Source organism: Teichococcus aestuarii (assembly GCF_003116135.1).
Taxonomy (GTDB): Bacteria; Pseudomonadota; Alphaproteobacteria; order Acetobacterales; family Acetobacteraceae; genus Pseudoroseomonas; species Pseudoroseomonas aestuarii.
In genome coordinates, this window is sequence record NZ_PDOA01000001.1 from 165376 (window position 1) to 277413 (window position 112038).

The 112038-nt window shown below is 72.2% G+C and carries 105 protein-coding genes, 1 tRNA gene and 1 other RNA gene (2 of these 107 cut by a window edge); 58 read left to right on the top strand and 49 right to left on the bottom strand.

The features are described 5' to 3' along the window. The 4 genes from CR165_RS00815 to CR165_RS25505 all read right to left on the bottom strand — a co-directional run. Window positions 1-568, bottom strand: the 5' portion of a protein-coding gene (locus CR165_RS00815) for an ABC transporter ATP-binding protein (protein WP_109515058.1). 113 nt of this gene lie to the left of the window's left edge; 568 of the gene's 681 nt are visible here — the first part of the coding sequence; it begins with the start codon at window positions 566-568; the stop codon falls past the left edge of the window. Beyond that, window positions 561-1814, bottom strand: coding sequence for a lipoprotein-releasing ABC transporter permease subunit (locus CR165_RS00820; RefSeq protein WP_109515059.1), 1254 nt, complete (start codon window positions 1812-1814; stop codon window positions 561-563). The genes CR165_RS00815 and CR165_RS00820 overlap by 8 nt, the downstream gene beginning before the upstream one ends. Window positions 1815-1822: 8 nt before the next feature. Next, a complete protein-coding gene (proS, locus tag CR165_RS00825; protein ID WP_109515060.1) occupies window positions 1823-3133 on the bottom strand; it encodes a proline--tRNA ligase in 1311 nt (436 codons plus the stop codon). Between the two features lie 411 nt (window positions 3134-3544). Beyond that, on the bottom strand, window positions 3545-3964 hold the full coding sequence (locus CR165_RS25505; protein ID WP_245906033.1) for a DUF1467 family protein: 420 nt from the start codon (window positions 3962-3964) through the stop codon (window positions 3545-3547). On the opposite strand from CR165_RS25505, the gene dnaE reads away from it, so the two are divergent. The 16 genes from dnaE to gloA all read left to right on the top strand — a co-directional run bounded on the left by dnaE (window position 3944) and on the right by gloA (window position 22210). Continuing rightward, entirely contained in the window at window positions 3944-7399 is a 3456-nt protein-coding gene (gene dnaE / locus CR165_RS00835; RefSeq protein WP_109515062.1) for a DNA polymerase III subunit alpha, read from the top strand. The genes CR165_RS25505 and dnaE overlap by 21 nt on opposite strands. Before the next feature lie 229 nt (window positions 7400-7628). Beyond that, window positions 7629-8477, top strand: coding sequence for a 30S ribosomal protein S2 (gene rpsB, locus CR165_RS00840; RefSeq protein ID WP_245906035.1), 849 nt, complete (start codon window positions 7629-7631; stop codon window positions 8475-8477). Window positions 8478-8518: 41 nt separating this feature from the next. Further along, window positions 8519-9430: a translation elongation factor Ts gene (gene tsf, locus CR165_RS00845; protein WP_109515063.1), complete on the top strand. Its 912-nt coding sequence runs from the start codon at window positions 8519-8521 to the stop codon at window positions 9428-9430. Window positions 9431-9654: 224 nt separating this feature from the next. Next, on the top strand, window positions 9655-10374 hold the full coding sequence (gene pyrH, locus CR165_RS00850; protein ID WP_109515064.1) for a UMP kinase: 720 nt from the start codon (window positions 9655-9657) through the stop codon (window positions 10372-10374). A 22-nt stretch (window positions 10375-10396) separates the two neighbouring features. Continuing rightward, entirely contained in the window at window positions 10397-10969 is a 573-nt protein-coding gene (gene frr, locus CR165_RS00855; RefSeq protein ID WP_109515065.1) for a ribosome recycling factor, read from the top strand. Window positions 10970-10994: 25 nt separating this feature from the next. Next, complete coding sequence (locus CR165_RS00860; protein WP_109515066.1) at window positions 10995-11786, top strand: isoprenyl transferase; 792 nt, start codon at window positions 10995-10997, stop codon at window positions 11784-11786. 3 nt (window positions 11787-11789) lie between these two features. Next, entirely contained in the window at window positions 11790-12659 is an 870-nt protein-coding gene (locus CR165_RS00865; RefSeq protein ID WP_109515067.1) for a phosphatidate cytidylyltransferase, read from the top strand. Between the two features lie 11 nt (window positions 12660-12670). After that, window positions 12671-13837 carry a 1-deoxy-D-xylulose-5-phosphate reductoisomerase gene (dxr, locus tag CR165_RS00870; protein WP_109515452.1) on the top strand — a complete coding sequence of 389 codons (1167 nt, stop codon included), beginning with the start codon at window positions 12671-12673 and terminating at the stop codon, window positions 13835-13837. Window positions 13838-13948: 111 nt separating this feature from the next. Beyond that, window positions 13949-15052, top strand: coding sequence for an RIP metalloprotease RseP (gene rseP / locus CR165_RS00875; RefSeq protein WP_181377976.1), 1104 nt, complete (start codon window positions 13949-13951; stop codon window positions 15050-15052). A 219-nt stretch (window positions 15053-15271) separates the two neighbouring features. Continuing rightward, window positions 15272-17599, top strand: a complete 2328-nt coding sequence (gene bamA / locus CR165_RS00880) for an outer membrane protein assembly factor BamA (protein ID WP_109515068.1) — start codon at window positions 15272-15274, stop codon at window positions 17597-17599. Between the two features lie 26 nt (window positions 17600-17625). Further along, a complete protein-coding gene (locus CR165_RS00885; protein WP_109515069.1) occupies window positions 17626-18387 on the top strand; it encodes an OmpH family outer membrane protein in 762 nt (253 codons plus the stop codon). 5 nt (window positions 18388-18392) lie between these two features. Beyond that, window positions 18393-19499 (top strand): UDP-3-O-(3-hydroxymyristoyl)glucosamine N-acyltransferase, encoded by a 1107-nt coding sequence (gene lpxD / locus CR165_RS00890; RefSeq protein ID WP_109515070.1) that lies wholly within the window; start codon window positions 18393-18395, stop codon window positions 19497-19499. 5 nt (window positions 19500-19504) lie between these two features. Next, entirely contained in the window at window positions 19505-19996 is a 492-nt protein-coding gene (fabZ, locus tag CR165_RS00895) for a 3-hydroxyacyl-ACP dehydratase FabZ (protein ID WP_109515071.1), read from the top strand. Between the two features lie 4 nt (window positions 19997-20000). Next, window positions 20001-20882, top strand: a complete 882-nt coding sequence (gene lpxA, locus CR165_RS00900; RefSeq protein WP_109515072.1) for an acyl-ACP--UDP-N-acetylglucosamine O-acyltransferase — start codon at window positions 20001-20003, stop codon at window positions 20880-20882. Between the two features lie 51 nt (window positions 20883-20933). Continuing rightward, a complete protein-coding gene (locus CR165_RS00905) occupies window positions 20934-21782 on the top strand; it encodes an LpxI family protein (RefSeq protein ID WP_367604195.1) in 849 nt (282 codons plus the stop codon). Window positions 21783-21796: 14 nt separating this feature from the next. Continuing rightward, complete coding sequence (gene gloA / locus CR165_RS00910) at window positions 21797-22210, top strand: lactoylglutathione lyase (RefSeq protein ID WP_109515074.1); 414 nt, start codon at window positions 21797-21799, stop codon at window positions 22208-22210. Between the two features lie 51 nt (window positions 22211-22261). On the opposite strand, the gene CR165_RS00915 is transcribed toward gloA, so the two are convergent. Both CR165_RS00915 and CR165_RS00920 read right to left on the bottom strand, forming a co-directional pair. Then, window positions 22262-23071: an alpha/beta hydrolase gene (locus CR165_RS00915; protein ID WP_109515075.1), complete on the bottom strand. Its 810-nt coding sequence runs from the start codon at window positions 23069-23071 to the stop codon at window positions 22262-22264. 202 nt (window positions 23072-23273) lie between these two features. Continuing rightward, entirely contained in the window at window positions 23274-23726 is a 453-nt protein-coding gene (locus CR165_RS00920; protein ID WP_109515076.1) for an acyl-CoA thioesterase, read from the bottom strand. Window positions 23727-23995: 269 nt separating this feature from the next. Here CR165_RS00920 and minC point away from each other — a divergent pair, with 269 nt between their 5' ends. From minC to minE, 3 genes are read left to right on the top strand one after another with little or no spacing between them, the layout of a single operon-like run. Beyond that, entirely contained in the window at window positions 23996-24748 is a 753-nt protein-coding gene (gene minC, locus CR165_RS00925) for a septum site-determining protein MinC (RefSeq protein WP_109515077.1), read from the top strand. A 33-nt stretch (window positions 24749-24781) separates the two neighbouring features. Further along, the gene (gene minD, locus CR165_RS00930; RefSeq protein WP_109515078.1) at window positions 24782-25600 is read left to right on the top strand and encodes a septum site-determining protein MinD; all 819 of its coding nucleotides are present in this window, start codon (window positions 24782-24784) and stop codon (window positions 25598-25600) included. Continuing rightward, window positions 25597-25950: a cell division topological specificity factor MinE gene (gene minE / locus CR165_RS00935; RefSeq protein ID WP_109515079.1), complete on the top strand. Its 354-nt coding sequence runs from the start codon at window positions 25597-25599 to the stop codon at window positions 25948-25950. The genes minD and minE overlap by 4 nt, the downstream gene beginning before the upstream one ends. Window positions 25951-25972: 22 nt before the next feature. Here minE and CR165_RS00940 read toward each other — a convergent pair whose 3' ends face one another. The 5 genes from CR165_RS00940 to CR165_RS00960 all read right to left on the bottom strand — a co-directional run bounded on the left by CR165_RS00940 (window position 25973) and on the right by CR165_RS00960 (window position 33296). After that, window positions 25973-26836 carry a DMT family transporter gene (locus tag CR165_RS00940; RefSeq protein WP_109515080.1) on the bottom strand — a complete coding sequence of 288 codons (864 nt, stop codon included), beginning with the start codon at window positions 26834-26836 and terminating at the stop codon, window positions 25973-25975. Next, the gene (locus CR165_RS00945) at window positions 26836-27024 is read right to left on the bottom strand and encodes a hypothetical protein (RefSeq protein WP_109515454.1); all 189 of its coding nucleotides are present in this window, start codon (window positions 27022-27024) and stop codon (window positions 26836-26838) included. Before CR165_RS00945 ends, CR165_RS00940 begins: the two co-directional genes overlap by 1 nt. 72 nt (window positions 27025-27096) lie before the next feature. Beyond that, window positions 27097-27549, bottom strand: a complete 453-nt coding sequence (locus CR165_RS00950) for a MarR family winged helix-turn-helix transcriptional regulator (RefSeq protein ID WP_109515081.1) — start codon at window positions 27547-27549, stop codon at window positions 27097-27099. 63 nt (window positions 27550-27612) lie between these two features. Next, window positions 27613-31359 carry a translocation/assembly module TamB domain-containing protein gene (locus CR165_RS00955; protein WP_109515082.1) on the bottom strand — a complete coding sequence of 1249 codons (3747 nt, stop codon included), beginning with the start codon at window positions 31357-31359 and terminating at the stop codon, window positions 27613-27615. Beyond that, on the bottom strand, window positions 31359-33296 hold the full coding sequence (locus CR165_RS00960; RefSeq protein ID WP_109515083.1) for an autotransporter assembly complex protein TamA: 1938 nt from the start codon (window positions 33294-33296) through the stop codon (window positions 31359-31361). The genes CR165_RS00955 and CR165_RS00960 overlap by 1 nt, the downstream gene beginning before the upstream one ends. 25 nt (window positions 33297-33321) lie before the next feature. On the opposite strand from CR165_RS00960, the gene CR165_RS00965 reads away from it, so the two are divergent. Next, window positions 33322-34479, top strand: a complete 1158-nt coding sequence (locus tag CR165_RS00965) for an amidohydrolase (RefSeq protein WP_109515084.1) — start codon at window positions 33322-33324, stop codon at window positions 34477-34479. Between the two features lie 135 nt (window positions 34480-34614). Further along, a complete protein-coding gene (locus CR165_RS00970; RefSeq protein ID WP_109515085.1) occupies window positions 34615-35442 on the top strand; it encodes an aldo/keto reductase in 828 nt (275 codons plus the stop codon). Between the two features lie 10 nt (window positions 35443-35452). Here the strand turns inward: CR165_RS00970 and dnaQ are convergent, their stop codons facing one another. The 3 genes from dnaQ to CR165_RS00985 are packed head-to-tail and all read right to left on the bottom strand — an operon-like array spanning window position 35453 to window position 37603. Continuing rightward, entirely contained in the window at window positions 35453-36166 is a 714-nt protein-coding gene (dnaQ, locus tag CR165_RS00975) for a DNA polymerase III subunit epsilon (protein WP_109515086.1), read from the bottom strand. Then, window positions 36163-36747, bottom strand: a complete 585-nt coding sequence (gene coaE, locus CR165_RS00980) for a dephospho-CoA kinase (RefSeq protein ID WP_109515087.1) — start codon at window positions 36745-36747, stop codon at window positions 36163-36165. The genes dnaQ and coaE overlap by 4 nt, the downstream gene beginning before the upstream one ends. A 10-nt stretch (window positions 36748-36757) precedes the next feature. Continuing rightward, complete coding sequence (locus CR165_RS00985) at window positions 36758-37603, bottom strand: shikimate dehydrogenase (RefSeq protein ID WP_109515455.1); 846 nt, start codon at window positions 37601-37603, stop codon at window positions 36758-36760. A 119-nt stretch (window positions 37604-37722) separates the two neighbouring features. On the opposite strand from CR165_RS00985, the gene gshB reads away from it, so the two are divergent. Continuing rightward, complete coding sequence (gshB, locus tag CR165_RS00990; RefSeq protein WP_109515456.1) at window positions 37723-38667, top strand: glutathione synthase; 945 nt, start codon at window positions 37723-37725, stop codon at window positions 38665-38667. 60 nt (window positions 38668-38727) lie between these two features. Here the strand turns inward: gshB and CR165_RS00995 are convergent, their stop codons facing one another. Then, a complete protein-coding gene (locus tag CR165_RS00995) occupies window positions 38728-39795 on the bottom strand; it encodes a YeiH family protein (protein ID WP_109515088.1) in 1068 nt (355 codons plus the stop codon). Between the two features lie 118 nt (window positions 39796-39913). Here CR165_RS00995 and CR165_RS01000 point away from each other — a divergent pair, with 118 nt between their 5' ends. Continuing rightward, entirely contained in the window at window positions 39914-40807 is an 894-nt protein-coding gene (locus CR165_RS01000) for a LysR family transcriptional regulator (protein WP_109515089.1), read from the top strand. Here the strand turns inward: CR165_RS01000 and CR165_RS01005 are convergent. The 9 genes from CR165_RS01005 to CR165_RS01045 form a co-directional block, all read right to left on the bottom strand. Next, on the bottom strand, window positions 40801-41124 hold the full coding sequence (locus CR165_RS01005) for an FtsB family cell division protein (RefSeq protein WP_109515090.1): 324 nt from the start codon (window positions 41122-41124) through the stop codon (window positions 40801-40803). The genes CR165_RS01000 and CR165_RS01005 overlap by 7 nt on opposite strands. A 199-nt stretch (window positions 41125-41323) precedes the next feature. After that, window positions 41324-42601, bottom strand: coding sequence for a phosphopyruvate hydratase (gene eno / locus CR165_RS01010; protein WP_109515091.1), 1278 nt, complete (start codon window positions 42599-42601; stop codon window positions 41324-41326). A 136-nt stretch (window positions 42602-42737) separates the two neighbouring features. After that, on the bottom strand, window positions 42738-44264 hold the full coding sequence (locus CR165_RS01015; protein WP_181377957.1) for a CHASE domain-containing protein: 1527 nt from the start codon (window positions 44262-44264) through the stop codon (window positions 42738-42740). Window positions 44265-44457: 193 nt separating this feature from the next. After that, the gene (locus CR165_RS01020; RefSeq protein ID WP_109515093.1) at window positions 44458-46086 is read right to left on the bottom strand and encodes a CTP synthase; all 1629 of its coding nucleotides are present in this window, start codon (window positions 46084-46086) and stop codon (window positions 44458-44460) included. Between the two features lie 176 nt (window positions 46087-46262). Then, window positions 46263-46628: a preprotein translocase subunit SecG gene (secG, locus tag CR165_RS01025; protein WP_109515094.1), complete on the bottom strand. Its 366-nt coding sequence runs from the start codon at window positions 46626-46628 to the stop codon at window positions 46263-46265. A gap of 117 nt (window positions 46629-46745) precedes the next feature. Beyond that, complete coding sequence (locus CR165_RS01030) at window positions 46746-47948, bottom strand: sensor histidine kinase (protein WP_109515095.1); 1203 nt, start codon at window positions 47946-47948, stop codon at window positions 46746-46748. Window positions 47949-48091: 143 nt separating this feature from the next. Continuing rightward, window positions 48092-48610 carry a CinA family protein gene (locus CR165_RS01035; protein ID WP_109515096.1) on the bottom strand — a complete coding sequence of 173 codons (519 nt, stop codon included), beginning with the start codon at window positions 48608-48610 and terminating at the stop codon, window positions 48092-48094. Window positions 48611-48612: 2 nt separating this feature from the next. Next, window positions 48613-49134, bottom strand: a complete 522-nt coding sequence (locus tag CR165_RS01040) for a phosphatidylglycerophosphatase A family protein (RefSeq protein ID WP_245906037.1) — start codon at window positions 49132-49134, stop codon at window positions 48613-48615. Next, window positions 49134-51197 (bottom strand): lytic transglycosylase domain-containing protein, encoded by a 2064-nt coding sequence (locus CR165_RS01045; protein ID WP_109515097.1) that lies wholly within the window; start codon window positions 51195-51197, stop codon window positions 49134-49136. The genes CR165_RS01040 and CR165_RS01045 overlap by 1 nt, the downstream gene beginning before the upstream one ends. 165 nt (window positions 51198-51362) lie before the next feature. Between CR165_RS01045 and dapA the strand changes: the two genes are divergently transcribed. Together dapA and smpB are read left to right on the top strand one after the other, a co-directional pair. Then, window positions 51363-52241, top strand: a complete 879-nt coding sequence (gene dapA / locus CR165_RS01050) for a 4-hydroxy-tetrahydrodipicolinate synthase (RefSeq protein ID WP_109515098.1) — start codon at window positions 51363-51365, stop codon at window positions 52239-52241. 107 nt (window positions 52242-52348) lie between these two features. Beyond that, window positions 52349-52834 carry an SsrA-binding protein SmpB gene (smpB, locus tag CR165_RS01055; protein WP_109515099.1) on the top strand — a complete coding sequence of 162 codons (486 nt, stop codon included), beginning with the start codon at window positions 52349-52351 and terminating at the stop codon, window positions 52832-52834. Window positions 52835-52854: 20 nt separating this feature from the next. On the opposite strand, the gene CR165_RS01060 is transcribed toward smpB, so the two are convergent. The 9 genes from CR165_RS01060 to ssrA all read right to left on the bottom strand — a co-directional run bounded on the left by CR165_RS01060 (window position 52855) and on the right by ssrA (window position 59032). Further along, window positions 52855-53079 (bottom strand): ribbon-helix-helix domain-containing protein, encoded by a 225-nt coding sequence (locus CR165_RS01060; RefSeq protein WP_109515100.1) that lies wholly within the window; start codon window positions 53077-53079, stop codon window positions 52855-52857. A 10-nt stretch (window positions 53080-53089) separates the two neighbouring features. After that, window positions 53090-54514 carry a class II fumarate hydratase gene (locus CR165_RS01065; RefSeq protein WP_109515101.1) on the bottom strand — a complete coding sequence of 475 codons (1425 nt, stop codon included), beginning with the start codon at window positions 54512-54514 and terminating at the stop codon, window positions 53090-53092. A 97-nt stretch (window positions 54515-54611) separates the two neighbouring features. After that, window positions 54612-54968, bottom strand: a complete 357-nt coding sequence (locus CR165_RS01070) for a hypothetical protein (RefSeq protein ID WP_109515102.1) — start codon at window positions 54966-54968, stop codon at window positions 54612-54614. Window positions 54969-55090: 122 nt separating this feature from the next. Further along, window positions 55091-55495: a VOC family protein gene (locus CR165_RS01075; RefSeq protein ID WP_109515103.1), complete on the bottom strand. Its 405-nt coding sequence runs from the start codon at window positions 55493-55495 to the stop codon at window positions 55091-55093. Between the two features lie 2 nt (window positions 55496-55497). Beyond that, on the bottom strand, window positions 55498-55917 hold the full coding sequence (locus CR165_RS01080; protein ID WP_109515104.1) for a RidA family protein: 420 nt from the start codon (window positions 55915-55917) through the stop codon (window positions 55498-55500). Between the two features lie 10 nt (window positions 55918-55927). Beyond that, window positions 55928-56179, bottom strand: coding sequence for a DUF1272 domain-containing protein (locus CR165_RS01085; protein ID WP_109515105.1), 252 nt, complete (start codon window positions 56177-56179; stop codon window positions 55928-55930). Window positions 56180-56189: 10 nt separating this feature from the next. Further along, entirely contained in the window at window positions 56190-57791 is a 1602-nt protein-coding gene (locus CR165_RS01090) for a fumarate hydratase (protein ID WP_109515458.1), read from the bottom strand. 276 nt (window positions 57792-58067) lie between these two features. After that, window positions 58068-58601 (bottom strand): SspB family protein, encoded by a 534-nt coding sequence (locus CR165_RS01095; RefSeq protein ID WP_109515106.1) that lies wholly within the window; start codon window positions 58599-58601, stop codon window positions 58068-58070. 103 nt (window positions 58602-58704) lie between these two features. Continuing rightward, window positions 58705-59032: a transfer-messenger RNA gene (ssrA, locus tag CR165_RS01100) on the bottom strand. A gap of 392 nt (window positions 59033-59424) precedes the next feature. Between ssrA and thyX the strand changes: the two genes are divergently transcribed. Genes thyX through CR165_RS01115 form a run of 3 tightly spaced genes read left to right on the top strand, consistent with a single transcriptional unit; the run spans window position 59425 to window position 60956 of the window. Continuing rightward, window positions 59425-60363 (top strand): FAD-dependent thymidylate synthase, encoded by a 939-nt coding sequence (gene thyX, locus CR165_RS01105; protein WP_109515107.1) that lies wholly within the window; start codon window positions 59425-59427, stop codon window positions 60361-60363. 10 nt (window positions 60364-60373) lie between these two features. Next, window positions 60374-60700: a hypothetical protein gene (locus tag CR165_RS01110; RefSeq protein ID WP_109515108.1), complete on the top strand. Its 327-nt coding sequence runs from the start codon at window positions 60374-60376 to the stop codon at window positions 60698-60700. 40 nt (window positions 60701-60740) lie between these two features. Continuing rightward, window positions 60741-60956, top strand: a complete 216-nt coding sequence (locus CR165_RS01115; protein ID WP_109515109.1) for a hypothetical protein — start codon at window positions 60741-60743, stop codon at window positions 60954-60956. Here CR165_RS01115 and CR165_RS01120 read toward each other — a convergent pair. Beyond that, on the bottom strand, window positions 60946-62097 hold the full coding sequence (locus CR165_RS01120) for an Mrp/NBP35 family ATP-binding protein (protein ID WP_109515110.1): 1152 nt from the start codon (window positions 62095-62097) through the stop codon (window positions 60946-60948). The genes CR165_RS01115 and CR165_RS01120 overlap by 11 nt on opposite strands. A gap of 177 nt (window positions 62098-62274) precedes the next feature. Between CR165_RS01120 and hflK the strand changes: the two genes are divergently transcribed. From hflK to CR165_RS01140, 4 genes are all read left to right on the top strand, one after another. Further along, window positions 62275-63486 (top strand): FtsH protease activity modulator HflK, encoded by a 1212-nt coding sequence (gene hflK, locus CR165_RS01125; protein WP_109515111.1) that lies wholly within the window; start codon window positions 62275-62277, stop codon window positions 63484-63486. Continuing rightward, complete coding sequence (gene hflC, locus CR165_RS01130) at window positions 63483-64466, top strand: protease modulator HflC (RefSeq protein ID WP_109515112.1); 984 nt, start codon at window positions 63483-63485, stop codon at window positions 64464-64466. The genes hflK and hflC overlap by 4 nt, the downstream gene beginning before the upstream one ends. A gap of 13 nt (window positions 64467-64479) precedes the next feature. Beyond that, window positions 64480-64674, top strand: a complete 195-nt coding sequence (locus CR165_RS01135) for a DUF2065 domain-containing protein (RefSeq protein ID WP_219929655.1) — start codon at window positions 64480-64482, stop codon at window positions 64672-64674. A 193-nt stretch (window positions 64675-64867) separates the two neighbouring features. After that, entirely contained in the window at window positions 64868-66409 is a 1542-nt protein-coding gene (locus CR165_RS01140; protein ID WP_109515113.1) for a DegQ family serine endoprotease, read from the top strand. 79 nt (window positions 66410-66488) lie between these two features. On the opposite strand, the gene serB is transcribed toward CR165_RS01140, so the two are convergent. After that, complete coding sequence (serB, locus tag CR165_RS01145) at window positions 66489-67379, bottom strand: phosphoserine phosphatase SerB (RefSeq protein WP_109515114.1); 891 nt, start codon at window positions 67377-67379, stop codon at window positions 66489-66491. A 26-nt stretch (window positions 67380-67405) separates the two neighbouring features. Between serB and miaA the strand changes: the two genes are divergently transcribed. From miaA to CR165_RS01190, 9 genes are all read left to right on the top strand, one after another. Then, window positions 67406-68437 (top strand): tRNA (adenosine(37)-N6)-dimethylallyltransferase MiaA, encoded by a 1032-nt coding sequence (gene miaA, locus CR165_RS01150; RefSeq protein WP_109515115.1) that lies wholly within the window; start codon window positions 67406-67408, stop codon window positions 68435-68437. A gap of 59 nt (window positions 68438-68496) precedes the next feature. Beyond that, a complete protein-coding gene (locus tag CR165_RS01155) occupies window positions 68497-70293 on the top strand; it encodes an acetolactate synthase 3 large subunit (protein WP_109515116.1) in 1797 nt (598 codons plus the stop codon). Between the two features lie 62 nt (window positions 70294-70355). After that, a complete protein-coding gene (gene ilvN, locus CR165_RS01160; protein ID WP_109515117.1) occupies window positions 70356-70880 on the top strand; it encodes an acetolactate synthase small subunit in 525 nt (174 codons plus the stop codon). A gap of 95 nt (window positions 70881-70975) precedes the next feature. Beyond that, entirely contained in the window at window positions 70976-71992 is a 1017-nt protein-coding gene (ilvC, locus tag CR165_RS01165) for a ketol-acid reductoisomerase (RefSeq protein ID WP_109515118.1), read from the top strand. A 135-nt stretch (window positions 71993-72127) separates the two neighbouring features. Then, entirely contained in the window at window positions 72128-73324 is a 1197-nt protein-coding gene (locus tag CR165_RS01170) for a zinc-binding metallopeptidase family protein (RefSeq protein WP_109515119.1), read from the top strand. Window positions 73325-73421: 97 nt separating this feature from the next. Next, complete coding sequence (locus tag CR165_RS01175; protein ID WP_109515120.1) at window positions 73422-73832, top strand: energy transducer TonB; 411 nt, start codon at window positions 73422-73424, stop codon at window positions 73830-73832. Between the two features lie 57 nt (window positions 73833-73889). Beyond that, window positions 73890-74816, top strand: a complete 927-nt coding sequence (puuE, locus tag CR165_RS01180) for an allantoinase PuuE (RefSeq protein ID WP_109515121.1) — start codon at window positions 73890-73892, stop codon at window positions 74814-74816. 102 nt (window positions 74817-74918) lie between these two features. Next, on the top strand, window positions 74919-77234 hold the full coding sequence (locus tag CR165_RS01185; RefSeq protein WP_109515122.1) for a methyl-accepting chemotaxis protein: 2316 nt from the start codon (window positions 74919-74921) through the stop codon (window positions 77232-77234). A 279-nt stretch (window positions 77235-77513) separates the two neighbouring features. Then, window positions 77514-79097 carry a 2-isopropylmalate synthase gene (locus tag CR165_RS01190; protein ID WP_109515123.1) on the top strand — a complete coding sequence of 528 codons (1584 nt, stop codon included), beginning with the start codon at window positions 77514-77516 and terminating at the stop codon, window positions 79095-79097. 73 nt (window positions 79098-79170) lie between these two features. Here CR165_RS01190 and rocD read toward each other — a convergent pair whose 3' ends face one another. The 4 genes from rocD to CR165_RS01210 all read right to left on the bottom strand — a co-directional run bounded on the left by rocD (window position 79171) and on the right by CR165_RS01210 (window position 82491). Continuing rightward, window positions 79171-80373, bottom strand: a complete 1203-nt coding sequence (rocD, locus tag CR165_RS01195; RefSeq protein ID WP_109515124.1) for an ornithine--oxo-acid transaminase — start codon at window positions 80371-80373, stop codon at window positions 79171-79173. Window positions 80374-80397: 24 nt separating this feature from the next. Then, a complete protein-coding gene (locus CR165_RS01200; protein ID WP_109515125.1) occupies window positions 80398-81378 on the bottom strand; it encodes an arginase family protein in 981 nt (326 codons plus the stop codon). A 137-nt stretch (window positions 81379-81515) separates the two neighbouring features. Beyond that, window positions 81516-81950 (bottom strand): Lrp/AsnC family transcriptional regulator, encoded by a 435-nt coding sequence (locus tag CR165_RS01205; RefSeq protein ID WP_109515126.1) that lies wholly within the window; start codon window positions 81948-81950, stop codon window positions 81516-81518. Between the two features lie 301 nt (window positions 81951-82251). Next, on the bottom strand, window positions 82252-82491 hold the full coding sequence (locus tag CR165_RS01210; protein WP_109515127.1) for a hypothetical protein: 240 nt from the start codon (window positions 82489-82491) through the stop codon (window positions 82252-82254). 189 nt (window positions 82492-82680) lie between these two features. On the opposite strand from CR165_RS01210, the gene CR165_RS01215 reads away from it, so the two are divergent. The 6 genes from CR165_RS01215 (at window position 82681) to CR165_RS01240 (ending at window position 88446) form a co-directional block, all read left to right on the top strand. Next, the gene (locus tag CR165_RS01215; protein ID WP_109515128.1) at window positions 82681-83724 is read left to right on the top strand and encodes a rod shape-determining protein; all 1044 of its coding nucleotides are present in this window, start codon (window positions 82681-82683) and stop codon (window positions 83722-83724) included. 58 nt (window positions 83725-83782) lie between these two features. Continuing rightward, the gene (gene mreC / locus CR165_RS01220; protein ID WP_109515129.1) at window positions 83783-84646 is read left to right on the top strand and encodes a rod shape-determining protein MreC; all 864 of its coding nucleotides are present in this window, start codon (window positions 83783-83785) and stop codon (window positions 84644-84646) included. 42 nt (window positions 84647-84688) lie between these two features. Continuing rightward, complete coding sequence (mreD, locus tag CR165_RS01225) at window positions 84689-85198, top strand: rod shape-determining protein MreD (RefSeq protein ID WP_245906040.1); 510 nt, start codon at window positions 84689-84691, stop codon at window positions 85196-85198. Between the two features lies 1 nt (window position 85199). After that, window positions 85200-87134: a penicillin-binding protein 2 gene (mrdA, locus tag CR165_RS01230; RefSeq protein ID WP_109515131.1), complete on the top strand. Its 1935-nt coding sequence runs from the start codon at window positions 85200-85202 to the stop codon at window positions 87132-87134. Further along, window positions 87134-88279, top strand: a complete 1146-nt coding sequence (rodA, locus tag CR165_RS01235; RefSeq protein WP_109515460.1) for a rod shape-determining protein RodA — start codon at window positions 87134-87136, stop codon at window positions 88277-88279. Before mrdA ends, rodA begins: the two co-directional genes overlap by 1 nt. A gap of 91 nt (window positions 88280-88370) precedes the next feature. After that, window positions 88371-88446 (top strand) — tRNA-Lys (locus CR165_RS01240). A gap of 84 nt (window positions 88447-88530) precedes the next feature. Here the strand turns inward: CR165_RS01240 and CR165_RS01245 are convergent. From CR165_RS01245 to CR165_RS01265, 5 genes are all read right to left on the bottom strand, one after another. Continuing rightward, on the bottom strand, window positions 88531-88758 hold the full coding sequence (locus tag CR165_RS01245) for a hypothetical protein (protein ID WP_109515132.1): 228 nt from the start codon (window positions 88756-88758) through the stop codon (window positions 88531-88533). A 235-nt stretch (window positions 88759-88993) separates the two neighbouring features. Beyond that, the gene (gene rfbB, locus CR165_RS01250; RefSeq protein WP_109515461.1) at window positions 88994-90067 is read right to left on the bottom strand and encodes a dTDP-glucose 4,6-dehydratase; all 1074 of its coding nucleotides are present in this window, start codon (window positions 90065-90067) and stop codon (window positions 88994-88996) included. Between the two features lie 144 nt (window positions 90068-90211). Further along, entirely contained in the window at window positions 90212-90415 is a 204-nt protein-coding gene (locus CR165_RS01255) for a hypothetical protein (protein WP_109515133.1), read from the bottom strand. Between the two features lie 244 nt (window positions 90416-90659). Beyond that, on the bottom strand, window positions 90660-91343 hold the full coding sequence (locus tag CR165_RS01260) for a Fe2+-dependent dioxygenase (protein ID WP_109515134.1): 684 nt from the start codon (window positions 91341-91343) through the stop codon (window positions 90660-90662). 74 nt (window positions 91344-91417) lie between these two features. Beyond that, window positions 91418-93631 (bottom strand): TonB-dependent receptor, encoded by a 2214-nt coding sequence (locus tag CR165_RS01265; protein ID WP_109515135.1) that lies wholly within the window; start codon window positions 93629-93631, stop codon window positions 91418-91420. 137 nt (window positions 93632-93768) lie between these two features. Between CR165_RS01265 and CR165_RS01270 the strand changes: the two genes are divergently transcribed. The 7 genes from CR165_RS01270 (at window position 93769) to mdoH (ending at window position 103169) form a co-directional block, all read left to right on the top strand. Further along, window positions 93769-95049 carry an imelysin family protein gene (locus CR165_RS01270; protein ID WP_109515136.1) on the top strand — a complete coding sequence of 427 codons (1281 nt, stop codon included), beginning with the start codon at window positions 93769-93771 and terminating at the stop codon, window positions 95047-95049. Between the two features lie 38 nt (window positions 95050-95087). Further along, on the top strand, window positions 95088-96398 hold the full coding sequence (locus CR165_RS01275; RefSeq protein WP_109515137.1) for a di-heme oxidoredictase family protein: 1311 nt from the start codon (window positions 95088-95090) through the stop codon (window positions 96396-96398). Next, window positions 96398-97507 carry an imelysin family protein gene (locus tag CR165_RS01280; protein ID WP_109515138.1) on the top strand — a complete coding sequence of 370 codons (1110 nt, stop codon included), beginning with the start codon at window positions 96398-96400 and terminating at the stop codon, window positions 97505-97507. The genes CR165_RS01275 and CR165_RS01280 overlap by 1 nt, the downstream gene beginning before the upstream one ends. A gap of 4 nt (window positions 97508-97511) precedes the next feature. Then, complete coding sequence (locus CR165_RS01285) at window positions 97512-98609, top strand: DUF1513 domain-containing protein (RefSeq protein ID WP_109515139.1); 1098 nt, start codon at window positions 97512-97514, stop codon at window positions 98607-98609. An 85-nt stretch (window positions 98610-98694) separates the two neighbouring features. Further along, entirely contained in the window at window positions 98695-99360 is a 666-nt protein-coding gene (locus tag CR165_RS01290) for a carbonic anhydrase (RefSeq protein ID WP_109515140.1), read from the top strand. Between the two features lie 144 nt (window positions 99361-99504). After that, window positions 99505-101016, top strand: coding sequence for a glucan biosynthesis protein (locus CR165_RS01295; protein ID WP_109515462.1), 1512 nt, complete (start codon window positions 99505-99507; stop codon window positions 101014-101016). Then, entirely contained in the window at window positions 101004-103169 is a 2166-nt protein-coding gene (mdoH, locus tag CR165_RS01300) for a glucans biosynthesis glucosyltransferase MdoH (RefSeq protein WP_109515141.1), read from the top strand. The genes CR165_RS01295 and mdoH overlap by 13 nt, the downstream gene beginning before the upstream one ends. Before the next feature lie 23 nt (window positions 103170-103192). On the opposite strand, the gene CR165_RS01305 is transcribed toward mdoH, so the two are convergent. Then, entirely contained in the window at window positions 103193-103543 is a 351-nt protein-coding gene (locus tag CR165_RS01305) for a hypothetical protein (RefSeq protein ID WP_109515142.1), read from the bottom strand. Between the two features lie 185 nt (window positions 103544-103728). Between CR165_RS01305 and CR165_RS01310 the strand changes: the two genes are divergently transcribed. Both CR165_RS01310 and CR165_RS01315 read left to right on the top strand, forming a co-directional pair. Further along, window positions 103729-105153: a M20 family metallopeptidase gene (locus CR165_RS01310; protein WP_109515143.1), complete on the top strand. Its 1425-nt coding sequence runs from the start codon at window positions 103729-103731 to the stop codon at window positions 105151-105153. Between the two features lie 144 nt (window positions 105154-105297). After that, window positions 105298-107754: a cellulase family glycosylhydrolase gene (locus tag CR165_RS01315; RefSeq protein ID WP_219929656.1), complete on the top strand. Its 2457-nt coding sequence runs from the start codon at window positions 105298-105300 to the stop codon at window positions 107752-107754. Between the two features lie 70 nt (window positions 107755-107824). Here the strand turns inward: CR165_RS01315 and CR165_RS01320 are convergent, their stop codons facing one another. Continuing rightward, the gene (locus CR165_RS01320) at window positions 107825-108157 is read right to left on the bottom strand and encodes a DUF1491 family protein (RefSeq protein ID WP_109515145.1); all 333 of its coding nucleotides are present in this window, start codon (window positions 108155-108157) and stop codon (window positions 107825-107827) included. A 140-nt stretch (window positions 108158-108297) separates the two neighbouring features. On the opposite strand from CR165_RS01320, the gene CR165_RS01325 reads away from it, so the two are divergent. Beyond that, window positions 108298-108519 (top strand): hypothetical protein, encoded by a 222-nt coding sequence (locus CR165_RS01325; protein ID WP_109515146.1) that lies wholly within the window; start codon window positions 108298-108300, stop codon window positions 108517-108519. Window positions 108520-108538: 19 nt separating this feature from the next. Here the strand turns inward: CR165_RS01325 and CR165_RS01330 are convergent, their stop codons facing one another. Continuing rightward, window positions 108539-109105 (bottom strand): cytochrome b, encoded by a 567-nt coding sequence (locus tag CR165_RS01330; RefSeq protein WP_109515147.1) that lies wholly within the window; start codon window positions 109103-109105, stop codon window positions 108539-108541. Window positions 109106-109136: 31 nt separating this feature from the next. Here CR165_RS01330 and CR165_RS01335 point away from each other — a divergent pair, with 31 nt between their 5' ends. Beyond that, a complete protein-coding gene (locus tag CR165_RS01335; RefSeq protein ID WP_109515148.1) occupies window positions 109137-110114 on the top strand; it encodes a hypothetical protein in 978 nt (325 codons plus the stop codon). Here the strand turns inward: CR165_RS01335 and CR165_RS01340 are convergent. Both CR165_RS01340 and CR165_RS01345 read right to left on the bottom strand, forming a co-directional pair. Beyond that, window positions 110093-111079 (bottom strand): ketopantoate reductase family protein, encoded by a 987-nt coding sequence (locus CR165_RS01340; RefSeq protein ID WP_109515149.1) that lies wholly within the window; start codon window positions 111077-111079, stop codon window positions 110093-110095. The genes CR165_RS01335 and CR165_RS01340 overlap by 22 nt on opposite strands. A gap of 18 nt (window positions 111080-111097) precedes the next feature. Continuing rightward, window positions 111098-112038, bottom strand: partial view of a M20 metallopeptidase family protein gene (locus tag CR165_RS01345; RefSeq protein WP_109515150.1) — the 3' portion only. Its footprint extends 259 nt past the window's final position; only the last 941 of its 1200 coding nucleotides appear in the window; its start codon lies beyond the right edge, outside the window; it ends in the stop codon at window positions 111098-111100.

Here is a 112038-nt window from a genome sequence, read left to right on the forward strand (position 1 = left end):
CCAGCAATTGCGCGAAGACCCGGTCCGAGGTGGCCACGTCCAGGTTGCCGGTCGGCTCGTCGGCCAGCAGCAGGCCGGGGCGGTTGGCGAGCGCGCGGGCGATGGCCACGCGCTGCTGCTCCCCGCCCGAGAGGCGGCCGGGGCGATGCTGCTCGCGGCCTTCCAGGCCGAAGCCCGCCAGCAGTTCCTGGGCGCGTTGCGCGGCGGCCTTCTCGGCGGTGCCGAGCGCCATCTGCGGCAGCACCACATTCTCCAGCGCCGTGAATTCCGGCAGCAGGTGGTGGAACTGGTAGACGAAGCCGATGTTGCGGCCGCGCAGCGCGCTGCGCGCCTCGTCGCCCAGCGTGCCGGCGGCGCGGCCGTCGATGAACACCTCGCCGCCATCCGGCTTCTCCAGCAGCCCCGCCAGGTGCAGCAGGGTGGACTTGCCGGTGCCCGAGGGCGCCACCAGCGCCACGATCTCGCCCGCCCGCAGCACCAGATCGGCACCGCGCAGCACGGGCAGCTCGCCCGCCTCCGTGCGGTAGCGCCGCTCGACGGCGGCCAGGCGCAGCCTTGGCTCATTCATTGCGGAGCGCCTCCACCGGGTCGGTGCGCGCGGCGCGCCAGGAGGGGTAGAGCGTGGCCAGGAGGGAGAGGCCGAGGCCCATCAGCACCACCTGCGTCACCTCGCTCGGGTCCACCACCGCCGGCAGGCGGGTGAGGAAATACACCTCCGGGCTGAACAGCTGCGTGCCGGTAAGCGATTGCAGGAACTGCCGGATGTGCTCGATGTTGAGGCAGAAGACCAGCCCGAGGCCGAAGCCGATGGCGGTGCCGAGCACGCCGATCGAGGTGCCGCAGAGCAGGAAGATGCGCATCACCGCGCCGCTGGTGGCGCCCATGGTGCGCAGGATGGCGATGTCGCGCCCCTTGTCCTTCACCAGCATGATCAGCGAGGAGACGATGTTGAACGCCGCCACGATGATGATGAGGGTGAGGATGAGGAACATGACGTTCCGCTCCACCTGCACGGCGGCGAAGAAGGAGGAATTGGCCGCCTGCCAGTCCAGCACCCGCACGGGGGTGGGGGAGAGCGCCTGGGTGATCTCGCGCGTCACCGCCCGCACATTGTCCGGGTCCTGCACGAAGACCTCGATCTGCGAGGCGGCGTCGCGCATCTGGAAGTAGAGCTGCGCGGCGGGGAGGGGGAGGAAGACGTAGGAGCTGTCATACTCGTTCATCCCCGCCTCGAACATCGCCACCACCGTGTAGGCGCGCAGGCGGGGCACGGTGCCGATGACGGTGGCGCGGCCCTGCGGCGAGACGAGCGTCACCTTGTCGCCGATCCGCAGGCCGAGCTTCTGCGCCAGCCGCGTGCCGACCAGGATGGCGTCCTCGCCCTGGAAGGCGTCGAGCGAGCCGGCGCGGATGTTGCCCGCCAGCAGCGGCCGGGCGCGCAGATCCTCCGGCTTGATGCCGCGGGCGAGGCCGCCCGTGGCGCCGCCGGCCTCGCTGGTCAGCAGCACCTGCCCCTCGACCAGCGGGGTGGCGCTGGCCACGCCCGCAAGCTGCCGCACCCGCTCGGCGATATCGTCATAGTCCCGGAGGCCGCCGGGGCCCGCGGCATGGATGCCGAGATGCCCGTTCAGCCCCAGGATGCGGCCCAGCAATTCCTGCCGAAAGCCGTTCATCACGCTCATCACGATGATCAGCGTGGCGACGCCAAGCGCGATGCCCACCAGCGAGAAGCCGGCAATCACCGAGACGAAGCGCTCGCCCTTGCGCGCCCGCAGGTAGCGGAACGCGACCTTCCGTTCGAACGCCCCGAACATGCCGTCCCTTACTTCCCGAGGATCTGCGCCAGCGCGGCCTCGATCGAGACCTCCTGGCGCTCGCCCGTGGCGCGGCGCTTCAGCTCGATGATGCCGTTGGCGGCGCCGCGCGGGCCGATGATGGCCTGCCAGGGATAGCCCGCCAGATCGGCGTCGTTGAACTTCACGCCGGCGCGCTCGGGGCGGTCGTCATACACGGCCTCCTGGCCGAGCGAGGCGTAGAGCTTCTCGCACAGCGCGTCGGTCGCCAGGTCGCCGGACTTCAGGTTGAGGATGGCGCAGCGGAAGGGCGCCACGGCATCCGGCCACTTGATGCCGGCCTCGTCGTGGTTGGCCTCGATCAGCGCGCCGAGCAGGCGGGAGACGCCGATGCCGTAGGAGCCCATCTGCGGCACCAGCGGGTTGCCGTCCGGCCCCGCCACGGTCAGGCCCATCGACTTCGAGTACTTGTCGCCGAAATAGAAGATGTGGCCGACCTCGATGCCGCGGGCCGAGACCTGGTTCTCCGCGCCGATGGCGTTCCAGGCCGCCTCGTCATGCATCTCGTCGGTGGCGGCGTAACGGCTGGTCCAGAAATCGACGGTGGGGTTCAGGTCGCCCTCGTAGTCGGGCTTCTGGGCCAGCACGTCGAATTCCAGCAGGTCCTTGTGCAGGTAGACCTGGCTCTCGCCCGTCTCGGCCAGGATGATGAACTCGTGGGACAGGTCGCCGCCGATGGGGCCGGTGTCCGCGCGCATCGGGATGGCCTTCAGCCCCATGCGGGCGAAGGTGCGCAAATAGGCCACGAACATCTTCTTGTAGGAGAGGCGGGCGGCCTCGGCGTCCATGTCGAAGGAATAGGCGTCCTTCATCAGGAACTCGCGGCCGCGCATCACGCCGAAGCGGGGGCGGATCTCGTCCCGGAACTTCCACTGGATGTGGTAGAGGTTGCGCGGCAGGTCGCGGTAGGACTTGGCGTAGGACTTGAAGATGTCCGTCACCATTTCCTCGTTGGTCGGGCCGAAGAGCATCTCGCGCTCATGCCGGTCCGTGATGCGCAGCATCTCCTTGCCATAGTCGTCGTAGCGGCCGGACTGGCGCCAGAGCTCTGCGCTCTGGATCGTCGGCATCAGGATCTCCTGGGCGCCGGCGGCGTCCTGCTCCTCCCGCACGATCTGGCTGACCTTCTGCAGCACGCGCAGGCCGAGCGGCAGCCAGGCATAGATGCCGGCGCTGGTCTGCCGAATCATGCCGGCGCGCAGCATCAGCTTGTGCGAGGCGATCGAGGCCTCGGCGGGGATTTCTTTGAGGGTCGGCAGGAAGGCGCGGGAGAGGCGCAAGGGATTCAGCTCCGGTCGGACTACGGCCGGCGGAAGGTAAGGGCGCGGCGCCGGATGCGCCAGGGGGAGAGGGGCAAGGTGCCCTGCTCCATGCTGCGCCGCAATAAAAATACGATTAATTCACGGTTGACGACATTTTTCGATGATCGTTCCGGCTTTTTGCTTGGAATGTCGTCGCTCGGGCGATACAAACAGAAAAAAGGGCCACACCCCGAAAGGTGCGGCCCGAGTTTAGGGAGGAAACGCCAGTCACACGGCAGGAAGAGAACCAGCTCTCTTCCTGGGACTGATGGTGCAGCGCCCCCTCTGGCGCCGCAACGCAAAATCACCCGTCAATCGCCATAAAAATAGGCGCCCGCAACGCATCTGCCCAAAAGCGGGCAGATGCGGTTCTTTTTCTAGCCTGACAGCCTAATTGGTAGGCATGGCCAGCCAGCCTTCGCGGAAGCTCAGCCAGGGGCTGTTGATCACCCATGCCAGCCCGGCCCAGATGACGGCCGAGATGAGGGTGGTCAGGAGCGCCTTCTTCAGCAGGCCGGGCGCCTGCGGCGCACCGCGCCAGCCGCCCGTGGCGGTGTCGCCCTCGCTGTCGGGCTGAACGCCGATCGGCAGCACGGCGAAGAGCACCGTCCACCAGACCAGGAAATAGACCACAAAGCCGGTGAACCAGTTCATCGCCGCGCTCCCTGCCGCATGGCGGCGGAGATAGGCGCTTCCCGCTGTCTCGGCCAGGGGCGGGGTGGCCGGCGCATGGCCGCCCGGCCCGGCTGGGCCATCCCCCCGCCGGGGCGGCCGTGCTAGAAAGGCGGCATGACCGACAGCTTCGTCCATCTGCACACCCATTCCGCCTATTCCCTGGCCGAGGGGGCGATCAAGGCGGAGAAGCTGGCCGAGCTGGCGCGGGCGGACGGCCAGCCGGCCGTGGCGCTGACCGACACGGCCAACATGTTCGGCGCGCTGGAATTCGCCAAGGCCTGCGCCGGCAAGGGGGTGCAGCCCATCATGGGCTGCCAGCTCTGGCTCTCCCGCTCCGCCGCCGACCCGCGCCCCGAGGTGCTGCGCCTGGCGCCGGATTGCGTGGTGGCGCTGGCCACCAACGCGCAGGGGCTGGAGAATGTGCAGCGCCTCTCCTCGCACGGCTTCCTGCGGGACGATCCGTCTGGCAAGCCGGCCATCACGCTGGAATTGCTGCAGCAGCACGCGGAGGGGGTGTTCCTGCTGACGGGCGGCACCTGCGGCCCGCTGGGGCGGCTGCTGCAGGAGGGCAGGCGCGACGCCGCGCGGCACCTGCTGGACGCGCTGAAGGAGAGCTTCGGCGACCGGCTGGCGGTGGAGCTGACCCGGCACGGGCTGGAGGTGGAGCGCGGGCTGGACCCCGCCCTGGTGGCGCTGGCCGATGCCGCCGGGCTGCCGATCGTCGCCGGCAACGATGTCTACTTCGCCAAATCCGGCATGTACGAGGCGCATGACGCGCTGCTCTGCATCGCCGAGGGGCGGACCCTGGCCGAGCCCGACCGCCGCCGCCTGACCGCCGAGCACTACTTCAAGTCGGCCGCGGAGATGCGCCGCCTCTTCGCCGACCTGCCGGAGGCCTGCGACAACACCCTGGCCATCGCCCGCCGCTGCGCCATCATGGCCGAGAGCCGCAAGCCGGAGCTGCCCATCTGCCCCAAGGTGCAGCCCGGCATGACCGAGGCCGAGACGGTGCGCGACATGGCCGCCCGCGGCCTGGAGGCGCGGCTCGACGCCCAGGGCACTCCCGCCACGCCGGAGGCCCGCGCCGTCTACCGCGACCGGCTGACCTTCGAACTGGACGTGATCGAGAAGATGGGCTTCTCGGGCTACTTCCTGATCGTGGCGGACTTCATCCAGTGGGCGAAGGGGCAGGGCATCCCGGTGGGGCCGGGGCGCGGCTCGGGCGCCGGCTCGGTTGCCGCCTGGGCGCTGCTGATCACCGACCTCGACCCGCTGCGCTTCGGCCTGCTCTTCGAGCGCTTCCTCAACCCCGAGCGCGTCTCGATGCCGGATTTCGACATCGACTTCTGCCAGGAGCGGCGGGACGAGGTGATCCAGTATGTCCGCCGCGAATATGGCGAGGACCGGGTGGCGCAGATCATCACCTTCGGCCGCCTCCAGGCCAAGGCGGTGGTGCGCGACGTCGGCCGCGTCATGGGCATGCCCTATGGCCAGGTGAACAAGATCGCCGAGCTGATCCCGTTCAACCCGGCCAAGCCCGTCACGCTGCAGCAGGCGATCGACGGCGAGCCGCGGCTGCAGGAGATGCGCGAGGCGGACGAGACGGTGGAGCGGCTGATGGAGACCGCCCTGGTGCTGGAGGGGCTCTACCGCAACGCCTCCACCCATGCGGCGGGCGTGGTGATCGGCCGCAAGCCGCTGATCGACACGGTGGCGCTCTACCGCGACCCGCGCTCGGACATGCTGGTGACGCAGTATTCCATGAAGTACGTGGAGAACGCCTCCCTGGTGAAGTTCGACTTCCTCGGCCTCAAGACGCTCACCGTGCTGCAGCGGGCGGTCGAGATGCTGGCCGAGCAGGGCATCGAGATCGACCTCGCCACCCTGCCGCTGGACGACAAGAAGACCTACGAGATGCTGGCGCGCGGCGATTCCGCCGGGGTGTTCCAGTTCGAAGGCCAGGGCATGCGGGACTGCCTGCGCATGATGCGCCCCGACCGCTTCGAGGATCTGATCGCCGCCGTCTCGCTCTACCGCCCCGGCCCGATGGCCAACATCCCGGCCTATTGCGCCCGCAAGCATGGCGAGCCCTGGGAGCCGGTGCACCCGGCCATGCGCCACCTGGTCGAGGAGACCTACGGCATCCTGGTCTACCAGGAGCAGGTCATGCAGATCAGCCAGGACGTGGCCGGCTACAGCCTCGGCGGCGCCGACCTGCTGCGCCGCGCCATGGGCAAGAAGATCCGCTCCGAGATGGAGGCGCAGCGCAAGATCTTCGTCGATGGCGCGGTGAGGAACGGCGTGCCGGAGGCCAAGGCGGGCGAGATCTTCGACCTGATGGAGAAGTTCGCGGAATACGGCTTCAACAAGTCGCACGCCGCGGCCTATGCGCTGGTCGCCTATCACACGGCCTATCTCAAGGCGAACTACCCGGTGGCCTTCCTGGCCGCCTCCATGACCTTCGACATGGACAAGACGGAGAAGCTGGCCAACCACATGCAGGAGGCCGCCCGCCTCGGCATCCCTGTCCTGCCGCCGGACGTGAACCGCTCGGCCGCCGATTTCCGCACCGAGATCCGGGAGGAGGACGGCAAGCCCTGCATCCGCTTCGCCCTGGCCGCGGTGAAGCGCGTCGGCATGCAGGCGATGAAGGACATGGTGAAGGCGCGGGACGGGAAGGGGCCGTTCCGCTCCATCGCCGACTTCGCCCAGCGCGTGGACCCCAAGCTGCTGAACAAGATGCAGCTGGAGAACCTGGCCCGCGCCGGCGCCTTCGACAGCCTGGAGAAGAACCGGGCCCGGATGACCGCGAGCGCCGAGGTGATCCTGCGCCGCGCCCAGGCGGCCGCCGAGGAGCGGACCTCCAGCCAGATCGGCCTGTTCGGCGGCGGGGATGCGAAGCCCGAGCCGCTGCGCATGCCGCAGGTGAACGAATGGCCGGAACTCGAGCGGCTGAGCCAGGAGGCGGAGGCGGTGGGCTTCCACCTCTCCGCCCACCCACTCGACACCTACAAGGAGGTGCTGCGCAAGCTGCGCACCACGCCCATTGCCCAGCTCCAGATGCGGGCCGAGGCGGGGGCGGGCATGCTCAAGATCGCCGGCACGGTGGTGAACAGCAAGGAGCGCACCACCCGCACCGGCAGCCGCATGGCCTGGGTGCGGCTCTCCGATTCCTCCGGCAGCGTGGAGGTGACGCTGTTCTCCGAGACGCTGCTGAAGAACCGGCCCCTGCTGGTGGAGGGCACCGCGCTGCTGATCACGGCCGAGGCGCGGATGGATGGCGAGAACCTGCGCCTGACCGCCCAGGCCGTGGAATCGCTCGACAAGGCGGCGAGCGGGGTGGGGCAGATGCTGCGCCTCGGCATCGAGGACATGGCGGCGGTGGAGCCGATCCGCGCCCTGCTGGCGCGCGAGGGGCAGGGCAAGGGCACCGTCATCCTGGTGCCGCGCCTCGCCGAGGGGCAGGAGGTGGAGGTGATGCTGCCCGGCCGCTGGAACGTCTCGCCCCGGCTGACGCAGGAGATGAAGGTACTGCCCGGAGTGGTCGCGCTCTCCGCGCCGCCGGGCTGACGCCCCGGGCCCGCAGCCTGCGGGCCGGGGGCGGCAGGGCCGATAGGGCTTGCGGCGGGGCGCCGGTTGCGCCATATGGCCCGCGCCGGCCCGGGTCCGTTCCCCAGGCCGGTCATTCCGCACGCGGTGCGCCCTTCCGTCTCCGGGCGAGCAGGGTCCGGTCCCGGGGAGACATCCCGGGCTTAGCGCCGCGGAGGCTCAACCGGACGTGACGTGAAGGACCGCCCCCATGGCGATGCCCGAAGTTTCCCTGCGCCAGCTGCTCGAGGCCGGTGTCCACTTTGGCCACCACACCCGCCGCTGGAACCCGCGGATGGCGCCGTACATCTTCGGCGTGCGCAACCAGGTGCACATCCTGGACCTGCAGCAGACCGTGCCGATGCTGGACCGCGCGCTGCGCACCGTGCGCGACGTGGTGGCCGGCGGTGGCCGCGTGCTGTTCGTCGGCACCAAGAAGTCCGCCGCCGAGTACGTGGCCGAGGCCGCGACCCGCTGCGGCCAGTACTACGTGAACCACCGTTGGCTCGGCGGCATGCTGACCAACTGGAAGACCATCACCGGCTCCATCAAGCGCCTGAAGCAGATGGACGAGCAGCTCGGCGGCAACACCCAGGGCCTCACCAAGAAGGAAGTCCTGATGCTGACGCGCGAGCGCGAGAAGCTCGACCGCGCGCTGGGCGGCATCCGCGAGATGGGCGGCCTGCCGGACATCATCTTCGTCATCGACGTGGTGAAGGAGAAGCTGGCGATCGAGGAGGCCAACAAGCTCGGCATCCCGGTTGTCGCCGTGGTCGACTCGAACGCCGATCCGGAGGGCGTGGCCTTCCCGATCCCGGGCAATGACGACGCCATCCGCGCCATCAACCTGTATTGCGACCTGATGGCCGCCGCCGTGTTCGACGGCATCAGCGCCGAGCTGCAGGCCTCCGGCGTCGACATCGGCGCGGGCGAGGACCTGCCGGTGGACGACCTGGCGGGCATCGACGGCGCCGTGGCCGAGGGTGTCGAGGGCGCGGCGGTGGCCGAGGCCGAGGCGGCCGTTGGCGGCCCGGACGCGCCGGTGGCGCCCCAGGCCTGACGCAGACCGCCTGAACCAGACCGCGAGACAGGAGCATCCCCATGGCTGAGATCACCGCCGCGATGGTGCGCGAGCTGCGCGAGAAGACCGGCGCCGGCATGATGGACTGCAAGAAGGCGCTGGTGGAGAACGGTGGCGACACCGAGGCCGCCATCGATTGGCTGCGCAAGAAGGGCCTTGCCGCCGCCGCCAAGAAGTCCGGTCGCGTGGCCGCCGAAGGGCTGATCGGCACCGCCACCGGCCCGCAGGTGGCCGGCATGGTCGAGGTGAACGCCGAGACCGACTTCGTGGCGCGCAACGAGCTGTTCCAGAACTTCGTCTCCGAGGTGGCCGGCCTGGTCCTCTCGGTGGGCGAGGATGTGGAGGCGCTGAAGGCGGCCACCTACCCCGGCACCACCCACGCGGTGCAGGACGAGCTGACCCGCCTGATCGCCACCATCGGCGAGAACATGACGATCCGCCGCGCCAAGCGCTTCACCGTGCCGTCCGGCGCGGTGGCGACCTATGTCCACTCGGCGGTGAAGCCGGGCCTGGGCAAGATCGGCGTGGTCGTGGCGCTCGAGGCCGCCTCGGAGATCGAGGCGCTGGAGACGCTGGGCCGCCAGATCGGCATGCACGTCGCCGCCACCCGCCCGGAGGCGCTCGACATCTCCGCGGTGGACAGCTCCGCCCTGGAGCGCGAGCGGTCGGTGCTGACCGAGCAGGCCCAGGCCTCCGGCAAGCCCCCCGCCGTCATCGAGAAGATGGTCGAGGGCCGCATCCGCAAGTACTACGAGGAAGTGGTGCTGCTGGAGCAGGTCTGGGTGCATGACGGCGAGAGCCGCGTGAAGGCCGTGGTGCAGAAGGCCGGCGCCAAGCTGACGGGCTTCGCCCGCTTCCAGCTCGGCGAGGGCATCGAGAAGCAGAGCAGCGACTTCGCCGCCGAGGTCGCGGCGGCCGCCGGCACGGTCTGATCCGCGCCTGACAGGAAGGGGCGGGGGCACGGCCATGCGGCCGTCGCTCCCGCCTTTCCGCATCCGCATACCGCTGCGGCGCCAGCCGCGCGGGATGTGCGATTTCCCGCCGGAGCGGCCGGGAAGTGCCACGCTCCCGATGCCGTGTGCTTGCCGCGCACCGGCCCGCTGCCTATCGTGCCGCGCTCCTGCGCACCCTGCCCCCTGATGCTGGAACCGAACCGATGCCGAGCCCGATCTACAAGCGTGTCCTGCTGAAGCTCTCGGGCGAGGCGCTGATGGGGACGCGCGACTACGGGCTGGACAACGCCACGGTCCGCGCCATCGCCCAGGACATCAAGGGCGTGGTGGCGCTCGGGGTCGAGGTCTGCGTGGTGGTGGGGGGTGGCAACATCTTCCGCGGCGTGGCCGGCGCCTCCTCCGGCATGGAGCGCGCGCAGGCGGACAGCATGGGCATGCTGGCCACCGTGATGAACGCGCTGGCCATGCAGAGCGCGCTGGAGCGGGCCGGGGTGCCCACCCGCGTGCAGTCCGCCATCCCGATGAGCAGCGTCTGCGAGCCCTTCATCCGCCGCCGGGCGGAGCGGCACATGGAGAAGGGGCGGGTGGTGATCTTCGCCGCCGGCTCGGGCAACCCCTTCTTCACCACCGACACCGCCGCCGCGCTGCGCGCCGCCGAGATGCGCTGCGACGCCCTGTTCAAGGGCACGCAGGTCGATGGCGTCTATTCCGCCGACCCGCGCAAGAACCCGAATGCCGAGCGCTACGTCACGCTCACCTACCTCGACATGCTGGCGCGCGACCTGGCGGTGATGGACGCCGCCGCGATCAGCCTGGCGCGCGAGAACAAGCTGCCGATCATCGTCTTCAACATCCACGAGCAGGGTGCCTTCACCGCCGTGATGCAGGGCGAGGGCCGCTTCACCACCGTCGTGGACCAATAAGAGAGAGAAGGAGGCCCGCGCCATGGCCGCACCTGCCGATCTGAGCACGCTGAAACAGGACCTGGCCCGCCGCATGGACGGCGCGATGGAGTCGCTGAGGAAGGAATTCTCCGGCCTGCGCACCGGCCGCGCCTCGCCGGCGCTGCTGGAGCCGATCCGCGTCGAGGTCTATGGCGCCAACCAGCCGCTGAACCAGGTGGCCAATGTCTCCGTCTCCGGCCCCTCGATGCTCTCCGTGCAGGTGTGGGACCGCCAGGCCGCCAAGGCGGTGGAGGTGGCCATCCGCGATTCCGGCCTCGGGCTGAACCCGCAGGCCGAGGGCCAGGTGATCCGCGTGCCGCTGCCGCCGCTGACGCAGGAGCGGCGCAACGAGCTGGCCAAGCAGGCGGCCAAGTATGCCGAGGCCGCCAAGGTGGCGGTGCGCGGCGTGCGGCGCGACGGCAACGAGCAGATCAAGGGCTGGGAGAAGAAGTCCGAGATCGGCAAGGACGAGGCGGCGAAGTGGTCCGACGAGGTGCAGAAGCTGACCGACCAGATGATCAAGAAGGTCGACGAGCTGCTCGCCGAGAAGGAAAAGGACATCAAGGCGGTCTGAGGACGTCCTGGAACAGCGTGGCAGCATGAGCGCGGCGCCTCTCAACCAGACTCTGGCCAGCGGCGCCGTGGCGGCGCTGGCGGAGACCCCTTCCTCCCAGACGGCTGGTCCCCAGGGTGGGCCCCTCCATGTGGGCCTCATCATGGACGGCAACCGCCGCTGGGCGCAGGCACGGGGCCTGCCGCGGGCGCTTGGCCACAAGGCGGGGGTGGAGGCGGTGCGCCGTGCCGTCCGGGCGGCGGGGGAGGCGGGGCTGCCCTGGCTCACCCTGTTCGCCTTCTCCTCCGAGAACTGGCAGCGCTCGGCCGACGAGGTGCGCGACCTCACCGGCCTGCTGCGCCTCTATTTGCGCCACGAGGTCGGCGCGCTGGCGAAGAACGGCGTGCGGCTGCGCGTCATCGGCGAGCGGGAGCGCTTCGGGCCGGAGATGATGGCGGCCATCGCCGAGGCGGAAGCGGCCACCGCGCAGAACAGCAGGCTGAACCTGACCGTGGCGCTCTCCTACGGCGCACGGGCCGAGATCGCAGCCGCCGCCCGCGCCCTGGCGCGCGAGGTCGCCGCCGGCCGCATCGACCCGGAGACGGTCGACGCCGCCGCGCTGGAGGCCCGCCTCTCCACCCGGGGCATGCCGGACCCGGACCTGATCATCCGCACCTCGGGCGAGCAGCGCCTGTCCAACTTCCTGCTCTGGCAGGCGGCCTATGCCGAGTTCGTCTTCCTCGACGTGCTGTGGCCGGACTTCCAGGCCACGCATCTCCAGGAGGCCCTGGCCGAGTACCGCCGCCGCTCGCGGCGCTTCGGCGTGGGCGCCGGCTGAGGCATGGCCCAGCCGCCCGCGACCTCCCCCGCCGCCGATTCCGCCAAGCGCTGGCGGGACCTGAAGAAGCGCGCCCTCTCCGCCGCCGTGCTGGGGCCGGGGGCGGTGCTGTGCATCTGGCTCGGCGCGGTGCCCTGGACGGCGCTGATGACCGTCGCCATCGCCCTGCTCACCTGGGAGTGGGTGCGGCTCTGCGGCCTGCGCAGCCGCGCCTGGCCGGGTGTCGCGGTTCCGGCGGCGGTGTTCGTCGCCTGCGCCCTCTCGGTGTTCGGGCTGACGGTGCCGGCGCTGGCCTGCCTCTTCGCCGGCTTCCTCGGTACCTGGATCGGCGCGCCGCGTCTGCGCCGGCGCACGCCCCCGCCGCCCTCGCTCTGGCTGGCGGCCGGGGTGCTCTACATCGGCATCGCCGGCATCGCCCTGATCGAGCTTCGGCACGACAATGACGCCGGGCGCGGCAACGTGCTGTTCCTGTTCCTGGTGGTCTGGGCCAGCGACATCGGCGCCTATCTGGTTGGCCGGCTGATCGGCGGGCCGAAGCTGGCGCCGGCCATCTCGCCGGGCAAGACCTGGTCGGGCGCGGCGGGCGGGCTGCTCAGCAGCATGGGCATCGGCTGGCTGGCGGCCGACTGGCTGGCTCCCGGCAACCCGGACGTCGCCAAGGTGCTGATCGTGGCCGCCCTGCTCGGCATCGCCACCCAGCTCGGCGACCTGCTGGAAAGCGCGGTGAAGCGCCACTTCAAGGTGAAGGATTCCTCGATGCTGATCCCCGGGCATGGCGGGCTGCTGGACCGGCTGGACGGGCTGCTGGCGGCCGCGCCGGTTGCCGCCCTGCTGGCCTTCGGCGTCGGCTACGGGGTGCCCCTGTGGCGGTGATCCCCGGCGCCTTGGCTCCGCGCAGCGTCACCATCCTGGGCAGCACCGGCTCGGTCGGCCGCAGCACCGTGGCGCTGCTGGAGGCGGCGGAGCCGGGGCGCTTCCCCGTCGTCGCGCTGGTCGCGGGGCGGGATGCCGCGGGGCTGGCCGCGCAGGCGCTGCGGCTGCGCCCGCAGATCGCCGTGCTGGCCGACGCGGCAGCGGGCGCCGAGCTGGCGCGGCTGCTGGAGGGCAGCGGCATCGCCACGGCCGCCGGGCCGCAGGCGGTGCTGGAGGCGGCCGCGCGGCCGGCGGACTGGACCATGGCCGCCATCGTCGGTGCCGCCGGGCTGGAGCCCACCCTGGCCGCCCTGTCCCATGGCGGCACGCTGGCGCTGGCCAACAAGGAGGCGCTGGTCTGCGCCGGCGACCTCGTGCTGGCCGCCGCGCGGGCCAGCGGCGCCACCCTGCTGCCGGTCGATTCCGAGCACAACGCCATCTTCCAGGCGCTCGACACGCGCGACCCGTCGGCGATCGAGCAGATCGTGCTCACGGCCTCGGGCGGGCCGTTCCGCGAGATGCCGCTGGAGCGCATGGCGCAGGTGACGCCCGAGCAGGCGCTGCGCCACCCCGTCTGGTCGATGGGCGCCAAGATCAGCATCGATTCGGCCACCATGATGAACAAGGGGCTGGAGCTGATCGAGGCGGCGCGGCTGTTCCCCGTGCCGGAGGCGAAGCTGGCCGTGCTGGTGCACCCGCAATCGGCGGTGCACGGCATGGTGCAGTATTGCGACGGCTCGATCCTGGCGCAGCTCGGCTCGCCGGACATGCGCACTCCCATCGCCCACGCCCTGGCCTGGCCGGCGCGGATGGCGGTGGATGTGCCGCGCCTCGACCTCGCCGCCCTGGCGCGGCTGGAGTTCTTCGCCCCCGACCCGGTTCGCTTTCCGGCGCTGCGCCTGGCGCGGGAGGCCTTGCGGGCCGGGGCCGGGGCCCCCACCATTTTGAATGCCGCGAACGAGGCGGCCGTCGGCCTGTTCCTGCAGCGCCGTCTCGGCTTCCTCGACATCGCCGCCGTGGTGGAGGAGACGCTGGCGGCGCTGGGCGCCCCCCCGATCCCCGATATTCCCGCCGTTCTGGCGCTGGACGCCGCGGCACGGCAGGATGCCCTGGCGCGCGCCGCCCGCCGCGCCGCCTGAACCCGCGCGGCGCGGCGCGCGGCATGACTTCGTGCCGCCGGCCCGCCGGCCCGGCACCCCCCTCGGCAAGCCGCGGCGCTGCCCGCCTCGGCCGGAGACGCGACCTTGGACATGCTGCCTGAGCCCTTCCGCTCCATCATCGCCTTCATCCTGGTGCTGGGCGTGCTCGTCTTCATCCATGAGCTGGGCCACTACCTCGCCGCCCGCTGGCGCGGCGTGCATGTGGAGGTGTTCTCCATCGGCTTCGGCCGGCCGATCCGCCAGTGGGTGGACCGGCGCGGCTGCGAGTGGCGCATCGCCTGGCTGCCGCTGGGCGGCTTCGTGAAGCTGCACGGCCAGGAGGGGCCGGACGACGCAACGCCGGAGCAGCGCGCCCGCTGGCGCCAGGGCGAGACCTTCCACGACAAGCCGGTGCGCGACCGCGCCATCGTCGTCGCCGCCGGGCCGGTGGCCAATTTCCTGCTGGCGGCCGCGCTGTTCGCCGGCCTCTACATGACGGTGGGGCAGCCCCAGCCCACCGCCACGGTCGGCACGGTGGTGGAGAACAGCGCCGCCGCCCGCGCCGGCCTGCTGCCCGGCGACCGCATCCTCAGCCTCGACGGCGCGGCCGTCAGCCGCTTCGAGCAGATCCAGGCGCATATCCAGCCGCGCGCCGGCCAGCCGGTGGAGATCCGCATCCAGCGCGGCGGCCAGGAGCAGGCGCTGCGCGCCACGCCGGACAGCCGCGCCGCGGGCGAGGCGACGGTGGGCGTGCTCGGCATCTCCGGCGGGGCGCCGGAGTTCAACCGCCTCAACCCCTTCAGCGCCCTGGCCGCCGGCGCCGCCCAGACCTGGGACGTGACGGTGCAGACCCTGGCCGGGCTGTGGCAGATGATCGCCGGCCAGCGCGGCACGGAGGAGCTGGGCGGGCCGCTGCGCATCGCGCAGATCTCGGGCCAGGTGGCGCAGCTCGGCATCGCCAGCCTGGTCTCCTTCATGGCCATCCTCTCGGTCAACCTGGCGCTGATCAACCTCTTCCCCATCCCGGTGCTGGATGGCGGTCACCTGCTGTTCTACGCCGCCGAGGCCATCCGCGGCCGGCCGCTGCCGCCGCGCGCGATCGAGTACGGCTTCCGCGCCGGCTTCGCGCTGCTCATCGCGCTGTTCATCTTCGCCACCTTCAACGACCTCTCGAGCCTCGGCGTGGTGCGCTGGGTGAGCGGGCTGGTGGGCTGACCGGACAGGCGGGGGAGGGGTCCTCCTTCCCCGCCCGGCTCAGGCGATGTTGATGCCTCGGCCGGTAAGGCCTTGGGGTGGCTGCTGAAACTTCCTGAACGGCCGATGGGCAAGTGGGGGTGGCGGGGCGCGCTGTTCCCCGCTAGTCTCCCGCGGCCCGAGACGCCCCGTTTTCGGCGGTTTTCCCTTGGCCCCCATCAACCGGCCCGGATCCGACCTTTGCACGCTACCCGCGCCCTCCTGCTCGCCGCCACCTGCCTCGTGCCCGTGCTGCTCCCGCCCGAGGCGGTGGCGCAGCCAAGGCGCGGCGCCGCCGCCGCGGCCCAGCCCGCCAACGGCGTCATCCGCCAGATCGACGTGGAGGGGAATCAGCGCATCGAGGCGGATACCGTCCGCTCCTACATGCTGGTGCAGCCGGGGGACGCCTTCGACTCCGACCGGCTGGACCGCAGCCTCCGCACCCTCTTCGCCACCGGCCTGTTCCGCGACGTGCAGATCGGCCGCCAGGGCGACCGGGTGGTGGTGCGGGTGCAGGAGAACCCGATCGTCAACCAGGTGGCGTTCGAGGGGAACAGCAAGCTCTCGGACGACACGCTGCGCCCCGAGGTGCAGCTGCGCCCGCGCGCCGTGTTCACCCCCGCCGCCGCCCAGGCGGACCGCCAGCGCCTGCTGGAGCTCTACGCCCGCCGCGGCCGCTTCGCCGCGCGCGTCGAGCCCAAGGTGATCGAGCGCGACCAGAACCGGGTGGACCTCGTCTTCGAGATCACCGAGGGCGACGCGGCGCTGATCAGCCGCATCAACTTCGTCGGCAACGAGAACTTCTCCGACAGCCGGCTGAAGGAGATCGTCTCGTCGCGCGAGGCGGCCTGGTACCGCCCCTTCAGCTCCTCCGACACCTATGAGCCGGAGCGGCTGAACTTCGACCGCGAGCTGCTGCGCCGCTACTACCAGCGCCAGGGCTACGCCGATGCGAACGTCACCGGCGCCACCGCCGAGCTGGCGCCGGACCGCAGCGGCTTCTTCGTCACCTACACCGTCAACGAAGGCCCGCGTTACAGCGTCGGCAAGGTGGAGATCACCTCCGCCCTGCGCAACGTGACCGCCGAGCGCCTGCAGCGCGTGATGGAGATCTCGCCCGGCGACCGGTACGATGGCGACGCCGTCGAGCGCATGGTGCAGACCCTGACCGACGAGGCCAACCTCGCCGGCGCGCCCTTCGTCGAGGTGGAGCCGCGCGTGACGCGCGACCGCCAGGGCCGCAAGGTGGACCTGGTCTTCGAGGTGAAGGAAGGCCAGCGCGTCTACGTCAACCGCATCGACATCACCGGCAACACCCGCACGCAGGACCGCGTCATCCGCCGCGAGTTCCGCATCGCCGAGGGGGATGCCTTCAACGCCGCGCAGGTCCGCCGCTCGCGCCAGCGCATCCGCGACCTGGGCTATTTCCAGGACGTGCAGATCAACCCGGTGCCCGGCGCCACGCCGGACCAGGTGAACCTGAACACCAATGTCGCCGAGCGCGCCACGGGCGAGATCTCGATCGGCGGCGGCTACTCCACCGATGCCGGCGCCCTGGCCGATCTCGGCCTGCGCGAGCGCAACATCCTCGGCACCGGCATCGACGCGCGGGTGAACACCACCCTGGCGCAGCGCCGCAGCCAGGTGGACCTCTCCGTCACCGACCCGTCCTTCATGGACCGCAACCTCGCCGTCGGCGTCGACCTGTTCTACGTGGTGCGCGACCTGACCGACTATTCGGGCTACGAGGAGCGCCGCGCCGGCTTCAGCCTGCGCGCCGGCTACGAGTTCAACGAGCGGCTGCGCCAGTCCTGGTCCTACACCCTGTCGCGCCGCAACGTGTTCAACGTGCTGGACGACGCCTCGATCTACATCCAGGAGCAGAAGGGCGTCACCGTCCTGTCGCAGGTCGGCCAGACGCTGACCTACGACACGCGCGATTCCCGCCTCGACCCGCGCGACGGCTACGTGCTGCGCCTGGGCACCGACCTGGCCGGCCTCGGCGGCGACGTGAACTACCTGCGCACGCGCCTCGACGGCACCTACTACGTGCCCTTCGAGCGGCTGCTGGGCGACCCGGACTACGTGCTCGCCATCTCCGCCGGCGTCGGCCACATGTTCAGCTATGGCGGGCGCGACAAGGATGAGCGGATCATCGACCGCTTCTTCCTCGGCGGCGAGAACCTGCGCGGCTTCGCCGTCGCCGGCGCCGGCCCGCGCGACACCAGCACGCAGGACGCCCTGGGCGGCCGCACCATCTGGACGCAGACCACCGAGATGCGCTTCCCGCTCCCGGTGCCGTCCGAGCTTGGCCTGCTCGGCCGCGCCTTCGTCGATGTCGGCTCGCTCACCGGCATCGATTCCGCCCCCAACATCGTCGATGACTCGTCCCCCCGCGTGGGCGCGGGCGTCGGCATCTCGTGGCGCAGCCCGTTCGGTCTGATCAACATCGACCTGGCGCAGGCCCTGGTGAAGAAGTCCTACGACGAGACGCAGGTCTTCCGCTTCGGCTTCGGCACGCGCTTCTGAGCCTAATACGACGGAGTTTCCCGAACATGGCGCGACGCGTCTCCGCAGCGCTTGCGATGGCCCTGATGTCCTCCACCCTGCTCTCGGGCGGGGTGGCGATGGCCCAGCAGCAGGAGTGGTTCGTTCCTCCCAACCAGGCGCAGCAGCAGCAGCCTGCCCAGCGCCCGGCCCAGGCGCCGCAGCAGCGCCCCGCGCAGCGCGCCGTGCAGCCCAACCCGGCGCCGCTGCCGCCCGGCGAGCCGCCGCCGAATGCCGTCATCGGCATCGTCGACGTGCCCGAGGTGCAGCGCAACTCCACCGCCTTCAACAAGGTGCGCGAGGAGATCGAGAAGCGGCGCCAGAAGCTGAACGACGACCTGCAGCGTGAGCAGACCCGCTGGCGCGAGGAGCAGCAGCAGCTCGTCAACCAGCGCGCCAGCCTCTCGCCCGAGGAACTGCGCACCAAGGAGCGCGACCTGCAGGAGCGGGTGACCGACAGCCAGCGCATCTTCCGCGACCGCAGCCGCAACATCGAGCAGGCGGCGCAGCAGGCGCTGCAGGAGATCGAGCAGGCGCTGGCGGTGGTGATCCGCCAGGTCTCGGCCAGCCGCAAGGTGAACATGGTGCTGCCGCGCGCCGTGGTCATCTACAACGAGCCCCCCTTCGACCTGACGGGCGAGGTCTCCACCCAGCTCAACAAGGTGCTGAAGTCGGTGACGCTGGCGGCGGAGGATGCCCCGGCGCCCGCTCCCGCGGCGGCCCGTCCGGCCCAGCAGGGCCAGGGCCAGCAGGCGCCGCGGCGGAACTGAGCGCGATGGCGGCTGACCCGCGCTTCCACGCGGGCACCGGCCCGCACCGCCTGGACCGGATCGCCGCGGTGGCCGGACTGCCGGAAGGCAGTCTCGGCGCCGATGCGGCGCGCCTCTTCGAGGATGTGGCGCCGCTGCACGAGGCGGGGCCGGCGCAGATCGCCTTCCTCGACGGCCGCCGCCACCTGGCCGCGCTGCGCGAGAGCCGGGCGGGCGCCGTCATCCTGCCGCCGGACCTGGCCGGCCAGGTGCCGGAAGGCTGCGTGGCGCTGCCCTCGCCGGCGCCGCACCTGGCCTTCGCCCGCGTGGCGGCGCTGTTCCACCCGGCGCCCGCGCCGCTGCCCGGCATCCACCCCACCGCCGTCGTCGCCGCCGACGCCGTGCTGGGGGAGGGCAGCGAGGTCGGGCCCTATGCCGTGATCGGCGCCGGCGCGGTGCTGGGCGCGCGCGCCTATGTCGGACCCCATGCCGTGATCGGCCCCGGCTGCGTCTTCGGCGACGATGCGCGCATCCATGCCCATGCCAGCGCCATCTGCTGCATCGCCGGCCACCGCGTCACGCTGCACCACGGCGCGCGGGTGGGGCAGGAGGGCTTCGGCTTCACGCCGACGCCGGAGGGCCGCTACGTCACCATTCCGCAGCTCGGCCGCGTGCGGCTGGGCGACGAGGTGGAGATCGGCGCCAATGCCTGCGTCGACCGCGGCGCGCTGGGCGACACGGTGCTCGGCCCCGGCACGCGGCTCGACAATCTGGTGCAGATCGGCCACAACGTGAGCACCGGCCGTGGCTGCGTCATCGTCGCGCAGGTCGGAATCTCCGGCTCCACCCGGCTTGGCGACTACGTGACCATCGCCGGCCAGGCCGGGCTGACCGGGCACCTGACCATCGGCAGCAAGGCGCGTATCGGCGCTCAGGCCGGCGTCCAGAGCGACGTGCCGCCTGGGCAGGATGTGACCGGTTCCCCCGCGATGCCGGTGAAGGATGCCTTGCGGGCCGCGCTCTACCTGCGGAAATTGGGTGCCCGTAAGGGAACCGGCTCCGCTGCGGCCACCGCCCGGGAAACGGCAGAACAGAAGGGGCCGCCAGCAGGGCGGCCAGGACATACGGACTGATCGGCATGGACCAGCAAGAACAGCCGGCCTCGGACGAGGCGGCGCACAAGCAGAATCTGGAGACCTGCGACATCGCGCGCATCATGCGCGCCATTCCGCACCGGTATCCTTTCCTGCTGCTCGACCGCATGGTGGAGATGAAGCTGGGCGAGAGTGCCATCGGCATCAAGAACGTCACCATCAACGAGCCGTTCTTCCAGGGCCACTTCCCGAGCCATCCGGTGATGCCGGGCGTGCTGATCATCGAGGCGATGGCGCAGACCGCCGCCGTGCTGGTGGTCGAGACGCTCGGCCCCAGCGCGCATGGCAAGATCGTCTATTTCATGAGCATCGAGAACGCCAAGTTCCGCCGCCCCGTGGTGCCGGGAGACCAGCTGCGGATTCACATCAACAAGGACCGTCAGCGCGGCAATGTCTGGAAGTTCAATGCCGTGGCGCGCGTCGATGGCGTCGCCGTGGCGGAAGCCAGCTACGCCGCGATGATCATGGACCGCTGAGCGGATGCTCGATCGCGTGACGCAGACAGACAACACAGCCCCCGACCCGATCCACCCCACCGCCGAGATCCACCCCACCGCCATCGTCGCGCCGGGCGCGCGCATCGGCGCAGGCTGCCGCATCGGGCCGTGGTGCACCGTCGGGCCGGACGCCGTGCTGGCCGAAGGCGTGGTGCTCACCTCCCATGTCATCGTCGAGGGCCATGCCGAGATCGGCGAGAAGGTGCAGGTCAGCCCCTTCGCCACCATCGGCCTGGCGCCGCAGGACCTGAAGTACAGGGGCGAGCCCACCCGCGTGGTCATCGGCGCCCGCACCATGATCCGCGAGCACGCCACCGTGCACCGCGGCAGCATCGGCGGCCACGGCATCACCACCGTGGGCGCGGATTGCCTGCTGATGGTCAACGCCCATGTCGGGCATGACTGCACGCTGGACCACCACGTCATCCTCGCCAACAACGTGATGCTGGGCGGGCATGTCGAGATCGCCGACACGGTGTTCGTCGGCGGCGGCGCGGCCATCCACCAGTTCGTCCGCATCGGCCGGCAGGTGGTGGTGGGCGGCATGAGTGGCGTGGAGGCGGACATCATCCCCTTCGGCGCCGTCATGGGCAACCGCGCCCGGCTGACCGGGCTGAACCTGATCGGCCTCAAGCGCCGCGGCTTCCCGCGCAGCCAGATCCACACGCTGCGCGCCGCCTACCGCAGCCTGTTCCGCACCGCCGGCGTCTTCCAGGACCGCGTGGACATCACCGAGGCCAGCTTCGGCGAGGACCCGGTGGTGCAGGAGATCCTGGCCTTCATCCGCGCCGACAGCCGCCGCGGCCTCTGCCGCGCCGGCCGCGAGCTGCTGGATGAGGAGGAAGGCGCCGAGGCCGCGGCGTGACAGGCGCCGGGGCCTGAGCCGGTGTCTTCGCCCGTCATGCCGCGGCCTGGAATGCCGCCGCTCGGGATGATCGTCGGCGGCGGGCTGCTGCCGCAGCGCGCCGCCGCCGCCGCCGCCGCCGCCGGCCGCGTGCCGCATGTGGTGGTGTTGGAAGGCTTCGGCGAACCGCGCGACTATGCGGCCTATCCGCACATCGTCTGCCGCCTCGGCGCCGCCGGCCGCATGCTGGAGTGGCTGCGCGCCGCCGGGGCGCGCGACCTGGTGCTGGCCGGCCGCGTCTCCCGCCCCAGCTTCTTCGCGCTGCGGCCGGATGCGGGGGCGGCGAGGATGCTGCCGCGCATCGGCATGCGTGCCTTCGGCGGCGACGATTCGCTGCTGACCGCCGTGCTGCGCGTGCTGCGCGAGGAGGGCTTCAACCCGATGGAAGCCTATGCCGTGCTGGAGGACTTGCTGGTGCGCGACCCCACCGCCCTGACCACCCATCTGCCGGACGAGGATGCCCGGCGCGACATCCGCCGCGGCCTCGCCGTGGTGCGGGCGCTCGGCGCCGTCGATGTGGGGCAGGGGGCGGTGGTGCAGCAGGGGCTGGTGCTGGCCGTCGAGGCGATCGAGGGCACCGACGCCATGCTGGCCCGCGCCGGCACGCTGCGGCGCGAGGGGCCGGGCGGCGTGCTGGTGAAGATCCTGAAGCCGGGCCAGGACCGGAGGGTGGACCTGCCCACCATCGGGCCGGACACGGTGGCCAATGCCGCCGCTGCCGGCCTGCGCGGTATTGCCATCGAGGCGAACGGCACCATCATCGTCGACCGTGCGGCGACCGCCGCGGCGGCCGAGGCGGCCGGACTGTTCCTGCTGGCCATCGACCCGTCGCACGAAGCCTGGTCCGAAACCATCTCCTGACAGGGAAACACCCCATGAGCAGCTTCCTGCACACCATGATCCGCGTCGGCAACCTGGAGCGGAGCGTGGATTTCTACACGCGCCTGCTCGGCATGCAGGAGCTGCGCCGCAACGACGTGCCGGACGGCAAGTACACGCTGGTCTTCGTCGGCTACGCACCGGAGAGCACCGGCGCGGGCGTCATCGAGCTGACCTACAATTACGGCGTGGACAAGTACGAGCTGGGCAACGCCTTCGGCCATCTTGCCATCGGCGTGCCGGATGTCTATGCCACCTGCGAGAAGCTGCGCGCCGAGGGCGCCAAGATCACGCGCGAGCCGGGGCCTGTGAAGTTCGGCACCACCGTGATCGCCTTCGTCGAGGACCCGGACGGGTACAAGATCGAGCTGATCGAGCGCAAGTCGGCGGAAGCCGGGACGCGCGGCTAACAGGCGTCCCCGCCCGGGGGAGGCTGTCCCCCGGGCCCCGGCCGCCGGCCCTCAGGCCTCCTCGATCAGCGCGCGCGCCGCGTGGCAGAGCAGGCCGTCCGGCGCGCGCAGCGTCTCCAGCAGCGTCGCCTCGTCCAGGCCGGGCAGCGGCAGCAGCGGGGCGGCGCAGCCTTCCCGCTGCCGCAGCGCGTGGAAGGCGCGGGACTGCCGCTGCGCCGCCTCCGGCTCCGCCTCGCCATAGGCCAGCGCGAAGGGCTTGCGCACCACCGGCAGGCGCTGCGGCGAGAGCACCTCCACCTCCAGCGGCGTCAGCCCCAGCCTCTCCTCCAGTGATTCCAGTTCGTAGAGGCCGGAAAGGCCGAGCCCGGCCTTCACGCGCGGATGGCCGAGCAGCATGGCGGCCAGATGCGCGCCGGAGTTCCAGCCGCAGAGCAGCACCGGCCCGGTGATGCCGTGCAGCGGCCCCTGCGCCGCCAGCCAGTCGAGCGCGCGGTGACCCTGCCGGACGATGCGCGTCAGGCTGGCCTCCGGCATCAGGCTGTGGCCGGGCAGGGCGGCCGACCAGCCATGCGCCAGCAGCCCCTGCGCCAGCGCGCCGAAGCCCTGCCGGCCGCCTTCCCGCCAGCCGCCGCCATGCAGCAGCACCACGCAGGGCGCGGCGGGGTCGATGGCGGGGTAGAGATCCCACCGGCAGGCCTCGGCGGCCGCGTAGGGAAGGTCCAGCCTGCCGGGCCGGGCGGCCCGCAGCGCCCGCGAATCCTCCGCCCACTGGCCGGCCAGCTCCGCCGCCGAGAGGCCCGGCCCGCCGCGGCGGAGCACCGTCCGTCCACCCTGCGGCGCGGCCTGCGGAGGCGGGATCATCGCCTCGCCCCACCTGGGTGGCGGTCCTTCAAGGGCGCCGTGCAGCGGTGGGGATGCGACATGCCGGGACACTCCTTGCTCGGGCCGTCCTGGCCCTTTGCAACCGGCGTGCCGCGCCGGGCGAGGCCGGGGCCGGCGGTCCCCGGGCCTGCCCGGCGGGTGCGGCGGCCGCCCACCCCTTGTGCAGTTGCGCCGCGGCGGGTCAGCCCGGCGGGGAGACGAGCAGCGGTGCCAGCGCCTCGCGCAGGGCCGGCGGCACCGGCACGGTCTGCCGCTGCGTCGCCGCGTCCACCTGCACATGGATGAAGTGGCCCTCGGCGCAGGCCAGGTCCTCGCCCGGGCGGAACAGCCCGATCTCGTAGCGCACCGAACTGCGCCCGACATGCGCGACCCGCAGCCCGCCCGCCAGCACATCCGGGAAATGGGCGGGGCTGTGGAAGCGGCACATCGTCTCCACCACCACGGCCAGGCTGGAGCCGGGATCGGCCGGGGTGGGCTGCAGGCCGCGCCCGGCCAGGAACAGCGCCACCAGCGTGTCGAAGTAGAAGTAGTAGGCGGCGTTGTTGATGTGGCCGTAGCTGTCCTGGTCGCCCCAGCGGGTGGGGATGTCCTGGAAGTGCCGGTACTCGGCCCGGCGGGGGATGCTCTTGCTCATGCGCGGGGCGCGGTCCTTGTCGTGATGCGGGGCTGCGATGCGGGGCTGCAATGCGGGGCGGGCTGTGGCACGCCGCCCACGCCCGGCGGCAAAAATCCGCGCGGGGGGGCGGGGTTTGCGCGGCCCGGGCTTCGCCCTGGCGCGTGGGCCTTGTATAAAAGAAGAATTCCTGGCGAACAGGGCGCCGATCGGTGGCAATATGCCGCCGCCGGCCCGCCCGGCCTGCCGGAGTCCCGCAACCCGACCAGCCAGGATCGTTTCCGCGCACGATGTCAGCACCCGCCGCCAATCCCCGCCTTGAGCCATTCCGGCTGCGCGGCGCGAATTTCAATCTGCTGGTGCTCCGGCTGCTCGATCCACGGCACGAGGTGATTGTTCCTGCCCTCGGCGACCAGTTCCGCCGCGCGCCCGGCTTCCTGCGCTTCGCGCCGCTGGTGATCGGGCTGGACGACCTGGCGGTGGCGCCGCACGAGGTGGATTTCGCCACCCTCGCGGCCGAGCTGCGCCGCATCGAGATCATGCCCATCGGCACCGTGGGCGGCTCGCCGGAGATGAAGGCCGCAGCCCAGAGCGCCGGCCTGCCGCCGCTGCGTGCCGCCGGCGCGCAGGAGGAGGTGGCGCTGGCGCCGCCGCCCCCGCCCGCCGCCAGCAGCGAGCCGCCGCCCGCGCCGCCGCTGCCGCCCGGGTCGATGCGCCCCACCGTCATCGTCGACCACGCGGTGCGCGCTGGCCAGCGCATCTGGGCCCAGGGTGCCGATCTTATCATCAACGGCACGGTCAATCCGGGCGGCGAGGTGATTGCGGACGGCAACCTGCACGTCTATGGCGCCCTCCGGGGCCGGGCCATCGCCGGCGGGGCCGACAACATGGAAGCGCGCGTCTTCGCGTTGAATTTCGATCCGGAACTGGTTTCCATCGCCGGCTACTACGCCGTGCGGGAGGGGCTGACGGACGCGCCGATCGGCAAGCCGGCGCAGGTGCGGCTGATCGGCGAGAACATGCGGTTTGACCGGCTGGGCTGAGCCCGCTTCCCACCCGGCAGAGAGGAGAGACCAATGGCGCAAGTGATCGTGGTGACGTCGGGCAAGGGAGGGGTCGGCAAGACCACAAGCTCCGCCGCCTTCGCCACCGGTCTCGCCCAGAGCGGCAAGAAGACGGTGGTCATCGACTTCGACGTCGGCCTGCGCAACCTCGACCTCATCATGGGCGTCGAGCGCCGCGTGGTGTTCGACATCGTCAACGTCATCAGCGGCGAGGCGCGGCTGAACCAGGCGCTGATCCGCGACAAGCGGGTGGACACCCTCTCGATCCTCCCTGCCAGCCAGACGCGGGACAAGGACGCCCTCACCAAGGAGGGCGTGGCGCAGATCATCGACGAGCTGAGCCAGGATTTCGACTACATCGTCTGCGACAGCCCCGCCGGCATCGAGAAGGGCGCGCTGCTGGCTCTCTACTTCGCCGACCAGGCGATCATCGTCACCAACCCGGAAGTCTCCTCCGTCCGGGACAGTGACCGCATCCTCGGCGTGCTGCAGTCCAAGTCGCGCCGCGCCGAGGAGAAGAAGGAGCCGGTGAAGGAGCACCTCCTCGTCACCCGGTACGCGCCGGAGCGGGTGGAGAGGGGCGAGATGCTGAAGCTCGAGGATGTGCGCGAGATCCTCGCCATCCCGCTGCTCGGCGTCATCCCCGAGAGCGAGAGCGTGCTGAAGGCCTCCAACACCGGCAGCCCGGTGATCCTGGACGACGTGTCGAACGCCGGCCAGGCCTACAAGGACGCGGTCGCCCGCTTCCTGGGCGAGGACCGCCCGCACCGCTTCATCGACCCGGAGAAGCGGGGCTTCCTGTCGCGCCTGTTCGGGGGGAGGGCCGCATGAGCTGGCTCGACGTCTTCCGGGGCAAGAGCAAGCCGCCGCCCAGCGCGGGTGCCGCCAAGGAGCGGCTGCAGATCGTGCTGGCGCATGAGCGCATCAGCCGCACGGGCGACGATTTCCTGCCGCGGCTGCAGAAGGAGCTGATCCAGGTGGTGGCGCGCTACGTCGCCATCGACCCGAAGGCGGTGAACATCTCGCTCGACCGCGGCGGCGACATGAGCACGCTGGCGATCGAGGTGGAACTGCCGGCGCCGGAGAAGCCCAAGCCCGGCGCCGACGCCCCCGCCGGCAAGGCGGCCGCGCCGGAAGCGCCGGCCGGCAGCAAGGCCGAGGCCGGCCAGAAGGCCTCCTGAAGCCCGGGGAACCGGCGCGGCCTCAGCGGCCGCGCCGCACCAGGTAGAGGGTGGCGCCGAGCATCACCACCGTGCCGGCCAGCAGCGCCAGGCCCGGCCGCTCGGCATAGATGGCCCAGCCCAGCATGGCGCTGGCCGGAATCTGCGCATACTCGATCGGCGCCAGCAGCCCGACCTCCGCCCGCCGCGCCGCGGCCGAGGCGGCGAGGTCGCTGCCCAGCGCGAACAGCGTGCCGCCCACCAGCATGGCCAGGGCGAACAGGCTCGGCGTCTGCCAGACGAAGGCCGAGACCGGCCCCCAGAACAGCACCGAGATCACCGAGTACCAGGCCACCACCCGCACCGGCGGCTCGGTGGCCGAAAGGGCGCGGAAGGTGATCAGCACCAGGGCGCTGCACATCCCCGCCGCCAGCGCCGCCGGCGTGCCGAGCGAGAGGCTGCCGCCGGGCTGCGCGACGATCAGCACGCCGACGAAGCCGATGGCGGCGGCCAGCGCCCGGTCGCGCCGCACCGCCTCGTGCAGCAGCAGCGCCGCCAGCGGCAGCACCCAGAGCGGGCGGGCGCTCATCATCGCCACCGCGTCGGCCAGCGGCAGCAGGGTGATGGCGAGGAGCTGGAGCAGGAAGGTGGCGATGCCGGCGGCACCGCGCGCCAGGTGCAGCTTCGGCCGGCGCGTGGCCAGCGCCGCGATGGGGCCGGCGCGCAGGATCCAGGGCGACAGGATGGCCAGGGTGATCAGCCCGCGCGCGAAGGGCACCAGCGGCACCGGCAGCCCCTCGCGCAGGGCGGCGCGGTAGCAGGCATTCACGCCCGCGCCGCACAGGGCGGCCAGCAGCATCAGCCCGATGCCCGCCAGCGCGGCGGAGGGCCGGCGGGCCAGCGGCATCAGCGGCGGGGCGCGAGCTCGGATTCCAGCGCCTTGATCTTGGCGGTCAGCGACTCCCGCAGCGAGGCGGCGGCGTGCGGCTTCAGCGCCGCCAGCGCCTCCTTCAGGTCGCGCAGCTGGCGCTTCTTCTCCTCGGTGGTGCGGGAGATGGGACGATTGCCGGAGAGCTGGCCGTCGAACGCACGCATGGTCGTCATGTCCTTGTGGCAGGGGCCGCGCATCCTGTGCGGGCGCGCAGGGAAAGAGGAAGGAGAGGCGTCTCAGAGACCGTTCAGCTTGCGCAGCAGGCAGAGCAGGGCCTCCCGCTCCGCCGCGTCCAGCGGCTGGGCGATCCGGTCCTCATGCTCTCCCACGCGGGCCTTGAAGGGCGGCAGCAGCGCCATCCCCTCGGCGCTCAGGCGCAGGGCCTGGGCGCGCCGGTCGCTGGGAACCGCATGCCGCTCCACCAGCCCGCGCTCGGTGAGGCGCTGCATGGCCGGGCTCAGCGTGGACTTGTCCAGCGCCGCGGCCGTGGCGAGCTGCCCGAGGGTGATGCCGGGATTGGCCTCCACCAGGCAGAGCAGCGCGAACTCCCCGGAGGTGATGCCGAACTCGGCCGTGCTCTCGGTGAAATCCAGCAACATGCGGGTATGGGCGCGGCGCAGCAGATGCCCGAGCAGCCCCGGCAGGGGCCCCAGGTCGATCGGCTCCTGCCTGAATCGCTCCGCGTCCATGGCCGCAGCATAGCGCAGCCGGCGATGGGGAGGAACGGGCGCCGGGGGGCGGTCTTCCCCGGCTTAGTACTCGAACTCGTAGGAAAGGCCGATGCGCTCGCCCGTCTCGCCGCCGGTGCTGCTCTCCAGCTTCAGCCGCGGCGTCAGCTCCACCTCGACGCCGACGCGCGGCCCGCCCTCGGCGCCCTGCTCGACGCCGACATAGACGCCCTGGCCGACATAGCCGCCCGCCTGCACCGAGGGGTTCTCCAGCCCGCCCTCCTGGTTGCCGACGCCGAGCCGGTCCAGCCCCAGCCGGTCCGCCAGCCGGCCGAGGAAGCCGCGCCCGCCGCCGGGCGCGACGCCGGCCAGGTTGGCGACGCCCCCCGCGAGCTGCGCGATCTCCAGCGGCGAGAGCTTGTCCACGGGGCGGCCGAACAGCAGCCGCGCCAGCACCTCGTCCTGCGGCAGCTCCGGCTCCGAGGTGAAGCTGATCTCCGGCTTGCCGGGCTCGCCGGTGACGGTGATGGTGATGGTCACGCCCTGGGCATTGGTGCTGGCCTCGAAATCGAGGTGCGGCTGCAGGTCGCCAGTGAAGGTGATGGCGCCGCGGTTGAAGACGATGCGCCGGTCGAGCAGCTGGAAGGTGCCGCGCCGCATGGTGAAGGCGCCCGCCGGCTGCGGGTCCGCCGCCGTGCCGCCGACGCGCAGCGTGCCGCCCAGCTCCGCGTCGAGCCCACGGCCGCGCACCAGGATGGATTGCGGCGCCTCCACCGTCACGTTCAGCCGGATGGGCGGCGCGGCGGGGCCGGGCTCGGGTGGCGCGGGGGCGCCGGCGCCACGCTCGCGCACATCGCCCAGCGTGGCCACGCCACCGCCTGGCAGCGCCTGCGGGATGTTCACCACCACCCGGCGCAGCCGCACCGTGCCGCCCAGCGCCGGGTCGGTCTGCAAGGGCCCGGTGAAGCGGAGGTCGGCATCCAGCAGCGCCGTCACCAACTCGCTCTGCACCGGCGTCGCGTCGCGCGCGGTGATGGCGATGTCGATCGGGATGCCGGCGGCCAGCGGCTGCGCGCTGCCGCGCGCGGTGATGCTGCCATTGCCGGCGCGGGCCACGAAGTTCTCGAGCAGCACCTGGTCGCCGCTGGCGCGCAGCCGGCCGTTGATGCCGGTGAGGCGCAGCCCGAAGAGCGGGTTGCGCACCTCGCCGCCGGAGAGGGTGGCGGTGCCGTTCAGCGCGGGCGCGCCCAGCGTGCCGGAGGCGCCGCCATCGAGCACGATGCGGCCGGTGACGCGGTTGGCGCTGCCACCCAGGCTCGGCGTCAGCAGCGGCTGGAGGTTGGCCTGGCCGCTGAGGCTGGCCGAGAGCGGCGCCTCGGCCCCCGGCCCCTGCGGCAGCTCGGCGCGGGCGTCGAGCGTCACCATGCTGCCCATGCGCAGCGCGGCGCTGGCCCGCACCGCGCCGTTGCCGGCCCGCTGCGCCTCGACGCGCAACGTGGCGGCGGGCCAGCCGCGCGACCACGGCGCCTCGGCGCGCAGCCCGGTGCCGTTGAGGGTGGCGTTGACCTCCGGCGCGCTGGTCGGGCCGGTGATGCGCGCCTCGCCCACCACGGTGCCGGAGAGGCGCGGCTCGGGCGCGAACATGTTGACCAGCGAGGCAGGCAGGGCGGCCAGCGCCACGCGGATGTCGGCCCGCTCCGGCCCCCAGCGGCCGCTGACGGTGAGGTTGCCCGCCGGCCGCGCGGCGAGGCGCAGGCCGGGGATCTCCACCGCGCCGGAATTGGGCAGCAGGATGGCGCCGGGTGCCGCGAGGCGGATGCCCATCTCGCCCTGCGCCGCCTCCAGCGCGGCGATATCGACCCGCATGCCCTCGTCATTGCGGCTGAAGCGGCCGCGGCCCTCGACATTGGCCTGGGGCAGCCCGGCGCGGATGTTCCAGTCGAAGGCGGCGTCGGTGCCCTTCACCAGGGCGTTGGCGCTGTAGCGCTGGCCGCCGACCTCGACATTCGGCGCCTCGATGCGGGCGTCGATGCTCTGGCGGCCCTCGGGGGTCGGCGCCAGCTTCGCCTCGACGCGCAGCCGCCCGGCCACCGGCTGGCCAGCCAGCTCGGAGAGCGGCGCCAGGTTCTCGGCGGCGATGGTGGCGGTGCCGTCGAACAGGGTGGTGGCGGTGTTCAGCGTGCCGTCCACATGGCCACGGATGGGGCCGAAGGTGATATCGCCCTCGGCCAGCCGCACCAGCTCGCCCTCCTGCGCCGCGCGCAGGGCAAGGGCGATGGGCTGGCCCTCGGCCCGGCCGGTCAGGCGCAGCGTGCCGGCCATGCCGCTGATGGAGGGCATCTCCGCCACCAGCTCCGGCGATTCGACGCGCCGCCCGGCGACGAACAGGCCGGGGCTGGCCGCCTTGAGCGCGATGGCGGGGTCGGCCGCGGGGCCGGTGACGCGGGCATCGACGGCAATGGGGCCGGACAGCTCCGGGCGGATCGCCTGCAATTCCGGCACATCGAGCCGCGCCGTGAGGTCCAGCACGTTCCAGCCACTGCCCTCGACATGCAGCCGGGCGCCCTGGCCACGCACCTCCAGGCTGTCGATGCGGAAGGCGGTGCCGCGGTAGTCGGCCTCGGGGTTGGGGCCGAGCACGGCGCCCATCGGGTCCGGGCCGCGCAGGCCGCGCGGGCGGAGCTGCGCCTGGATGCGTTCGCCATCCTCCACCCGGGCGGTGAGGGTGATACCCTCCCAGCCGATGATCTCCGGCACCAGCGGCGCCAGCTCCGCCGAGTTCGCGATGCGCGCCTCGGCCTCCAGCAGCGCCAGGCTGCCGCGCGCGGTGATCTCGCCGGCGCGGGCGGAGAGGCGGAGATTCTCCAGCTCCGGCTGGCCGCCGGCGGGCAGCTTCGCGCCCAGCGTGAAGTCGATGGCGCGCACCGGCTCGGGCGCCAGGTTGGCCGGCGCGTCGAGATGGCCGGCGAGGGTGAGGGCGCCGCCGCCCGCCGCGTCCAGCGCCACGCGGCCCTCGGCGTTGAAGCCGGCGAGTTCACCAAAGGCGGCGCGGGCGCGCAGATCGGCGCCGCTGGCCGGGCCGTCCAGCCGCAGGGTGAGGTCGGCCGGCGCCTGCGGGATGCCGAGCGCAGTGGCCAGCACGCCGCCGGGCGGCTCCTGCGCGCGCAGGTCGGCCAGCAGCCGCGCCTGCGGGTCGAGGCCCAGCTCCAGGTCGAGCCGGCCCTCGGCCTCCAGCCGCTGCACGGCGAGCTTCGCCTGCAGGGCGGCGGCGACGAGGCTGGCCTCGCCGTTCAGCGAGAGGGCGAAGCCCGAGGGACCATGGGGGGCTGGGCCGTGCTCCTCCACCGTGGCCGCCACCAGCTCGCGCGGGATCTCGATGCGCTCCACCGCGAGGCGTTCCAGATGCACCGCCACGGGCAGGTTCGGCAGGGTGGGGATGGGGCCGCCCTCGGTGGTCTGCGGCTCGGGCTCTGGGGCGGGCGCGCCGGCCTCGGGCAGGCGCAGCAGCGCCACGCGGCGGGCGGTGAGCGCCTCGATGCGCAGGTCGCGCGAGAGCAGGGCGCGCAGGTCGAGGTCGAGGCGGGCATCCTCCACCTCCAGCCAGGGCCCCTGCGAATCGGCCATGGTGAGGCGGGCGAAGCCGGGGGCGCCGGGAATGGGGCCGTGCAGCCCCTCGATGGTCAGGCCCGGGACGAAACGCTGCGCGAGGTCAGCCAGCAGGCGCTGGCCGGGCGCGGTGTTGGCGCCCACCAGCACGCCGCCCAGCAGCAGCACGGGCAGCAGAATCAGAATCGCGAGCAGGCCCAGGGCCCAGCGGAGCACCCGGCGCATCAGAAAGCCTGCCCGATGCCGACATAAAGGCCGAAGGCGGAATCCCCGCTCTCCTTGTTGAGGGGGATGGCGATATCGGCGCGCAGCGGACCGATGGCCGTGAGGTAGCGCACGCCCAGGCCGGCGCCGACCTTGAGGTTGCCGAAATCCGGCGTCGGGTCGCGCGTCACGGAGCCGGCATCGACGAAGGCCGCCATGCCGATCGGGCCGCTGATGCGCTGGCGCAGCTCGACGCTGCCCTCCACCAGCGAGAGGCCGCCCGCCGGCTCGTCGCTGGCCGTGCGCGGCCCGACGGACTGGTAGGAATAGCCGCGCACCGAGCCGCCGCCACCCGCGTAGAAGCGCTTGTCGGGCGGCACGCCGCCGAAGGAGGCGCCGACGATGCTGCCCACCACGCCGCGCAGCGCGATGATGCTGCCCTTGTCGCCGCTGACGTCGAAATAGGTGCTGCCCTGGGCGCGCAGCCGGGTGAAGGCATTGCTCTCGCCCAGCGAATAGATCGGGTTGACCAGCAGCGCGGCACGGATGCCGCGGCTCGGATTCAGCGGGTTGTCCGTGTCGTTCCAACGCAGCTGCCCGATCAGGCCGAGCAGCTGGTAGTTCGTCGTCACATTGTCCTGGGTGACGCGGCTGAACTCGATCTGCGGGCCGAAGCCATAGGTCAGGCGGGGCGAGAACTCCCGCTCCAGCAGCGCGCCGAGGGTGAAGGCGTCGCGGTCATAGGCGTCGGGGCGCTCGCGCAGCGCGGCGATGTCGAAGGTCAGGGTCTGGTTGCGGCCGGCGAACCAGGGGGTGCGCAGGCTGGCGCCAATCTTGCCGCCCGTGTCGCTGGTGTCGCCCGTGGTGCCGAGGCGGTTGACCTCCGCCTCCAGCCGCAGCCGCTCGGCGCCGCCGAACAGGTTGCGGTGCTCCCAGTAGGTGCTGAAGGTGGGGCCGTAGCGCGTCTCGTAGGCGGCGCTGAAGCCGATGGCGTGCAGGGGCCGCTCGGCCACGGTGAAGGTGAGGGGCAGGTCGCCCGCCTCGTCCAGCCGCTCGCCGGCACGGGCCCGCACGGTGCTGAACACGCCGAGGCTGAGCAGGTCCCGCCGCTTGTCGTCGATCGCCTTCTGGCTATAGCCCTGGCCCTGCATCGGGGCGACGATGCGGGCGAGCAGGTCGCTGTCGGTGCGCTCCTCGCCGCTGACGCCGGGCCGGGCGAATTGCGGGCGCGGGCCGGGGGCCACGGTGAAGGTGACCTCCATGCGGTTCGTGTCATGGTCCACCGTCACGCGGCGGCGCACGGCGGCGAAGGGATGGCCGGCATTGCGCAGCGCGTCGCGCAGCCGCCCCTCGGCATCCAGCACTGGCTGGGCGCGGGCGGGGTCGCCCTCCTTCAGGCCAGTCTCCCCGGCATCGGCGATCGAGGCGCCGGCGGGTTCGGCCTGCAGCCGCACGGGCGCCAGGCGGTATTGCGGCCCCGGCTCCACCATGACGGAGACCGGCACCGGCTCCGCATTGCCCTCGCGCGCCAGCAGGCGCTCGGCCAGGCCCGGGCTGTCCGGCGCCTGACCGTCGATGGCGATGCGGGCGCTGCCGCCGTAATAGCCCTCGGAGCGCAGTGCATCGCGCATGTTGTCGGTCTCGGCCAGGGCGCGGCCGATCAGCCCGTAGGCATCCACCGGCGCGCTCTCGCGCAGCCGCTCCAGCGCGGAGGCATTGCGGATGGCGGTGTCCAGCGCCTCGTCGCCGGTTTCCGGCAGGGCCACGGTATAGGCGAGATTGGCCTCGTCCTGCGGCACCTCCGGCTGGCTGGCGGCCGGCGTGCCTGCGGCCCCGCTTTCCGCCCCCCGGCTTTCCGGCGCAGGCTGGGCGAAGGCGCGCAGCATGGCCGTGAGGGGAAGGGCACCCGCGACGGCGGCGGACAGGGCGACAAGGGCAAGTCGGGATTTGAGGCGCATCGTCTTAGGGAGTATGCCCTAGCACATGGATCCGACTCTTGCCGAAACACTCACGCGTTGGCGCAGGCATCTCCACGCCAACCCCAGCCTCACCCTGCATGAAGGGCCAACCGCCAAGTTCGTGGTGGACAAGCTGAGGGAGCTGGGTGTGACCGACATCGTCACCGATGTTGGGGGTCATGGCGTGGTGGCAACCCTGCACCGGCCCGGCAGCAACCGCAGCGTCGGCCTGCGCGCCGACATGGACGCGCTGCCGATCGAGGAGGCGGCGCAGGACCTGGCCTGGCGCAGCACCAACCCGGGCGTGATGCATGCCTGCGGACATGACGGCCACACCACGGCGCTGCTCGGCGCCGCGGCGCTGCTGATGCAGGATGAGAGCTGGTCCGGCACGGTGCGGCTGGTGTTCCAGCCGGCCGAGGAGGGCGGCGGCGGCGCCGCCTCCATGGTGCGCGACGGGCTGTTCCGGCGCTTCCCGATGGACCGCATCTTCGGCTGGCACAACTGGCCGGGCCTGGCCGCGGGCACCATCGCGGTGCATGACAGCGCGGTGATGGCCGCCGGCCGGCGCTTCGAGATCGTCGTGGAGGGCCATGCCGGCCACGCCGCGCTGCCGCACCTGACGCGCGACCCGATGGTGGCCGCCGGCCACGCCATCGTCGCCTGCCAGTCCATCGTGGCGCGCAACCTCGACCCGATGGAAACCGGCGTCGTCAGCCTGACCATGATCCATGGCGGCGAGGCGGAGAACCAGATCGCCGCCCGCGTCACCATCAAGGGCAGCATGCGCTTCATCAAGCCGGAGGTCGGGCGGGAGATCGAGGCGGGGCTGCAGCGCGTGGCGGAGGGCGTCTCGGCCACCTTCGGCGTGCAGGCCACCAGCCGCGTCTGGGGCGGCGTGCCCGTCACCGCCAACCACCCGGAGGCGCGTGAGCTGGCGGCCGGCGCGGCAGCGGCGGTGACCACGCTCCGCCGCGACATCGGGCCCGCCATGACCGGGGAGGACTTCTCGCACTTCCTGCATGAGGTTCCTGGCGCCTTCGTCTGGATCGGCAACGGCCCGGCCGAGGGTGGATGCGAGCTGCACAACCCGCATTACGACTTCAACGACGCCGTGCTGCCGGTGGCCAGCGGCTTCCTGGCGGAGACCGCCCGGCGTGCCCTGGCACAGGAGCCCGGCTGAAGGCAGCGTGGCGCGCATCTTCCGCCTGCCGCGGGAAACGCCGGAGGCATGGCCCAGGTTGCGCCGCGCAACCTGCCGTGGCCGCCACGGTTCCCGCCGCACCGTCTTTTGCCACCCCCCGCCGAGGAAGACCGCATGATCCCGCTTGCCCGCTCGCCCCGCATCGCCATCCCCAAGCTCGGGCTCGGCACCTGGAAGCTGGCCGGGCCGGAGGGGCAGGCGGCGGTGGAGAGCGCCCTGGCGCTCGGCTACCGCCATCTCGACACCGCCGACCGCTACGGCAACGAGGCGGAGGTGGGGGCCGGCCTCGCCGCCTCCGGCGTGGCGCGGGGGAATGTCTTCCTCACCAGCAAGGTCTGGTACGACAACCTGGCCCCCGCCGCGCTGCGGCGCTCGCTGGAAGGCTCACTGGCCAAGCTGGGCACGGACCATCTCGACCTGTTCCTGATCCACTGGCCGTCGCCGGAGATGGACCTTGCCGCGGCGGTGGCGGCGCTGGAGAAGGCGAAGGCGGAGGGGCTGGTGCGCCGCTGGGGCGTCTCCAACTTCCCGCTCGGGCTGATGCGGCAGCTGGAGGCGATGGGCGCGGAGCCCGCCTGCCTGCAGGTGGAATACCATGTGCTGCTCTCGCAGCAGCCGCTGCTGGAGTGGTGCCGGCCGCGCGGCATCGCGCTCGCCGCCTATTCGCCGCTGGGGCAGGGGGCGCTGGCCAGCCAGCCGGTGCTGGCGGAGATCGGCCGCAGGCACGGCGCCACGGGGCTGCAGGTGGCGCTGGCCTGGCTGCTGCGGCAGGAGATGGTGGTGGCCATCCCCAAGGCCAGCCGGCGCGAAAGCCAGCAGGCCAATCTCGACGCCGTGGCGCTGGCGGAGAGGCTGGACGCGGCGGATGTCGCCGCCATCGACGCGCTGCCGAAGGACTGGCGCCGCGTGAACCCCGACTTCGCGCCCGACTGGAACAGCTGAAGGCGGCGCCTCAGCCGCCAGGCTTCTCCCCGCCGCCGAGCAGCGTGGCCCAGACCGGGTCCTTGAGCTTGCCCAGGAAGGCGGTGTGGGCGGCGATCTCCGCCTCGCTCGGCACGACCGGGCGCGGCGCGCGCGCCACCGGCGCGGCATCGAGCTCGATCGCCGCCGGCGCCGCCACGCGCGGGGCCGAGGCCAAGGCGAGGTCCGGCTGCTTGCCGCCCATCAGCTCCAGATAGACCTGCGCCAGCAGCTGCACGTCGAGCAGCGCGTTGTGCGCGGTACGCATGGAGTTGTCGATGCCGTAGCGGCGGCAGAGCGCGTCCAGGCTGTTGGGCAGGCCGGGGAAGCGCTTCTTGGCCAGCACCAGCGTGTCCACCATGCGCGCCCGGTCGATCACGGGGTGGCCGGCCTTCTTCAGCTCGAAATCGAGGAAGGCGAAGTCGAACGGGGCGTTGTGCGCCACGACCGGGTCGTCGCCCAGGAACGCCAGCAGGGCGGGGGCGATCTCGGCGAATTTCGGCTTGTCCCGCAGCATGTCCCAGGTGAAGCCGTGCACCTTGGCCGCCTCCTCCGGCACCTCCCGCTCGGGGTCGATGAGCTGGTGGTAGAAGCGGCCGGTGGGGACGAGGTTGACCAGCTCCACCGCCGCCACCTCCAGCACGCGGTCGCCCGTGGCGGGGTCGAAGCCGGTGGTCTCGGTGTCGAGCACCAGGGCACGGCTCATCGGTCATTCTCCAGCAGGCGGCGGATGGCCCGGCGCGCATGGCCGCGCGACAGGCCGGTGCGGATGACATGGTCGGCGCGCCGGCGCTTCTCGGCATCCGGCGTCTGGCGGGCGAGGATGGCGTCCAGACGCTCCGGCGTCATGCCGCCGCGAGCCAGCACGCGGGCGCGCTGCACGGCGGCGGGGGCGGAGACCACCACCACCGCGTCGCACCGCGCCTCGCCGCCGGTCTCGAACAGCAGCGGGATGTCGAGCACCACGAGGCGCCGCCCGGCGCGGCGGGCGCGGGCCAGGAAGCGCCGCTCCTCCGCCCGCACCAGCGGGTGGACGATGCCCTCCAGCCGGCGCAGCGCGGCGCGGTCGGCCAGCACGACGCGGCGCAGCGCCTCGCGGTCCACCGCGCCGTCGCGCACCGTGCCGGGAAAGGCCTCGCCGATCGGCCGCACGGCGCGGCCGCCGGGGCCCTGCAGGGCATGCACGGCGGCGTCGGCGTCGAACACCGGCACGCCGAGCCGCCGGAAGGTGGCGGCGGCGGTGGACTTGCCCATGCCGATGCCGCCCGTCAGGCCCCAGATCTTCACGAAGCCACTTTCATGCGGGGTGGCGCGGGATGTCGGCGGCGACGAAGTCGCGCAGCGCCCGGTCCACCACCGGCTCCACCCCGAACCAGGCGGCGAAGCCGGGCCGCGCCTGGTGCAGCAGCATCCCCAACCCGTCGACGCCGCGCAGGCCGCGGGCGCGGGCGGCGGCCAGCAACGGCGTCTCCAGCGGCACATAGACGGCATCGGCCACCACCGCATGGGCGGGGAGGGGGGCGAGGTCGATCTCCAGCGGCGGCTGGCCGGCCATGCCGAGGCTGGTGGAATTGACCAGCAGCGCCGCGCCCTCCAGCGGCGGCGCCTCGGCCACCGCGACGGGGCCACCCAGCGCCCCGGCCAGCGCCTCAGCGCGCGCCCGGTTTCGGTTGACCAGGGTCAGGCGCGGGCAGCCGGCGTCGAGCAGGGCGGCCGCGATGGCGCGCGCCGCGCCGCCGGCGCCGAGCAGCACCGCCGGGCCATCCGCCGCCCGCCAGCCCGGGGCCTGCTCCCGCACGCTCTCCAGGAAGCCGTAGCCATCGGTGTTGGAGCCCTCGATGCGGCCCTCGCGGAACACCAGCGTGTTCACCGCCCCGGCGCGGCGGGCGCTCTCCGCCACCGAATCGCACAGGGCGAAGGCCGCCTCCTTGTGCGGGATGGTGACGTTGGCGCCCTGGAAGCCGAGCGAGACCAGGGCGCGCACGGCCTGCGCGAAGTCTTCCGGCCGCACCTGGAGCGGGATGTAGGTGCCATCGATGCCGTGCTGCCGCAGCCAGTGGCCATGCAGCCGGGGGGAGCGCGAATGCGAGGCCGGCCAGCCCAGCACGCCGGCCAGCCTGGCCTTGCCGGTGAGGATCGTCATGCGCCCATGAATCGGGCGTGGCGGCGGCTTGGTCAATGGGCCGCCGCCACGCCCCCTGGCATTCCGCGCCCCGCAATGCCACCACTTGGGGCGACGAAACGGCACACACGGAGCATTCCATGGCGCGTGGCTTGAAGGTCGCGGTCCAGATGGACCCGATCCAGGGGATCAACATCGACGGCGACAGCACCTTCGTGCTGATGCTGGAGGCGCAGGCGCGGGGCCACCAGCTCTGGCACTACCATGTGAAGGACCTGACGCTGGCCTCGGGCCGCGTGCTGGCGCGGATGCAGCCGGTCGAGGTGCGGCGGGAGAAGGGCAACCACTACACGCTGGGCGAGGCGGCGGAGCACGACCTCTCCACCATGGATGTGGTGCTGATGCGGCAGGACCCGCCCTTCGACATGGCCTACATCACGGCCACGCACATCCTGGAGCACATCCACCCCAAGACCCTGGTGGTGAACGACCCGGTGCATGTCCGCAACGCGCCGGAGAAGCTGTTCGTGATGCAGTTCCCGGAGCTGATGCCGGACACCATCATCACGCACGACCCGCTGGAGGTGCGGAAGTTCCGCCAGAAGCATGGCGACATCATCGTCAAGCCGCTGTTCGGCAATGGCGGGGCGGGCGTGTTCCACCTGCGCCCCGAGGATGGCAACCTCAACTCCCTGCTGGAGATCTTCGCCGAGCGCTCGCGCGAGCCGCTGATGATCCAGCAATACCTCCCCGCCGTGCGGCTGGGCGACAAGCGCATCATCCTGGTGGATGGCGTGCCGATGGGTGCCATCAACCGCGTGCCGGCCGAGGGGGAGAGCCGCAGCAACATGCATGTCGGCGGCCGCCCCGAGGCGGTGGCGCTGACCGAGCGGGACAAGGAGATCTGCGCCCGCATCGGGCCGGCCCTGAAGGAGCGCGGCCTGATCTTCGTCGGCATCGACGTGATCGGCGACTACCTGACCGAGATCAACGTCACCTCGCCGACGGGCCTGCAGGAATTGGCCCGCTTCGACGGCGTGCACCTGGAGAAGGCGATCTGGGACGCCATCGAGGCCAAGCGCTGAGACTCGAAGCAAAAAGATAGGGGTCCGGGGGAATTCCTTCCCCCGGCCTTTTTTCGGTGCTCAGACCAGCCGGATCAGCAGCAGGCTGACCAGCCCCAGCGCCAGCAGCGAGAGCATCACGGTGGCGGTGACCCGCCCGCCGGCCTTGGCCACCATCCGCACATCGACGCCGAGCCCCAGCGCCGCCATGGCCAGCAGCGTCAGCACGCCTGTCAGGGTGGCGAGCGGCGCCAGAAGTGCCTGCGGGATCAGCCCCAGCGCGCGCAGCGCCATCAGCCCCAGGAAGCCCAGGATGAACCAGGGCACCAGCTTGGCCAGGCCCAGCTTTTGCCCACCCGGCTTCTTCCCCTCCCGCTGCCCGGCGAGCAGGGAGAGGCCCAGCACCACCGGCCCCAGCATCAGCACCCGCACCAGCTTGACCAGCGTGCCGAGCTGCACGGCGAGCGCCCCCACCGGCGCCGTGGCCGCCAGCACCTGCGGCACCGCATAGACGGTGAGGCCCGCCAGCACGCCGTATTGCAGCTCACTCAGCCCCAGCACCGGCACCAGCAGCGGCAGCGACAACACCACCCCGACGCCGAGCACCGCCGTGAAGGCGATGGCGCTGGCCACGTCCTTGGCCTGGGCGCCGATCACCGGCGCCACGGCGGCGATGGCCGAGTTCCCGCAGATGGAGTTGCCGCAGGCCACCAGCATGGCCATGCGCTTCGGCAGGCCGAGCAGCCGCCCGAGGCCGTAGCTGAAGGCGATGGCCAGCAGCACCACCACGCCGATGCCCAGGATCAGCGCCGGCCCCGCCGCCAGCATGGCGGTGACGCTGAGCGAGGCGCCGAGCAGCATCACCGCCACCTCCAGCAGCGTCTTGGCGCTGAGGCCGATGCCGGGGGCGAAGCGGGCGGGCGGCACCCACAGGCTGCGCAGCACGGTGCCGATGAGGATGGCCAGCACCAGCGAATCCAGCCAGGCCCGGCCGAGGAAATGCGCCTGCGCCTGCGACAGCAGCGCGGCCGCACCGCCGACGACGGCGCAGAGCAGCACGCCCGGCGCCATGCGCCGCAGCCAGGCCAGGGCGGGATGCCCGGTATTCTTGTCCGGAGAGGCGGCGAGGGCAGGAGGAACAGGCGGCATGACAGAACCGTGGCGTTTGGGTGACGCCCATCCTGCCGCGCGCCGTATCATCGATCCAACGCGTTGTTCTTGTCATTCCGTTCGATAAAATCGAACGGTTGTCCTTGGGAGACCCCGCGTGACCCTGGAACAGCTCCGCATCTTCCTGGCGGTGGCCGAGCGCGAGCATGTCACCCGCGCCGCGGCGGCGCTGCACCTGACGCAATCGGCGGTGAGCGCCGCCATCCGCGCGCTGGAGGGGCGGCATGGCATCGCCCTGTTCCACCGCATCGGCCGGCGTATCGAACTGACCACGGAGGGGCGCATCTTCCGCACCGAGGCCGCCGCCGTGCTGGCTCGCGCCGAGGCGGCGGAGCTGGTGCTCTCCGAGCTGGGCGGCACGCTACGCGGCACGCTGCGGGTGCAGGCCAGCCAGACCGTGGCCAGCTACTGGCTGCCGCCGCTGCTGGTGCGCTTCCACGCCGCCTGTCCGGGCGTGGCGGTGGAAGTGGGCGCCGGCAACACCACCAGCGTGGTGGAGGCGGTGCTGCGCGGCGAGGCGGAGCTCGGCTTCGTGGAAGGCGAGGTGGCCGAGCCGGCCCTGCGCCAGGCGGTGCTGGCGCGCGATCAGCTCGTCATCGTCGTGGGGCCGCGGCATCCCTGGGCGCGGGCCGAATCGCTCCGCCTCGCCGACCTGCCGCAAAGCCGCTGGGTGATGCGGGAGGCCGGCTCCGGCACCCGTGCCGCCTTCGAGGAGCTGCTGCGCGGCGCCGGGCTGGCGCCCGAGGCGCTCTCGGTGATCCTGGAACTGCCCTCGAACGAGGCGGTGCTGGCGGCGGTGGAGGCCGATGGCGGCGCCACGGTGGTGTCCGAGCGGGCGGCGGGGCCGCATCTGGCCGCCGGCCTGCTGGTGCGGGCGCCCATCGTCCTGCCGCCGCGCAGCTTCAAGGCGCTGCGGCACCGGGAGCGCTATTCCAGCCGCGCCTCACGGGCGCTGCTGGCCCTCGCGGGCGCGGACGAGGCCGCTCAGTAGAGGCGCTTGTTGGGCCCGTAGGGCATCACCAGCTCGTTTTTGCCCACCATGTTGAGCAGGGCGCGGGCGCGCTCGTCGAGCTGGTCGCGGTCGATGCGGTCGCCGCGCAGGCCGGCGACGCGCCGCTCCATGGCGTCGCGCTCGCTCTCGGCCTGGGCCAGGGTGATGCGCGCGGTCTCGATCTCGGCCGCCTTCGCCTCGCGCGCCAGCGAACCCACGCGGGGCCCGTGCACCGCGTACCACGCGAAATGCCAGATCAGCCCCGCGAAGATCAGCGGCAGCCACAGAACCTGGATTGTCCGCTTGATGGCCCGCATCGATCCCACTCCGCACACCGCACCGCACCGCACCGCACCGCACCGCACTGCAAGAAGGATTAACGGCAGGTGAAAGGTGTTGTGCAAGAGGAGGATAGCGGTCGCTCCTGGTTTCGCGCGGCAGCGTGGCGCGGCGGCCACGAAAAAGCGAGGAGGCGAAGGCCGGGGGCGGCTGCGCCCCCGGCCTTCCGGCCGCGCCTCAGCGCTTCAGGATGGAACGGCCGGCATAGCGCGCGGCCGGGCCGAGGCCCTGCTCGATGCGGATGAGCTGGTTGTACTTGGCCAGCCGGTCCGAGCGGGAGAGCGAGCCGGTCTTGATCTGGCCGCAGTTGGTGGCCACGGCGAGGTCGGCGATGGTGCTGTCCTCCGTCTCGCCCGAGCGGTGCGACATGACGGCCGTGTAGCCGGCGCGGTGCGCCATCTCGACGGCCTCCAGCGTCTCGGTCAGCGAGCCGATCTGGTTCACCTTCACCAGGATCGAGTTGCCGGTCTTGCGCTCGATGCCCTGGCGCAGCCGCTCGGGGTTGGTGACGAACAGGTCGTCGCCGACGAGCTGCACCGTGCCGCCGAGGCGGTCGGTCAGCAGCTTCCAGCCCTCCCAGTCATCCTCGGCGCAGCCATCCTCGATGGAGATGATGGGAAACTTGGCGCAGAGGTTCGCCAGGTAGTCCACCATGCCGGCGGCGTCGAGCTTCTTGCCCTCGCCCTCCATGTCGTAGACGCCGCCCTTGAAGAACTCGGTGGAGGCGCAGTCGAGGGCGAACATGATGTCCTCGCCGACGCGGTGGCCAGCGGCCTCGCAGGCCTTGGCGATGAAGCCCAGCGCCTCATCGGCCGACTTCAGGTCCGGCGCGAAGCCGCCCTCGTCGCCCACATTGGTGTTGTGGCCGGCATCGTGCAGCGCCTTCTTCAGGCTCATGAACACCTCGGAGCCGATGCGCGCGGCCTCGGCGGAGGAGCCGGCGGCGACCGGCATGATCATGAATTCCTGGATGTCGATCGGGTTGTCCGCGTGCTGGCCGCCATTGATGATGTTCATCATCGGCACCGGCAGGGTGCGGGCGAAGACGCCGCCGACATAGCGGTAGAGCGGCACGCCGTAATGCTCGGCAGATGCCTTGGCGGTGGCGAGCGACACGGCGAGGATGGCGTTGGCGCCGAGACGCGACTTGTTCGGCGTGCCGTCGAGCGCGATCATCGTCTCGTCGATCTTGACCTGCTCGGTGGCATCCATGCCGGAGAGCGCGTCGAAGATCTCGCCCTCGACATTGGCGACCGCCTTCTGCACGCCCTTGCCGTGGAAGCGGGCCTTGTCGCCGTCGCGCAGCTCGACGGCCTCATGCGCGCCGGTGGAGGCGCCCGAGGGGACGGCGGCGCGGCCGATGGCCCCGCTGTCCAGCACGACATCGACCTCGACGGTGGGGTTGCCGCGCGAATCGAGGATCTCGCGGGCGATGATGTCGGCAATGGCGGTCATTCCGGGTCCCTCTGGATATGTCGGACGGGGTAAGTCGGACCCTGCGCGGATAGGATAGTGGGGCGGTGAGGGCAAGGGGCGCGGCCACCCACGATTCCGTATCCGCCCTGCCATATCCGGCCGGGACGCTCCCGCGTCAGCCGGCGCGGCTGGACGGCGCGGGAGGGGCGGTGGCGAGGCTGGCGCCGCGCTTGGCGGCGTACATGGAGTCATCCGCATGGCGCAGCAGCGCCGCGGCATCCGTGCCGTGCTCGGGATAGAGGGCGGCGCCGAGGCTGGCGCCGACCGAGAGGCGGTGCTCGCCATAGGTCATGGGCTGGGTGATCAGCGCCAGGATGCGGTCCGCCACGCCGCGCCAGAGGTTGCCCGTCGGCACCGACAGCAGCACCACGAACTCGTCGCCGCCGAGCCGCGCCACCGTGTCGGTCGGGCGCAGCGCGCCGCGCAGGCGCAGTGCCACCTGCCGCAGCACAACGTCGCCCGCCTCGTGCCCGAGCGTGTCGTTGATGGCCTTGAACCGGTCGAGGTCGATGAAGAGCAGCGCCAGGCGCGTCTGGTCCTGCTTCGCGGTCTCCAGCGCCTCCTTCAGCCGCTGTTCCAGCAGCAGGCGGTTGGGCAGGCCGGTCAGCGCGTCGTGCGTCGCCTCATGCGCCAGCCGCGCCGCGATCTCGGCGGTCCTGTCGGAATGCCGGGCCATGCCGAGCAGCAGCCAGCGCACCACCAGGGTCAGCGCCACGCCGCTCAGCAGCACGGCGACCGGCAGCGGCGCAAGATGCGGCAGGGTGGCCGGCCGGCTGACCTCCACCACCCAGACGCGCCCGGCCACGGTCAGCGGCGCCTCCAGCCGCTGCGGCGCGCCGAGGAGGCTGGCGGGCGAGGCGTGGGCCGCCTGGCTGTCGAACAGAAGCGCCGCCGGGCCTTGCCCCTCCCGCGCGTCGCCCCGGTCCTCGACGCGGATGCGGTAGCCTTTCAGATGCTCCTCCAGCAGGGAGGAGAGCAGGTCCGTGGTCCGGAACACGCCGCTCACCTGGCCAAGGAAGGCGGCGCGCCGCTGCGCCTCCGTCCAGAGCGGCGCATCGCGCCGGTACACCGCGTGGCGGATGACGAAGCCCGCGGCGCCCTGCAGCAGGGTGAGGGGCGGGGAGGCGATCGGCTCGCCCGTGTCGCGCGTGCGCTCCATGGCGCGGCGGCGGCTGGGCTCGGCGGTGTTGTCGTGGCCGAAGGCGGCCTCGTTGCCGGCCATCGGCTCGTTGTAGAGGACCGGGATGTAGAAGTCCCGCTCGCCGGCCGGGTGGATGGCGTAGTCCGGATAGCCATGCGGGTCGAGGCTGGTATCGGCCCGCACCTGGGCCTCGAAGGCGGCCTTCTCGGCAGCCGGCACCAGGGGCGCGTACTGGATGGCGATCACGCCCGGGAAGCGCTCCGGCAGGTGCAGGCTGTTGAAATGCTCGCGGAACTCGGCGCGGCTGACATGCCGGTGCACGCTGAACAGGCCGCGGAAGCCGGCCACCAGGTCCAGCGCCCGCAGCATCCGCTCCTCCACCAGGCGGGTGATGTGCTGGCTGGCCTGCTGGAAGCTGCGGCTGGCCTCCTCATCGGTCCGGCGGGCGGTCATGTGCCAGGCCAGGAGCGACAGCACGAGGCCGCAGGCGAGCACGAACATGGCGGATTGCCGCAGGAGCGGCGCACGCCTGTTCAACGCCGTAGTGGCAACACCCATTCCTGCCCGTGCCTTCGCCCGCTCCTCCGCTCCAGACGGCACCAGCGCCATCCCCGGGAGGGATGGCGCCAGTCTCGGCTCTTGTTATTTCATTACCGTTAAAGGGCCGGAGGAAGGCCGCCGCGGCGGGGCAGGGTCAGACCAGCCGCGCCTGCTTCACCGCCGCGCCGACGAATCCGGCGAAGAGCGGATGCGGCTGGAAGGGCTTCGACTTCAGCTCCGGATGGTACTGCACGCCGATGAACCATGGGTGGTCCGGATACTCGACGATCTCCGGCAGCAGCCCGTCTGGCGAGAGGCCGGAGAAGCGCAGCCCCGCCGCCTCCAGCCGCTCGCGGTAGCCGATGTTCACCTCGTAGCGGTGGCGGTGGCGCTCCTCGATCTGCGCCTGGCCATAGACCTGCCGCACCAGCGAACCCTCGGTGAGGGCGGCCGGATAGGCGCCGAGGCGCATGGTGCCGCCGAGATCGCCCTCGGCATGGCGCTTCTCCCGCTCATTGCCGCGCAGCCACTCGGTGAGCAGGCCGACCACCGGCTCCTCGCTGGGGCCGAACTCGGTGGAGGAGGCCTTGTCCAGCCCGACCAGGTTCCGCGCCGCCTCGATCACCGCCATCTGCATGCCGAAGCAGATGCCGAGGAAGGGGATCTTCCGCTCGCGGGCGAAGCGCACCGCCTCGATCTTGCCCTCCGCGCCGCGCTCGCCGAAGCCGCCCGGCACCAGGATGCCGTGCACGCCGGAGAGCCGCTCCACCGCGTTCGGCGTCTCGAAGATCTGGCTGTCCACCCAGTCCAGCTTCACCTTCACGCCGTGCTGGATGCCGCCATGGGCCAGCGCCTCGGCCAGCGACTTGTAGGCGTCGAGCAGGGTGATGTACTTGCCCACCACCGCAATCTTCACCTCGCCCTCCGGGTTATCGAGCCGGTGGACGATGCGCTGCCAGTTGGACAGGTCCGGCTCGCCGTAGATCGACAGGCCGAAATGGCGCAGCACCTCGCGGTCCAGCCCCTCGGCGTGATACTGCAACGGCACGGCGTAGATGCTGGAGGCGTCGAGCGCCGGGATCACGCTCTCCGGCCGCACGTTGCAGAACAGCGCGATCTTGCGGCGCTCATTCTCCGGAATCGGGCGGTCGCAGCGGCAGAGCAGGATCTGCGGCTGGATGCCGAGGCCGAGCAGCTCCTTCACCGAGTGCTGGGTCGGCTTGGTCTTCAGCTCGCCGGCGGAGGGGATGTAGGGCACCAGGGTGAGGTGCATGAACAGGCTGCGCTGCGGCCCCAGCTCGTTGTGCAGCTGGCGCAGCGCCTCCAGGAAGGGCAGGCTCTCGATGTCGCCCACTGTGCCGCCGACCTCGACCAGCACGAAGTCCAGCCCGTCCGTGTCGGCCTTGGCGGCTTCCTTGATGGCGTCGGTGATGTGCGGGATGACCTGCACGGTGCCGCCCAGGTAGTCGCCGCGCCGCTCCTTGGCGATCACGTCGGCATAGATGCGGCCCGAGGTGAAGGAATCGCCCCTGGTCGCGTGCACGCCGGTGAAGCGCTCATAATGGCCGAGGTCGAGATCGGCCTCGGCGCCGTCGTCGGTGACGAACACCTCGCCGTGCTGATACGGGCTCATCGTGCCCGGATCGACGTTGAGGTAGGGGTCAAGCTTGCGAATGCGGACCTTGTAGCCCCGCGCCTGCAGGAGCGCGCCGAGGCTTGCCGCCGCGATGCCCTTGCCGAGAGAGGAAACCACGCCGCCGGTGATGAATACGAACCGCGTCATGGGCGACCTTTCTAACGCGCCGCGCGGCCGCCGGGAACCCGGCGGCACGGCAAGGCTGATGTTTCCACAATGCAAGGGTCCGGCCGGACCCTTGGTTCGGGCGCCGCCGCCAGGGCAGGGCTCCCATAAAAGCGGTTCGGGCGCCGGGGGGGTCCCCCGGCGCCCGATTCGGCGGATCAGTTGGTCGGCACGGAGGCCGGGGGCGGCGCCGCCGGCGGCTGGGCCGGGGCGGGCTGCGCCGCGTTGGGCTGGAGCGGCTGCTCGCCGGTGGCGGCGGGCGGCGGCGGCGCGTCCAGGATGGAGCCGCGCCGGGCCTCGCCACGGCCGAGCAGCGCCATGGCCAGCGCCAGCACCATGAACAGGGTGGCCAGCACGCCGGTGGTGCGGGTCAGCAGGTTGGCGGTGCCGCGGCCGCTCATGAACGACCCCATGCCCTGCGAGGAGCCGATGCCGAGCCCGCCGCCCTCGCTGCGCTGCAGCAGGACGACGCCGATCAGCGCGAGGGTCACGAACAGATGCAGGACGAGCAGGACGGTCATCATGGCGGTGCGCTCTTAGCCGCGTTCCGCGGGCGGCGCCAGCGGCAAGGTGGCCCGCCGCCCCGCTTTGGCGGTGAAAGATGCCGCGCCCCCCCCGGCTGCGGGGACGCCGCGGCGGGATCATTCCCGCAGCGAGGCCGGGTCGGGGATATCGAGGCGGAAGGTCGGGCCCTCCCAGCATGGCTCGCCGCCGAGCTTCTGGCTCAGCGCCAGGATCAGCCGCATGCCGAGTCCGTCGCTCTCCGCCGGGTTGAAACCGGGCGGCATGCCGCCGCCCTCGTCCGTCACCTCCAGCCGCAGCCCGCCGGTGGCGTCGTCGCGCAGGCAGCGGATGGAGACGGCACCGGCGCCATACTTGGCGGCATTGGTCACCACCTCGGTGATGATGAGGCCAATGGTGATAGCCTCGTCGGCTGGGCATTCATGCGCATCGGCCAGCACACGCATGGGGCGGCCGGAGTCGCGCAGCCCGGCCGAGCGCTCCAGGTCGCTGCACAGCCCGCCGAGATAGTCGCCCAGCTCCACCGAGCCGATGCGGTCGGAACGGTAGAGCCGGTCATGCACCAGGGCGATGGTGGAGACGCGTTGCGCCGCCTCCTCCAGCGCCTCCCGCGCACCGCCGGTCGAGAGGCGGGCCTGCAGGGAGAGGAGGGAGCGGGTGACCGTCAGGCTGTTCTTCACCCGGTGGTCCACCTCCCGCATCAGCAGGTCCTTCTCGTGCAGCAGGGCGTCGCGCGCGGCCACCGCCTCCTCCGCCTCGCGGGCGCGGGCGGCGGCCAGCTCGGCCAGACGCTGCATCTCGCGCTCCCGCAGCTCGCGGTCCAGCGCCAGGCCCAGCGTGTTGGCCAGGGCCTGGAGGAAGTTCACGTCGCGCGGGGTGAAGTCGCCATCGTCGCGGCTGTCCACCTCCAGCACGCCGAAGGGCTCGGCCTCGCCGCGGATGACCACGTTGACGGCGCGGCGGATCCCGTGCTCGGCCATCAGCGCCGGCGTGCGGAAGCGGCTCTCGCCGGCGAGATGGTTGGAGATGACGGGGCGGCCGCTGCGGAAGGCGAAGCCGGCCGGGCTTTCCATGTCGCTGCCGATGCGCGCCGTGCCCACATTGCCCTCGCGCCAGCCCATGCCGGCCCGCAGCAGGAAGCATTGATCCTCGGGTTGGTATTCCAGCACCTTGCTGAAGCTGCCCCCCATGCCTTCGGCGGCCAGCCGCGCCGCCGTCTCCAGCAGGGGCTGCAGCCCCTCGCGCCGCAGCGCGGCAAGGCCGAGCTCCGCGATCAGCGCCTGCTGCCGCAGGCGTATGGTCAGTTCTTCGGTCGAATTCATGAAGTCACCCGGCCAGATTGCGGGATGCGCGGGGGGAGGGGGCGTTCCAGGGTGCCGCTCCGCTTCGGCTGCCGTGTCATAAGGGCGCAGGGCGGCGCGGTGAAATCCTTTTACCGCGAGCGGAACAGGAGGCGCGGCCGTGCCTAGACCGGCGCGCCCCCGGGGGCGGCGCTCTCCCGGGCCAGCTCGCCCACCAGGCCGAGGGCGGTGGCGACGCTGGCCGCCCGCACCGCATCCCGGTCGCCGGGGAAGACGCAACGCCGGTGCAGGGTCTCCCCCCCGCGCCGGCTCGCCGCGATGTGCACCAGCCCCACCGGCTTGCCCGGCGTGGCGCCGCCCGGCCCGGCGATGCCGGTGAGCGAGACGGCGAGGTCGGCGCCGGAATCGCGCAGCGCACCCTCCGCCATGGCGCGCGCCACCGGCTCCGACACGGCGCCATGCGTGGCCAGCATCGGCTCCGGCACGCCCAGCATCCGCGCCTTGGCGGCGTTGGAATAGGTGACATAGCCGGCCAGCAGCGTGGCGGAGGAGCCGGGCACCGCCGTCAGCACGGCGGAGACCAGCCCGCCGGTGCAGCTCTCGGCGGTGGCGAGCGTCAGGCCGAGCGCCTGCAACTCCGCCAGCAGGGTGGCGGCGGCGGCGCGGGTGGTGGCGTCCAGCATCGTCAGAACCCTCCCTCGGGCAGGCCGAGCGCGGCGGCGGCGGCACGCAGCGCCAGGATCACGGTGGCGGCCAGGGCACCGGCGATGATGTCGTCCAGCATCACGCCCGTGCTGCCCTTGCGGCGGTCCGCCCAGCCCACCGGGCCGGGCTTGGCGATGTCGAACAGGCGGAACAGCAGGAAGGCCAGGATCAGCCCCGGTGCTCCGGCGCCGAGCGGCAGCGCGGCGAGGGCGAGGCACTGACCCGCCCCCTCATCCACCACCACCCAGCCGGGATCGGCGCGGGCCTCGGGCAGCCGCTCCACCGCCCACCAGCCGAGCAGGGCCAGCAGGGCGGCCAGCGCCAGGCAGCCCTCCGGCCCCAGCAGCGCCGCCGGCAGTACCAGGGCGGAGCCCCAGCTGCCCGGCGCCGGGCGCAGGAAGCCCACGCCGCCCATGCTGGCCACCAGACGCGGCAGCAGCCCGCCCGCCGCCAGGGCGGGGGTGGGAACGGGAAGGGGGGCGGGCGCCATCGGCTCGGACATCAGCGCGCGACGCCCACCGGCAGCCAGGGCTTCAGCGGGTGGTCGAGCGCGCCCTCGCCGGCCAGGGCGCGGTAGATGACGGCATTCTCCACCACGCGCTGGGCGTAGTTGCGGGTCTCGGAGAAGGGGATCTGCTCCATCCAGTCGATCATGTCCTGGCCGCCGGCGGCGGCGGGCGGGCGCGGGTCGCCATAGGTGACGAGCCACTCATCCACCCGGCGCGGCCCGGCATTGTAGGCCGCCGCCGCCATGGCGAGGTTGCCGAAGCGGGCAAGCTGGTCGCCCAGATATTGTGCGCCGAGCCGCAGATTGTGCTCCGGCTGGCTGGTGAGCCAGCCGGGCTGGTGCGGCACGCCGAGCTGCCGCGCCACCAGGGTGGCGGTGCCGGGCAGCAGCTGCATCAGCCCCCGCGCATTCGCCGGGGAGAGGGCGGTGGGGTCGAAATTGCTCTCCTGCCGCGTCACCGCATAGACGAAGGCGGGCTCCACCCCGGTGCCATTGGGCGAAGCGGTGGCGGGCAGGGCGTAGGGGGTGGGCCAGCCCTCGGGCAGCAGCATCACCCCGTCGGCCCCGGCGCGGCGCGCCACCCACACGGCATGGTCCTGCCGGCCGATGCTGTTGGCCAGCCGCGCCGTCAGCACCTGCTCGGCGGCGTCCGGCGCCGTCTCCTCCAGCCGCAGCAGAAACAGGCGGGCGCGGGCGGTGTCGCCGAGGTCGGCGAGGGTCAGCACGGCCTGCACCAGCTCCTTCTCCAGGAAGGCCTCGGCGGCGCCGGGGGCGGGCTGCGGCGGGCGGGTGGCGGCGATGCGCGCGGCCAGCTGCGGCGCGCCCTCGCCCAGCGCCAGGGCGCCGAGCTGGCCGTAGAAGGCGGTGGGCAGGGCGGCGGCGGCGGCGTAGTGGCCGCGCGCCGCCTCGGCCTGCCCCTGCGCGGCGGCGGCGCGGCCACGCCAGTAATGCGCCCGGGCATTGGTGATGACGCTGTCGCTGTCCCGCCCCAGCACGGCGAAATGGCGGGCGGCGCGGGCCGGGTCCTCCAGCCGCCGCAGCGCGATGAAGCCGGCCAGGAACTCCGCCTCGTGCAGCCCCTCGCCGGCGCTCTGGCCATGCTGGGCAGCGGTGCGGTAGGCGTTGGGCACGTCGCCCAGCCGCAGCAGCTTGCGCGAGAGCACCTGCCGCTCCGTCCAGACGGCACGCGCCGCCTCGGGCGTGAGGTCACGCTGCAGGGGCTCGGCGCGCTGCCACACGGCGGCGGCCTCGCGGTCGCGCTCCTGCCGGCGGAGATAGCGGGCCAGCTCCAGCGAGAGGCCGAGATCCTCGCCCGCGCGGGCCAGCGCCCCGGCCTCGGCGCCCGGCTGCTCGGCGGCCATGGCGAGGCGCAGCTCGGCGGCGAGGCGGGCCTCGGGCGGCAGCAGCGGCAGCATCCGCGCGGCGGCGGCGCCCTGCCGCGCCCAGGCCAGGCGCTCATAGCGGGCGCGGTGGTCGGCCGGCGTCAGCACGCTGCCGAGGGCGGCCAGGAAGCCGGCCTCCGCGCCCGGGTCGGCGGGGGCGTCGCGCCAGCCTTCCTGCACCGCGCGGCGGGCGCCGGCGGCGTCGCCCTGGCGCTGCAGCGCCTCGGCATATTGCCGCACCGCCACCAGGCCGCGCGGCGGGGTGCGGGCGAAGAGGCGCAGGACCAGCGCGTCGTCGGCCAGCACCGGCAGGCTTTCCTCGCCGCGCAGCGCCAGGGTCTGCGGCAGCGGCCAGGCCGGGTTGGCGGCGGTGAAGTCCGCCACCTCCTGCGCCGTGGCGAGGCCGCGCACCTGCAGCCGCAGCCAGGTGAAGATCTTCGCCGCCAGCGGGTCGGCGCCCTGGCTGGCAATGCTCTCGGCCTCGCTCCAGCGGCCGGCCTGCGCGGCCACCATGGCGGCGCGGCCGGTGGCGCGGGCGCTCTCCGTCGCCCAGGGCTGCGCTTCCGCCGTGGCGGCGAGAGGCGGCGCGAGGAAGGCCAGGGCCAGCAGCGGAGCGGCGAGCAGGCGGTGGCGGAGGGCGGGGCGGAAGCCAGGGCGGCGCGGCGCGGGGCACATGGGACCGGACCCTAGCCGATCGGTCCCGCCTTGTCCCGCGCGGCGGAAGGGCAACCATGCGCGCGTGCCGCTTGTGTGGCGCCGCCGCCGCGCCTAGCTTCCCGCCTCTGCGGGCGCGCCGCCGCGCCACGCCGCCAGCCACTCCGGGAAGGAAAGTCTCGTCCGATGTTCAAGGGATCCCTCGTCGCGCTGATCACGCCGATGACCGAGGCCGGCGCCGTGGACGAGAAAGCCTTCCAGGATTTCGTCAACTGGCAGGTGGCCGAGGGCACCAGCGGCCTCATCCCCGTGGGCACCACCGGCGAGAGCCCGACCCTGTCGCATGAGGAGCACCACCGCGTGGTGGCGCTGTGCGTCGAGGCGGCGGGCGGGCGGGTGCCGGTGATCGCCGGCACGGGCAGCAACAGCACGGCCGAGGCGATCGAGCTGACCCGCCACGCCAAGGCGGCCGGCGCCGACGCCGCCCTGGTGGTGACGCCCTACTACAACAAGCCGACGCAGGAAGGCCTCTACCTGCACTTCACCGCCATCGCCGACGCGGTGGACCTGCCGATCATCATCTACAACATCCCGCCCCGCAGCGTGATCGACATGTCGGTCGAGACCATGGCGCGGCTGGCGAAGCACCCCAACATCATCGGCGTGAAGGACGCGACGGCGAACCTGACCCGCCCGCTGCACACCCGGCTCGCCTGCGGCACCGATTTCTGCCAGCTCTCGGGCGAGGACCACACGGCGCTCGCCTTCCGCGCCGCGGGCGGCGTGGGCTGCATCAGCGTGACGGCCAATGTGGCGCCGCGCCTCTGCGCCGAGATGCACGCCGCCTGGGAGGCCGGGCGGATCGAGGAGGCGATGGCCATCCAGGACCGGCTGACGCCGCTGCACGACGCGATGTTCTGCGAGACCTCGCCCGGCCCGGTGAAGTACGCCGCCAGCCTGCTGGCCAAGTCCTCCGCCTTCTGCCGCCTGCCCATGGCGCCGGTGGCCGATGCCACCCGGGCGCGCGTGAAGGCGGCCATGGTCACGGCCGGCCTGCTCAACTGAGGCGCCCGCCGCACTGAAACCGGGGCGGGGCGGGCGCCGTTCCTTCCTGCCCAACGCCTCCCCGCCGCCACCCTCCCACCCCCGGCGGGGACGAGACTGAGAGAACGATGGCCGAGCCCCGCAAGAAATCGCTGATCTCCCACGGCACCGCCGCGCAGAACCGCAAGGCGCGCTTCGACTACAAGATCGGCGACACCTACGAGGCCGGGCTGGTGCTGATGGGGCCGGAGGTGAAGTCCCTGCGCGCCGGCCGCGCCGCCATCGCCGAGGCCTGGGCCGGCGAGCGCGACGGCGAGCTGTGGCTGTTCAACTGCTACATCCCGGAATGGCAGGCGGGCAGCTTCGTCTCGCAGTTCGAGCCGCGCCGGCCGCGCAAGCTGCTGCTGAAGAAGAAGCAGATCGAGAGCCTGACCGGCGCCGTGGCGCGCGAGGGCGTGACGCTGGTGCCGCTGGAGATCCTGTTCAACGACCGCGGCATCGCCAAGGTCGTGCTCGGCCTGGGCGAGGGCAAGAACAAGGCCGACAAGCGCCACGCCATCGCCGCGCGCGACTGGCAGCGCGACAAGGCCCGGCTGATGCGCGACAAGGGCTGAACGGCTCTTCCGGGCAGGCCCTAGCCGGCGCCGCGGCCGAGCAGCGCCGCCACCCGCAGCGCGCTGGCCAGCGGCAGCTCGGGGTCTTCCCGCGCCGCGTCCAGCCGCTGCACCAGGGCGGAGAGGGCCAGCCCCTCCGCCGCCGCCATCGCCTCCAGCGCCGCCCAGAAGGCCGGCTCCAGCGCCACGCTGGTGCGGTGGCCGGCCAGGGTGAAGGAGCGCTTCTGGAGGTGGGCGCCGGTCATCGGCGGTGGCTCACCCGGCCCCGGCCAGGGTGGCGCCGGGGCTGACCATCTCCTCCGGCTTCACCCAGGCGTCGAAATCCTCGGGCTTCACATAGCCGAGCCGCTCGGCGGCGTCGCGCAGCGTCAGGTTCTCGGCCAGCGCCTTCTTGCCGATCTGCACCGCCTTGTCGTAGCCAATGCGCGGGTTCAGCACCGTCACCAGCATCAGCGACTTCGCCAGGTTCTCGGCGATGCGCGGCCGGTTCGGCTCCAGCTTTTCCACCATGTTGTGGGCGAAGCTCTCGGCGGCGTCGGCCAGCAGCGTCACGGATTGCAGCGTGGCGTTGATGATGACGGGCTTGAAGACGTTCAGCTCCAGGTGGCCCTGCGCGCCGGCTACGGTGATGGCGGTGTGGTTGCCCATCACCTGCGCCGCCACCATGGTCAGCGCCTCCGACTGCGTCGGGTTGGTCTTGCCCGGCATGATGGAGGAGGACAGCCCGTCCGCCGGCACGACCAGCTCGGAGAAGCCGGAGCGCGGCCCGCTGCCCAGCAGGCGGATGTCGTTGCCGATCTTGGTGAGCGACACGGCCAGGGTGTTCAGCACCCCCGACAGCTCGACGAAGGAATCCTCCGCCCCCATCCCCTCGAACTTGTTGGGGTTGGGCTGGAAGTCGAGCCCGGTGAGCGCGCGCACCCGCTCGCAGAAGGCGGTGTCGAAGTCAGGATGGCGGTTGAGGCCGGTACCGACGGCGGTGCCGCCCTGCGGCAGCAGGCGCAGCCGGGGCAGGGCGCCGCGCAGCCGGTCCTGGCCATGCGCCACCTGCGCGGCCCAGGCGGCGAATTCCTGGCCCAGCGTCACCGGCACCGCGTCCATCAGGTGGGTGCGGCCGACCTTGACGATGTCGCCCCATTCCGCCGCCCGCTTCTCCAGCGCCGCCCGCAGCACGCCGAGCGCCGGGATCAGCCGCTGCTCCACCGCCTCGGTGGCGGCGATGTGCATCATGGTGGGGAAGCTGTCGTTGGAGGACTGGCCGCGGTTGACGTGGTCATTGGGATGCACCGGCTTGCGGGTGCCGAGGGGCTGCCCCAGCATCTCGTTGGCGCGGTTCGAGATGACCTCGTTGGCGTTCATGTTGGTCTGGGTGCCGGAGCCGGTCTGCCAGACGGGAAGGGGGAAGTCGGCATCGCGCTCGCCCGCGGCGATCTCGGCGGCGGCGGCGATGATGGGGTCGGCGATCTCGGCCGGCAATTCGCCCAACGCCTTGTTGGCCTCGGCGGCGGCCTGCTTCTGCAGGCCCACGGCGCGGATCAGGATGCGCGGGAAGCGCTCCGTGCCGATCCGGAACAGGCGGCGGGCCCGCTCGGTCTGCGGGCCCCAGTAGCGGGCAGCCTCGATCTCGATGGTGCCGAGGCTGTCCGTCTCGGTGCGGGTCTCTGCGTGCGTCTCGGGCATGGGATGTCCCTTCCTGCGGTCCGGTTCAGGTAGGGAGCGAAGCAGACCCCGCACAGGTTGCCACGCCGCCGGATATGCCCCGCGGCGCGGTCACGGCTCACCAGCCGTAGTGGCGGCGCGGCGGGGGCGCGTAGTAGGCGACCGGCGGCGGCTCGTAATACACCACGGGCGGCGGGGGCGGCGGTGCGTAGTAAGCCACCGGCGGCGGCGCGTAATAGGCCACGGGCGGCGGCGGCGGGGCGTAGTAGTAGGCCGGCGGCGGTGCCGCCTGGGCGGTGGCGGCGCTGCCGACCAGCGCGCCCACGGCCAGGCCGCCGATGATGCCGGCCACGACCGCACCGCCATTGCCGCCACCGCGGTGGCGGTGCCAGTCCCCCGCCTGCGCGGCTGGGCTGGCGAGGCCAATGGCCGCCAGGGCGGCACCGGCAAGGAACAAGGAGCGGAACGGGGTCATGTGGGTCGCCCTCCTGGGCTCTATCCTCCCACTATAGCGCCGATTGGCGCCGGAATAAGGCGAAGCAGGGGCGCGATGATGGCGCGCCGGGCCTGCGCCCGGCGCGGGGCCGCCGCCTGCCCTCAGGCGCGGGCGCCGTAGGTGGCCAGCTCGATCAGGTTGCCATCCGGGTCCCGGCAATAGACGGAGGTGATGGGGCCGAGGGCCCCCGCCTTCGCCACCGGCCCCAGCTCCACCGTCACGCCGCATTCGTGCAGGTGGGCGATGACGTCCTGCGCCGTGACGGCGACGACGAAGCAGAGATCCTGGCAGCCCGGGGCGGCGGCGGGGCCGGTGAACCAATCCTCCTGCGTCGCCGTCTCCGGGCGCAGGTTGATCTTCTGGCCGCCGAACCGCAGCGCGTTGCGGCGCTGCTCGCCGAAGGCCTCGCGGTCCATGCCCAGCACGCGCTGGTACCAGGAGGCCGTGATCTCCACATCCCGGCAGGTGATCACCAGGTGATCCAGCCGGTCCACCGCGAAACGCATGCTCAGCTTCCTCCCTCGCCGCGCGCCGGCTCATGCGGCGCCGGACGCAGCCGGGCCGTCACCTCGATCTCGATCCGCATGGCATCCGTCTGCAGCCCGGCATGGATCATGGTGGAGGCCGGGCGGGCCCGGCCCAGCCACCTCCGCGTGACGGGCCAGCAGAGCGGCCAGTCCTCCCGCCGCGGCACGATGAAGGTGGCGCGCACCACGTCGTCGAGCGTGGCGCCGGCCTGCTCCAGCGCGGCGGCGATGTTGCGGAAGGTCTGCTCGCACTGCTCCGCCACGCCCTCGGCGATGGTCATGGTGGCGTAGTCGTAGCCGGTGGTGCCGGAGACATAGACGGTGTCTCCCACCACCACGGCACGTGAGTAGCCGATCTCTTCCTCGAAGCGGCTGCCCGAGGAGATCAGGCGGCGTTCCATGCGGTGCTCCTCAGCCCGTGGCGGCGGGGCAGGGTTGCGCCCGGCGGACCCGTTCCGCCTGGGCCGGGAAGCGCGCCAGCCTGTCGGCCGGGCGCACGGGGCGGGCCACCAGCTCTCCGCCGCAATTGGGGCACCGCCCGCCGAGCCGCGCCGTGGCGCAGTCCCGGCAGAAGGTGCACTCGAAGGAGCAGATCAGCGCCTGCCGCGAATCGGGCGGCAGGTCGCGGTCGCAGCATTCGCAATTGGGGCGGAGCGCCAGCATGGCCGCGCTCTTACTCCAGCCCGTCGTAGAAGTCGTTGCCCTTGTCGTCCACCACGATGAAGGCGGGGAAGTCCTCCACCTCAATGCGCCAGACGGCTTCCATGCCGAGCTCCGGGTATTCCAGCACCTCGACCTTGCGGATGCAGTCCTGCGCCAGCCGCGCCGCCGGGCCGCCGACCGAGCCGAGATAGAAGCCGCCATGCGCCTTGCAGGCGTTGGTGACGGCCTTGGAGCGGTTGCCCTTGGCAAGCATCACCAGGCTGCCGCCGGCGGCCTGGAAGGCGGCCACGTAGCTGTCCATGCGGCCCGCCGTGGTGGGGCCGAAGGAGCCCGTGGGCAGGCCCTCGGGGGTCTTGGCCGGGCCGGCGTAGTAGACCGGGTGGTCCTTCAGGTATTGCGGCAGGCCCTCGCCACGGTCGAGCCGCTCCTGCAGCTTGGCGTGGGCGATGTCGCGCGCCACGACGATGGTGCCGGTGAGCGAGACGCGGGTCTTCACGGGATGCTTCGACAGCTCGGCGCGGATCTCGTCCATCGGCCGGTTGAGGTCGAGCTTCACCACCTCGCCACCCAGGATCTCGTCCGTGGTCTCGGGCAGGAAGCGGGCCGGGTCGTGCTCCAGCGCCTCCAGGAACACGCCCTCGGGCGTGATCTTGGCCTTGATCTGCCGGTCGGCCGAGCAGGAGACGCCGATGCCGATGGGCAGGGAGGCGCCGTGGCGGGGCAGGCGGATGACGCGCACGTCGTGGCAGAAATACTTGCCGCCGAACTGCGCGCCGATGCCCAGATTCTGCGTCAGCTTGTGGACTTCCTGCTCCAGCTCGCGGTCGCGCAGGCCATGGCCGGACCTGTCGCCGGTGGCGGGCAGCTCGTCGAGGTAGCGGGTGGAGGCCAGCTTCACCGTCTTGAGCGTCGTCTCGGCCGAGGTGCCGCCGATGACGATGGCCAGGTGGTAGGGCGGGCAGGCGGAGGTGCCCAGCGTCTTGATCTTCTCCTCCAGGAAGGCCAGCAGCTTCGGCTTGTTCAGCACGGCGCGGGTCTGCTGGAAGAGGAAGGTCTTGTTGGCCGAGCCGCCGCCCTTGAGCACGAACATCATGTGGAACTCGTCCGCATGGTGGTCGCCGGGGGAGGCGTAGATGTCGAACTGCACGGGGAGGTTGTTGCCGGTGTTCACCTCCTCGAACATCGAGAGCGGCGCCATCTGCGAGTAGCGCAGGTTCGTCTCGGTGTAGGTGCGGTGCACGCCGTAGGAGAGCGCCTCCTCCTCATCCCCCTCGACCCAGACGCGCTGGCCCTTCTTGCCGAAGACGATGGCGGTGCCGGTGTCCTGGCACATGGGCAGCACGCCGCCGGCCGAGATGGAGGCGTTCTTCAGCAGGTCGAGCGCCACGAAGCGGTCATTGGCGCTGGCCTCGGGGTCCTTCAGGATCTTGGCCAGCTGCTCCAGATGGCCGGGGCGGAGGAAGTGGGACACCTCCTTGCACGCCGTGAAGGCCAGCTGCTCCAGCGCCCCGGGCGAGACCTTGAGGACCTTCTTGCCCTCGACCTCGATGACCTTCACCCCCTCGATCGGCAGCTTGCGGTAGGTGGTGCGGTCCTCGCCCAGCGGCAGCATGGGGGAGTACTGGAAGCCCTTGCTGCGCTGGGAAACCGGGGTGCCCGCGTCGGTGTCGTTCAGCGGGGTATCGGCCAGAGGGGCGGCGGGGGGAATGTTGTCAGGGGTCATCGGACGCTCCGGCAGCTCGGCAGAGGCAGGACAGCAGGGGCAGGGCGCCGCCGGACGGGCAGCGTCGCGCCGGGAAAGAGGTAGTGCAGCCCGCCGGGCAAGCCAACCGGCACGGGCCCCGAAGCGGGGCCTGCCCGTGGCGTCAGCGGGGGAGGGCGGTGCCGCTCAATCCCGGGTCGGGCGGCGGCGGAAGGCGTCGAGGCTCACCACCTGGGCGGGGCCTTCCGGCTCGGCCGGGGCAGGGGCCTCGGCCTCCGGCTGCTCCGCCATCGGAGAGGGCGCGACCTCGGCCCCGGCAGGCGCCGCCGCCTCAGCGGCCTCGGCCGAGGGAAAGCGCAGCCCCACCCGCACATGCGGGTCCCAGAAGGCGGTCAGGGCGGAGATCGGGATCACCAGCGTCGCCGGCACCCCGCCGAAGGACAGGCCGGCCGTGACGAAGCCCTGCTCCCGGTCGACCTTCAGGTCCCAGAACTGGTGCTGGAGGACGATGGTCATCTCCTCCGGGTAGCGGGCCTTGAGGTGACCGGGAATGGCGACGCCAGGCCGGTCGGTGCGGAAGGTGAGGTAGAAGTGGTGCTCACCGGGCAGGCCGTGCTCGCCCGCATGTTCCAGGGCGCGCAGCGCGACCTCGCGCATGGCGTCCTCGGTCCAGCGATCGTAAGGCAGCAGGCTTTCCGCCTGCCTGGTCTCATCCGTCATGCAGCATACCCCGGCAGACGCCCAGAAAACGCATGACCCATACCGGATGCTCCCCAGGTGCGGGAAGTGGTCCAGCGCAGGAAAGGGACGGGAGCGGCAAATCAGTGGGGGGATTCTGTTGCCCGGTTCCCCCCGGACCGCGCTTACCTATTGTTAGGCAGCGAGCGCCATGGTCTCGCGACCATTATCGTTGGCACTTGTGATTTAGCCCGATAACGGCGGTACAATGCCGGGCAAAAGACATGGCTTTACCACGCGCGTCGAGCCTGTTTCGTCCCCAGAAGCCCGCCAGACGATCCCTGGCGGCGATGCTGGTGGAGACGCCGGGCACTGCCCCCGGGTCCGCAACGCTTATTCCACATGCCGTTTATCGCCATAGTCCCCGAGGGGACGACGACGATATAGGCCGCCCCGCGGCGGAAATCGAGGGGGCGCTTCCGGAAAAGCGCCGCGCCCGCCCGCCCCACATCTCTGGCTTGTACACCTCTGGCGTGCCGGAGGCGGCCGGCCCCGGCCGTGCTGGAACTCTGCCGACCGGACCGCCCGCGTGGGGCGGGCCTCCGGTGTCATGAGCGGGTGAGCCCGGACCAGGACACGGCAGGCCGGGCGATCAACATGCCGTGAAGGTCGTGCACTTCCGCATGTGTGCCGCGCACCGGGCCCCGCAGATCGGCGCTGGTGGGATGGCCCCCTTTTGGCTAGACCCTGCGCGACCCGGAGCCCGGGGCCACCGCCCCGAGCCTCACTGCCTTTCGCGCCTTCTCCGGTTCCGCCTTCCGGCTTTCCGGCCGTGGCGGCTTCCGCACGCCCAGGATCTGAACCCATGGAACTCACCGCCGCGCAGCGTCAGGAACTCTCGGAAGCGCAGGCGGCGCGGACGGAGACGCGGCGCCCCACCGTGCCGGCCCTGGAGGCGATGCTGTTCGAGCCGCTGCCGGTGCTGGACCACGGCTTCGTCCGCGTGGTGGACTACATGGGCGACGACGCGGCGGTGGTGCAGGCGGCGCGCGTCTCCTACGGCCGCGGCACCCGCGCGGCGAACGAGGACCGTGGCCTGATCCGCTACCTGATGCGGCACTGGCACAGCACGCCCTTCGAGATGTGCGAGATCAAGTTCCATGTGAAGCTGCCGATCTTCGTGGCGCGGCAGTGGATCCGCCACCGCACCGCCAACGTGAACGAGTACTCGGCCCGCTACTCCATCATGGACCGGGAGTTCTACCTGCCCGCCCCGGCGCAGCTCGCCGCGCAGTCGGCCAGCAACCGGCAGGGGCGGGGGGATGTGCTGGAAGGGCAGGAGGCGGCCGAGGTGCTGGAGCTGCTGCGCCAGGACGCCATGCGCAACTACGACCACTACCAGGCCATGCTGAACCTCGACGAGGCGGGCAACACGCTCGACCCCGCCCGCCAGGGCCTGGCCCGCGAGCTGGCGCGCATGAACCTGACGCTGAACGCCTACACCCAGTGGTACTGGAAGACCGACCTGCACAACCTGCTGCACTTCCTGCGGCTGCGGGCCGACGCGCACGCCCAGTACGAGATCCGCGTCTATGCCGAGGCGATGCTCGCCGTGCTCGATGCCTGGGTGCCGGCGGTGGCGGAGGCGTTCCGCGACTACCGGCTCGGCGCCGTCACCCTCTCGGCGCAGATGCTCGGCGTGGTGAAGCGGCTGCTGGCGGGCGAGCCGGTGACGCAGGAGCAGAGCGGCCTCTCCAAGCGGGAATGGCGCGAGCTGATGGAGCAGCTCGGCCGCGCCGCCTGAGGCCCGCGCCATGGCCGCCGCACCCCGTGGCAGCACCGCCCGCGCGCCCCGCCGCGGCAAGGCCGCCGCGCCGCCGCGCCCCGGGCTGTGGCGGCGGCTGAAGGGCCTGCTGGGCGGCTTCTCCTGGCGCCGGTGGCTGGCGGTGTGGATCTGCGTGGCGGTGCTGCTGGTCGGCATCCCGCTGGCGCATGCCATGGTGGGCGATCTGGGCGCGCTGCTGCTGCTGACTGGCGTCGGCGGCTTCGCGCTCGGGCGCTCCACGGCGCCGCAGCGCGGCATGATGCGCGGCCAGGAGAAGGGCAGGGGCGCCGCGTCCGGCGCCCGCCGGGGCGCGTGAGGACGGCCCGCAGGCCCTGGCTGCGGGGGAGGCATGGACGATGTTCTGGGTGATTCTGCTGCTGGTGCTGCTGCTGGGCTTCCCGCTGATGATGGCGCTGGCGGCCATCTCCTTCGGGCTCTGGCTGGCCTGGGCGGTGCTGGCCCTGGCCTGGGCCGTCATCACCTTCGTGGTGCATGACGCGGCCACGGCGCTGCTCGTCGTGGCCGCCCTCTGGCTCGGCTACCGGCTGGGGCGCCGCCGCCTCACTCCATGACGATGCGCGGCCCCTTCGCCGCCTCGCCCAGCTTCCGCCGCAGCCGCTGCGCGATGGCGCGGTAGCGCCCCGCCTCCTCGCTCTCCGGCCGCGCCATGACGATCGGCGTGCCGGCATCGGCCAGTTCGCGGATCTCGAGCTTCAGCGGCAGCTCGCCCAGGAACTCCACCCCCATCCGCTCCGCCTCGGCCCGCGCCCCGCCATGGCCGAAGATGTTGGCCGTGTGGCCGCAATTCGGGCAGCAGTAGTAGGACATGTTCTCGATCAGCCCGAGAACCGGCACCTTCACCTTCTCGAACATGCGCACGCCGCGCCGCGCGTCGATCAGCGCCACGTCCTGCGGGGTGGAGACGATGACGGCGCCGGCCAGCGGCACGCGCTGGCTGATGGTGAGCTGCGCGTCGCCGGTGCCGGGGGGCATGTCCACCACCATCACGTCGAGCGTGCCCCATTCCACCTGGCCCAGCATCTGCTCCAGCGCACCCATCACCATCGGCCCGCGCCAGATCATCGGCGTCTCCTCCTCGACGAGGAAGCCGATGGACATGGCCTTCAGCCCCCAGCGGGAGAGCGGGATGATGCGCCCTCCCGTGGCGCGCGGCTTCTCCCGCGTGCCGAGCATCTGCGGCAGGGAGGGGCCGTAGATGTCGGCGTCCAGCAGCCCGACCTTCAGCCCGTCCGCGGCCAGGGCCACGGCGAGGTTGACGGCGGTGGTGGACTTGCCGACGCCGCCCTTGCCCGAAGCGACGGCGATGATGGAGGTCATCTCGGGCAGCAGCATCGGCCCCTGGCCCGGGGCGGGGCGGGTGGCGCGGGCGGTGCCCGGCGCCGGGGCGGCGCCATGCGCGTGGTCATGCCCGTGCGCGTGCGGGGTGGTTGGCGCGGGGATGTCGCGGTGCGCCGTCAGCACGCAGGTGGCGGAGAGCACGCCGGGCACGGCGGCCGCCGCGCGCTCGGCCGCCGCGCGCAGCGGCTCCAGCGCCCGGGCGCGCTCGCGCGGCACGGCGAGGGCGAACTGCACCATGCCGTCCCGCGCCGAAAGCCCCTGCAACATGCCGGAGGAAACAACGTCCTGCCCGCTCTCCGGGTCCCGCAGCGTGGCGAGCGCCGCGCGCACGGCCTCCGACAGTGACTCCGACATCGCTTGAAAACCCCTTCATACCGGACAATATCGGCCCCGCCCTCGCCGTGGCGTGATCCGCATGGATTGCGCCTTGGCCCGGACAGGGCGACATATGGTCCGGCCCTGTCGCGCATGCACCGTCTGTGCGCAAGCGTCTGTGGCCGGGAGCACACGTAACGGGAGAGCAGCCAGCCTATGCCCTGGAACAGTAGCGGCGGATCCGGCCAAGGAGGCAGCCCTTGGGGCAATCCACGCCCCGGTGGACCTTGGGGACAACCGCCACAGGGCGGCGGCGGCGGGCGCAGTCCCGGCGGCGGCCCTGATCTCGACGAGGCCATCCGCCAAGCGCAGGACGCGCTGCGGCGCTTCCTGCCGGGTGGTGGCGGCACCGGCAAGTGGATCGGCATCGGCGCCGTGGTGCTGCTCGGCCTGTGGGCCGCCAGCGGCATCTACCGCGTGCAGCCGGACGAGCAGGGCGTGGTGATGCGCTTCGGCGCCTTCAACCGCACCACCATGCCGGGCCTGAACTACCGCCTGCCCTGGCCGGTGGAGAGCGTGACCACGCCGCGCGTGACGCGCATCAACCGCATCGATGTCGGCTTCCGGGCGTCCAGCGACGCGCCGCTGACCCGTCCCGTCCCCGCCCGGGACGTGATCGAGGAAAGCCTGATGCTGACCGGTGACGAGAACATCATCGACATCGACTTCGCGGTGTTCTGGCGCATCCGCGACGCGGGCGAGTACCTGTTCAACACCCGCAATCCCGAGCAGACCGTGAAGCTCGCGGCCGAGAGCGTGATGCGCGAGGTGGTGGGCCGCACCCCCATCCAGCCGGCGCTGACCGAGGCGCGTGCCGAGATCGAGCAGGCGGTGCGCACCGGCACCCAGTTCATCCTCGACCAGTACGGTTCGGGCATCGAGCTGGCGCAGATCCAGCTGCTGAAGGTGGAGCCGCCGGCCGAGGTGATCGACACCTTCCGCGACGTGCAGCGCGCCAACGCCGACCGCGAGCGCATGCGCAACGAGGCCGAGGCCTACCGCAACGACATCATCCCCCGCGCCCGCGGCGAGGGCCAGCGGATGATCCAGGAGGCGGAAGGCTACAAGGAGAGCCAGGTCGCCCGCGCCCGCGGCGAGGCGTCGCGCTTCACCTCCATCCTCTCCGCCTACCAGGTGGCGCAGGACGTGACGATCCGCCGCCTCTACCTCGAGACGATGGAGGAGATCCTGCGGCGCAACCCGAAGATCCTGGTGGATGACCGCCTGCAGGGGGTGGTGCCCTACCTGCCGCTGGATGGCGCGACGCAGCCCGCCGCCCCGCCGCGCGCCGCCGCCGCCGCCGCGCCGCCGGCCCCGCCCGCGGTGCTGAACCCGCCGCGCGCCAACGCGCAGGGAGGCGCCCGATGAACCGCATGCTGCTGCTGGGCGGCGTGGTGCTGGTGGGCATCGCCACCGCCGCCTCCTCGCTGTTCACCGTGCACCAGACCGAGCAGGTGCTGGTGACGCAGTTCGGCGAGCCGATCCGGGTGATCAACGACCCAGGCCTGCACGCCAAGATCCCCTTCATCCAGACGGTCATCAGCTTCGACCGCCGGCTGCTCGACTACGACGCGCCGGGCGAGGAGGTGATCCTGAGCGACCAGCGCCGGCTGATCGTGGACAGCTTCACCCGCTTCCGCATCACCGACCCGCTGCTGTTCTTCCAGACGGTGGGCGCGCAGGAGGCGGGCATCCGTGCCCGGCTCTCCTCGGTGGTGGTCTCGGCGCTGCGCCGCGTGCTCGGCAACGAGCCGCTGCTGGCCGTGCTCTCCTCCGACCGCGCGCGGATCATGACGGAGATCAACCGCCAGGTGAACGAGGAGGCCCGCCGCTTCGGCGTGGCGGTGGAGGATGTGCGCATCCGCCGCGCCGACCTGCCGGAGGAGAACACCCAGGCCATCCTCAGCCGGATGCAGTCGGAGCGCGAGCGCGTGGCGCGCGAGGCGCGCGCCGAGGGCGCCGAGGTGGCGGCGCGCGTCCGCGCCGGGGCCGACCGCGAGCGGACCGTGATCCTGGCCGAGAGCCAGGCGCAGGCCGACACGCTGCGCGGCCAGGGCGAGCAGGAGGCGATCCGCATCTTCGCCGAGGCCTACCAGCGGGACCCGGAGTTCTTCGGCTTCTACCGCGCCATGCAGGCCTACCGGGAGGCCTTCTCCGAGGGCGAGACCCGGCTGGTGCTGACGCCGGATTCGGAGTTCTTCCGCTATTTCCGGCAGAGCCGCCCGGGCCTTCCGGTGCCGGGCGTGCGCCCGACGCCAGGGGCCGAGGCGGAGCCGAACGGCGCCGCGGCTCAGGCCGCGCCGGCGCCCGCCAGCCCGGCGCCCGCCAACCCGGCACCGGCCAACTGAACCGGATAGCGGCGTGACCGCCTTCCAGGTCCTGGCCGGCATGGCGGTGGTGCTGGCGCTGGAGGGGCTGCTCTACGCGGCCTTCCCCGGCGCCATGCGCCGCGCCCTGGCCACTCTCGCCCTGCAGCCGTCGGAGCGGCTTCGGCTGGTCGGGCTTGGCGTCGCCGTGGTGGCCGTGGTGGCGGCGACGCTGCTGGTACGCGCCTGAGGCGCGGGCCAATCTTTGTGACAGGAAGGCCCGCCCCGGTTGCAACCGCAGCCGGGGCGAAGCTTTTTGTAACAGCTTTTCCATCATGCTCGGGTCCGGCTGCCCTTCCGGCGCCGCCCGCGCCGCCCCATTCTCTCCCCCATGCCGGACCGATCCCCGTCCGGGTTCTGCTTGTCGCAAGCGAGGTTTGCCGATGCGTCTCGCCACCCTGATCCTGAGTGCCACGGTCGCCGCGGTGCCGCTCGCCCAGCCGTTGCGGGCCGTGGCCCAGCCGGCGACCGTCGCGCCCAACACCCCCGCGGCGCCGGGCCCCGTCGCCACCACCCCGGAGAGCTTCGCGCCGCTGGCGCGCAAGCTGCTGCCCTCGGTGGTCAACATCCAGACCAGCCAGACGCTGCAGGCGCGCGGCAACCGGCCGGATGCGCCGGAAATGCCGCAGGCCCCGCCGGGCAGCCCCTTTGAGGAGCTGTTCCGCGAGTTCTTCGAGCGCAACCGGCCGCCGGGCGCCCGTCCCGGCCAGCCGCCGCGCCGCCAGCAGAGCCAGGGCTCGGGCTTCATCGTCGACGCCTCCGGCATCATCGTGACGAACAACCACGTCATCGACGGTGCCGACGAGATCAACGTGGTGCTGCACGACAACACCACGCTGAAGGCCGAGCTGGTGGGCACCGACAGCCGCACCGACCTCGCCGTGCTGCAGGTGAAGACGGACAAGCCGCTGCCCGTGGTGCCCTTCGGCGATTCCGACACGGCCGAGGTGGGCGACTGGGTGCTGGCCATCGGCAACCCGCTCGGCTTCGGTGGCTCGGTTACCTCGGGCATCGTCTCGGCGCGCGGCCGCAACATCAATGCCGGCCCGTATGACGATTTCATCCAGACCGATGCCGCCATCAACCGCGGCAATTCGGGCGGCCCGCTGTTCAACGTGAAGGGCGAGGTGATCGGCATCAACACCGCCATCGTCTCGCCTTCCGGCGGCTCGATCGGCATCGGCTTCGCCATTCCCTCCAACCTGGCGCGCAACATCATCGGGCAGCTGCGGGATGGCGGCCGGGTGCGGCGCGGCTGGCTGGGCGTGAACATCCAGCAGGTGACGGATGAGATCGCCGAGAGCCTGGCCCTGCCCGGCGGCGCGCGCGGCGCGCTGGTGGCGCGCGCCCAGGAGGACGGCCCTGCCGCCAAGGGCGGCATCCAGAACGGCGACGTTATCCTGAAGTTCAACGACCAGGACGTGCGCGAGATGCGGCAGCTGCCGCGCATCGTGGCCGAGACCAAGGTCGGCACCGAGGCGCCCGTGGTGGTGTGGCGCAACGGCAAGGAGGAGACGGTGCGCGTCACCGTGGCCGAGCTGCCGGCCGAGCAGCAGGCCGCCGCCAGCGCGGCGCCGCAGCAGGCCCGCCCGGGTGCTGCCGTGGAGCTGTCCGGCCTTGGCCTGAAGGTGGCGCCGGTCTCGCCCGAGACGCGGGAGCGCTTCAGCCTGCGCGAGGATGCGCGGGGCGTGGTGATCACCGAGGTCTCGCCCGGCAGCAGCGCCGCCGAGCGTGGCCTGACGGCGGGCGACATGATCCTGGAGGTGCAGCAGAACCGCGTCTCCACCCCGCAGGAGGTGCAGGAGCAGATCGCCCGGCTGCGCAAGCAGAACCGCCCGAGCGCGCTGATGCTGATCGAGAACGGGCAGGGCCAGCGCTTCGTGCCGCTGCGCCTGCAGCCCGAGCGCAGCGGCAACCCCGGCTGAGCCTGCTGCCCGACTGACAGAAAGAAGAAGGGGGCCCGGGGGAATTCATTCCCCCGGCCTTTCTTTTATGTGCGTCCCTTTACGAGACGAATTCTCCCGCGCGATACCCCTGCGCGAAGAGGAGGGCGCGCAGATCCGCATGATCGACCCGAACCCGCGCCGCCGCGGCGACCACCGGCTTGGCCCGGTAGGCCACGCCGAGGCCGGCCGCGCCGAGCATGGCGAGGTCGTTGGCGCCATCCCCCACGGCGATGCTGGCCGAGAGCGGCAGCCCCAGCTCGGCGCAGAGGCGCTTGAGGGTGGCGAGCTTGGCGTCGCGGTCGAAGATGGGCTCTGCGACGGTGCCGGTGAGGGCGCTGCCATCATCCTCCAGCACATTGGCGTGGTGGCTGGTGAAGCCGGCCTGGGCCGCCACCCGCCCGGTGAACCAGGTGAAGCCGCCGGAGGCGAGGGCGCAATGCGCGCCATGCGCCACCATGGTGCCGACCAGCTCGGCGGCGCCCGGCATCAGCCGGGTCTCCGCCCAGGTGGCCTCCAGCGCCGAGAGGGAGAGGCCCTTCAGCATCGCTACCCGCTCGCGCAGCGCGGCGGAGAAGTCGATCTCGCCATTCATGCTGCGGCGGGTGATCTCGGCCACGCGCTCCTTCAGCCCGGCATAGGCGGCCAGCTCGTCCAGCGTCTCGCTGGTGACGATGGTGCTGTCCATGTCGGCGATCAGCAGGCGCTTGCGCCGGCCCTCGGCGGGCTGAGCGATGCAGTCCACCGCCGCGCCCTCCAGCGCGGCGCGGGCGGCGGCGTCCGCCTGCTCCGGCGCGAGGCCGGCGAAGGGCAGGTCGAGCGCCTCGCCCTCGGCCAGCCATTCGGGGGTGGCGGCGTCGGCGCCGATATCGATGAGCGCGGAACGGATCCGCGCGGCGAGGGGCGCCTGCAGTTGGCCTGCGGGCGCGATCAGGGTGAGCACATGCTGCATGGGGGGCGGACCATGCCCGTTGGCCGATGACGGATCAACCATCTCCGCGTGAACCTCTGGAGCATGGCCCGCTGGCGCTGCTGGTGGCCGGCCCCACCGCCAGCGGCAAGTCGGCCCTGGCGCTGGGGCTGGCCGCGCGGCTCGGCGGCGTGGTGATCAACACCGACAGCATGCAGGTCTATGCGGGGCTGGCGGTACTGACGGCACAGCCCTCGGCGGCGGAACAGGCGGAGGCGCCGCACCGCCTCTATGGCGAGCGCGACCCGGCCGAGGCCGCGAGCGTGGCCTGGTGGCGGGAGCGGGCGCTGGCGGAGATGGCCGCGGCCCATGCGGCGGGGCGCCTGCCCATCCTGTGCGGCGGCACGGGGATGTATTTCCGCGCCCTGGCCGAGGGGCTGGTGGAGATCCCGTCCATCCCCGAGGCGGCACGGGAGGAGGCGCGCGGCCTGCTGGCGGCGGAGGGGCCGGCGGCGCTGCATGCCCGGCTCTCCCTGGCCGACCCGGAGACCGCCGCCCGGCTGCGCCCGACCGACAGCCAGCGCCTGGCCCGTGCCTTCGAGGTGTGGCGCGGCACCGGGCGCGGCCTCTCAACCTGGCTGGCGGAAGGCGGCACCGGCCCGGCGCGGCTGCCGGACGGCACGCCCTGGCGCCTCGCCGCGCTGCGGCTGGACCCGCCGCGCGAGGCGCTGCGCCAGGCCATCGGCCTGCGCTGGGAGGCGATGCTGCGCGCGGGCGCGGTGGAGGAGGTGCGCGCCCTGCTGGCGCGCGGCCTCGACCCCGCCCTGCCGGCGATGCGCGCGCATGGCGTGCCGGAACTGGCCGCCATGCTGGCCGGGCGCTGGGACCGGGCGGAGGCGGGGCGGCGCGCCTGCCTCGCCATCGGCCAGTACACCAAGCGCCAGGCCACCTGGTTCCGCCACCAGACGCTGGCCGCCCCGAGCGAGACGCATACGATCCATGCGCGTGTCACGCATCTAGAGCAATTTTCGGAAAGAGAATTGGGGGAAATTTTCGCGTTTGTTTGTTCGCGCGTTGACGTGGCGCACCGGGGCGCGTAGATCGGGGGCCCGGGCGGAGAACGCGCCCGGCAAACAGCCACAGGAAAGCCAGAAGCATCATGTCTTCCGCCATCCTTCCCGCCGCATCCGACACCCAGTCCCTGACGGGTGCCGAGATCGTCCTGCGCGCGCTGAAGGAGCAGGGCGTAGAGGTCATCTTCGGCTATCCGGGCGGCGCCGTCCTGCCCATCTACGACGCCATCTTCCAGCAGAACGCCATCCGCCACATCCTGGTGCGGCACGAGCAGGCGGCGGTGCACGCGGCGGAAGGCTATGCCCGCTCCACCGGCAAGGTGGGCTGCGTGCTGGTCACTTCCGGCCCCGGCGCCACCAACGCCGTGACCGGGCTGGTGGACGCGCTGCTCGACAGCATCCCCATCGTCTGCCTGACCGGGCAGGTGCCGACCCACCTGATCGGCAACGACGCCTTCCAGGAGGCGGACACCACCGGCATCACCCGCCCCGCCACCAAGCACAACTACCTGGTCAAGCAGATCGACAAGCTGGCCGAGACGGTGCACGACGCCTTCTACGTGGCGCGCTCCGGCCGCCCCGGCCCGGTGGTGATCGACCTGCCGAAGGATATCCTGATCGGCAAGGGCCCCTACAAGCCGGCGCCCCAGGTGGAGCACCGCTCCTACCGCCCGCAGACCGAGCCGGACGCGGCGCAGATCGCCAAGGCCGTGGCCATGCTCAAGGGCGCCAAGCGCCCGGTGGTCTATGCCGGCGGCGGCGTGATCAATGCCGGGCCGGAAGCCTCCGAGCTGCTGACGAAGTTCGTGCGGATGGCGGGCATGCCCTGCACCAACACGCTGATGAGCCTGGGCTGCTACCCGGCGAGCGACCCGCAGTTCCTGGGCATGCTGGGCATGCACGGCACCTACGAGGCGAACCTCGCCATGCACGGGTGCGACGTGATGTTCAACATCGGCGCCCGCTTCGATGACCGCGTGACCGGGCGGCTCAACGCCTTCGCGCCGAACTCGCTGAAGATCCACGCCGACATCGACCCCTCCTCGATCAACAAGAACGTCAAGGTCGAGGTGCCGGTCGTGGGCGACGCGGCCTCCGTGCTGCGCGCGCTGATCGCCGCCTGGGAGGCGGATGGCGCCACGCAGGACCGCGAGGCGCTGGCCGGCTGGTGGCGCCAGATCGACGAGTGGCGCGGCCGCAACTGCCTGCACTACGTGCAGGAGAGCCGCATCATCAAGCCGCAGCACGCGGTGAAGCGCCTCTACGAGCTGACGCGGCAGAGCGGCAAGGAGACCTTCATCTCCACCGAGGTGGGCCAGCACCAGATGTGGGCCGCTCAGTATTTCGGCTTCGAGAAGCCGAACCGCTGGATGACTTCGGGCGGGCTCGGCACCATGGGCTATGGCCTGCCGGCGGCGATGGGCGTGCAGGTGGCGCACCCGGACGCGCTGGTGATCGACATCGCCGGCGAGGCCTCGATCCTGATGAACATCCAGGAGATGTCGACGCTGGCGCAGTACCGCCTGCCGGTGAAGGTGTTCATCCTGAACAACCAGTACATGGGCATGGTGCGGCAGTGGCAGGAGCTGCTGCATGGCGGCCGCTACTCCGAGAGCTACTCCGAGGCGCTGCCCGATTTCGTCAGGCTGGCCGAGAGCTTCCACGGCGTGGGCCTGCGCGCCGAGAGCACGGACGACCTGGACCGGGTGATCCGCGAGATGATCGCCATCGACCGCCCGGTGATCGCCGACATCGCGGTGGACCAGAAGGAAAACGTCTTCCCGATGATCCCCTCGGGCGCCGCGCACAACGAGATGCTGCTGGCCTCGAACCAGATCAGCGGCGGCGCCGGGGTGACGGATGAGGGGACGGCGCTCGTCTGAGCGCCGGCACCCGCCCACAGCTTCCGCCTCCTCATCCCGACCGATCCTTCCCAGGACAGACCATGCCTGACCCATCCGACATGACGCACCGCGCCGCGACCATTGCGGTGCTGGTGGAGAACGAGGCCGGCGTGCTGGCCCGCGTCATCGGCCTGTTTTCCGGCCGCGGCTACAACATCGACAGCCTGACCGTGGCGCCGGTGGACGCCGAGGGGCGCCTCTCGCGCATCACCGTCGTCACCTCCGGCACGGAGATGGTGATCGAGCAGATCAAGGCGCAGCTCGACCGGCTGGTGCCCGTGCACAAGGTGGCCGACCTGACGCTGGAGGGGCCGCACCTCAACCGGGAGCTGGCGCTGATCAAGGTGGTGGGCAGCGGCTCCGCCCGGCAGGAGGCGCTGCGCCTGGCGGACGCCTTCCGCGCCCGCGTGGTGGACGCCACCACCGAGAGCTTCGTCTTCGAGATGACCGGCAATGCCGAGAAGCTCGATGCCTTCATCAACCTGATGCGGCCGATCGGGCTCGCCGAGGTCAGCCGCACCGGCGCGGTGGCCATCGCGCGGGGCACCGCCAGCCTGACCGTCTGAGCGCGGCCGGGGGGGGCTCCCCCGGACGAGGATGCGCGGCGGGGCAGGGGGCCCGGCCGTGGAGTGAGTGAACCTTTCGGGGGAGTGCGCCAGAGATGCGCGTGTATTACGACCGTGATGCGGATGTGAACCTGATCAAGGCCAAGAAGGTCGCGGTCATCGGCTTTGGCAGCCAGGGCCATGCCCATGCGCTGAATATGCGCGATTCCGGCGTGGCCGAGGTGGCCATCGGCCTGCGCCCCGGCCCCTCCGCGAAGAAGGCCGAGGCCGCCGGCTTCAAGGTGCTCTCGCCCGCCGAGGCGGCGAAGTGGGCCGACGTGGTGATGGTGCTGACCCCCGACGAGGGCCAGGGCGACCTCTACCGCGACCACCTGCACGCCAACATGAAGGAAGGCGCCGCACTGGCCTTCGCGCACGGGCTGAACGTGCACTTCAACCTGATCGAGCCGCGCCCCGACATCGACGTGTTCATGATCGCGCCGAAGGGCCCCGGCCACACGGTGCGCGGCGAGTACCAGAAGGGCGGCGGCGTGCCCTGCCTGGTGGCGGTGCACCAGAACCCCTCGGGCAACGCGCTGGAGATTGCGCTCTCCTACGCCTCCGCCGTCGGCGGCGGCCGCTCGGGCATCATCGAGACGACCTTCAAGGAAGAGTGCGAGACCGACCTGTTCGGCGAGCAGGTCGTGCTCTGCGGCGGCCTGGTCGAGCTGATCAAGGCGGGCTTCGAGACGCTGGTCGAGGCCGGCTACGCCCCCGAGATGGCGTATTTCGAGTGCCTGCACGAGGTGAAGCTGATCGTCGACCTCATCTATGAGGGCGGCATCGCCAACATGAACTACTCGATCTCCAACACCGCCGAGTATGGCGAGTACGTGACGGGCCCGCGCATCATCACCGCCGAGACCAAGGCCGAGATGAAGCGCGTGCTGAACGACATCCAGTCGGGCAAGTTCACCCGCGACTGGATGCTGGAGAACAAGGTCAACCAGGCGAGCTTCAAGGCCACCCGCCGCCGCCTGGCCGAGCACCCGATCGAGGAGGTCGGCACCAAGCTGCGCTCGATGATGCCCTGGATCACCAAGGGCGCGCTGGTCGACAAGGCCAAGAACTGAACCGGGACGGGGCGCCTCGGCACCCCTTTTCGTGCCTGCGGCTCATGGCGGCGTTTCCCGCCCGGCAACCGCGGGCGGCGCGGCCCGTTCCTGCCTCGCCCGGATGGATGGCACCGGGCGGCAAGGAACAGTGGCATGCGGCTTTTCAACTGCGAGGTCTGCGGGCAGCTCCTCTACTTCGAGAACACCCGCTGCGAATCCTGCGGCGCCACGCTGGGCTATGTGCCCGGCGTGAACCGCCTCTCCGCGCTCGACCCGGCGGAGCCGGAGGGCGGCGTGGTGCAGGCCACCGACGGCGCCGCCTCGGCCCAGCAGGCCGCCGGGCAGGCGGCGGACGGCCCGGCGGAGAACGCGCAGGCCGAGACCTCCTCCCAGGCGGTGGGCCAGCTCTGGCGGCCGCGCGCCGATGCCGCCCGCCTGCACCGCTTCTGCGACAATGCCGCGCACGATGCCTGCAACTGGCTGGTGCCGGAGGACAGCGCGGACACCTTCTGCCTCGCCTGCCGTCACAACCGGACCATCCCCGACCTCTCCAACCCCGCGCACGCGGCGCAGTGGCGCAGGATCGAGACGGCCAAGCGCCGCGCCATGTACAGCTTCCTGCGCCTCGGCCTGCCGATGAGGACCCGGCAGGAGGACCCCGAGGAGGGCCTCGCCTTCGACTTCCTGGCCGATCCGCCGGCGGAGCAGGGGCCCAAGGTGATGACCGGGCATGACAACGGCCTGATCACCCTGGCGCTGGCCGAGGCGGACGATGCCGAGCGCGTCCGGCGCCGCACCAGCATGGGCGAGCCCTACCGCACCCTGCTCGGCCATTTCCGCCACGAATCCGGCCATTACTTCTGGGACCGGCTGGTGCGCGACGGCGGCCGGCTGGAGGAGTGCCGCGCCGTGTTCGGCGACGACAGCCAGGATTACGGCGCCGCGCTGCAACGCCACTACAATGAGGGCCCACCCGAGGACTGGCAGGAGAACTTCGTCTCCACCTACGCCACCGCCCACCCCTGGGAGGATTTCGCCGAGACCTGGGCGCACTACCTGCACATCATCGACACGCTGGAGATGGCGCGCGCCTTCGGCATCGGCATCGACCCGCGCGCCGACCGCACCGGCGAGATGAGCGCCGAGGTGGATTTCGACCCCTACAGGGCCACCGACATCCAGCCCGTGATGGAAGCCTGGGTGCCGCTGACGGCGGCGGTGAACAGCCTCAACCGCTGCATGGGCGCGGCCGACCTCTACCCCTTCGTGCTGTCGCCGGCGGTGGTGCGGAAGCTGGGCTTCATCCAGTCCCTCGTGCACGGGAAGGTGGCGGCCTCCGGCGCGGGCTGAGCAGGGCGGCGGAGGATGGTTCCCACCAAGGCTGTTCCGCTCTAGAGCTTGAGCGCAACAGCCCGGCAGGGAGAATCGTGGCGTGGGGAAGTTGCGCATGGCGGCGCTGGGCCTGCTTCTGGGGTTGGGCCTTCTGGAGTTGGGCGCCTGCGCCACCTCCCCGGCCCTCACGCCCGAACAGCAGCGCGAACTGGCCAGCTGGAGCGGCGAGGTCAGCCGGAAGATCCAGAGCAAGCGCTATTTCCCGCACGATCCCGGCCGGGCGAGGCCCATGACATCCGGCACGGTGAGGGTGCGCTTCACCGTGGCCGAGAATGGCGGGATCTACACGCCGCAGATCGTCAGCTCCTCCCGCGAGCCCCTGTTCGACGCCGCCGCGCTCGCCATCGTGCTGTCGTCTGCGCCGCTTCCGCCGCCGCCGGCGGCGCTGGTGGCGCGGGGTGAGCCGATCTCGCTCCAGGTGCCCATCACCTTCATCCCGCCGGATGCGCCTCGCCCCAGGCTGTGACTCGTCCCGCAGCGGCCGGTTGACGCGCCGCGCGCGGCGCCGCCAAGCTTCCTTCCCATGACGATCCTCGCCCCAGAAAGCGGCTACCCCCGCGATTTCGCCGGCTACGGCCCCAACCCGCCCGACCCGCAATGGCCGGGCGGCGCGAAGCTCGCCCTCTCCTTCGTGCTGAACTACGAGGAGGGCGGCGAGAACAGCGTGCTGAACGGCGATGCCGGCAGCGAGATCTACCTGAACGAGACGCCGGGCGGGAACCCGGTGCTCGGGATGCGCGACATCGGCAAGGAGAGCCAGTTCGACTACGGCGCCCGTGCCGGCGTCTGGCGCGTGCTGCGGATGTTCGCCGAGCGCGGGCTGAAGCTGACGGTCTATGGCGTCGGCCGTGCGCTGGAGCTGAACCCGGCGGTGGGCCGCGCCTTCGCCGAGGCGGGGCACGAGGTGGCCAGCCATGGCTGGCGCTGGATCAACTACCAGGAGGTGGACGAGGCCACCGAGCGGCGGCACATCGCGCAATGCGTCGAGACCATCGCCCGCACGGTGGGGAAGCCGCCCGTGGGCTGGTACACGGGCCGCATCAGCGAGCGGACGCGCCGCCTCGTCGCCGAGCATGGCGGCTTCCTCTACGACAGCGACGCCTATGACGACGACCTGCCCTACTACGTCACCGCCGCCGGCCGGCCGCTGCTGGTCCTCCCCTACACGCTCGACAACAACGACATGAAGTTCGCGGTGCCGCCCGGCTTCACCGCGAATGACGGCTTCACCCAGCACCTGACGGACGCCTTCGACTTCCTCCGCCGGGAAGGGGAGACGGCGCCGAAGATGATGAGCGTCGGCCTGCATTGCCGGCTGGTGGGCCGGCCGGGGCGCGCCGCCGCCCTGGCGCGCTTCCTCGACCATGTCGTGGCGCAGCGCGACGTCTGGGTGGCGACGCGCGAGGAGATCGCGCGGCACTGGCTGAGGGTGCATCCGCCCCGGGGCTGAGGCGGGCGGCGCCATGGGGCGGCGACGGCCATGCCGGGCCGGTCGCCGCGTTTACCGGCGTTTCAGGAGAGTTTGCCACAAGGGGAATGACCTGGAGGCAACATGCCCGTCTTTCCCCTTTCCATGACCGTCGGCCGCAGGCTCGCCCTGGCGGCATTGGTGCCGGTCCTGCTGCTCGGACTGATGGTGGGCGGCGTCTGGCGGAGCCTCGACACCATTCGGCTCGAGAGCGAAGCGGAGCTGGTGGCCGACGAGGTGGAGATGCAGCTCCACCTGACCGGCACAGCCATCCAGGCGGCGCGGGTGCAGCTGCGGGATGTCGTCAACGCGCAGAACCTCCAGGCGCTGGAAGCCGCCCGGAGCCAGGGCGCGCAGGAGATGGAGCGCGCCCGCGGCCATGTGCAGGAAGCCCAGCGCCAGGCGGCGGGCGGCCGGGTCAGGCAGACGCTGGACGCGGCGCTGGCCCTGTTCGGCGAATACGCCCAGGTGCGCGACGCCGTGACCGAGCGGCGCCGCGCGGTGCTGGAGACGCGCGACCGCCTCTCCGCCCTCGGCCGCGAATACGAGCGGCTGTTCGAGGTGGTGATGGGCAGCATTGAGTTCTCGCAGCCTGCGGCGCAGCGGGAGGAGACGCGCGGCAGCCTGCTCACCCTGCACCGCGCCATCACCGAGATCCGCCTCGGCCTGCAGGACTACATGCTGTCGGGCGAGGCCACGCAGATGCGCCGCGTGCGCAGCGCCATCCAGCAGTCGCGCGTCTATCTCCGCGGCGCCGCGCGGCTTGCCGCCGGCGACGCCGCGCTGCGCGACTGGATCGACCAGGCGAGGCAGGTCGGCGATGCCGGCGGTGCCATCCTAGAGGCGCTGGAGCAGATCGACCGGCTGCGCCAGGATGGGGTGGTCGCCAACCGCGAGCGACTGGAGAAGGCGCTGGACGATGCCGGCGCGCAGGTGGCCAGCGCCAGCGAGGAAGGCCGCCTGCGGCTGGAGGCGGCGATGGAGAATGCCCGCCACACGATGTTGATCCTGGGGCTGACGGCGGCGCTGCTGCTGCTGCTGCTCGGGCTGATCAACGCCCGCGCCATCGGCACTCCCCTGCGCCGTCTGGCGGCGGCGATGGCGGCGCTGGCAGCGGGCCAGACGACGGCCGGCGTTCCGGGCCTCGGGCGGCGCGACGAGATCGGCACCATCGCCCAGGCCATGCAGGCGCTGCAGGCCACGGTCGGCCGTGCCTTCGCGCAGAGCCAGATGCTGGAGCAGCTGCCGCTCGGCGTCATGACCGCCGATCCGAAGGACGGGTTCCGCATCACCTATCTGAACGAGGCGAGCCGCGAGGGGCTGCGGCCGCTGCAGCACGCGTTGCCATGCCGGGTGGAGGAACTCGCGGGGCAGAGCGTCGATCTGTTCCATCCGCCGGCGCAGCGCCAGCGTATCCGCGACATCCTGGCCGACCCGGCGCGCCTGCCCTACGCCGCCAAGATCCGCCTGGGCGACGAGGTGCTGGCGCTTCGCGTCACCGCCATCCGCGATGCGCAGGGCGGCTATGTGGGGCCGATGCTGAGCTGGTCGCTGATCACCGCGCAATCCCGCCTCGCCGCCGGCTTCGAGGCGGAGGTGGGGGCAGTGGTGAATGCCGTCGCCCGCTCGGCCGGCGCCCTGCAGGAGGCGGCGCGTGGCATGAGCGCCAGCGCCACCCGCTCCGGCCAGGAGGCGGGCGCGGTGGCGGCGGAGGGGGAGCGCGCCGGGGCCAGCGTGCAGGCGGTGGCTGCCAGCGCGGAGCAGCTCGCCGCCAGCGTGGCGGAGGTGACGCGGCAGGTGCAGAGCGGCGCCGGCGTGGCGCAGGAGGCAGCGGGCGAGACCCGCCGCGCCGATGTCACCATCCAGGCCCTGTCGGAGGCGGCGGGCCGCATCGGCGACGTGGTGCAGCTGATCCAGGACATCGCCGGGCAGACCAACCTGCTGGCGCTGAACGCCACGATCGAGGCGGCGCGGGCGGGGGAGGCCGGCAAGGGCTTCGCCGTGGTCGCCTCCGAGGTGAAGAACCTCGCCGGGCAGACCGCCCGCGCCACCGAGGAGATTGGCCAGCAGATCCAGGCCATCCAGGGCAGCACCGCCGAGGCGGTGGTCGTGCTGCGCGGCATCGGCGCCACGGTGGAGCGGATGAACGAGGTCACCTCCGCCATCGCCGCCGCGGTGGAGCAGCAGGCGGCGGCCACGCAGGAGATCGCCCGCAGCGCCGCGCAGGTATCGGACAGCGCCGGCGCCGTCAGCCGCCGCATCGCCGATGTGAGCAGCGCGGCGGAGGAGACGCGCCACGCGGCGGGCAGCGTGCTGGACTCCGCCGCCGAGCTGAGCGGGCAGGCCGTGGCGCTGCGGCAGAAATCGGATGCCTTCCTGCAGGCCGTGCAGGCGGCGTGACCGCGCGAGGGACAGGGGCGGATTCAGGGGAAGAAAGCGCTTGCGGCGGGGCGCGGGCCTGCTATCGTCTCTTCCATGAACGCCGCCGCGCGCATCCACGGCCTGACGAACGGTTCCGCCGCCGTCGCCGCGCGCGCCCTTTCCGGCCTCCTTCTCCTTCGACTTAGCCGCCCCTGGGCGTGACGCCCGGCTGACTGGCCGGCATCGCTCAGGGGGACCCCTGGGTGCCTCGCGCGCCCATGCCTGCCCGGCTCGAGTCAAGCAACGAAGGAACGCCCCATGGCCATCAACCATCCCAGCTTCGGCACCATCGACGACAAGCGCGTCATCGTCTTCGACACCACGCTGCGCGATGGCGAGCAGTCCCCCGGCTTCTCCATGAACCTGGAGGAGAAGCTGCGCATGGCCGAGGCCCTGGCCGAGCTGGGCATCGATGTCATGGAGGCGGGCTTCCCCATCGCCAGCCAGGGCGATTTCGAGAGCGTCCAGTCCATCGCGCAGCGCTTCGCCAAGGACGGTCCCGTCGTGTGCGGCCTGTCGCGCTCCGCGCCGGGCGACATCCTGCGCGCCGTCGAGGCGGTGAAGCCCGCCGCCCGCCAGCGCATCCACACCTTCCTCTCCACCTCCGACCTGCACATGCGCGTCAAGCTGCGGATGAGCCGCGAGGAAGTGCTGGAGGCCATCACCAAATCCGTCTCGCTGGCGCGCAACCACGTGGCGGATGTCGAATGGTCGGCCGAGGATGGCAGCCGCACGGACCCCGACTTCCTGTGCCGCTGCGTCGAGGCCGCCATCAAGGCCGGCGCCACCACCATCAACGTGCCGGACACGGTGGGCTATGCCATTCCGGCCGACCTCACGCGCATCTTCACCATGCTGCGCGAGCGGGTGCCGGGCACCGATGGCGTGATCTTCTCCGCCCACAACCATGACGATCTGGGTCTGGCGGTGGCCAACACCCTGGCCTGCCTGGAGGCCGGCGCGCGGCAGGTGGAGGCCACGATCAACGGCATCGGCGAGCGGGCGGGCAATGCCAGCCTGGAGGAGGTGGCGATGGCGCTGCGCACCCGCGCCGACGCCATGCCCTACACCACCGGCATCGTCACGCAGAACATCCTCAAGACCAGCCGCCTGCTGGCCACCATCACCGGCTTCGACGTGCAGCCGAACAAGGCCATCGTCGGCCGCAACGCCTTCGCGCATGAGAGCGGCATCCACCAGGATGGCGTGCTGAAGGACAAGACCACCTACGAGATCATGACGCCGGAGAGCGTCGGCTGGGCCACCAACGCGCTGGTGATGGGCAAGCATTCCGGCCGCGCCGCCTTCCGCGACAAGCTGGCGAGCCTGGGCTACACGCTGGGCGACAACCAGCTGAACGACGCCTTCCGCCGCTTCAAGGACCTGGCCGACCGCAAGAAGAGCGTGTTCGACGAGGACATCGTCGCCCTGGTCGATGACGAGGTGGTGCGCGGCCATGACCGGCTGAAGCTGCTGGCGCTGACGGTGGCCACCGGCATGGGCACCCGCCCCACCGCCTCGCTGGCGGTGGAGATCGATGGCGAGAAGGTGGAGGCCGTGGCCGGCGGCGATGGCGCGGTGGATGCCACCTTCAACGCGCTGCAGCAGGTGGTGCCGCACAAGGCGACGCTGAAGCTCTATGCCGTGCAGTCCGTCACCGGCGGCACCGACGCGCAGGCGCGCGTGACGGTACGGCTGGAGGAGGAAGGCAAGCTGGTGGACGGCCAGGGCGCCGACACGGACACCATCATCGCCTCCGCCCGCGCCTATGTGCATGCGCTGAACAAGCTGCTCTCCAAGCGCGCCCGCACCGCGCCGCCGGAGATGATGCGCACCGCCTGACCCGATGGCGGGGTCCGGGGGGATACTATCCCCCCGGCGGGGGCCGGGGGCAGCGCCCCCGGGACTCTTCCTCTCAGTGCCCCAACACCGCCTCGAACTGCTCCACCGCCCACTCCACCTCGCCGCGCGTGATGACGAGGGGCGGCGCGATGCGGATGGTGTGGTCGTGCGTGTCCTTGGCCAGGATGCCGCGCTCGCGCAGCGCCTCGCAGTAGCGCCGGGCGCCGCCGGCCTCGGGGTGCAGCTCCACCGCCAGCATCAGCCCCCGCCCGCGCACCGCGCGGATGAGGCCACCGCCGATGCCTTCCAGCCCGGCGCGGAAATGCGCCCCCTGGGCGGCGGCGTTGCCCACCATGCCTTCCTCCATCAGCACGCGCAGCGCCATGCGCGCCACGGCGCAGGCCAGCGGATTGCCGCCGAAGGTGGAGCCATGCTGCCCGGGGCGCAGCACGCCCAGCACGTCGGAATTCGAGAGCACGGCCGAAACCGGGTAGAAACCACCCGAGAGCGCCTTGCCCACCAGCGTCACATCCGCCTCGATGCCCTCATGCTCCTCCGCCAGCAGGCGGCCGGTGCGGCCGAGGCCGGTCTGGATCTCGTCCAGCACCAGCACGACATCGTGCCGCGTGCAGAGTTCCCGCACCCGGCGGAAATAGCCGGCGGGCGGGATGATGACGCCGGCCTCGCCCTGGATCGGCTCGGCCAGCACCGCCACGGTGTGCGGCGTGATGGCCGCCTCCAGCGCCGCCGCGTCGCCGAAGGGCACCACGGGGAAGCCGGGGGCGAAGGGGCCGAACTGGCCGCGTGCCTCCGGGTCGGTCGAGAAGCCGACGATGCCGAGGGTGCGGCCGTGGAAGTTCCCGTCGCAGACGATGATCTCGGCGCGGCCCTCCGGCACGCCCTTCACCGCATAGCCCCATTTGCGGACGCATTTCAGCGCCGTCTCCACCGCCTCGGCACCGCTGTTCATCGGCAGCACCTTGTGCGCGCCGGTGAGCGCCGCGATCTCCTCGTAGAACAGCGCGAGCTGGTCGTTGCGGAAGGCGCGGGAGGTGAGGGTGAGGCGCCCCGCCTGCTCGACCATGGCGGCCAGGATGCGCGGGTGGCAATGCCCCTGGTTCACCGCCGAATAGGCGGAGAGGCAGTCGAGATAGCGGCGCCCCTCGACATCCCACACCCAGACGCCCTGGCCGCGCGTCAGCACGACGTCGAGCGGCTTGTAGTTCTGCGCGCCGAGCTCCTGCTCGGTGCGGATCAGGCCGGGAAGCACGGACATGACGGGCTCTCCTCCATGCAGGGTTCAGGCGGCGTCGCGCAGGGCGGGGGTGGCCAGCAGCGGCGCGACGAGGGCGACGGCCCGGCGGGCGCTGGCGCCCGAGGGGTCGAGGCCGGGGTTCAGCTCGACCAGGTCGAGGGCGCGGAGCAGGCCGCTCCCGCGCACCAGGGCCAGCGCCGCCGCCAGCGCCTCCAGCGAGAGGCCGCCCGGCACGGGGGTGCCGGTGCCGGGCATCAGCGTGGGGTCGAGCACGTCCACATCCAGGCTGACATGCAGCCAGCCCCCCGCCGCCACGGCCTCCTCCAGGAAGCGGCGCAGCGGGGCCAGGCCTTCCGCGCGCAACCGGTCCATGCCGAGCACGGCGGCACCGCGCGCCCGCAGCAGCCGGGCCTCGCCAGGGTCGAGGTCGCGCACCCCCAGCAGGGCAAGGCGGGAAGGCGCCACGGGCGGCGGCGCTGGCGCGCCCCACAGATCGCCAAGGCCGGGCTCGCCGCAGAGGGCGGCCAGCGCCATGCCGTGCACATTGCCGCTGGGCGAGGTGGCGGGGGTGTTGAAATCCCCATGCGCGTCCATCCAGAGCAGGTAGAGGGGCCGGCCCGCCGCGGCGGCGGCTGTGGCGCTGGCCGCCACCGAGCCCATGGGCAGGCTGTGGTCGCCGCCCAGCAGCAGCGGCCGGCGGCCGCTGGCGAGGATGGCTGCGGCCTCGGCGCGGATGGCGCGCACCCAGGCGGCGATGCGGGGCAGGTGGTGCGCCGGGCCCTCGGGCCGCAGTCGGGCCAGGGCAGAGGGGGCCAGGGCAGCGGGGACCAGGGCAGCGGGGACCAGGGCAGCCGGGGGCAGGGGGGTGGGGGCGGGGAGGTCTCCCCGGTCCTCGGCGGCGGTGCCGAGGGCTTCCAGCAGGCCGGCGGCGCGCAGCGCGGCAGGACCCTCAGCGGCACCGCGCCGGCCGGCGCCCCAATCCGCCGCCGCACCGAACACCACCCAGCCTTGCCCGCCCATCGTCATGCCTTCGCCTCCGCCAGCAGCCCCGAGCGGGGCCGTGGCGGGCAGTCTGGGGACGAGAGCGGCTCAGCAAGAAGCCGGAGAAATGCGCAGAAGGGCGGGTTGATTGCGCAGAATGGCGGGCCACTTCGCGCAAACCGTCAGCCCTTGCGGCGGGCTAGCAGCAGGTTGCTCTCGGTATTGGCCACGCCCTCGATGTGCCGGATCTGCCGGAGCAGCGCGTCGAAGGCCTCGAGGCTTTCCGTCTCCACCTCCAGCACCAGGTCCCAGCGGCCATTGGTGGCGTGGACCGCCACCACCTGGGGAAGGCCCTGAAGGCGGCGTGTCACCCGGTCGGTGGCGTTGCCCTCGATCTCGACCAGGGTGATGGCGCGCACCGGCGCCCGCTCCGCCTCGTGCCGCAGCACGATGGTGAAGCCCTGGATGACGCCGCGCTCCAGCAGCCGGTCGATGCGCGCCTTCACCGTGGCGCGGGAGAGGCCGGTGGCGGCGGCGAGGCTGGTGAGCGGCTGCCGCGCATCGGCGCGCAGCAGGGCGATCAGGGAGCGGTCCGCCGCGTCGAGGGGCGGGATCATGCGCGCTGCACCGCAGGCTTCGGTGTGCCGGGGCAGGAGTTGGCAGATGGCATGGCGTGCTGGCCGGTGTCCCGGCTCCTCCTCTCCCGCAGGGGCCGCACGGTGCGGCCAGGCTGGCAGGGAAGGGATAGCCGCAGGCGGGCCGGTGGCGCCACGCCCCGGGGTGCGGCGACCGCAGGGGAAGAACGCGAAAGGCCGCGGCTCCTCGTGGTGCCGCGGCGTTCCGTCATGTCACTTGCCCGGCGCTCCGGCACGGCGCGGCCCCGGGGGCCGCTGGAAGCCGCTCAGCGCCAGAAACAGCTTAGCGCCAGACGGGGCGGCCGAGATTGACCTGGTCGCCGCGGGTCAGGGCACCGCCCGCCGCACCGGCGGCGCCGCCCAGCAGGGCACCGGTCCCGGCACTGCCGGTGAGGGAGCCCACCGCCGCGCCGGCGCCCGCGCCCAGCAGGCCGCCCGAGGCGGCACGGTCACCGGTCGAGTAGCCGCACGCGCCGAGGCCGATGCTGGCGAGGGCCAGCAGAGCGAGAGAGGACTTCCTCATGATCGTGCTCCTTGAAGGGTTCAGAGAGTCATGCGCCTGCAACGGGGCAGGGGGCGGAAGGTTGCCGCTTCGTCATCCGGAATGACGCTTGAGCGGGGCGGCGGGGGGCGGTAATCCACGGCGCCTCTCCGCGACGGATTGCCGCCGAGCGGATGCCCGCTGTCTGTCCCCCTCGGAAGGTATCCCTGGATGTTCTCCCGCTTGTTCGGCTTCCTGTCGGCCGACATGGCCATCGATCTCGGCACGGCGAACACGCTGGTCTACGTCAAGGGCCGGGGCATCGTGCTGAACGAGCCCTCCGTCGTGGCCATCGCGGACATCCGCGGCCGCAAGCAGGTGCTGGCGGTGGGCGAGGAGGCCAAGATGATGCTGGGCCGCACCCCCGGCAACATCGCCGCCATCCGGCCGCTGCGCGACGGCGTCATCGCCGATTTCGAGGTGGCGGAGGAAATGATCAAGCACTTCATCCGCAAGGTGCACAACCGGCGCTCCTTCGCCTCGCCGATGATCATCGTCTGCGTCCCCTCCGGCTCCACGGCGGTGGAGCGGCGCGCCATCCAGGAGAGCGCGGAGAGCGCCGGCGCCCGCAAGGTGCTGCTGATCGAGGAGCCGATGGCCGCGGCCATCGGCGCCGGCCTGCCGGTGACGGAGCCTTCCGGCTCGATGATCGTCGATATCGGCGGCGGCACGACGGAGGTGGCCGTCATCAGCCTGGGCGGCATCGTCTATGCCCGCAGCGTGCGCGTCGGCGGCGACAAGCTGGACGAGGCGATCATCAGCTACATCCGCCGCCACTTCAACCTGCTGATCGGCGAGAGCACGGCCGAGCGGATCAAGATGGAGATCGGTGCCGCCGCCTACCCGGACTATGGCGAGGAAGGCCCGATGACCGAGGTGAAGGGCCGCGACCTGATGAACGGCGTGCCGCGCGAGGTGGTGGTGAGCCAGCGCCAGATCGCCGAGGCGATCGCCGAGCCGGTGAGCCAGATCGTCGAGGCGGTGAAGGTGGCGCTGGAGAACACGCCGCCCGAGCTGGCGGCCGACATCGTGGACAAGGGCATCGTGCTGACCGGCGGCGGCGCGCTGCTGCAGCGGCTGGACCAGGTGCTGCGCGAGGCCACCGGCCTGCCCGTCTCCGTGGCGGAGGATGCGCTGGCCTGCGTCGCCCTGGGCACCGGGCGGGCGCTCGACGAGATGAAGCGCCTCCGCCACGTGCTCTCCTCCATGTATTAAGCGTTACCCTCCATGTATTAACGCATAGCGCCGCCCCTCCGGGGCGGATGGAGGCCGTGTGATCCGTCTCAGCATTCCGCTGCGTCAGGCCCTGGCGCGCCTGTCCATGCCCGTCCTGGTGGCGGCCGCCTTCGGCACCATGCTGCTCGGCAAGGCCGACACGGTGCTGGTGGAGCGTGCCCGCATGACCCTGGCCGACGCCCTGGCGCCGATCTACGGCGTCATCGCCGAGCCGATGGGCACGGTGCGGGACGCGGTGCAGGAGCTGCGCTTCCTGGCGGCCATGCGGGAGGAGAATGCCCGGCTGCGCGCCGAGAACGAGCGCCTGCACCGCTGGCAGGCCGCCGCCCTGGCGCTGGAGACGGAGAACGCCCTGCTGCGACGCCAGCTCCGCTACGTGCCGGAAGGGGCGGCGAGCTTCCAGACCGCCCGCGTGGTGGCCGATGCCGGCGGCACCTATGCCCGTGCCGTGCTGCTCTCCCTCCAGCCCGGCCAGACCCCGCGCAAGGGTCAGGTGGCGCTGGACGAGCGGGGCCTCGCCGGGCGCGTCAGCGAGGTGGGCAGCCGCTCGGCCCGCGTGCTGCTGGTGACCGACATGAACAGCCGCATCCCCGTGGTGCTGGAGGGCAGCCGCTCCCGCGCCCTGATGGTGGGCACCAATGGCGAGCGCCCGCGCCTGCAGCACTGGCCGGAGGGCGCGCCGCCGCAGGAAGGCGAGCGGGTGGTGACCAGCGCCGAGGCCAATGTGTTCCCCGCCGGCCTGCCGGTGGGCATGGTGCGCTGGACGGAGGGCGGCGTGGCCGAGGTGGAGCTGTTCGCCCGTCTGGACCGGCTGGATCTGCTGCGCATCTTCGAGTTCGGCCTCTCCGGCATCCTGCCGCCGGAGGCGGTGGCCCGCCCCGAGCCGCGCGCGCGGCGCTGAGCCGGGCCGGACCCCCGCATGAAAGGGCGGCCGCAGCCACCCATGGGCCTGCTGCGCCGGCTGGACGCGCTGGCGCGCGCCGCCTTCCCCGCCGTGAGCACGGCGCTGCTGATGGTGCTGGTCTCGACCCCGGTGGGCCTGCCCTCGGCGCTGCCGGCGGTGACGCTGGGCTGCGTGTTCTTCTGGTCGGTGTTCCGCCCCGGCACGATGGGGCCGCCGCTCTGCTTCCTGCTCGGGCTGCTGCAGGATCTGCTGGGCTTCGCGCCGCCCGGCATCGCCGTGCTGACGCTGCTGCTGACGCATGGGCTGGTGCTGCGCATCCGCCGCTTCCTGGCGCGGCAATCCTTCTGGGTGGTGTGGCTGGTCTATGCGGGGGTCGCGGCGGCGGCGGCGGCGCTGGGCTTCGTGCTGCAGGCCGTGCTCTCCTGGCGGCTGCCCGCCCTGGCGCCCGCCCTGGTGCAGTTCGCCCTCAGCGCCGGCTTCTACCCGGGCGTCGCGGCGCTGCTGACCGGCATGCACAAGGCGATGCGCCGGGCGGAGGATCTGGCCTGAGATGAGCAAGCGGGACGAGGAACGCCGCCGCGGCGTGTTCACCCGGCGGGCGCTGCTGCTGGGGGCGGGGCAGCTCGGGCTGTTCGGCTTCCTGGGCTACCGGCTGCAGAAGCTGCAGCTCGAGGAGGGCGAGCGCTACGCGACGCTGGCCGAGGAGAACCGCGTCTCCACCCGCCTCATCGCGCCGCCGCGCGGCCGCATCCTGGACCGCGACGGGCGGGTGGTGGCGGCCAACGACCTGAACTGGCGCGTGCTGCTGACCGCCGAGCAGACCGAGGATGTCGGCGCCACGCTGGAGACCTTCAGCCACCTCGTGCCGCTGAGCGAGGCGGAGCGCGCCCGCATCGAGCGCGACATCCGCCGCCGCCGCCGCTTCGTCCCCGTCGTGGTGCGCGAGTTCCTTTCCTGGGAGGAGATGGCCCGCATCGAGGTGAACGCGCCGGACCTGCCGGGCATCAGCGTCGATGTCGGCACCACGCGCCACTACCCCTATGCCGAGCACCTGGCGCATGTGGTGGGCTATGTGGCGCCGCCCGCCGACACGGAGGAGGACGACGACCCGCTGCTGCTGCTGCCCGGCATCCGCGTCGGCCGCAGCGGCATCGAGCGGCACCACGACCGGCTGCTGCGCGGCCGCGCCGGCACGGTGCAGATGGAGGTCAACGCCGTCGGCCGCGTCATCCGCGAGCTGGACCGGCGCGAGGGCGTGCGCGGCCAGGACCTGCAGGTCTCGATCGATGCCGAGTTGCAGAAGGCGGTGCGCAACCGGATCGAGGAGGGCACCAGCGTTGTCGTGCTCGATGCCCGAAACGGCGAGGTGCTGGCCATGGCCAGCCAGCCCTCCTTCGACCCGAACCTGTTCAGCTCCGGCATCTCCTCGGCACAGTGGCGGGTATGGACGCGCAGCCGCGCCACGCCGCTGATCAACAAGACCACCAACGGCCTCTACGCCCCCGGCTCCACCTTCAAGATGGTGGTGGGCCTCGCCGCGCTGGAGGCCAAGGTGGTGACGCCCACCGAGCGCATCTTCTGCCCCGGCCATTACGACCTGGGCGACAGCCGCTTCCATTGCTGGCAGCGGCGCGGCCACGGCAACATGGACCTGCGCGCGGCGCTGAAGAATTCCTGCGACGTCTATTTCTACGAGGTGGCGCGCCGCATGGGCATCGACCGCATCGCCGCCATGGCGAAGCGCCTCGGCCTCGGCGTCGATCTGGAGCTGGAGCTGCCCGGCACCCGCGCCGGCTTCGTGCCCACGCGCGAATGGCGCACCCGCCAGGGCAAGGCCTGGAACCTGGGCGACACGGTGGTGCATGGCATCGGCCAGGGCTTCTACCAGCTCACGCCCCTCTCGCTCGCCACCATGGCGGCGCGGCTGGCCACGGGGCGGGCGGTGCAGCCGCACCTGACCCATGCCGTCTCCGGCCGCGCCGTGCGCGGCGTGCGCGCCGAGGACTGGCCGGGCCTCGGCCTGCCGGAGCGCGACCTGCGGCTGATCCGCGAGGCGATGTGGTCGGTGGTGAATGAGGAGGGCGGCACCGCGCGCGTGGCGCGCCTGCCCGCCGCCATGGGCAGCATGGCCGGCAAGACCGGCACCACCCAGGTGCGCCGCGTCTCGCGCGAGCAGCGCGAGCGCGGCTTCCGGGTGGAGAGCCTGCCGCGCGAGTGGCGGCCGCACGCGCTGTTCGTCGCCTTCGCGCCCTATGAGAACCCGCAATACGCCATCTCCGTCGTCGTCGAGCACGGCACCAGCGGCTCCGGCGCCGCCGCGCCGCTGGCGCGCGACGTGATGGTGGAGGTGATGAACCGCCTCCGCCCCGTGGTGGCCGCGGCGCCCGCGCCGCCGCAGCAGCAGGCCGCCGCCCCGCCAGATCCCCCGCCACCCGGTCCCCCACCACCCGATCCCCCGCCACCCGAACGGGAGCGCCGCCGATGATGGTGTTCGAGCGCCGCCTGCTGCTGCGCGACCGCGGCACCGGCGTGCTGGAGAAGCTCTGGCTGATCCCGTGGAGCTTCGTGCTGCTGCTCTGCGCCGTGGCGGCGGTGGGCTATGTGGCGCTGTACTCGGCCGGGGGCGGCGCGCCGGAGCCCTATGCCAGCCGCCACGCGCTGCGCTTCGGCTTCGGCCTGGTGATGATGCTCTCCATCGCCATGATCGACATCCGCCTGATCGCGAGGCTCTCCTGGCTGGGCTACCTGGCGGGGGTGGGGCTGCTGGTGCTGGTGGCGCTGCACGGGCAGGTGGGCAAGGGCGCGCAGCGCTGGATCGAGCTCGGGCCGATCCAGCTGCAGCCCTCGGAGCTGATGAAGATCATGCTGGTGCTGGCGCTGGCCCACTGGTTCCACCGCGCCAGCTGGGAGCGCGCCGGCAACCCGCTCTTCCTGCTGCCGCCGATCCTGGCGACGCTGATCCCGGTCGGGCTGATCCTGAAGCAGCCCAATCTCGGCACCGGGCTGATCACGCTGATGATCGGCGGCGCGGTGTTCTGGGCCGCCGGGGTGCGCTGGTGGAAATTCGCCATCCTGATCGGCGCCGCGGCCGTCATCGCGCCGATCGCCTATGAGCATCTGCACGACTACCAGCGCGCCCGCATCAACACCTTCCTCGACCCGGAGAGCGACCCGCTGGGCGCGGGCTACAACATCATCCAGTCCAAGATCGCGCTCGGCTCGGGCGGCATCTGGGGCAAGGGCTTCCTCCAGGGCACGCAGGGCCACCTGAACTTCCTGCCCGAGAAGCAGACCGACTTCATCTTCACCATGCTGGCCGAGGAGTTCGGCCTGGTCGGCGCCATGACGACGCTGGTGCTGCTTTCCCTGGTGGTGTTCTTCGCGCTGGCCGTGGCGCTGCGCTGCCGGCACCAGTACGGGCGGCTGGTCGCGCTCGGGCTTGGCGTGAACTACTTCATGTATGTCTTCGTCAACATCGCCATGGTCACGGGCAGCATTCCCGTGGGCGGCGTGCCGCTGCCGCTGATCAGCCATGGCGGCTCGGCCATGCTCACCTCGATGCTGGGCTTCGGCCTGCTGATGTCGGTGCATGTGCATCGCGACGCCGAGTTCGGTGCCGCGCGGGAGTGAAAAAGTCACGAAAGAGGGTTGCCTTCGCGGGCGGATCGGCTAAAAGCCCGCCCACGGATGCGGCCGGCGGAGACGCCGTTTCATCCCGGTGGGGCGCATAGCTCAGTTGGTAGAGCAGCTGACTCTTAATCAGCGGGTCCTAGGTTCGAGCCCTAGTGCGCCCACCATTCCCACCCTCCCTTGCGGGATCTGCGGAAGCCGGAGCCGGATGGTTGCCGGCTTTTTTTGCGTCCTTCCTCCGGGCGCTTCCGTCACGCCGTACTGCCGGACAGCGCCCGTTCCATCATCGCATCCCACTCGGCGGCGCTGCACATCGCGTCGTGACGGGCGAGCGCGAGCGAGGAATAGGCCCGCGGGGCGGTGCCATCGACCTCCAGCGTATAGGGTCGTGGCCGGCCGATATGCAGCCGGATGCGGATGGGATAGCCGCTGAGGCAGAGGGTAAGGTCTTCGGCCTTGGGGATCCAGCCTTCGGGCATCAGGGGCGCCCTTCTCGGAAAACCGGTGACGACCGTGCCAGACAATCAACCCCGTCCGGGCGCGACAAGGCAAAACTCGTGAAGCCTTTGCAACGGTTCCGTTGCGCCTGGATGGCGGCTTGCCAGGGCGCTGCAGGACCACCCGGCAAGCCCTTGTCGAGACTGGGGGGCGGAGCCGATCCCCGGCTGCCGCCCCTGGTCATCACGAAGCCGCGCGCCGGCGCGCGGCGCCGGATCAGCCGGCCTTGGCTCCGGTCTCCAGCAGGCCGAGGCGCTGGCCGGCATAGCGGCCCTCGCGCAGCGGCTGCCACCACCAGGCATTCTCCAGGTACCAGCGCACCGTCTTCTCGATGCCGGTGGCGAAGGTCTCCTGCGGCTGCCAGCCCAGCTCGCGCCCGATCTTCTCCGGGTTGATGGCGTAGCGGCGGTCATGCCCGGGGCGGTCGGTGACGAAGGTGATGAGGCGGCGGCGCGGGCCGGCCGGGTCCGGGCGCAGCCGGTCCAGCAGGTCGCACACCGCCTCGACCACGTCGATGTTCCGCATCTCGGCCTTGCCGCCGATGTTGTAGGTCTCGCCCGGGCGGCCCTGGCGCACCACCGTGGCCAGCGCCTTCACATGGTCCTCGACGAACAGCCAGTCCCGCACGTTGCTGCCATCGCCGTAGACGGGCAGGGGCTTGCCCTCCAGTGCGTTGAGGATGATCAGCGGGATCAGCTTCTCGGGGAAATGGTACGGCCCATAATTGTTCGAGCAGTTGGTGACCATGGTGGGCAGGCCGTAGGTCTCGTGCCAGGCGCGCGCCAGATGGTCGGAGGAGGCCTTGGTCGCCGAGTAGGGCGAGCGGGGGTCGTAGGGCGTGGTCTCGCTGAAGGCGGGGTCGTTCGGCCCAAGCGAGCCATACACCTCGTCGGTGGAGACGTGCAGGAAGCGGAAGGCGGCCTTGGCCTCGCCCTCCAGCGTGTTCCAGTAGCCGCGCGCCGCCTCCAGCAGGGCGAAGGTGCCGACCACGTTGGTGTGCACGAAGGGCGCCGCGCCGGCGATCGAGCGGTCCACATGGCTCTCGGCCGCCAGGTGCATCACCGCATCGGGGCGGAACGCGTCGAAGGCGGCGCGCATGGCGGCGCCGTCGGCGATGTCGGCCTCCAGGAAGGCGAAGCCCGGCTTGTCCTCGCAGGCGGCGATGGAGCGGCGGTCGCCGGCATAGGTCAGCTTGTCCACCACCAGAACGGCGGCGCCCAGATCCAGCGCCAGATGGCGCACCAGCGCCGAGCCGATGAAGCCCGCGCCGCCCGTTACAACGATACGCACCAAGTCATTCCCTCACAGACAATGGGGCCGAAAGACGCGGGTAGGAGCCGTTCCATGGAATCCCGCGTCAGCTCACGCCCCTATGGAGGGCAGAGAATGGCGGCTTCATGGCGTCGCCGCCAGAGAAGCCGGCCGGATTGCCGCTCAGCCGGCCTGGCGCACCGGCGGCAGGCCGGTTTCCTGCAGGGCGGCGCGCACGCGGCGCTGCATGGCGGCCGGGGTGGGAAAGATGATTCCCTCCGCGCCCCGTGCGGCGGGATCGATGGCGATGAAGCGCAGCGAGCCGTCCTGGGTCACCGCGACGCCGACGAAGCGGCCGTCGATTTCGACGGGCCGGGATCTGATCATGGAAGGCGGTCCTGGGTCGGCCGTTCCAGGCCGGGCTGAAGGGGTATCCGGCGGCTCAGGCCCTGCGCGCAGCCGGGCGGACCGGGTACCGCGCCCAGGGCAGTCAGAACACGCCGGCGCCCTCCATGACGGGACGTACACGGCAAAGCAACAAGCTTTTGCGTGGGGTCTGGTCTGTCAAGCAGTTGTGTGGAAAGCACGGCGCGGCAGGCTTTTCCGGCCGCGGACGTGCTGAAGGCGCGGGCTACATCTCCACCCACTGCCGCAGCAGGTTGTGGTAGGCGGCCGTCATGCCGAGCACGCCGGGGTGGTTGTCCGGCAGGTCGGCGCGGGTGCGCATGATGGCGAGGTCCATCTCGTAGAGCAGGCGGCGCTGGCCGTCATCCTTCACCATGGACTGGGTCCAGAAGAAGGAGGACCAGCGGCTGCCGCGCGTCACCGGCTCCACGCGGTGCAGGCTGGTGGCGGGGTAGAGAACCATGTCGCCGGCCGGCAGCTTCACGCTCTGCGTGCCGTAGGTGTCCTCGATCACCAGCTCGCCGCCCTCATACTCCTCGGGCGGGGTGAGGAAGAGGGTGGAGGAGACATCCGTGCGGATGCGCTGCATGGCGCCGGGGAGGAAGCGGATGGCGTTGTCCACATGGGCGTGGAAGGTCATGCCCACGTCGTAGCGGTTGAACAGCGGCGGAAACACGCGCAGCGGCAGCGCCGCCGTGGTGAAGAGCGGGTTGCGGCCGAGGGCGCGCAGGATGATGTCGCCCAGCTCGCGCGCCTGCGGCGAATCCTCCGGCACCTGGAGGTTGTGCTTGGCCTTGCCGGATTGCTCGCCGGCGGTGACGCGGCCATCCACCCAGGCGGCGCGCTCCAGCACCTGGCGGCAATGGGCGACTTCCTCGGGGGTCAGGACCTGGGGGATGCGGACCAGCATGATGATGTCGTTTCAGCGGGAGGGTGGGGGAGGGGCGCCGCCGCGCGGCGGCGCCCCGGACGCGCCGGCGCGGCTCAGAAATCCGCCGCCAGGGTGAACAGGATGGTGCGCCCGGCCGAGGGGATCACGCGGTTGGCCCACAGCCCGTCATAGTTCAGCGCGTTGCCGAGGTTGTAGCCGTTCACCTGCACCCGCAGATTGTCGTTGATGCGGTGCGAGACCAGCGCGTCGACGGTGAGGGCGGCGGGCACCTCGGCGGTGTTGGCGGCGTTGAGGAACACCTTGTCGCGCCAGGTGACGCCGCCGCCCAGGGTCAGGTTCCAGGGCGTCTGGGCGCCCAGCTCGTAGGTGGTCCAGAGCGAGGCCGCGTGGTCGGGCACGAACTGCACCTTCTTGCCCACATTGGCGGCGGTGGTGGACTTGGTGGTCTCGCTGTCCATGGCCGTGTAGCTGGCGTTGATCATCCAGGCGGGGGTGACCTGCCCGGTCAGGCCGATCTCGATGCCCTGGTTGCGCTGCTCGTCGCTGGTCTGGATGAAGGTGCTGCCGTCGCCGTTCGGGTCGGGGGTCTGCGAGTTCTTCTTGTCGATCCGGTAGAGCGAGCCGTACAGGCCGAGCCGGTTCTCCAGGAAGCCGACCTTGGCGCCAACTTCGTAGAGCGTGTTCCGCTCCGGGTCGAAATTGCTGTTGAAGCCGCTGGCCGTGAAGGGCTGCGTGCTGAACAGGAAGCCCGGCGGCGTGGTCGAGGTGGAGTAGGTGGCGTAGTAGGTCTGGTTCGGCGCCGGCTCCCACACCAGCGAGGCGCGGGGGTCGACCACGGTGTGGCTGGGCTTGGCCTCGGCGCGCACGCCGGTGGAGTAGGTGACGGTGTCGTATTCCACCTCGAAGCGGCTGACGCGCACGCCGCCGATGATGGAGAATTCCGGCGTCAGCCACAGCCGGTCGCTCAGGAAGGCGGCGTAGGTGGTGTTGCTGCCGTTGCGCTGGTAGCTGGGCGCGCCGCGGTCCAGCGCGATGTCGCCCTGGCCGCCGAAGACCGACAGCGCCGGGCGGGTGCCGGTGTAGCCGTAGCCGGTGCGCTCGAAATCCTCGTACATCAGGTCGATGCCGCCCACCAGCTCGTGCCGCAGCGGGCCGGTGGTGAAGCGCGCCGTGGCGGTGGCGACGTTCTGCACCGCCCAGCTTTCCTGATGGTACGGGTTGCCGGCGCCGCTCGCCGTCACCGTGCCGCTGCGGTTGCGGAACCAGGGGGTCACGCAGCTCGCCGCCGCGCAGCTGACGATCGAGCTGGCGTAGTCGCGGTCGATGAAGCTCACCCGCGTGTCGTTGGCCAGGGTCAGCCAGTCATTCACCGTGTGGTTCAGGCGTGCGGTGAAGACGTCCGTAGTCACCTCGTCGCGGTCGCTGCTGAGGCCGTACCAGGTGCCGCGCGGCAGGCCGTACTCGGTCAGCGGACGGCCGATGGTGCTGCCGGGCGCCGTCACCACCGGGATGCCGGAATCGGTGGCGTTGTCATACTCGTAGTGCTGGTAGTGCAGCGTCAGGGTGGTGTCGGTGCCGAGGCCGAAGGCGATCGAGGGGGCGATGCCCCAGCGGCGGCTGTCCACCCCGTCGCGGCCGACCACCTCGCTCGACTGGCCCATCAGGTTCAGCCGCAGCGCGGTGGTCTCGCCGATCTGCTGGTTGATGTCGAGCGTGCCGCGGGCATAGGGGCCGCTGCCGCCGGTGGCGGTGGCCGAGTAGCTGTTGCCGAGGCGCGGCGTGCGCAGCCCCACCGCGACGGCGCCGCCCACCGTGCCATTGCCCAGCGCGAAGCCCGAGGGTCCCTTGATGACGGAGACATCCTCGTAGGTGAAGGCGTCGCGCGTGTAGGCGCCGAAATCGCGCAGCCCGTCGGTGTAGATGTCGTTCTGCGCCGCGAAGCCGCGGATGCGGAACTGGTCGCCGTTCACGCCGCCATTGCCTTCGCCGATCGAGGCGGTGATGCCGGGGACGTTGCGCAGCGCCTGCTCCAGCGTGGTGACGTTCTGCTGCTCCAGCACCTCGCGCGGGATGACGTTGATGACCTGCGGCGTGTCCTGCACCGAGCCGGGCAGGCGGGAGACGGGCGCGGCGCGTTGCAGCGTGTTGGCCGGCGCGGTGCCCTGCACATCGACGGTGGGGAGCACCAGCCCGCCCTCGGGCGCCGCGGCGCCCTGGGCCAGGGCCGCGCCAGGGAGGCCCATGGCGAGGCCCGCCATCCAGGCGGCATGCGATGTCGGGGGCTTGGTCCCGCTCTGGGTCGTCATCGGCGAATCCTGCGAATGAGAATGCTTCGCATTTCCTTTAGGACGTGCGGTTACTTTTCGTCAACAAGCCGTGCGGTGATTCTTGCAAGTGCGACTTGCTTGCAATACCAGCAGGGCCCGCACCCGGAGCATCGACCATGCAACGTCGCACCCTGGCCGCCGGCCTGTTCCTTGCCCCCGCCGCCCTGGCCGCGAGGATGCGCCCCGCCTTCTCCGCGGCTGCCCCCGGGCAGGCCGGCCAGCGCGCCGTGCTGCGCCACTACGCCGATCTGGGCCAGGCGATGTTCGAGGACTGCCTGGAGACGGGCCGCGCCCTGCGGCAGGCGGTGGACAGCTTCCTCGCCGCTCCCTCGGAGGAAGGGCTCGCCGCCGCGCGCCGTGCCTGGATCGCCGCCCGAGCGCCTTACGCGCAGACCGAGACGCTGCGCTTCGGCAACCCCGAGGTGGATGCGTGGGAAGGCCGCGTGAACGCCTGGCCGCTGGATGAGGGGCTCATCGACGATGTCGATGCCGGCTACGGCACGGAAAGCGACGAGAACCCGCTCTATGCCGCCAACATCATCGGCTCCCGCAGCCTGCGCCTGGGCGACGAGACGCGCGACCTCTCGGCGCTGACGGCGGAGGCCCTCGAAGCGCTGCACGAGGCGGGGGAGGTCGAGGCCAACGTCACCATCGGCTACCACGCCATCGAGTTCCTGCTCTGGGGGCAGGACCTGAACGGCACCGGCCCCGGCGCCGGCCGGCGCCCCTTCACCGACTACACCACTGCCGCCAATGCCGACCGGCGCGGGCAGTATCTGCGCATCGTCACCGGGCTGCTGGTGAAGGACCTGGAGGAGATGGTGGCGCAATGGTCGCCGGGCGGCGCCATCCGCCGGCGGCTGGCGGCGAACCCGGCGCCGGAAGGGCTGGCCGCCATGCTGGCCGGCATGGGCAGCCTCTCCTATGGCGAGCTGGCGGGGGAGCGGATGAAGCTCGGGCTGCTGCTGCACGACCCGGAGGAGGAGCAGGACTGCTTCTCGGACAACACGCACAACAGCCACCGCGGCAATGTGCTGGGCATGGTGGCGGTGTGGCGCGGCGAGTATCGCCGCGCCGACGGGCGCGTGCTGCGCGGCGCCAGCCTGCGCAACCTGGTGGATGGCACGGACCGCCGCCTGCGCGAGGAGATGGACGCCCGCCTCGCCGCGACGCTGGCCGCCTTCGACGCCCTGGCGAGGCGCGCCGAGACGGTGGAGGCCTACGACCAGATGCTGGCCGAGGGCAACCGGGAGGGCAACGCCGCCATCCAGGCGGGCATCGACGCGCTGGTGGCGCAGACGCGCAGCATCGAGCGCGTGGTGGCGGCGCTGAAGCTGCCCGCCCTCTCGGTGGAAGGCTCGCAGAGCCTCGACGACCCCGCGAAGGTCTTCAAGTAGCCGCGCCGGCGGTGGCGGCGTTTCCCTGGCGGCGCGGCGTGTGGCGCCGCGCCCGGCTGCTGGTGGTTCCCGCCCTGGCCGCGCTGGCCCTGCCGGCCGGGGCAGCCTTGTCCGCCGACCGGGATTCCCGCCTGGAATTCCGCCTGGGCGAGAGCGTGTTCCAGCGCCTCTGGGTGCCGGCGCCCGCCTCGACCCGCTCGGCCGATGGGCTCGGCCCCCTCTACAACGCCCGGGCCTGCGAAAGCTGCCACCCGCGCGCCGGGCGCGGTCCTTCTCCCCCCGGCACGGGCGAGGTGCCGGCGGGGCTGGTGGCGCGCCTGTCCATCCCCGCCGCCACGCCGCCGCAGCGGGCGCTGCTGGAGGAGGGGCGCCTCGGCCTGATCCCCGACCCGCGCTATGGCGCGCAGCTGCAGCCTCTCTCCGCGCCGGGCCTGCCGGGGGAGGGGCGGCTCGCGCCGCGCTGGCAGGAGCACCGCGTCACCCTGGCCGACGGGCTGGTGGTGGCGCTGCGCCAGCCGCGCCCCCGGCTGGAGGAACCTGGCCATGGCCCGCCCGATCCGGGTCTGCGCCTTTCGCTCCGGCTCTCGCCGCCTCTGCTCGGCCTCGGCCTGCTGGAGCAGGTGCCGGAGGCGGAGATCCTCGCCGCCGCCGATCCGCAGGACCGCGATGGCGACGGCATCCGCGGCCGGCCCAACCGCGTCGCCGGCGGGCGGCTCGGCCGCTTCGGGTGGAAGGCGACGGAGCCGGACCTGCCGGAACAGGCCGCCGCCGCCTTCGCGCTCGACCTTGGCCTCTCGACGCCGCCGCGCCCGGACCCCTGGGGCGACTGCACCCCGGCCCAGCCCGCCTGCCGGCAGGCGCCGCATGGCGGGGCAGCGCCCCACCAGCCCGAGGTGGCGCCGGCATTGTTCGCCCTGACCGTGTTCTATGCCCGCAACCTCGCTCCTCCGCCCCGCCGTGCCGTGGAGGCGCCCGGGGTGCGCCAGGGCGAGGCGCTGTTCGGCGCGCTGGGCTGCGCCGCCTGCCACCGCCCGCGGCTGGCGACGGCCGGCGGCGCGCCCATCGCCCCCTATACCGACCTGCTGCTGCACGACATGGGGGAAGGCCTCGCCGATGGCCACGCCGAGTGGCAGGCGGGCGGGCAGGACTGGCGCACCGCGCCGCTCTGGGGCCTTGGCCTGGCCACCGCCCGCCCCGGCGGTGCCGGGCTGCTGCATGACGGCCGCGCGCGCTCGGCGCCGGAGGCCATCCTGTGGCATGGTGGCGAGGCCCGGCAGGCCCGCGACCGGGTGCTGGGCCTTCGCGCCGAGGACCGCGCCGCCCTGCTGACCTTTCTGGATTCCCTCTGATGCCGCTCGCTCGCCGCGCCCTCCTGTCCTTCGGCATCCTGGCCGTGCCGCTGCGGCTGCTCGCCCCCGGCACGGCGCGCGCCGCGCCGGACGAGGCCGCCTTCCGCGCCCTCAACCGCGCGGCGGTGGAGCAGGTGCTGCTGCCCGCCTACCGGCGCTTCGCCGAGGCCACGGCCAACCTCGCCGCGCGGCTGGACGCGCTGGCCCGGACCCCGCAGGAGCAGCCGGCGCTGGAGGCGGCGCGGGAAGGCTTCGCCCGCGCCATGCTGGCCTGGCAGGAGATCCAGCATGTGCGGGTGGGGCCGGCGGAGCTGTTCAGCCGCCACCCGCGCATCCAGTTCTGGCCCGACCCGCGCAACGCCATCGGGCGGGACCTCTCCGCCGCCATCGCGGCGCGCGACCCGGCGGCGCTGGAGGCCCGCGCCAACGCGCTGGGGCAGGTGACGACGCAGGGCCTGCCGGCGCTGGAGCGGCTGCTCTATGGCGAGGAGGCGGTGGCGCGGCTGCGCGCCGGCGATGCCGAGGCAGCCTATAGGGGCGCCCTGCTGCGCGCCATCGGCGGCAATCTCTCCACCCTGGCGCAGGACATGCTGGCCGGCTGGACCGGCGGCGAGACCCCCTACGGCGCCGCGCTCGCCGAGCCGCGCCCGCCCTACGCCACGCCGCAGGAGGCGACGCTGGAGCTGTTCAAGGCGCTGCACGCGGCGGTGGAGATGGTGGCAGACCGCAAGCTGACGCGTGCTCTCGGCAGCTCGGCCGGCACGGCGCGGGCGCAGCTGCTGGAGGCATGGCGCAGCGGCCTTTCGGGGCAGGCGGTGCAGGCCAACCTCGCGGCGGCGCGCGCACTCTATGAGAGGGCCTTCGCCCCCGCCCTGGCGGCCGGCGGCGAGGCGGAGCTGAAAGGGCTGCTGGACCGTGCCTTCGCCCAGCTCGGCGCCTCGGCCGCGGCGATGCCGCTGCCGCTGGAGGCGGCCATCGGCGACCCGGCCCGGCGCGAGGCGGTGGCGGTGGTGCAGCGGGAGGCGGCGGCGCTGAAGGCGCTGCTGGCCCAGCGGCTGGCGCCGGCGCTCGGCATCCCGCTCGGCTTCAACGCGCTGGACGGGGACTGACCGGGTGCGCCGCCGCGACCTGCTGCTGGGCGCCCTGCTGGCCTCCGATCTCGCCTCCTGGCCGCGGCGCCCGGCGCGCGGCGCCTCGCCCCTGGTGCTGGGCGCCTGGCGCGTGCCGGGGGAGGGGGACCATGCCGGCGCCTTCGCCCCCGGCGATGGCGGCGTGCCGCTCGACCTGCGGCTCACGGCCCGCGCGCATGGCTTCGCCGCGCATCCCGCCCGGCCGCTGGTGGTGGTGTTCGGCCGCCGCCCGGGCTGGGAGGCGCTGGTGGCCGACCTCGCCACGGGCACGCTGCGGCAGGGCTTCGCGCCCCCGGAGGACCGGCATTTCAACGGGCATGGCCTGTTCGCGCCGGATGGCAGGCTGCTCTACGCCACCGAGACGCGGGTGGCGGACGGCGCCGGGCTGATCGGCGTCTACGACGCCACGGACGGCTTCCGCCGCGTGGCCGAGTTCGCGACCGGCGGGCGGGACCCGCACGACATGCGCCTCGCGCCCGGGGGCGCGGCGCTGGTGGTGGCCAATGGCGGCATCCTGACCCACCCCGATGCGCCCCGGGCGAATCTCGACCCGGCGGGCATGGACCCGTCCCTGGTGCATCTCGACCCGCGCGACGGGCGCGTGCTGTCCACGGCGCGCTTTGCGCCGGCGATGAACCGGCTCTCCATCCGCCATCTGGCGCCGGTGCCGGGCGGCACGGCGGTGGCCATGCAGTTCGAGGGCGACGAGGCGGAGGCCGTGCCGCTGCTGGCGGTGCAGCGGGGCGAGGGGGCGCTGCGTCCGCTGGCGCTGCCGGAGACGCTGCGCGCCGCCTGCCGCAACTATATCGGCAGCGTCGCCACCGACTCCGCCGGGGCGGTGCTGGCGGCCACCAGCCCGCGCGGCGGCGTGGCGCTGTTCTGGGATCTGGCGGCGGGGCGCGCGCTGGGCTCGGTGCCGCTGGGCGATGTCTGCGGCGTGGCGCCGGCCGGCGCGCCGGGGCGCTTCATCCTGGCCAGCGGCCATGGCGCGCTGCTGGAGGCCGATGCCCGCAGCGGCGCCACGCGCCCGCTGCCGGGGCCGCGCGGCGCCTGGGACAACCACCTGCTGCGTGTCGGGTGAGCGGGGCGGCTGTTGACACGGGCCGCAAACCGCGCATCTCCCCGCGCGAGGAAACGGCCAATTCACCTGCCACCAGGGATGCCTCATGGAAAACCCGCCGAATCAGCCGCCCGCCGGCAAGCCGGATGACCTCGACACGCTGTTCGATGGCTACCGCCGCTTCCGCGCCGAGGTGTGGCCGGAGCGCCGCCGGCTGTTCCAGGACCTGGCGCGGGACGGGCAGAGCCCGCGGGCCCTGGTGATTGCCTGCTCCGACAGCCGCGTCGATCCGGGCATGGTGTTCAACGCCGCGCCGGGAGAGCTGTTCATCGTCCGCAACGTGGCCAACCTCGTGCCGCCCTATGAGCCGGACCGCTCCTACCACGGCACCAGCGCGGCGCTGGAATTCGGCGTCTGCGTGCTGAAGGTGCCGCGCATCATCGTGCTGGGGCATGCCATGTGCGGCGGCGTGCAGGCGCTGCTGCGCGGCTTTCCACCCGGGGCGCAGGATTTCGTCGAGCCGTGGATGACCGGCATCGCGCAGGAGGCGCGCCGCCGCACCCTGGCCTGCGAGCCGACCGACGCCGAGGCCGCCCAGGCGCAGTGCGAGCTGGAGACCGTGAAGCTCTCCCTGCGCAACCTGATGACCTTTCCGTGGGTTGCCAGCCGGGTGGCGGAAGGGACGCTGGCGCTGCATGGCGGCTCCTTCGACATCCGCACCGGCGTTCTCTCCTATCTGGCCGAGGATGGCAGCTTCACGGCGGTGGCTTGAAAAAGGCCGAATTTAACCGCATTCGCGGCGCCTGATCGGGGCCGGTCAGCGTCAGCGGGGCCGGGCGCGCAACCCGCCGCCCCCCCGCGCGTTCGCTGGTCGCCGCCGGAAAGGGAGTTGCCTGCTGTGAACCGCCGCGACGCCATGCTCGCCGCCTTGTCCCTCTCCACCGTCTTCCTGGCGGAGGAGACGACCCATCTGTCCGAGGCCCAGGCGGCAAGTCCCGACGAGACGCCCTTCGACCCCGGCACGGTGCGCGAGACGGCGCGGCGCCTGGCGCAGCAGCCCTACAAGGCGCCGCCCGACGGCCTGCCCTCGGGCCTCACCGACCTGACCTACGACCAGTACCGCGACATCCGCTACCGCCCGGCGCAGGCGCTGTGGCGCGAGGGCGGGCTGCCCTTCCAGGCGCAGATGTTCCACCGCGGCTTCCTCTACAAGTCGCGCGTGGACATGTACGAGGTGGCGGGCGGCATGGCGCGGCCCATCCGCTACAGCCCCGAGCTGTTCGACTTCCAGAACATGCCGCGCCCGGCGGCGGAGGATCTCGGCTTCGCCGGCTTCCGCCTGCACGCGCCGATCAACAGGGCGGAGTATTACGACGAGGTCTGTGCCTTCCTCGGCGCCAGCTATTTCCGCGCCGTGGCGCGCGGCCAGATCTACGGCCTCTCGGCGCGTGGCCTGGCGATCGGCACGGCTGACCCGAAGGGCGAGGAGTTCCCGCTCTTCCGCGCCTTCTGGATCGAGCGCCCGCGCGAGGGGGTGAACGCCATCACCGTCCACGCGCTGCTCGACAGCCCCTCCTGCGCCGCGGCCTTCCGCTTCGGCATCCGCCCCGGCCGCGTCACGCTGTTCGACGTGGAATCCACCATCTTCCCGCGCGTGGACATGGCGACGGCCGGCGTCGCGCCGCTGACCAGCATGTTCTGGTTCTCGCCGCTGAACCGTGCGGGGCGCGACGACTGGCGCCCGGCGGTGCATGATTCCGACGGGCTGCTGATGTTCACGGGCCGCGGCGAGCGCGTCTGGCGCCCGCTGAACAACCCGCGCGACCTGCAGCTCTCCGCCTTCGGCGATGTCAACCCGCGCGGCTTCGGCCTGATGCAGCGGCGGCGGGATTTCGACAGCTACGAGGACCTGGAGGCACGCTACGAGAAGCGCCCGAGCCTCTGGGTGGAGCCGATCGGCGACTGGGGGGAGGGGGCGGTGCAGCTGGTCGAGATTCCGACCAGCGGCGAGATCCACGACAACATCGTCGCCTTCTGGCGCCCGAAGGACCCGCTGCGCGCCAAGGGCGAGTACCGCTACACCTTCCGCCTGCACTGGTGCGACGAGGCGCCGGGCAGCCCGGAGCTGGGCCGGCTGATGTCCACCCGCTCCGGCGCTTCCTGGACACAGGGCGGGCGGCTCTTCGTCATCGACGCCACCGGCGGCGCGCTGGACAACCTGGCGCCGGATGCGAAGCCCGAGGCGCTGGTGACGGCCAGCCGCGGCGAGGTCCGCAACGTGGTGGTGCAGCGCAACCCGGAGACCCAGGGCTGGCGCATCAGCTTCGACCTGTTCCCCGGCGATGCGCGCGCCGTCGAGCTGCGCGCCGAGCTGAAGGCCGGCCCCGAGGCGGTGGCCGAGACGCTGCTGTACCGATGGACGGCGTGACGCGGCCGGCTGCCGCCCCTCCGGCGCCTGGAGAGGAGGGCTGGCGGGCCCTGCCGCCGGAGGCGCCGCTGGCGATGCCGGTGCAGTCGCTCCGCGCCCGCCCCACGGTGCGGCCGGGCGGCCGCCCCTCGCAGCTGACGCTGGTCTGGCTGCGGCGGCTGCTGGTGATCGGCGCGGCGATCGCGCTCACCGCCTTCGCCGCGCGCGAGATGTGGCTGGTGCTGGGCAGCGGCAAGCCCACCGCCCTGCAGGGCATCGTGCTGGTGCTGTTCGTGGTGCTGTTCGCCTGGATCGCGCTGTCCTTCAGCAGCGCGGTGTGCGGCTTCCTGCGCCTGCTGGCGGGGCCGGACCGGCGGCTCGGCATCGCCCCCGATGGCCCGCCGCCGATGCCCGGCGTGAAGACCGCGCTGCTGATGCCGACCTACAACGAGGACCCCTCCCGCGTCATGGCGGGCCTCCAGGCGATCCATGAATCGCTTGCCGCCGCCGGCGCGCTGGAGCGGTTCGACATCTTCATCCTCAGCGACACCACCCAGCCCGAGATCTGGGTGGCCGAGGAGGCCGCCTTCCTGGCGCTCCGCGAGCGCACGGGCGACCATGGCCGCATCTTCTACCGCCGCCGCGCGAAGAACACGGAGCGCAAGGCCGGCAATATCGCCGACTGGGTTCGCCGCTGGGGCGATGCCTACCCGCAGATGCTGGTGCTCGACGCCGACAGCGTCATGGAGGCCGACACCATCCTGCGCCTGGCCGACGCCATGGAGCGCCACCCGGATGTGGGGCTGATCCAGACCCTGCCGATCATCGCCGGCGGCAACACGCTGTTCGCGCGGATGCAGCAATTCGCCGGCCGCGTCTATGGCCCGCTGATCGCCGAGGGCATCGCCTGGTGGCACGGGGCGGAGGGCAATTACTGGGGCCACAACGCCATCATCCGCACCCGCGCCTTCGCCGATGCGGCCGGCCTGCCGGAGCTGCACGGCCGCAAGCCCTTCGGCGGCCACATCATGAGCCACGATTTCGTCGAGGCGGCGCTGATGCGGCGCGCCGGCTGGGCCATCCACATGGTGCCCTGGCTGCGCGGCACCTATGAGGAGAGCCCGCCCTCGCTGATGGACCTCGCCATCCGCGACCGGCGCTGGTGCCAGGGCAATCTGCAGCACGCGTCGGTGCTGCCGGCGCGCGGGCTGCACTGGGTCAGCCGGCTGCACCTGCTCACCGGCATCGGCAGCTACATCACCGCGCCGATCTGGCTGCTGTTCCTGGTGATGGGCGTGGTGCTGGCCATCCAGGCGCGCTTCATCCGCCCCGAATACTTCCCCGCCGGCCCCAGCCTCTTCCCCGACTGGCCGGTGGTCGATCCGGTGCGCGCCATGTGGGTGTTCATCGGCACCATGGCGCTGCTGCTGGCGCCGAAGCTGATGGCGTGGTTCGCGCTGCTGTTCCATGCGCGGGACCGGCGCGGCAGCGGCGGCGCCATCCGCGCCTTCCTCTCGATACTGGTGGAGACGCTGGTGGCCGGCCTGCTGGCGCCGGTGACGATGCTGACCCAGTCGGTCGATGTGGTGGGCATCCTGCTCGGCCGCGACTCCGGCTGGAACGCGCAGCGGCGGGACGATGGCAGCCTGCCGCTGGGGCAGGTGGCGCGGCTCTACTGGCGGCACACGCTGTTCGGCCTGGCCTTCGGCGGCGCCGCCTGGCTGGTCTCGCCCTATCTGGCGCTGTGGATGTCGCCCGTCGTGCTGGGGCTGGCGCTGGCCATCCCGCTGGCAGCGCTGACGGCGCGGCGCGACATCGGCGTCGGGCTGCGGCGCCTCGGCCTGCTGCTGACGCCGGAGGAGCGGGAGACCCCAGTCGTGCTGGCCCGCGCCCGCCAGCTTCAGCAGGAACTGACGGCGGCGGCGCCGGAGCCGGATGTGCTGCGCCTGTTCCGCGAGCCGGCGCTGCTGGAGGCGCACCGGGGCATGCTGCCGCCGCCACGCCGCCCGCGCCTCGACCCGCTGGACACGGCGCTGCTGCTGGGCCTCGCGCGGCTGGAGGAAGCGGAGAGCCTGGCGGAGGCCACCCGCCTGCCGCGGGCCGAGCTGGCCGCCGTGCTGGCCGATGCGCGCGGCCTGCGCCGGCTGGAGGCCCTGGCCGCCGGCGGGGCCTGAGCCGGCGGCCTTCCGCGCCCCGCTTATCCCAGGATGTCGAGGCTGTCCTCCACCCGCTCCTGGCTTTCATGGCCGGCGCTGCCGTTGGCCTCGTAGCGGTGCTGGATCGTGGCGAAGGCGGTGGGCGGGGTCGCCTCGGCGGGGTTCTCCCCGCCATCCGGCGCTTCCGGCATCGGGAAGGTGGCGCCGGCCGGGGCGCGCCCGCCGGTGTCGGCGCCCGCATTGCCGCCGCCCCCATGCTCGCCATCCGTGTGGCTGGTGGCGGCGACGTGCCGGGCCGCCAGGGCGCGGCGCTGCTCGGCGCGCCGCATCTCGGCGCCAGCGGCATGGCCGGCGGCGACGAAGCCATGGGCCCGGATGGCGATGTCGAACATGAGGAAGCTCCCCGCTCTGCGGCCCCCGGGCCGGTCGTCTCAGGAACTGGCGTTGGCGCAGCCTACGAGAACGCGGTTAGGAAAGGATGAACCGCCGCCGGTCCCGCCCGGGCGGGGCGGGGGCCTCGACAAGCCGCCGCCCCGGACGCAGTTTGACGGCCACCAATCGGAACGAGGGGGTGGCGATGCACAACACCGAGGAAATCTGGCGCCTGGTCGAGGCGCATCAGGACGCCTTCATCGAGCTGAGCGACCGCGTCTGGGGCATGCCGGAGCTGGCCTATGCCGAGTTCCGCTCCGCCGCCGAGCACAAGGCGGCGCTGGAGGCGCATGGCTTCCGCGTCACCACCGAGCTCGCCGGCATCCCGACCGCAGTGATGGGAGAGGCGGGCGAGGAAGGCCCGGTCATCGCCATCCTCGGCGAGTATGACGCGCTGCCGGGCCTCAGCCAGGAAGCCGGCGTGGCCGAGCATCGCCCGCTGCCCGGCGACGGGGTGGGCCATGGCTGCGGCCACAACCTGCTGGGCGCCGGCGCCATGCTGGCGGCGACCGCAGTGAAGGACTACCTGGAGAAGAACGGCATCAAGGGCCGCGTGCGCTACTATGGCTGCCCGGCCGAGGAGGGCGGCGCCGCCAAGGCCTTCATGGTGCGCGAGGGCTGCTTCCGGGACGTGGACATCGCCATCTCCTGGCACCCGGCGCCCTTCGCCGCGGTGAACGAGGCGAACTCGCTGGCCAATTGCCGCATCGACTTCTCCTTCGTCGGCCGCTCCAGCCACGCCGCCGCCGCGCCGCATCTCGGGCGCTCGGCGCTCGATGCCGTCGAGCTGATGAATGTCGGCGTCAACTACATGCGCGAGCACATGCCGAGCGACGCGCGCATCCACTACGCCTATCTCGACGCTGGCGGCATCGCGCCGAACGTGGTGCAGGGCACGGCCAAGGTGCGCTACCTGATCCGCGCCACCGACCTGCCGGGGCTGCAGGCGCTGATCGCCCGCGTGCGCAAGATCGGCGACGGCGCGGCGCTGATGACCGAGACCAGCGTGACCACCAAGGTGGTCTCCGCCGTCTCCAACCTGCTGGCCAACACGCCGCTGGAGCGCGCCATGCAGGACCAGCTGGAGCATCTCGGCCCGCCGCCCTTCGACGACGAGGACCGCGCTCTGGCCGCCGAGTTCCAGAAGACCCTCTCGGACGAGGACATCGCCAGCGCCTTCAAGCGGATGGGCGTGCCGGTGCGCAAGGGCGTGCCGCTGGCCGACCAGATCATCCCGCTCGAGGCCAAAGGCGCGGCCATGGTGGGCTCCACCGATGTGGGCGACGTCTCCTGGGCGGTGCCCACCGTGCAGGCGCGCGGCGCCACCTATGCCATCGGCACGCCGGGGCATAGCTGGCAGCTCACGGCGCAGGGCAAGTCGGGCATCGCGCACAAGGGCATGGTGCATGTGGCGAAGGTGATGGCGGGCGTCGCCGTCGAGGCGCTGCGCGACCCGGGCCTGATCGCCCGTGCCAAGGCCGACCACGCCGCGCGCACCGAGGCGACCCCCTATGTCTGCCCGCTGCCGCCGGAGCTGAAGCCGCCGGTGAAGATGGCCATGCCCGGCTGAAGCCGGGCGGCAAGGTCCGGCGGCCACGCGCTGCCGGATCGCTCCAGGCGCGATAAGCACGCATCGTAATAAAATCTAAAGGTTCGATCCAGCCCTTCGCTTCGGATATGGTGGCCGCACCATTCACCGGCGGAGACGATGCCCGTGGCATCAACCCTCACCTACAGCGTGTCCAACCAGTGGAGCGGCGGCTTCATCGGCAATCTTGCGGTGCAGGGCGGGGCAGGAGGGCTGAATGGCTGGACCATCGCCTTCGATGCCGGATTCGAGATCACCAATCTCTGGGGCGCCGAGATCGTCAGCCATGTCGGCACCCGGTATGTGCTGCGCAGCCTGAGCTGGAACGCGGTGGTGCCGCCCGATGGCACCGTCAGCCTGGGCTTCCAGGCGGCCGGCAGCGCCGCCAGCCTGCCCCAGGGCCTGAGCCTGAACGGCATGCCCACGACGGGTGGCGACACGCCGCCCGCCCTCTCCATCACCGATGCCAGCGTGATGGAAGGCGGGGATGGCACGCGGGAGCTGGTCTTCACCGTGACGCTGGACCGCGCCGCCGCAACGGCGGTGACGGTGAACTACGCCACCACCGATGGCACCGCGGCCGCCGGCGTGGACTACACCGCGCTGCAAGGGCAGCTGACCTTCGCTGCCGGCGAGACCAGTAGGACCATCCGGGTGAAGGTGCTGGGCGACACGGCGGTGGAGGCGGACGAGACGCTGCTGCTGCGCCTCTCCGCCCCCTCCGGCGCGACGCTGGCCGATGCCGAGGCCACCGGCACCATCCGCAACGACGACACCGCCCCGCCGCCGCCCCGCATCGCCATCGGCGACGCCAGCGTGGTGGAGGGCGACCCGGCCGGCACGGGCGGAGGCGGCGGGGCGGCCGGCGCCCTCAGCACGCGGGGCAACCAGATCGTCGACGCCGGCGGGCAGGCGGTGAAGCTGGCGGGGGTGAACTGGTTCGGCCTGGAATCGGCCAACCTGGCGCCGCACGGCCTCTGGGCGCGCGGCTACAAGGAGATGATGGACCAGATGAAGGCGGAGGGCTTCAACACCATCCGCCTGCCTTTCTCCTCCGAGCTGCTGCACAGCAACGCCGCGCCCAACGGCATCGACTTCTCGAAGAGCCCCGAGCTGCAGGGCCTCTCCGGCCTGCAGGTGATGGACCGCATCATCGACTACGCCGGCCAGATTGGGCTGCGCATCATCCTCGACCACCACCGCAACAGCGCCGGCGCCGGCACCTCCGGCAACGGGCTGTGGTACGAGGCGGGCTATTCTGAGGCGCAGTGGATCGCCGACTGGTCGATGCTGGCGGCCCGCTATGCGGGCAAGCCGGCCGTGGTCGGCGCCGACCTGCACAACGAGCCCTACAACGGCAACTGGGGCGGCGGCGGCGCCAATGACTGGGCGGCGGCGGCCGAGCGGGCGGGCAATGCCGTGCTCGCCGCCAATCCGGACTGGCTGATCATCGTCGAGGGCATCGGCACCTACCAGGGCAGCAACTACTGGTGGGGCGGCAACCTGATGGGCGCCCGGGACCGGCCGATCCAGCTCTCCGTGGCCGACAAGCTGGTCTATTCGGCGCATGACTACCCGAATTCCATCCATGCCCAGCCCTGGTTCCAGCAGCCCGGCTTCGAGGGCCAGCTGGCGGCCAAGTTCGACCAGATGTGGGGCTATCTCTACCGCGAGAACATCGCCCCCGTGCTGCTCGGCGAATTCGGCACCAAGCTGCAGGACCCGAAGGACCTGCTCTGGCTGGAGGCGATCACCGGCTACCTCTCGGGCGACCTCGACCTGGATGGCGACCGCGACATCGCCGCCGGCCAGCAGGGTGCGAGCTGGACCTGGTGGTCCTGGAACCCGAATTCCGGCGATACGGGCGGCATCCTCGCCGATGACTGGCGCACGGTGATCGAGGCCAAGATGCAATGGCTCGAGCCGTTGCAGTTCGACCTTGGCGACCTGCCGGCCGGCGGGGAGACGGATGGCTGCGGCCGGACCATGCTCTTCACTGTCACGCTTTCCGCCCCGGCGGCGGAGGCGGTGCTGGTGGACTGGACCACGCAGCCCGGCACCGCGGGCCTGGCCGACTTCACCGCCGCCGCGGGCACGCTGCGCTTCGAGGCGGGGGAGACCAGCAGGACCATCGCCGTCGCCATCGCCGCCGATGTGCTGCATGAGGCGGATGAGACTTTTTCGGTCGTCCTCTCCAACCCGCGCGGCGCCACGGCCGGCGACATGAGCGGCACCGGCACCATCCTGGATGACGATGCGGTGGCGCCGCCACCCCCGCCGCCGGTCGAGGATGGCGGGCTGGAGGGCAGCGTCTCGGTGGTGAACGCCTGGGCCGGCGGCTTCCAGGCCAGCGTCGCGCTGACCAACGAGGGCAGCGGCGCGGTGCAGGGCTGGCAGTTGCGGATCGACACGCCCTACGAGATCACGCAGATCTGGAACGCCGAGATCGTCTCGCACGATGCCGCCGGCTACGTGATCCGCAACGCCGCCTGGAATGGCGGCATCGCCGAGGATGCCACGGTCAGCTTCGGCTTCCTGGGCCAGGGCGCCGGTGCCCTGGCCTCGCTCGACCTGGTGCTCTGAGCCGGCCTGCCGGCCTCGGCGCGGAAGGGAGGGGAGGGAGCCGGGGAGGGACTCCCTCCGGCTCCCGCTGTCAGAGGATCTTCGCCTCGAAGGGCGGCTGCAGGTCCGGCGTCTCGAACTCCAGCACCCAGAGATCCGGGTCGCGCTTCACCTGCCGCTCCACATAGGCTTCCGCCACCGGCTCCGGCACCGGCGCGGGGCCGGTGCCGCGCATCCAGGCCGGGCGGCCCTCGCCGTCGCGCGCCTGGCTCAGCACCACGCAGCCCTCCCGCCCCCGCAGCACGCACAGGATGCCGCCCGAATCCGGGTCTCCCTTGCGCAGCACCATGCCGGGCTGCCCGGCCATGTCGGCCAGCCGCAGCGCCATCTGGGCCCAGAGGCCGGCTTTGACTTTTGCTTCCATGGCGGCAGAGGGTCATGCCTCGCCATGCTCATGCAAGCCCCTTTGCGGGGGGCGCGGGGGAAGCGCTTGCGGGCCGGCGCGCGGCGCGGCATTCACCCCCCGGCGGCAGGCCGGGATGGCCGGGGCAAGAGGAACAGGACATGACGGGCAAGGTGCAGCAGCCGGTGCGGATGACCGAGGGGCAGCGGGCCTATGAGGCGAAGCGCGCCGCCAAGGCGGGCGTGAGCCTGGAGAAGTGGCTGTCGATGAAGACGCAGGACCGCGAGGCCCTGGCCGCGCGCACGGCCAAGGCCGCCGAGCCGGTGAAGAAGCCCGGCTTCTTTGCCCGCCTGCTGGAGCGGGCGCAGAAGCCGATCGGCTGAGCCGCCGCGCGGGCGGCCTTCAGCCCCGGGCCGCCGGTCGCGTGCCGCCGGGCGGGGGCAGGCCCGGCAGCATGCGCCGCAGCGTGTCGTCGCCCCGGCCCCAGTGGTGCCAGAGGGCGGCGGCGGCGTGCAGCGCCACCAGCAGGCCCAGCGCCAGGGCCATCCAGCCATGCAGGGCGGTCAGCAGCGGGGCCAGGGCCTCGTGCCGGCCGAGCGGGCTGGGGAGGGGGACGAGCCCGAACCAGCGCAGCGGGAAGCCCCAGGCATTGGTGGCCAGGAACCCCACCACCGGCATGGCCAGCAGCAGCGCGTAGAGCGCGGCATGGGTGGCGAAGGCGGCGCGGTGCAGCAGCGCCGGCGGCGGCGGGCGGATCGGCGGCGGCGGGTGGCGGCGGCGCCAGACCAGGCGCAGCAGCGTCAGCAGCAGGACGCTGATGCCGAGGCTCTCGTGAATGTTGTAGAGACGGAGCTTGAGGGCCTCCTCCTGCGGCGGCGCCCAGGCGATCCAGAGGCCCAGCACGGCGATGGCCAGCACAGCCAGCGCGGTGGCCCAGTGCAGCAGGCGTGCGGTGCGGGTGTAGGGCATGCGGCTTTCTCCGGCGAACGACGATACCTCAATGATCGCGGCGCATGCGGATTGGAGCATCGATCCGCGCAAGCGCTGGGTCAGCATCGCGCGACGGCGCGGCGGGCAGTGGCGCGCCGAGGCGCCGCGCCCGGTGGGCGACCCCGCCGGGCTGGTGGCCGGGCTGCTGGCCGAGGGCGTGCCGCTGGCGCTCGGGCTCGACCTGCCGCTGGGCCTGCCGCGCGGCTTCGCCGCCGGGCGGCCGGAGCGGGATTTCTGCCACTTCCTGCGCGGGCTGCACGCCTCGCCGGATTTCTTCCTGGTCAGCCCGACGCTGGAGACCGTCTCGCCCGAGCGCCCCTTCTACCCGGCGCGCGGGCTGAAGGGCATGACGCGGCTGGCCCATGCCCGCGCCCTCGGCCTGCCGGACGCCGCCGGCCTCTGCCGGCTGTGCGACCTGGCCACGGCCGAGCGCCCGGCCGGCGCGCCGGTGTTCTGGACGCTGGGGGCCAACCAATCCGGCAAGGCGGCCATCGCCGCCTGGCGGGACTGGCTGGCGCCGGCCCTGGCGGTGGGCGCGCGGCTGCGCTTCTGGCCGTTCCAGGGCGGGCTGCTGGAATTGCTGGAGCCCGGCCACGCCGTGCTGGCCGAGGTGTACCCGGCCGAGGCGATGCGGCATCTCGGCATCGTCCTGCCCGGCAGCAAGCGCGACCACGAGGCGCGGCGCGCCACCGGGCCCTCCCTCCTGCTCGCCATGGCGCGGCGCGGCATGCGGCCCTCCCGCGTGCTGGAGCAGGTGGTGCTGGGCGGCTGCGGCACCGATGCCGCCGGCGAGGACCGGTTCGACAGCCTGCTCGGCCTGCTCTGCCTGATCGGCGTGCTGGATGGCGCGCGGCCGGATTTCGTGCCGGAGGACCCCTGGGTGCGGCGCTGGGAAGGCTGGGTGCTGGGGCAGACGGCCCTGCCGGCCGCCGCCACCCCGGCCGGAGTGGCGGCGGGGCCGGCGCCTCAGCCGGCGGGCGGCGCGTAGAGCCCGGCGGCCGTGGCGGCCTGGGTGGCCAGCGCCACGGAGAGGTCGAGCGTCGGCGTCTCCACCCCCGCCATGCGGGCGAGTTCCAGCGGCGTGCGGAACAGCGCCTCCACCTCCATCGGCCGCCCCAATTCCAGGTCCTGCAGGATGGAGGGCTTGTGGGCGAGCTTGGAGGAGGCGGCGACGCGCTTCTCCAGGTCGTACTCGAAGGGGTGGCCGAGCGCTGCGGCGACCGCCATCGATTCGCGCATCGCCCGCAGGATGGCGGCGCGCACCGCCGGGTCCGCCAGCGTGCCGCCGATGCCCTGGCGGGAGAGGATGGTAAAGGGACCCTGGCTGAGATTGCCCATCAGCTTCGCCCACACCTCGCGCCGGATGGCCTCCGTCACCTCGCCCGAGATGCCGCCCCGCGTCAGCACGTCGGCAATGGCCTGGGCGCGCGGGGAAGGGCTGCCATTCACCTCGCCCAGGATCACCCGGTTGTTGGCGTGCTCCACCTTGATCACGCCGGGGCGGATGACGGTGCAGGCGGAATAGACCACGCCGCCCAGGGTGCGCTCCACGCCGATGGCCTCGCGCACCGCGTCGCCCGGATCGATGGCGGGCAGGCGGCGGCCGTCCAGCGGGCCGCCATGGCGGTCGAAATACCACCAGGGGATGCCGTTCATGACGAAGGCCACCGTGGTCTCCGGCCCGAGCAGCGGCCCGATCGCCTCGGCCACCTGCGGCAGGGAGGGGCCCTTGACGGTGACGATCACCGCGTCCTGCGGGCCGAGCTCGGCGGCGGTGCCGGCGGCGACGCGCACCGTGCGGGCACCGTCCGGCGCCTCGATGGTCAGCCCGTCGCGCTGGATGGCGGCAAGCTGCGGCCCGCGCGCCACCACGCTGGTCTCGGCGCCGCCCAGCGCCAGGCGGGCGGCGACATGGCCACCGATGGCGCCGGCGCCGAATACACAGATCTTCATGTCGATTTTAGCTCCGGTTCACGCAGGGCGCGACAGCAGGTCGAGCGCGATGCGCGAGAGCGCCTCGACTCCGGCGGGGATGCAGCCTTCGTCCGGCTGGTAGCCGGCATTGTGCAGGGCATCGCTGCGGCCCGGCGCGCCGGAGCCGATGCGCAGCTGGAAGGCCGGCACACGGCTGGCGAAGGCGGAGAAATCCTCCGACCCCATGCTCGGCTCGCCCTCCGCGACCAGACCGTCGCCGAACTGCGCGCCGAGCGCGGCGAGCGCCGGGTCCAGCACCCGGTCGTCGTTCACCAGGGCGGGCACCATGCGCTGGTAGTCCATGCTGGCCTGCACGCGGAAGCCGGTCTCGAGGCCCTGCGCCAGCCGGCGCAACGCCGCCTCGGCGGTGTCGCGCGCCGCGGCGTGCAGGGTGCGGACGGAGCCCTTCAGCGCCACGCGCTCGGGGATGATATTATAGGTGGTGCCGCCCACCGACTGCCCGATGGTGACCACCGCCGGGTGCAGCGGCTTCACCTCGCGCGAGACCACGGTCTGCGCCTGGGTGACGAAATGCGCTGCCGCCACGATCGGGTCCACCGCCGCGTAGGGGTGCGCCGCGTGGCCGGACTTGCCGCGGATGACGAGGTCGAAGCGGTCGGCCGCCGCCAGGCAGGCACCCCGCACATAGCCGAAGCGGCCGACCGGCATGTCCGGGTGGTTGTGGAAGCCCAGCGCCATGTCGATGCCATCCGCCGCGCCGTCGGCGATCATGGCGGCGGCGCCTTCCAGCGTCTCCTCGGCCGGCTGGAACACCAGCACCACGCGCCCCGCCAGGCGCGGCGCCAGCTCCTTCAGCAGCCCGGCGACGCCGAGCAGGGTGACGGTGTGGATGTCGTGCCCGCAGGCATGCATCTTGCCCGCCACGGTGCTGGCATAGGCCAGGCCCGTCTCCTCATGGATCGGCAGCGCGTCCATGT

Bases quoted from the DNA above. Each gene is read 5' to 3' on its own strand.
- CR165_RS00820 (WP_109515059.1), bottom strand. From the start codon at position 1,814: ATGTTCGGGGCGTTCGAACGGAAGGTCGCGTTCCGCTACCTGCGGGCG.
- dnaE (WP_109515062.1), top strand. From the start codon at position 3,944: ATGACCGACAGCTTCGTCCATCTGCACACCCATTCCGCCTATTCCCTG.
- CR165_RS25505 (WP_245906033.1), bottom strand. From the start codon at position 3,964: ATGGACGAAGCTGTCGGTCATGCCGCCTTTCTAGCACGGCCGCCCCGG.
- rpsB (WP_245906035.1), top strand. From the start codon at position 7,629: ATGGCGATGCCCGAAGTTTCCCTGCGCCAGCTGCTCGAGGCCGGTGTC.
- tsf (WP_109515063.1), top strand. From the start codon at position 8,519: ATGGCTGAGATCACCGCCGCGATGGTGCGCGAGCTGCGCGAGAAGACC.
- pyrH (WP_109515064.1), top strand. From the start codon at position 9,655: ATGCCGAGCCCGATCTACAAGCGTGTCCTGCTGAAGCTCTCGGGCGAG.
- frr (WP_109515065.1), top strand. From the start codon at position 10,397: ATGGCCGCACCTGCCGATCTGAGCACGCTGAAACAGGACCTGGCCCGC.
- CR165_RS00860 (WP_109515066.1), top strand. From the start codon at position 10,995: ATGAGCGCGGCGCCTCTCAACCAGACTCTGGCCAGCGGCGCCGTGGCG.
- CR165_RS00865 (WP_109515067.1), top strand. From the start codon at position 11,790: ATGGCCCAGCCGCCCGCGACCTCCCCCGCCGCCGATTCCGCCAAGCGC.
- rseP (WP_181377976.1), top strand. From the start codon at position 13,949: ATGCTGCCTGAGCCCTTCCGCTCCATCATCGCCTTCATCCTGGTGCTG.
- CR165_RS00885 (WP_109515069.1), top strand. From the start codon at position 17,626: ATGGCGCGACGCGTCTCCGCAGCGCTTGCGATGGCCCTGATGTCCTCC.
- lpxD (WP_109515070.1), top strand. From the start codon at position 18,393: ATGGCGGCTGACCCGCGCTTCCACGCGGGCACCGGCCCGCACCGCCTG.
- fabZ (WP_109515071.1), top strand. From the start codon at position 19,505: ATGGACCAGCAAGAACAGCCGGCCTCGGACGAGGCGGCGCACAAGCAG.
- lpxA (WP_109515072.1), top strand. From the start codon at position 20,001: ATGCTCGATCGCGTGACGCAGACAGACAACACAGCCCCCGACCCGATC.
- CR165_RS00905 (WP_367604195.1), top strand. From the start codon at position 20,934: ATGCCGCCGCTCGGGATGATCGTCGGCGGCGGGCTGCTGCCGCAGCGC.
- gloA (WP_109515074.1), top strand. From the start codon at position 21,797: ATGAGCAGCTTCCTGCACACCATGATCCGCGTCGGCAACCTGGAGCGG.
- CR165_RS00915 (WP_109515075.1), bottom strand. From the start codon at position 23,071: ATGATCCCGCCTCCGCAGGCCGCGCCGCAGGGTGGACGGACGGTGCTC.
- CR165_RS00920 (WP_109515076.1), bottom strand. From the start codon at position 23,726: ATGAGCAAGAGCATCCCCCGCCGGGCCGAGTACCGGCACTTCCAGGAC.
- minC (WP_109515077.1), top strand. From the start codon at position 23,996: ATGTCAGCACCCGCCGCCAATCCCCGCCTTGAGCCATTCCGGCTGCGC.
- minD (WP_109515078.1), top strand. From the start codon at position 24,782: ATGGCGCAAGTGATCGTGGTGACGTCGGGCAAGGGAGGGGTCGGCAAG.
- minE (WP_109515079.1), top strand. From the start codon at position 25,597: ATGAGCTGGCTCGACGTCTTCCGGGGCAAGAGCAAGCCGCCGCCCAGC.
- CR165_RS00940 (WP_109515080.1), bottom strand. From the start codon at position 26,836: ATGCCGCTGGCCCGCCGGCCCTCCGCCGCGCTGGCGGGCATCGGGCTG.
- CR165_RS00945 (WP_109515454.1), bottom strand. From the start codon at position 27,024: ATGCGTGCGTTCGACGGCCAGCTCTCCGGCAATCGTCCCATCTCCCGC.
- CR165_RS00950 (WP_109515081.1), bottom strand. From the start codon at position 27,549: ATGGACGCGGAGCGATTCAGGCAGGAGCCGATCGACCTGGGGCCCCTG.
- CR165_RS00955 (WP_109515082.1), bottom strand. From the start codon at position 31,359: ATGCGCCGGGTGCTCCGCTGGGCCCTGGGCCTGCTCGCGATTCTGATT.
- CR165_RS00960 (WP_109515083.1), bottom strand. From the start codon at position 33,296: ATGCGCCTCAAATCCCGACTTGCCCTTGTCGCCCTGTCCGCCGCCGTC.
- CR165_RS00965 (WP_109515084.1), top strand. From the start codon at position 33,322: ATGGATCCGACTCTTGCCGAAACACTCACGCGTTGGCGCAGGCATCTC.
- CR165_RS00970 (WP_109515085.1), top strand. From the start codon at position 34,615: ATGATCCCGCTTGCCCGCTCGCCCCGCATCGCCATCCCCAAGCTCGGG.
- dnaQ (WP_109515086.1), bottom strand. From the start codon at position 36,166: ATGAGCCGTGCCCTGGTGCTCGACACCGAGACCACCGGCTTCGACCCC.
- CR165_RS00985 (WP_109515455.1), bottom strand. From the start codon at position 37,603: ATGACGATCCTCACCGGCAAGGCCAGGCTGGCCGGCGTGCTGGGCTGG.
- gshB (WP_109515456.1), top strand. From the start codon at position 37,723: ATGGCGCGTGGCTTGAAGGTCGCGGTCCAGATGGACCCGATCCAGGGG.
- CR165_RS00995 (WP_109515088.1), bottom strand. From the start codon at position 39,795: ATGCCGCCTGTTCCTCCTGCCCTCGCCGCCTCTCCGGACAAGAATACC.
- CR165_RS01005 (WP_109515090.1), bottom strand. From the start codon at position 41,124: ATGCGGGCCATCAAGCGGACAATCCAGGTTCTGTGGCTGCCGCTGATC.
- eno (WP_109515091.1), bottom strand. From the start codon at position 42,601: ATGACCGCCATTGCCGACATCATCGCCCGCGAGATCCTCGATTCGCGC.
- CR165_RS01015 (WP_181377957.1), bottom strand. From the start codon at position 44,264: ATGTTCGTGCTCGCCTGCGGCCTCGTGCTGTCGCTCCTGGCCTGGCAC.
- CR165_RS01020 (WP_109515093.1), bottom strand. From the start codon at position 46,086: ATGACGCGGTTCGTATTCATCACCGGCGGCGTGGTTTCCTCTCTCGGC.
- secG (WP_109515094.1), bottom strand. From the start codon at position 46,628: ATGATGACCGTCCTGCTCGTCCTGCATCTGTTCGTGACCCTCGCGCTG.
- CR165_RS01030 (WP_109515095.1), bottom strand. From the start codon at position 47,948: ATGAATTCGACCGAAGAACTGACCATACGCCTGCGGCAGCAGGCGCTG.
- CR165_RS01035 (WP_109515096.1), bottom strand. From the start codon at position 48,610: ATGCTGGACGCCACCACCCGCGCCGCCGCCGCCACCCTGCTGGCGGAG.
- CR165_RS01040 (WP_245906037.1), bottom strand. From the start codon at position 49,134: ATGTCCGAGCCGATGGCGCCCGCCCCCCTTCCCGTTCCCACCCCCGCC.
- CR165_RS01045 (WP_109515097.1), bottom strand. From the start codon at position 51,197: ATGTGCCCCGCGCCGCGCCGCCCTGGCTTCCGCCCCGCCCTCCGCCAC.
- dapA (WP_109515098.1), top strand. From the start codon at position 51,363: ATGTTCAAGGGATCCCTCGTCGCGCTGATCACGCCGATGACCGAGGCC.
- smpB (WP_109515099.1), top strand. From the start codon at position 52,349: ATGGCCGAGCCCCGCAAGAAATCGCTGATCTCCCACGGCACCGCCGCG.
- CR165_RS01060 (WP_109515100.1), bottom strand. From the start codon at position 53,079: ATGACCGGCGCCCACCTCCAGAAGCGCTCCTTCACCCTGGCCGGCCAC.
- CR165_RS01065 (WP_109515101.1), bottom strand. From the start codon at position 54,514: ATGCCCGAGACGCACGCAGAGACCCGCACCGAGACGGACAGCCTCGGC.
- CR165_RS01070 (WP_109515102.1), bottom strand. From the start codon at position 54,968: ATGACCCCGTTCCGCTCCTTGTTCCTTGCCGGTGCCGCCCTGGCGGCC.
- CR165_RS01075 (WP_109515103.1), bottom strand. From the start codon at position 55,495: ATGCGTTTCGCGGTGGACCGGCTGGATCACCTGGTGATCACCTGCCGG.
- CR165_RS01080 (WP_109515104.1), bottom strand. From the start codon at position 55,917: ATGGAACGCCGCCTGATCTCCTCGGGCAGCCGCTTCGAGGAAGAGATC.
- CR165_RS01085 (WP_109515105.1), bottom strand. From the start codon at position 56,179: ATGCTGGCGCTCCGCCCCAATTGCGAATGCTGCGACCGCGACCTGCCG.
- CR165_RS01090 (WP_109515458.1), bottom strand. From the start codon at position 57,791: ATGCTGCCGCTGGGCGAGGACCGCACCACCTACCGCAAGCTGCCGATC.
- CR165_RS01095 (WP_109515106.1), bottom strand. From the start codon at position 58,601: ATGACGGATGAGACCAGGCAGGCGGAAAGCCTGCTGCCTTACGATCGC.
- thyX (WP_109515107.1), top strand. From the start codon at position 59,425: ATGGAACTCACCGCCGCGCAGCGTCAGGAACTCTCGGAAGCGCAGGCG.
- CR165_RS01110 (WP_109515108.1), top strand. From the start codon at position 60,374: ATGGCCGCCGCACCCCGTGGCAGCACCGCCCGCGCGCCCCGCCGCGGC.
- CR165_RS01115 (WP_109515109.1), top strand. From the start codon at position 60,741: ATGTTCTGGGTGATTCTGCTGCTGGTGCTGCTGCTGGGCTTCCCGCTG.
- CR165_RS01120 (WP_109515110.1), bottom strand. From the start codon at position 62,097: ATGTCGGAGTCACTGTCGGAGGCCGTGCGCGCGGCGCTCGCCACGCTG.
- hflK (WP_109515111.1), top strand. From the start codon at position 62,275: ATGCCCTGGAACAGTAGCGGCGGATCCGGCCAAGGAGGCAGCCCTTGG.
- hflC (WP_109515112.1), top strand. From the start codon at position 63,483: ATGAACCGCATGCTGCTGCTGGGCGGCGTGGTGCTGGTGGGCATCGCC.
- CR165_RS01140 (WP_109515113.1), top strand. From the start codon at position 64,868: ATGCGTCTCGCCACCCTGATCCTGAGTGCCACGGTCGCCGCGGTGCCG.
- serB (WP_109515114.1), bottom strand. From the start codon at position 67,379: ATGCAGCATGTGCTCACCCTGATCGCGCCCGCAGGCCAACTGCAGGCG.
- miaA (WP_109515115.1), top strand. From the start codon at position 67,406: ATGACGGATCAACCATCTCCGCGTGAACCTCTGGAGCATGGCCCGCTG.
- CR165_RS01155 (WP_109515116.1), top strand. From the start codon at position 68,497: ATGTCTTCCGCCATCCTTCCCGCCGCATCCGACACCCAGTCCCTGACG.
- ilvN (WP_109515117.1), top strand. From the start codon at position 70,356: ATGCCTGACCCATCCGACATGACGCACCGCGCCGCGACCATTGCGGTG.
- ilvC (WP_109515118.1), top strand. From the start codon at position 70,976: ATGCGCGTGTATTACGACCGTGATGCGGATGTGAACCTGATCAAGGCC.
- CR165_RS01170 (WP_109515119.1), top strand. From the start codon at position 72,128: ATGCGGCTTTTCAACTGCGAGGTCTGCGGGCAGCTCCTCTACTTCGAG.
- CR165_RS01175 (WP_109515120.1), top strand. From the start codon at position 73,422: ATGGCGGCGCTGGGCCTGCTTCTGGGGTTGGGCCTTCTGGAGTTGGGC.
- puuE (WP_109515121.1), top strand. From the start codon at position 73,890: ATGACGATCCTCGCCCCAGAAAGCGGCTACCCCCGCGATTTCGCCGGC.
- CR165_RS01185 (WP_109515122.1), top strand. From the start codon at position 74,919: ATGCCCGTCTTTCCCCTTTCCATGACCGTCGGCCGCAGGCTCGCCCTG.
- CR165_RS01190 (WP_109515123.1), top strand. From the start codon at position 77,514: ATGGCCATCAACCATCCCAGCTTCGGCACCATCGACGACAAGCGCGTC.
- rocD (WP_109515124.1), bottom strand. From the start codon at position 80,373: ATGTCCGTGCTTCCCGGCCTGATCCGCACCGAGCAGGAGCTCGGCGCG.
- CR165_RS01200 (WP_109515125.1), bottom strand. From the start codon at position 81,378: ATGACGATGGGCGGGCAAGGCTGGGTGGTGTTCGGTGCGGCGGCGGAT.
- CR165_RS01205 (WP_109515126.1), bottom strand. From the start codon at position 81,950: ATGATCCCGCCCCTCGACGCGGCGGACCGCTCCCTGATCGCCCTGCTG.
- CR165_RS01210 (WP_109515127.1), bottom strand. From the start codon at position 82,491: ATGAGGAAGTCCTCTCTCGCTCTGCTGGCCCTCGCCAGCATCGGCCTC.
- CR165_RS01215 (WP_109515128.1), top strand. From the start codon at position 82,681: ATGTTCTCCCGCTTGTTCGGCTTCCTGTCGGCCGACATGGCCATCGAT.
- mreD (WP_245906040.1), top strand. From the start codon at position 84,689: ATGGGCCTGCTGCGCCGGCTGGACGCGCTGGCGCGCGCCGCCTTCCCC.
- mrdA (WP_109515131.1), top strand. From the start codon at position 85,200: ATGAGCAAGCGGGACGAGGAACGCCGCCGCGGCGTGTTCACCCGGCGG.
- rodA (WP_109515460.1), top strand. From the start codon at position 87,134: ATGGTGTTCGAGCGCCGCCTGCTGCTGCGCGACCGCGGCACCGGCGTG.
- CR165_RS01245 (WP_109515132.1), bottom strand. From the start codon at position 88,758: ATGCCCGAAGGCTGGATCCCCAAGGCCGAAGACCTTACCCTCTGCCTC.
- CR165_RS01255 (WP_109515133.1), bottom strand. From the start codon at position 90,415: ATGATCAGATCCCGGCCCGTCGAAATCGACGGCCGCTTCGTCGGCGTC.
- CR165_RS01260 (WP_109515134.1), bottom strand. From the start codon at position 91,343: ATGCTGGTCCGCATCCCCCAGGTCCTGACCCCCGAGGAAGTCGCCCAT.
- CR165_RS01265 (WP_109515135.1), bottom strand. From the start codon at position 93,631: ATGACGACCCAGAGCGGGACCAAGCCCCCGACATCGCATGCCGCCTGG.
- CR165_RS01270 (WP_109515136.1), top strand. From the start codon at position 93,769: ATGCAACGTCGCACCCTGGCCGCCGGCCTGTTCCTTGCCCCCGCCGCC.
- CR165_RS01280 (WP_109515138.1), top strand. From the start codon at position 96,398: ATGCCGCTCGCTCGCCGCGCCCTCCTGTCCTTCGGCATCCTGGCCGTG.
- CR165_RS01290 (WP_109515140.1), top strand. From the start codon at position 98,695: ATGGAAAACCCGCCGAATCAGCCGCCCGCCGGCAAGCCGGATGACCTC.
- CR165_RS01295 (WP_109515462.1), top strand. From the start codon at position 99,505: ATGCTCGCCGCCTTGTCCCTCTCCACCGTCTTCCTGGCGGAGGAGACG.
- mdoH (WP_109515141.1), top strand. From the start codon at position 101,004: ATGGACGGCGTGACGCGGCCGGCTGCCGCCCCTCCGGCGCCTGGAGAG.
- CR165_RS01305 (WP_109515142.1), bottom strand. From the start codon at position 103,543: ATGTTCGACATCGCCATCCGGGCCCATGGCTTCGTCGCCGCCGGCCAT.
- CR165_RS01310 (WP_109515143.1), top strand. From the start codon at position 103,729: ATGCACAACACCGAGGAAATCTGGCGCCTGGTCGAGGCGCATCAGGAC.
- CR165_RS01320 (WP_109515145.1), bottom strand. From the start codon at position 108,157: ATGGAAGCAAAAGTCAAAGCCGGCCTCTGGGCCCAGATGGCGCTGCGG.
- CR165_RS01325 (WP_109515146.1), top strand. From the start codon at position 108,298: ATGACGGGCAAGGTGCAGCAGCCGGTGCGGATGACCGAGGGGCAGCGG.
- CR165_RS01330 (WP_109515147.1), bottom strand. From the start codon at position 109,105: ATGCCCTACACCCGCACCGCACGCCTGCTGCACTGGGCCACCGCGCTG.
- CR165_RS01335 (WP_109515148.1), top strand. From the start codon at position 109,137: ATGATCGCGGCGCATGCGGATTGGAGCATCGATCCGCGCAAGCGCTGG.
- CR165_RS01340 (WP_109515149.1), bottom strand. From the start codon at position 111,079: ATGAAGATCTGTGTATTCGGCGCCGGCGCCATCGGTGGCCATGTCGCC.